Annotated in this window: 92 protein-coding genes and 1 riboswitch (1 of these 93 cut by a window edge); of the genes, 54 read left to right on the forward strand and 38 right to left on the reverse strand. The window is 65.5% G+C overall.

Translation table 11 applies throughout. The features are described from left to right. The 4 genes in view from surE to DT603_RS13965 are tightly spaced (at most 9 nt apart) and all read left to right on the forward strand, a layout consistent with a single transcriptional unit that may run on beyond the window. A protein-coding gene (surE, locus tag DT603_RS13950) for a 5'/3'-nucleotidase SurE (RefSeq protein ID WP_162350590.1) crosses the window boundary here: on the forward strand, positions 1-294 show its end. Its footprint begins 486 nt before the window's first position; the window shows 294 of its 780 coding nt (coding positions 487-780); the start codon falls outside the window, past its left edge; the stop codon is at positions 292-294. After that, on the forward strand, positions 291-971 hold the full coding sequence (locus DT603_RS13955) for a protein-L-isoaspartate(D-aspartate) O-methyltransferase (RefSeq protein ID WP_162350591.1): 681 nt from the start codon (positions 291-293) through the stop codon (positions 969-971). The genes surE and DT603_RS13955 overlap by 4 nt, the downstream gene beginning before the upstream one ends. Positions 972-975: 4 nt before the next feature. Then, positions 976-1590: a YqaA family protein gene (locus tag DT603_RS13960; protein ID WP_162350592.1), complete on the forward strand. Its 615-nt coding sequence runs from the start codon at positions 976-978 to the stop codon at positions 1588-1590. Between the two features lie 9 nt (positions 1591-1599). Then, positions 1600-2394: a peptidoglycan DD-metalloendopeptidase family protein gene (locus tag DT603_RS13965; protein ID WP_162350593.1), complete on the forward strand. Its 795-nt coding sequence runs from the start codon at positions 1600-1602 to the stop codon at positions 2392-2394. Positions 2395-2500: 106 nt separating this feature from the next. On the opposite strand, the gene DT603_RS13970 is transcribed toward DT603_RS13965, so the two are convergent. From DT603_RS13970 to yhbY, 3 genes are read right to left on the reverse strand one after another with little or no spacing between them, the layout of a single operon-like run. After that, positions 2501-3100 carry a D-Ala-D-Ala carboxypeptidase family metallohydrolase gene (locus DT603_RS13970; protein ID WP_162350594.1) on the reverse strand — a complete coding sequence of 200 codons (600 nt, stop codon included), beginning with the start codon at positions 3098-3100 and terminating at the stop codon, positions 2501-2503. Then, positions 3097-3471 (reverse strand): Mth938-like domain-containing protein, encoded by a 375-nt coding sequence (locus DT603_RS13975; protein ID WP_162350595.1) that lies wholly within the window; start codon positions 3469-3471, stop codon positions 3097-3099. The genes DT603_RS13970 and DT603_RS13975 overlap by 4 nt, the downstream gene beginning before the upstream one ends. Before the next feature lie 43 nt (positions 3472-3514). Next, complete coding sequence (gene yhbY, locus DT603_RS13980) at positions 3515-3820, reverse strand: ribosome assembly RNA-binding protein YhbY (RefSeq protein ID WP_162350596.1); 306 nt, start codon at positions 3818-3820, stop codon at positions 3515-3517. 116 nt (positions 3821-3936) lie between these two features. On the opposite strand from yhbY, the gene rlmE reads away from it, so the two are divergent. The 12 genes from rlmE to DT603_RS14040 all read left to right on the forward strand — a co-directional run bounded on the left by rlmE (position 3937) and on the right by DT603_RS14040 (position 19163). Beyond that, positions 3937-4569 carry a 23S rRNA (uridine(2552)-2'-O)-methyltransferase RlmE gene (gene rlmE / locus DT603_RS13985; RefSeq protein ID WP_162350597.1) on the forward strand — a complete coding sequence of 211 codons (633 nt, stop codon included), beginning with the start codon at positions 3937-3939 and terminating at the stop codon, positions 4567-4569. Between the two features lie 56 nt (positions 4570-4625). Next, the gene (gene ftsH, locus DT603_RS13990) at positions 4626-6539 is read left to right on the forward strand and encodes an ATP-dependent zinc metalloprotease FtsH (RefSeq protein ID WP_162350598.1); all 1914 of its coding nucleotides are present in this window, start codon (positions 4626-4628) and stop codon (positions 6537-6539) included. A 138-nt stretch (positions 6540-6677) separates the two neighbouring features. Next, positions 6678-7577, forward strand: a complete 900-nt coding sequence (folP, locus tag DT603_RS13995) for a dihydropteroate synthase (protein ID WP_162350599.1) — start codon at positions 6678-6680, stop codon at positions 7575-7577. Continuing rightward, a complete protein-coding gene (gene miaA / locus DT603_RS14000; protein WP_162350600.1) occupies positions 7577-8542 on the forward strand; it encodes a tRNA (adenosine(37)-N6)-dimethylallyltransferase MiaA in 966 nt (321 codons plus the stop codon). Before folP ends, miaA begins: the two co-directional genes overlap by 1 nt. A 117-nt stretch (positions 8543-8659) precedes the next feature. Continuing rightward, the gene (hfq, locus tag DT603_RS14005; protein WP_162350601.1) at positions 8660-8941 is read left to right on the forward strand and encodes an RNA chaperone Hfq; all 282 of its coding nucleotides are present in this window, start codon (positions 8660-8662) and stop codon (positions 8939-8941) included. A 342-nt stretch (positions 8942-9283) separates the two neighbouring features. Next, positions 9284-10606, forward strand: coding sequence for a ribosome rescue GTPase HflX (gene hflX, locus DT603_RS14010; protein ID WP_162350602.1), 1323 nt, complete (start codon positions 9284-9286; stop codon positions 10604-10606). Between the two features lie 221 nt (positions 10607-10827). Then, the gene (gene hflK / locus DT603_RS14015) at positions 10828-11949 is read left to right on the forward strand and encodes an FtsH protease activity modulator HflK (protein ID WP_162350603.1); all 1122 of its coding nucleotides are present in this window, start codon (positions 10828-10830) and stop codon (positions 11947-11949) included. Further along, a complete protein-coding gene (hflC, locus tag DT603_RS14020) occupies positions 11946-12809 on the forward strand; it encodes a protease modulator HflC (protein ID WP_162350604.1) in 864 nt (287 codons plus the stop codon). Before hflK ends, hflC begins: the two co-directional genes overlap by 4 nt. Before the next feature lie 210 nt (positions 12810-13019). Beyond that, on the forward strand, positions 13020-14312 hold the full coding sequence (locus DT603_RS14025) for an adenylosuccinate synthase (RefSeq protein ID WP_162350605.1): 1293 nt from the start codon (positions 13020-13022) through the stop codon (positions 14310-14312). Positions 14313-14521: 209 nt separating this feature from the next. Next, complete coding sequence (locus DT603_RS14030) at positions 14522-15634, forward strand: hypothetical protein (protein ID WP_162350606.1); 1113 nt, start codon at positions 14522-14524, stop codon at positions 15632-15634. A 118-nt stretch (positions 15635-15752) separates the two neighbouring features. Beyond that, positions 15753-18299 (forward strand): excinuclease ABC subunit UvrA, encoded by a 2547-nt coding sequence (locus DT603_RS14035; RefSeq protein ID WP_162350607.1) that lies wholly within the window; start codon positions 15753-15755, stop codon positions 18297-18299. A 315-nt stretch (positions 18300-18614) separates the two neighbouring features. Beyond that, positions 18615-19163: an HD domain-containing protein gene (locus tag DT603_RS14040; protein ID WP_162350608.1), complete on the forward strand. Its 549-nt coding sequence runs from the start codon at positions 18615-18617 to the stop codon at positions 19161-19163. Between the two features lie 112 nt (positions 19164-19275). On the opposite strand, the gene DT603_RS14045 is transcribed toward DT603_RS14040, so the two are convergent. The 4 genes from DT603_RS14045 to DT603_RS14060 form a co-directional block, all read right to left on the reverse strand. Then, on the reverse strand, positions 19276-20139 hold the full coding sequence (locus DT603_RS14045; RefSeq protein WP_162350609.1) for a hypothetical protein: 864 nt from the start codon (positions 20137-20139) through the stop codon (positions 19276-19278). A 22-nt stretch (positions 20140-20161) separates the two neighbouring features. Then, a complete protein-coding gene (locus tag DT603_RS14050; protein ID WP_162350610.1) occupies positions 20162-21676 on the reverse strand; it encodes an XVIPCD domain-containing protein in 1515 nt (504 codons plus the stop codon). A 674-nt stretch (positions 21677-22350) separates the two neighbouring features. Beyond that, positions 22351-22845, reverse strand: coding sequence for a lipocalin family protein (locus tag DT603_RS14055; RefSeq protein ID WP_162350611.1), 495 nt, complete (start codon positions 22843-22845; stop codon positions 22351-22353). A gap of 108 nt (positions 22846-22953) precedes the next feature. Next, a complete protein-coding gene (locus DT603_RS14060; protein ID WP_162350612.1) occupies positions 22954-23757 on the reverse strand; it encodes an oxygenase MpaB family protein in 804 nt (267 codons plus the stop codon). 253 nt (positions 23758-24010) lie between these two features. Here DT603_RS14060 and DT603_RS14065 point away from each other — a divergent pair, with 253 nt between their 5' ends. From DT603_RS14065 to DT603_RS15985, 4 genes are all read left to right on the forward strand, one after another. Next, positions 24011-25201 (forward strand): L,D-transpeptidase family protein, encoded by a 1191-nt coding sequence (locus DT603_RS14065; RefSeq protein ID WP_162350613.1) that lies wholly within the window; start codon positions 24011-24013, stop codon positions 25199-25201. Between the two features lie 99 nt (positions 25202-25300). Continuing rightward, positions 25301-25576 carry a hypothetical protein gene (locus DT603_RS14070; protein ID WP_162350614.1) on the forward strand — a complete coding sequence of 92 codons (276 nt, stop codon included), beginning with the start codon at positions 25301-25303 and terminating at the stop codon, positions 25574-25576. A gap of 278 nt (positions 25577-25854) precedes the next feature. Further along, complete coding sequence (locus DT603_RS14075; RefSeq protein ID WP_162350615.1) at positions 25855-27810, forward strand: TIR domain-containing protein; 1956 nt, start codon at positions 25855-25857, stop codon at positions 27808-27810. Positions 27811-27939: 129 nt separating this feature from the next. Continuing rightward, the gene (locus tag DT603_RS15985) at positions 27940-28224 is read left to right on the forward strand and encodes a hypothetical protein (protein ID WP_211368453.1); all 285 of its coding nucleotides are present in this window, start codon (positions 27940-27942) and stop codon (positions 28222-28224) included. Between the two features lie 256 nt (positions 28225-28480). Here the strand turns inward: DT603_RS15985 and DT603_RS14085 are convergent, their stop codons facing one another. Together DT603_RS14085 and DT603_RS14090 are read right to left on the reverse strand one after the other, a co-directional pair. Further along, positions 28481-29992: a serine protease gene (locus DT603_RS14085; RefSeq protein ID WP_162350616.1), complete on the reverse strand. Its 1512-nt coding sequence runs from the start codon at positions 29990-29992 to the stop codon at positions 28481-28483. 121 nt (positions 29993-30113) lie between these two features. Then, entirely contained in the window at positions 30114-30590 is a 477-nt protein-coding gene (locus DT603_RS14090) for an MgtC/SapB family protein (RefSeq protein ID WP_162350617.1), read from the reverse strand. Between the two features lie 215 nt (positions 30591-30805). On the opposite strand from DT603_RS14090, the gene DT603_RS14095 reads away from it, so the two are divergent. Further along, a complete protein-coding gene (locus DT603_RS14095) occupies positions 30806-31687 on the forward strand; it encodes a MipA/OmpV family protein (protein ID WP_162350618.1) in 882 nt (293 codons plus the stop codon). A 450-nt stretch (positions 31688-32137) separates the two neighbouring features. Here DT603_RS14095 and DT603_RS14100 read toward each other — a convergent pair whose 3' ends face one another. The 3 genes from DT603_RS14100 to DT603_RS14110 form a co-directional block, all read right to left on the reverse strand. Further along, on the reverse strand, positions 32138-32773 hold the full coding sequence (locus DT603_RS14100) for a DUF4142 domain-containing protein (RefSeq protein WP_162350619.1): 636 nt from the start codon (positions 32771-32773) through the stop codon (positions 32138-32140). Positions 32774-32854: 81 nt separating this feature from the next. Further along, positions 32855-33577, reverse strand: a complete 723-nt coding sequence (locus DT603_RS14105; RefSeq protein ID WP_162350620.1) for an SOS response-associated peptidase — start codon at positions 33575-33577, stop codon at positions 32855-32857. A gap of 1 nt (position 33578) precedes the next feature. After that, the gene (locus DT603_RS14110; protein ID WP_162350621.1) at positions 33579-33743 is read right to left on the reverse strand and encodes a hypothetical protein; all 165 of its coding nucleotides are present in this window, start codon (positions 33741-33743) and stop codon (positions 33579-33581) included. A gap of 101 nt (positions 33744-33844) precedes the next feature. On the opposite strand from DT603_RS14110, the gene xth reads away from it, so the two are divergent. From xth to DT603_RS14140, 6 genes are all read left to right on the forward strand, one after another. Further along, positions 33845-34771: an exodeoxyribonuclease III gene (gene xth / locus DT603_RS14115; RefSeq protein ID WP_425500985.1), complete on the forward strand. Its 927-nt coding sequence runs from the start codon at positions 33845-33847 to the stop codon at positions 34769-34771. Positions 34772-35013: 242 nt separating this feature from the next. Then, entirely contained in the window at positions 35014-36009 is a 996-nt protein-coding gene (locus DT603_RS14120) for a GGDEF domain-containing protein (RefSeq protein WP_246191850.1), read from the forward strand. Positions 36010-36233: 224 nt separating this feature from the next. Further along, positions 36234-39203, forward strand: coding sequence for a bifunctional diguanylate cyclase/phosphodiesterase (locus DT603_RS14125; protein WP_162350622.1), 2970 nt, complete (start codon positions 36234-36236; stop codon positions 39201-39203). 171 nt (positions 39204-39374) lie between these two features. Then, the gene (locus DT603_RS14130; protein ID WP_162350623.1) at positions 39375-41582 is read left to right on the forward strand and encodes a translocation/assembly module TamB domain-containing protein; all 2208 of its coding nucleotides are present in this window, start codon (positions 39375-39377) and stop codon (positions 41580-41582) included. Positions 41583-41772: 190 nt separating this feature from the next. Then, positions 41773-42114, forward strand: coding sequence for a cupin domain-containing protein (locus DT603_RS14135; RefSeq protein WP_162350624.1), 342 nt, complete (start codon positions 41773-41775; stop codon positions 42112-42114). A 69-nt stretch (positions 42115-42183) separates the two neighbouring features. Then, positions 42184-43107, forward strand: coding sequence for an NAD(P)/FAD-dependent oxidoreductase (locus DT603_RS14140; RefSeq protein ID WP_162350625.1), 924 nt, complete (start codon positions 42184-42186; stop codon positions 43105-43107). 125 nt (positions 43108-43232) lie between these two features. On the opposite strand, the gene gcvP is transcribed toward DT603_RS14140, so the two are convergent. Beyond that, positions 43233-46124, reverse strand: coding sequence for an aminomethyl-transferring glycine dehydrogenase (gcvP, locus tag DT603_RS14145; RefSeq protein WP_162350626.1), 2892 nt, complete (start codon positions 46122-46124; stop codon positions 43233-43235). A gap of 39 nt (positions 46125-46163) precedes the next feature. After that, a riboswitch (glycine riboswitch) is annotated at positions 46164-46279 on the reverse strand. A gap of 315 nt (positions 46280-46594) precedes the next feature. Between gcvP and DT603_RS14150 the strand changes: the two genes are divergently transcribed. Then, positions 46595-47848 carry a Bcr/CflA family efflux MFS transporter gene (locus DT603_RS14150; RefSeq protein ID WP_162350627.1) on the forward strand — a complete coding sequence of 418 codons (1254 nt, stop codon included), beginning with the start codon at positions 46595-46597 and terminating at the stop codon, positions 47846-47848. Between the two features lie 43 nt (positions 47849-47891). Then, positions 47892-48371, forward strand: a complete 480-nt coding sequence (locus DT603_RS14155; RefSeq protein WP_425500981.1) for a hypothetical protein — start codon at positions 47892-47894, stop codon at positions 48369-48371. A gap of 51 nt (positions 48372-48422) precedes the next feature. On the opposite strand, the gene DT603_RS14160 is transcribed toward DT603_RS14155, so the two are convergent. The 7 genes from DT603_RS14160 to DT603_RS14190 all read right to left on the reverse strand — a co-directional run bounded on the left by DT603_RS14160 (position 48423) and on the right by DT603_RS14190 (position 54421). Continuing rightward, on the reverse strand, positions 48423-50522 hold the full coding sequence (locus DT603_RS14160; RefSeq protein ID WP_162350628.1) for a M2 family metallopeptidase: 2100 nt from the start codon (positions 50520-50522) through the stop codon (positions 48423-48425). Positions 50523-50566: 44 nt separating this feature from the next. Further along, positions 50567-51259 (reverse strand): YrbL family protein, encoded by a 693-nt coding sequence (locus DT603_RS14165; RefSeq protein ID WP_162350629.1) that lies wholly within the window; start codon positions 51257-51259, stop codon positions 50567-50569. Positions 51260-51291: 32 nt separating this feature from the next. Beyond that, the gene (locus DT603_RS14170; protein WP_162350630.1) at positions 51292-51780 is read right to left on the reverse strand and encodes a hypothetical protein; all 489 of its coding nucleotides are present in this window, start codon (positions 51778-51780) and stop codon (positions 51292-51294) included. Between the two features lie 97 nt (positions 51781-51877). Beyond that, a complete protein-coding gene (gene minE / locus DT603_RS14175) occupies positions 51878-52132 on the reverse strand; it encodes a cell division topological specificity factor MinE (protein ID WP_162350631.1) in 255 nt (84 codons plus the stop codon). 2 nt (positions 52133-52134) lie between these two features. Continuing rightward, positions 52135-52944, reverse strand: coding sequence for a septum site-determining protein MinD (gene minD, locus DT603_RS14180; protein ID WP_162350632.1), 810 nt, complete (start codon positions 52942-52944; stop codon positions 52135-52137). A gap of 80 nt (positions 52945-53024) precedes the next feature. Then, on the reverse strand, positions 53025-53822 hold the full coding sequence (minC, locus tag DT603_RS14185) for a septum site-determining protein MinC (RefSeq protein ID WP_162350633.1): 798 nt from the start codon (positions 53820-53822) through the stop codon (positions 53025-53027). Then, positions 53819-54421, reverse strand: a complete 603-nt coding sequence (locus DT603_RS14190) for a GNAT family N-acetyltransferase (protein WP_162350634.1) — start codon at positions 54419-54421, stop codon at positions 53819-53821. Before DT603_RS14190 ends, minC begins: the two co-directional genes overlap by 4 nt. A gap of 148 nt (positions 54422-54569) precedes the next feature. Here DT603_RS14190 and DT603_RS14195 point away from each other — a divergent pair, with 148 nt between their 5' ends. The 4 genes from DT603_RS14195 (at position 54570) to DT603_RS14210 (ending at position 58317) form a co-directional block, all read left to right on the forward strand. Further along, positions 54570-55796 carry a sensor histidine kinase gene (locus DT603_RS14195; RefSeq protein WP_162350635.1) on the forward strand — a complete coding sequence of 409 codons (1227 nt, stop codon included), beginning with the start codon at positions 54570-54572 and terminating at the stop codon, positions 55794-55796. Beyond that, positions 55793-56434, forward strand: a complete 642-nt coding sequence (locus tag DT603_RS14200; protein WP_162350636.1) for a response regulator — start codon at positions 55793-55795, stop codon at positions 56432-56434. Before DT603_RS14195 ends, DT603_RS14200 begins: the two co-directional genes overlap by 4 nt. A gap of 164 nt (positions 56435-56598) precedes the next feature. After that, entirely contained in the window at positions 56599-57771 is a 1173-nt protein-coding gene (locus tag DT603_RS14205; protein WP_162350637.1) for a polyketide cyclase, read from the forward strand. Positions 57772-57942: 171 nt separating this feature from the next. Next, on the forward strand, positions 57943-58317 hold the full coding sequence (locus tag DT603_RS14210) for a DUF423 domain-containing protein (RefSeq protein ID WP_162350638.1): 375 nt from the start codon (positions 57943-57945) through the stop codon (positions 58315-58317). A gap of 46 nt (positions 58318-58363) precedes the next feature. Here the strand turns inward: DT603_RS14210 and DT603_RS14215 are convergent, their stop codons facing one another. Genes DT603_RS14215 through DT603_RS14245 form a run of 7 tightly spaced genes read right to left on the reverse strand, consistent with a single transcriptional unit; the run spans position 58364 to position 63453 of the window. Then, complete coding sequence (locus tag DT603_RS14215; RefSeq protein WP_162350639.1) at positions 58364-59401, reverse strand: NADP-dependent oxidoreductase; 1038 nt, start codon at positions 59399-59401, stop codon at positions 58364-58366. A gap of 37 nt (positions 59402-59438) precedes the next feature. Then, positions 59439-60245, reverse strand: coding sequence for a M15 family metallopeptidase (locus DT603_RS14220; RefSeq protein ID WP_162350640.1), 807 nt, complete (start codon positions 60243-60245; stop codon positions 59439-59441). Positions 60246-60254: 9 nt separating this feature from the next. Next, positions 60255-60848, reverse strand: coding sequence for a PH domain-containing protein (locus DT603_RS14225; RefSeq protein WP_162350641.1), 594 nt, complete (start codon positions 60846-60848; stop codon positions 60255-60257). A gap of 21 nt (positions 60849-60869) precedes the next feature. Further along, positions 60870-62186: an alpha/beta hydrolase gene (locus DT603_RS14230; RefSeq protein ID WP_162350642.1), complete on the reverse strand. Its 1317-nt coding sequence runs from the start codon at positions 62184-62186 to the stop codon at positions 60870-60872. A gap of 1 nt (position 62187) precedes the next feature. Next, entirely contained in the window at positions 62188-62367 is a 180-nt protein-coding gene (locus DT603_RS14235) for a DUF4177 domain-containing protein (RefSeq protein ID WP_162350643.1), read from the reverse strand. Further along, positions 62364-62552 (reverse strand): Arc family DNA-binding protein, encoded by a 189-nt coding sequence (locus DT603_RS14240; RefSeq protein ID WP_162350644.1) that lies wholly within the window; start codon positions 62550-62552, stop codon positions 62364-62366. Before DT603_RS14240 ends, DT603_RS14235 begins: the two co-directional genes overlap by 4 nt. A 22-nt stretch (positions 62553-62574) precedes the next feature. Further along, positions 62575-63453, reverse strand: a complete 879-nt coding sequence (locus tag DT603_RS14245) for an SPFH domain-containing protein (RefSeq protein WP_162350645.1) — start codon at positions 63451-63453, stop codon at positions 62575-62577. 118 nt (positions 63454-63571) lie between these two features. Between DT603_RS14245 and purT the strand changes: the two genes are divergently transcribed. Further along, positions 63572-64756 carry a formate-dependent phosphoribosylglycinamide formyltransferase gene (purT, locus tag DT603_RS14250; RefSeq protein WP_162350646.1) on the forward strand — a complete coding sequence of 395 codons (1185 nt, stop codon included), beginning with the start codon at positions 63572-63574 and terminating at the stop codon, positions 64754-64756. Positions 64757-64765: 9 nt separating this feature from the next. Then, positions 64766-65053, forward strand: coding sequence for a hypothetical protein (locus DT603_RS14255; protein ID WP_162350647.1), 288 nt, complete (start codon positions 64766-64768; stop codon positions 65051-65053). 4 nt (positions 65054-65057) lie between these two features. Here the strand turns inward: DT603_RS14255 and DT603_RS14260 are convergent, their stop codons facing one another. The 3 genes from DT603_RS14260 to DT603_RS14270 are packed head-to-tail and all read right to left on the reverse strand — an operon-like array spanning position 65058 to position 67662. Further along, positions 65058-66329, reverse strand: a complete 1272-nt coding sequence (locus DT603_RS14260) for an endonuclease/exonuclease/phosphatase family protein (protein WP_425500986.1) — start codon at positions 66327-66329, stop codon at positions 65058-65060. A 21-nt stretch (positions 66330-66350) separates the two neighbouring features. Then, entirely contained in the window at positions 66351-67079 is a 729-nt protein-coding gene (locus DT603_RS14265) for an arginyltransferase (protein WP_162350649.1), read from the reverse strand. 1 nt (position 67080) lies between these two features. Then, complete coding sequence (locus tag DT603_RS14270) at positions 67081-67662, reverse strand: phosphatase PAP2 family protein (protein ID WP_162350650.1); 582 nt, start codon at positions 67660-67662, stop codon at positions 67081-67083. Positions 67663-67806: 144 nt separating this feature from the next. Between DT603_RS14270 and DT603_RS14275 the strand changes: the two genes are divergently transcribed. Further along, a complete protein-coding gene (locus DT603_RS14275; RefSeq protein ID WP_162350651.1) occupies positions 67807-68397 on the forward strand; it encodes an EF-hand domain-containing protein in 591 nt (196 codons plus the stop codon). A gap of 120 nt (positions 68398-68517) precedes the next feature. On the opposite strand, the gene DT603_RS14280 is transcribed toward DT603_RS14275, so the two are convergent. From DT603_RS14280 to DT603_RS14295, 4 genes are all read right to left on the reverse strand, one after another. After that, positions 68518-69705 carry an RNA polymerase sigma factor gene (locus DT603_RS14280; RefSeq protein WP_162350652.1) on the reverse strand — a complete coding sequence of 396 codons (1188 nt, stop codon included), beginning with the start codon at positions 69703-69705 and terminating at the stop codon, positions 68518-68520. 81 nt (positions 69706-69786) lie between these two features. Beyond that, the gene (locus tag DT603_RS14285) at positions 69787-70317 is read right to left on the reverse strand and encodes a putative signal transducing protein (RefSeq protein ID WP_162350653.1); all 531 of its coding nucleotides are present in this window, start codon (positions 70315-70317) and stop codon (positions 69787-69789) included. A gap of 3 nt (positions 70318-70320) precedes the next feature. Then, entirely contained in the window at positions 70321-71241 is a 921-nt protein-coding gene (gene tesB, locus DT603_RS14290; protein WP_162350654.1) for an acyl-CoA thioesterase II, read from the reverse strand. Positions 71242-71298: 57 nt separating this feature from the next. Next, on the reverse strand, positions 71299-71877 hold the full coding sequence (locus DT603_RS14295) for an N-acetylmuramoyl-L-alanine amidase (RefSeq protein ID WP_162350655.1): 579 nt from the start codon (positions 71875-71877) through the stop codon (positions 71299-71301). Positions 71878-72016: 139 nt separating this feature from the next. Here DT603_RS14295 and DT603_RS14300 point away from each other — a divergent pair, with 139 nt between their 5' ends. From DT603_RS14300 to DT603_RS14360, 14 genes are all read left to right on the forward strand, one after another. Further along, entirely contained in the window at positions 72017-72505 is a 489-nt protein-coding gene (locus DT603_RS14300) for an MOSC domain-containing protein (RefSeq protein WP_162350656.1), read from the forward strand. Beyond that, positions 72502-73074, forward strand: coding sequence for an alpha/beta fold hydrolase (locus DT603_RS14305; protein WP_162350657.1), 573 nt, complete (start codon positions 72502-72504; stop codon positions 73072-73074). Before DT603_RS14300 ends, DT603_RS14305 begins: the two co-directional genes overlap by 4 nt. A 134-nt stretch (positions 73075-73208) precedes the next feature. Then, a complete protein-coding gene (gene rlmKL / locus DT603_RS14310) occupies positions 73209-75344 on the forward strand; it encodes a bifunctional 23S rRNA (guanine(2069)-N(7))-methyltransferase RlmK/23S rRNA (guanine(2445)-N(2))-methyltransferase RlmL (protein WP_162350658.1) in 2136 nt (711 codons plus the stop codon). 692 nt (positions 75345-76036) lie between these two features. Beyond that, a complete protein-coding gene (locus DT603_RS14315; protein ID WP_162350659.1) occupies positions 76037-76384 on the forward strand; it encodes a hypothetical protein in 348 nt (115 codons plus the stop codon). A gap of 424 nt (positions 76385-76808) precedes the next feature. Continuing rightward, positions 76809-77120 (forward strand): DUF5076 domain-containing protein, encoded by a 312-nt coding sequence (locus DT603_RS14320; protein ID WP_162350660.1) that lies wholly within the window; start codon positions 76809-76811, stop codon positions 77118-77120. Positions 77121-77681: 561 nt separating this feature from the next. Further along, positions 77682-78065: a DUF4279 domain-containing protein gene (locus tag DT603_RS16335; RefSeq protein WP_425500987.1), complete on the forward strand. Its 384-nt coding sequence runs from the start codon at positions 77682-77684 to the stop codon at positions 78063-78065. A gap of 73 nt (positions 78066-78138) precedes the next feature. Beyond that, complete coding sequence (locus tag DT603_RS14325; protein ID WP_162350661.1) at positions 78139-78495, forward strand: transposase; 357 nt, start codon at positions 78139-78141, stop codon at positions 78493-78495. Next, positions 78465-79301, forward strand: coding sequence for an IS3 family transposase (locus DT603_RS14330; RefSeq protein ID WP_343037768.1), 837 nt, complete (start codon positions 78465-78467; stop codon positions 79299-79301). Before DT603_RS14325 ends, DT603_RS14330 begins: the two co-directional genes overlap by 31 nt. A gap of 105 nt (positions 79302-79406) precedes the next feature. Then, complete coding sequence (locus DT603_RS14335) at positions 79407-79952, forward strand: hypothetical protein (RefSeq protein ID WP_162350662.1); 546 nt, start codon at positions 79407-79409, stop codon at positions 79950-79952. Positions 79953-80063: 111 nt separating this feature from the next. Beyond that, a complete protein-coding gene (locus tag DT603_RS14340; protein ID WP_162350663.1) occupies positions 80064-80381 on the forward strand; it encodes a hypothetical protein in 318 nt (105 codons plus the stop codon). 234 nt (positions 80382-80615) lie between these two features. Beyond that, a complete protein-coding gene (locus DT603_RS14345; RefSeq protein WP_162350664.1) occupies positions 80616-80912 on the forward strand; it encodes a hypothetical protein in 297 nt (98 codons plus the stop codon). A gap of 294 nt (positions 80913-81206) precedes the next feature. Next, the gene (locus DT603_RS14350; RefSeq protein ID WP_162350665.1) at positions 81207-81689 is read left to right on the forward strand and encodes a GNAT family N-acetyltransferase; all 483 of its coding nucleotides are present in this window, start codon (positions 81207-81209) and stop codon (positions 81687-81689) included. A 96-nt stretch (positions 81690-81785) separates the two neighbouring features. Then, entirely contained in the window at positions 81786-82229 is a 444-nt protein-coding gene (locus DT603_RS14355; protein WP_162350666.1) for a GNAT family N-acetyltransferase, read from the forward strand. A gap of 245 nt (positions 82230-82474) precedes the next feature. Next, the gene (locus DT603_RS14360) at positions 82475-82837 is read left to right on the forward strand and encodes a hypothetical protein (RefSeq protein WP_162350667.1); all 363 of its coding nucleotides are present in this window, start codon (positions 82475-82477) and stop codon (positions 82835-82837) included. Between the two features lie 171 nt (positions 82838-83008). Here the strand turns inward: DT603_RS14360 and DT603_RS14365 are convergent, their stop codons facing one another. The 3 genes from DT603_RS14365 to aptA all read right to left on the reverse strand — a co-directional run bounded on the left by DT603_RS14365 (position 83009) and on the right by aptA (position 86247). Further along, complete coding sequence (locus DT603_RS14365; RefSeq protein WP_162350668.1) at positions 83009-83185, reverse strand: hypothetical protein; 177 nt, start codon at positions 83183-83185, stop codon at positions 83009-83011. A 505-nt stretch (positions 83186-83690) separates the two neighbouring features. After that, on the reverse strand, positions 83691-84806 hold the full coding sequence (ald, locus tag DT603_RS14370) for an alanine dehydrogenase (RefSeq protein WP_162350669.1): 1116 nt from the start codon (positions 84804-84806) through the stop codon (positions 83691-83693). 64 nt (positions 84807-84870) lie between these two features. After that, positions 84871-86247 carry an omega-aminotransferase AptA gene (gene aptA / locus DT603_RS14375; RefSeq protein WP_162350670.1) on the reverse strand — a complete coding sequence of 459 codons (1377 nt, stop codon included), beginning with the start codon at positions 86245-86247 and terminating at the stop codon, positions 84871-84873. Between the two features lie 149 nt (positions 86248-86396). On the opposite strand from aptA, the gene DT603_RS14380 reads away from it, so the two are divergent. The 3 genes from DT603_RS14380 (at position 86397) to DT603_RS14390 (ending at position 89314) form a co-directional block, all read left to right on the forward strand. Further along, entirely contained in the window at positions 86397-86945 is a 549-nt protein-coding gene (locus tag DT603_RS14380) for a cupin domain-containing protein (RefSeq protein WP_162350671.1), read from the forward strand. A gap of 160 nt (positions 86946-87105) precedes the next feature. Next, positions 87106-88608, forward strand: coding sequence for an aldehyde dehydrogenase (locus DT603_RS14385; protein ID WP_162350672.1), 1503 nt, complete (start codon positions 87106-87108; stop codon positions 88606-88608). A 100-nt stretch (positions 88609-88708) separates the two neighbouring features. After that, a complete protein-coding gene (locus DT603_RS14390; protein WP_425500982.1) occupies positions 88709-89314 on the forward strand; it encodes a trimeric intracellular cation channel family protein in 606 nt (201 codons plus the stop codon). 592 nt (positions 89315-89906) lie between these two features. On the opposite strand, the gene DT603_RS14395 is transcribed toward DT603_RS14390, so the two are convergent. Beyond that, on the reverse strand, positions 89907-90170 hold the full coding sequence (locus tag DT603_RS14395) for a hypothetical protein (protein ID WP_343037765.1): 264 nt from the start codon (positions 90168-90170) through the stop codon (positions 89907-89909). Between the two features lie 74 nt (positions 90171-90244). Between DT603_RS14395 and DT603_RS14400 the strand changes: the two genes are divergently transcribed. Further along, a partial coding sequence (locus DT603_RS14400; RefSeq protein WP_162350674.1) for an MFS transporter occupies positions 90245-90643 on the forward strand: 399 nt, incomplete at its 3' end.

Raw genomic sequence — 90643 nt, forward strand, 5'->3', positions numbered from 1 at the left:
AACGTGCCCGACCTTCCGTGGGATGCGGTCGCCGGCTTCGAAGTCACCCGCCTGGGCAATCGCCATCGTTCCGAGGCCTGCCTGCCGCAGCCCGACCCGCGCGGGGGCACGGTGTACTGGATCGGCCCGGCCGGACAGGAACAGGACGCCGGACCGGGCACCGATTTCCACGCGGTGCGTACCGGCTTCATTTCCATCACCCCGATCCATGTCGACCTGACGCGCTACCAGGCGCTGGAAAAGGTGGCCAGCTGGGTGGGCGGCCTCAGTGCCTCGCTGGAGGCGTCGGCATGACCCCACGGTTGCGGTTGCAACCCGAGGTGGCGGGCCAGGGAATGACCTCGCAACGCGTGCGTGACCGCCTGGTCGAGCGCCTGCGTGAATCCGGCATCCGCGACGAGAACGTGCTCAACGCGGTACGCACGGTGCCACGCCACCTGTTCGTGGATGAGGCGCTGGCCATGCGCGCCTACGAAGACACCGCGCTGCCCATCGGCCACAGCCAGACCATTTCCCAGCCCTGGGTGGTGGCGCGCATGACCGAGGCGCTGTTGCTGGATGCGTCGCCAAGGACAGTGCTCGAGATCGGCACGGGCTCCGGTTACCAGGCCGCAATCCTGGCGGCGCTGGGATTGGAGGTTTACACCGTGGAGCGCATCGGCGACCTGCTGCGCCAGGCGCGCAAGCGCTTGCGCCAGCTGGGCATGAACGTACGCAGCAAGCATGACGATGGCCGCGTCGGCTGGGCCGAGCATGCGCCCTATGACGCGATCATCGTCACCGCCGCCGCGCCTGCGCTGGTTGGCGCCCTGATCGACCAGCTCGCGGTGGGTGGGCATCTGGTCGCGCCGGTGGGTGGTGCCTCCTCGCAATCGCTGCTCAAGCTGACCAAGCGCGCCGATGGTGGCGTCGATGAGCAGGTGCTGGCGCCGGTGGTGTTCGTGCCGCTGCTGTCCGGCACCCTGGACTGATCGCATGCAGATATTCGGACCGATGTACGCCCGTGCCATCCAGTGGGCGCAGCATCGTCATGCGCCGCGCCTGCTGGCGGGATTGAGCTTCATCGAGGCTATCTTCTTCCCGGTGCCGCCTGAAGTGATGCTGGCGCCGATGTCGCTGGCCCAGCCCAGGCGCGCCTTCTGGTTCGCCACCTTGAGCCTGGTCGGTTCGCTGCTGGGCGCACTGGTCGGATACGCGTTGGGTCACTACGCCTTCGAGGCGGTAACGCCGCTGATCGAATGGCTGGGATGGAGCGCCAAGATCGATGCGCAGGTAACGCACCTGCGCCAGGTCGTCGCCGAATCGCCGTGGAAGGCGTTCTGGCTGCTGGTACTTGCAGGTTTCACTCCGATCCCTCTGAAGATATTCACGTGGGCCTCAGGCATCGTTGGCGTACCGCTGTTACCGTTCATGGCAAGCATGTTCGTGGGTCGTGGCAAGCGCCTCTACCTGGTCGCGGGCGCGATCAGGCTCGGTGGCGCACGTGCCGAGGCTGCCTTGCATCGCTGGATCGAACCGGTCGGCTGGATATCCAGCGTGCTGCTGGTCTTGCTGGTCGGCTGGATTGTGTGGAAGGCCAATGGTGGATGAAACGGCACGATGAAGAATAGCAATGCACCCAGGCTTTCCCGGCTGCTGGCCATGCTGCTCGCCATGGTATGGCTGGCGGGGTGCAGCAGCAGTGTGGTGCGTGACACTTCCTCTTCTTCGCGTTCCCGCGCGCGAGCGGTTTCGCAGCCCAAATACGGCGTCATCGCCAAGGTACAGCGCGGCGACACGCTGTATGGCCTGGCTTTCCGCAACGGCATCGATGTCCGCGACCTGGCGGCATGGAACGGCATCGCCTCGCCTTACACCATCTATCCGGGCCAGGGCATCAGGCTGTATCCGGCCGGTGGCGGCTCAGCTTCCGGCCGTCCGGCCACGACCGTCGCCACGGGTCGTCCCAGGCCGGTGACCACCGTTCCCACTGTCACGACCCGATCGCCTGCGGTGACCACTCCCGCTTCGCCGCCAAGCAGTGGCTTCAGCTGGCGCTGGCCTGCCGAGGGCGTGGTCATAGGCGGTTTCACCGCCGGTGACGCCACCAAGCAGGGCGTCGACATTGGCGGCAGCAGCGGCCAGCCGGTGCGTGCCGCAGGCGATGGAGTGGTGGTGTACTCCGGTGGCGGCCTGGTCGGTTACGGCGAACTTGTCATCATCAAGCACAGTGAGTCGTGGCTGTCGGCCTATGGCCACAATCGCAAGCGGCTGGTCAACGAAGGCCAGAACGTGAAGGCGGGCCAGCAGGTCGCCGAAATGGGCCGCAGTGGCGCCGCGCGCGACATGCTGCACTTCGAGATCCGCTACAACGGCAAGCCCGTGGATCCGCTGCTCTACCTCCCCAGGCGCTGACAACCGCAGCGTCCTGTTCCGAAGCTTGACCACCCGCAATCCGAGGCAGCGGCCTGGAGAGGAGGCTGGCAGGCAGCGGACTCGTTTCTCAGCAGGGCAGGCGCCGCTACGAAGACTGGTTGCAGAGGGACGTCTTGTGGGTGTGGTCGGCGCCCCAGGTGCGGAACCCCGACGTGTCCAGGTGGATCCTGGTGTTGGTGTAGAAGCCGAGGCCCAGTTTCAACGCCGGGCCCTTGCTGCGCCAGTAGTGGCACAGGCGGGCAACGTTGTCCGGCGAGGCGGCAAGGTCGAAATCCAGCGCGTTGTTGAGCACGTGCCGGCTGCGCGCGCTGCCACCCGCACAGCGGTTCAGCGCGCCATCGCGATAACCCGAAGCCACCCGCTTGGCGTCCACCATTCCGGCGGCTTGAAGGGCGCTCACCACACGCAATGTCGGCACGATATTCGTCCACTGGACTTTCGGCGCAAGCGCGAATTCGCTGGCGCCGCAGTCCCGCCACATGCGCGCGCTGCGCAGCAGGAAGCGCATCGGCGCCACGTGGCCCAGTTGCCTGCGATCCAGGAACTGCTGGTATTCGGTCACCATGGCGGAGCGCGGGGTTGCCCATTGCCGGAAGCCGTCGTCCGCGGCGAGCTGCGGACCGCTGACCAGCAGCAAGGAGAAAAGGAGCGGGCATCTAGCCGCCCTGGGCAGGCCGCGCTTCATGGCGCCAGCACGAATCCGGCGACCACCCGTCGGCCTTCGCCGGCCAGCACGTTGAACGTGCGCGCGGCCGCCGCGTTGGCCATGACCTCGATGCCGATGCCGCGGGTCAGGCAGGCGGCCATCACCGCGGCGGAAGGAAACAGCTGGCGCTCGCCGGTCCCGAGCAGTACCAGTTCCGGATCCAGCGCGAGCAATGGCGCGATGTCTTCAGGCGCCAGCGCACTTGCATCGGCAATCGGCCAGGCGTCGATGAGTTCGTTGGGTGCCAGGATGAAGCTGGCTTCCAGCACGCGCTCGTTGACCCTGGCGCTGCGGCCGTCGGCAGCGCGAAGTGCGTAGGTGTAATCGGGTCGTTCGTGGTTCAGCTGCATGGTCGGTCGGCCTTTGCCGTGTCGGCACCCAGCGTGGAGTGCCTTATTTGCGGGGCAGCACGATGTGGCGGTGGTCCTTGCTCGGACGATAGAGCACGGCGACATGGCCGATGCGCTGGACCAGTGCCGAGGCGGACTTCTCGACGATCTCGCCGATCATGGCATCGCGTGCTTCACGGTCTTCGGCGCCGATCTTCACCTTGACCAGCTCGTGCTGCTCCAGCACCGCGTCAAGTTCGGCAAGGAAAGAGGGCGTCAGGCCCTTGGCGCCTATCTGCAGCAGGGCCCTGAGGTCGTGCGCCTGGCCGCGGAGGAAGCGGGACTGGCTGGAGGTCAAGGCTGTGGACATGCGCTGCAGTACGGGGCTGGGAGGGGCTTCAGGGTATCATGCGGCCCTCCCCACGTTCCCTTTTCCTATCCCCTTGCTGCAATGCGCACGGGTACTTGGGAAGCACGACGACCCCCATGGCCACCCGAAGCAAAAGCAGCCAGCGCTGGCTCAAAGAGCATTTCGCCGACCCCTACGTGAAAAAAGCGCAGGCCGAGGGCCTGCGTTCGCGGGCGGCCTACAAGCTCGAAGAGCTGATCGAGCGTGACCGCCTGCTCAGGCCGGGGATGGTCGTGGTCGACCTGGGGGCAGCCCCCGGCGGCTGGTCGCAGTTCGTGCGCAAGGCCCTCGGCGACAGCGGCCGTGTGGTCGCGATGGACATCCTGGAGATGCCCAGCCTGGCCGGGGTCGACTTCCTTCATGGGGATTTCAGGGAGGATGAAGTCCTATCCCAGCTGGAAGCCATGTTGAATGGCCTGCCGGTGGACCTTGTGCTGTCGGATATGGCCCCCAATAAGAGTGGTGTGGATGCGGTCGACCAGCCGCGCATGATGCATCTGGCCGAGCTGGCGATGGACTTCGCCGACGGCCACCTGAAACCGGGTGGCGCGTTCCTGATCAAGGTTTTCCAGGGCACCGGTTTCGATGATTACGTGCGCGAGTTGCGGCGGCGGTACGAAAAGGTGGTAATCCGCAAGCCGGATGCCTCCCGCAAGCGGTCGCCGGAAGTGTATGCGCTGGGCCAGGGCAAGCTTCTAAACAAGAAATGAAGTAGTTGGTTGTAGTCTGCCCATCGGGTCAACAGGAAATACCGGAGTCAATGAGGATGAACGGCTTGAGCAAGAATCTGATGCTGTGGGTAATCGTCGCCGTCGTGCTGATGGTGGTGTTCCAGAGCTTCTCGCCGAAGACCGGTGCCACCGCCGGCGCCGAGACCACCTATTCCGAGTTCCTGCAGGAAGTGAACAACGGGGCCGTCGGCTCGGTGAACTTCACCAATGACAGCAACCTGGTGACCAACGCGATCTCCTACAAGCGCACCGACGGCAGCGCAGGCACCGTGTACGGACCGCAGGACGAGAGCCTGATCAACGTGCTGGTCAACAAGGGCGTGAGCATCGAGCGCGAGAAGCCCGCCAGTGGCTTCTCGCTGGGTTCGATCCTGATGACCTTCCTGCCGGTGCTGCTGATCATCGGCTTCTGGATCTTCATGATGCGGCAGATGCAGGGTGGCGGCGGTGGCGCCAAGGGCGCGATGTCCTTCGGCAAGTCGCGGGCCAAGCTGCAGGGCGAGGACCAGATCAAGGTCACCTTCGCCGACGTCGCCGGTTGCGACGAGGCCAAGGAAGAAGTCAGCGAGCTGGTCGAATTCCTGCGCGACCCGGGCAAGTTCCAGAAGCTCGGCGGCAAGATCCCGCGCGGCGTGCTGATGGTCGGCCAGCCCGGCACCGGCAAGACGCTGCTGGCCAGGGCCATCGCCGGCGAGGCCAAGGTCCCGTTCTTCAGCATTTCGGGTTCCGACTTCGTCGAGATGTTCGTCGGCGTCGGCGCCAGCCGCGTGCGCGACATGTTCGACCAGGCCAAGAAGCACGCGCCCTGCATCATCTTCATCGACGAAATCGACGCCGTTGGCCGCCATCGTGGCGCCGGCCTGGGTGGCGGGCATGACGAACGCGAGCAGACCCTCAACCAGTTGCTGGTGGAGATGGACGGTTTCGAAGGCGGCGAAGGCGTGATCGTGATCGCCGCGACCAACCGTCCCGACGTGCTGGATCCGGCTTTGCTGCGCCCGGGCCGGTTCGACCGCCAGGTCGTGGTTGGCCTGCCCGACGTCAAGGGCCGCGAGCAGATCCTGCGCGTGCACATGCGTAAGCTGCCGCTGGCCGACGACGTGGTGCCGATGGTCATTGCGCGTGGCACTCCGGGTTTCTCCGGCGCCGACCTGGCCAACCTCTGCAACGAGGCGGCGCTGTTCGCCGCACGCGAGAGCGGCAAGGAAGTGCGCATGGAGCATTTCGACCGCGCCCGCGACAAGATCATCATGGGCACCGAGCGCCGCTCGCTGGCCATGAGCGAGGAAGAAAAGCTCAATACCGCTTACCACGAGTCCGGCCACGCCATCGTCGGCCGCCTGGTGCCCGAACATGACCCGGTCTACAAGGTGACCATCATTCCGCGCGACCGTGCGCTGGGCGTGACCGTGTATCTGCCGGAAGGCGACAAGTACAGCATCAACCGCACCGGGATCGAGAGCCGGCTGGCCACGCTGTACGGCGGACGTGTCGCCGAGGAACTGATCTTCGGCTCCGACAAGGTCACCACGGGCGCTTCCAACGACATCGAGCGGGCCACCAAGATGGCACGCAACATGGTCACCAAGTGGGGCCTGTCGGAAGAGCTGGGTCCGATCACCTATGCGGAAGAGGAAGAGGAAGTGTTCCTGGGCCGTTCGGTCTCGCAGCACAAGAACGTATCCGACGACACCGCACGCAAGATCGACGAAGTGGTCCGCACCATCCTCGACAAGGCCTACGCACGCACCACCGCGCTGCTGACCGAGAACCTGGACAAGCTGCACAAGATGGCCGAGGCGTTGATGCTGTACGAGACCATTGACGTGTCGCAGATCGACGCGATCATGGAAGGCCGCGAGCCGCCACCGCCGGCTGGTTGGACCAAGACCGAAAAGGGCGAAGTGATGCCGCTGCCGCCGATCGGCGGGCCGGCCGCGCAGACCTGATCCGCTCTGCCATCCGATGACGAAAAAGCCAGGACCCGTCCTGGCCTTTTTTATTTCCCGCGAGCGTGGCCGGCGCCTGGATCTACACAGGCGATCGCACGGCCCTACACTAGCGGCCATCCCCGGATGGCTTGAATCATGTTCGACACCACGCCACAACTCGACTGCGCGGGCCGCATCCTCAGGCTCGATCGCCCGCAGGTGATGGGCATTGTCAACGTGACCCCCGATTCCTTTTCCGATGGCGGTGCGCACGAGACTCTGGAGGCCGCGGTCGCGCATGCGCTGCGGCTGGTGGAGGAGGGCGCCGACCTGCTCGACATCGGTGGCGAGTCCACGCGCCCGGGTGCGCAGACTGTCTCCGTGGAAGAAGAGCTGCGCCGGGTCATCCCGGTGATAGAGCAACTGGCCACCCGGGTTTCGGTTCCGATCAGCATCGACACGTCCAAACCGGAGGTGATGTGCGCCGCCGTGGCCGCCGGTGCGGGCATGATCAACGACGTTTATGGCTTGCGTCGCGAAGGCGCGATGGAGGCCGCGGCCGCCGCCGGAGTGCCCGTGGTGCTGATGCACATGCATGGCGAGCCCCATTCCATGCAGCAGGCACCGGACTACGACGATGTGGTCGGCGACGTGCACCGGTTCCTGACCGAACGCCTGTTCGCTGCCGAAATGGCCGGCATCGCCAGGAAGCACCTGCTGGTCGACCCGGGGTTCGGCTTCGGCAAAAACACCGCGCACAACCTCGCCTTGCTGGCGCAATTGCAGCGCTTCACCGAACTCGGCGTGCCGGTGCTCGCCGGGTTGTCGCGCAAGCGCACCATTGGCGAACTCACCGGTCGGGATGATGCACGTGATCGCATCGCCGGATCGGTCGCCGCGCACCTGATCGCGGCCCAGCGCGGCGCCATGATCCTGCGCGTGCATGACGTTGCAGCCACCGTCGACGCATTGAAAGTGTGGAATGCGGTCGCGGCCGTGCCGATCCCACGCGCGGCATCGGCGGCTTCGACGATCCGCTGGCCTGACGACGACTGATGCCCGCCGACCACAGGCCAGCGGCTATCGTGTTGATGGGTCCCACCGCTTCAGGCAAGACCGCGCTGGCAATGGAATGGGCGCAACGTCTGGGCGGTGAGATCGTCAGCGTGGATTCGGCTCTGGTCTATCGCGGCCTGGATATCGGCGCCGCCAAGCCCGACGCGGCGATGCTGGCCGCCGTGCCGCATCACCTGATCGATGTGCGCGAGCCGTGGCAACCGTATTCGGCGGCGGAGTTTGCTCGCGATGCTTCCGCCGCGTTGGCAGGTATAGCCGCACGCGGTCGGATCCCGATCCTGGCGGGCGGCACCGGGCTCTATTTCCAGGCGCTGCTCGACGGACTCTCGCCGATGCCGGAAGCCGACCAGGCGTTGCGCGAAACCATCGCTGCCGAAGCCGCCGCACGCGGCTGGCCGGCATTGCATGCCGAGCTCGCATCGGTCGATTCCCGCGCCGCCGCGAAGATCAAGCCGACCGATCCGCAGCGCATCCAGCGCGCGCTGGAGGTATTCCGGCTCAGCGGCAAGCCGATCAGCGAATGGCAGGCCATGCCATCGCACCACCCTTTTCCGTTCCGTGTCCTCAAACTGGTGCTGGCGCCGCGGGACCGCGCGGTCCTGCATCAGCGCATAGAGCAGCGTTTCGACGCCATGCTCGCCGCCGGCTTCATCGAGGAAGTCCAGCGCCTGCGCGCGCTGCCGGAACTGCGGTCGGTCGAACAGCCGCTCGACCTGCCCGCCGTGCGCGCGGTCGGCTACCGGCAGGCTTGGGAATACCTGGACGGCCTGGTGCCGGAAAGCGGGTTCCGGGATCGCGCGATCGCCGCCACCCGCCAGCTGGCCAAGCGCCAGCTGACCTGGTCGCGCGGCGAGCTGGACGCACGCTGGTTCGATCCGCAGTCCGATCGCATGGCACTGGAGACAGCGCTTGAGCTGTTCCTGCCCGGCCAATCTGCGCACTGAGTAGCTGGCGGAATGGCCGTTGTTGTGTAACATCGGGCCACCGGGGCGCGGCAGGGGAGCTGGCGCCGACCCGGACCTATAAAAACAACACCTATTCAAATAGGCGGGAGCTAAGAAATGTCCAAGGGGCAATCCTTGCAGGATCCTTTCCTGAATGCGTTGCGGCGTGAGCGGGTGCCGGTCTCGGTCTACCTGGTCAATGGCATCAAGCTGCAGGGCACCATCGAGTCGTTCGACCAGTTCGTGGTCCTGCTGCGCAATACGGTCAGCCAGATGGTCTACAAGCACGCCATTTCCACGGTGGTGCCGGCGCGCAATGTGCGCGTGGGCCCGGGTGGCGGCTACGTGCAGGGCAATGAGGATGGCGGTGAGGAAGAAGGCGGCGACGAGAACGAATAGGTAGCTGGTTTCTCCATGGCGATCTGATTCTTTCCGGCTTCTCCGAACATCTCGAAGTCATCCCGGCGGTGTCCGACAGCGACGCTGGTCAAGCTGGTACCCATCTTGATCCCGCCCCTGCACCTGTATTTGATCCTGCTTTTGCCGTTATCCCGTGAGCCCCTGACTTGTTGACTTCAGCCTTCTTCCGAAGAGGAAAGGCATTTCCCAGCCATGCGGATGTTGAAAATCGCGGTACGGGCGAGTCACTTCAAGCGCCTGAGGACAAGTTAAAAAGCCAGGCCTGAAGCAAAAAGCGCCTGCGCCCTTTGTATTCCGGCCATCCGCCCCCACACTTGTCCCATGTTCGAACGATCAAAGAAGGGTGAACACGCCCTGCTGATACAGCCCATGCGCTCCGGTTCCGGTGGCAGTTCCCCCGATGACGGCGCGCAGGAGGAATTCGCCGACCTGGCCCGTTCCGCCGGCGCCTCCATTGCCGCGGTGATCACCGCGCGCGTGGACAAGCCCAGTCCGTCTACCTATATCGGCAGCGGCAAGCTGGACGAGGTGAAGGCCGCGGCCGAAGCCACTGGCGCCGACCTGATCCTGGTCAACCACTCGCTGTCGCCGGGCCAGGAGCGCAACCTGGAGAAATTCCTGGAGCGCCGCGTGCTGGACCGCACCGGCCTGATCCTGGACATCTTCGCCCAGCGTGCGCGCAGCTTCGAGGGCAAGTTGCAGGTCGAACTGGCGCAGCTGCAGCACATGGCCACGCGCCTGATCCGCGGTTGGACCCACCTTGAACGCCAGCGCGGCGGTTCCATCGGCCTGCGTGGCCCGGGTGAAACCCAGCTGGAAACCGACCGGCGCCTGTTGCAGAAGCGCGTGGACCAGCTGCAGAAGCGGCTGGAGAAACTCGAGGTCCAGCAGACCCAGATGCGCCGGGCCCGCGTGCGCAGCGAGATGCCCCGGGTGGCTCTGGTGGGCTACACCAACGCCGGCAAGTCGACCCTGTTCAACGCAGTGACCGGTTCGGACGCCTACGCCGCCGACAAGCTGTTCGCCACCCTGGACCCCACGGTGCGCCGGGTGAACCTGCCCGGCGGCAGCATCATGCTGTCGGACACGGTCGGTTTCGTGCGCGACCTGCCGCATGAACTGGTGGCCGCATTCCGGTCCACCCTGTCCGAGGCGCGCGAGGCCGACCTGCTGCTGCACGTCATCGACGCCGCCGATCCGCTGCGCGAGGAGCGCATTGCCCAGGTGGACAGCGTGCTTCAGGAAATCGGCGCCGGCGACATTCCCCAGGTGCTGGTCTACAACAAGATCGACCGCATCGAAGGCGCGCAGCCACGCCACGACCAGCCCAATGAGGGCAGGGAGCGGGTCTGGCTGTCCGCACGCGATGGCGTCGGCATGGAGCTGCTGGAAGACGCGCTGACCCGGCGCCTTTCGCTGGTGCGCGTGCAGGGCGAGCTGCACCTGCCGGCCGCGCATGCCGAGCGCCTGCGTTCACGCCTGCATGCGCTGGGCGCGGTACGCGCCGAAACCCATGACGAGGATGGCTGGCACATCCAGGTCGACCTGTCTCTGGCCGACGCCCAGCGCCTGGCGGTGCAGGCTGGCGGCGCGCCGCTGGAAGCCCTGCTGCCCGAGGCACTGCGCGAGGAATGGATGGCGTAGGGCGGGTCTTGACCCGCCATTGCCATGTGTCCGACCGCGATGGCAACCGGCGGCGGCGTCGACGCCTATTACCTTTTTCGAACATTGCAGTCGGTTTCCCCAGCATGGCAATGGCGGGTCAAGACCCGCCCTGCGCTTGTCTCCGGGCTCCACCGACCCTATCTAGTAGAATCAGACCCGCAACGGCCCCGGCCCTGCACAAACCTCAACGTGGAGATGGCATGGCCTGGAACACCCCCGGCTCGGGCGACAAAGGACCGAGCGGCGACAAGCCCAACCCCTGGAAGCCCAATAACCGGGGCGGCGGCAAGGGGGGCGGCAACGATCTCAATGGCCTGATAGACCGGCTGCGTGGCTTCGTCGACGGCGGTGGCGGCGGTGGCAACCCCTTGCGCTGGGTCGCCATCGGCCTGGCCCTGGTGATCGTATTCAGCAGCTTCCAGCTGATCGGCGAACAGCAGCGCGGCGTGGTCCTGCGTTTCGGCCAGTTCGCCCGCATCATGCAGCCCGGCCCCAACTTCAAGTGGCCGTGGCCTATCGAAAGCGTCACCAAGGTCAACGCCACCGAGATCAAGACATTCAGCAGCACCGTGCCGGTGCTGACCAAGGACGAGAATATCGTCACCGTCTCGCTCAACGTGCAGTACCGCATCAGCGACCCGCGCCTGTACCTGTATGGCTCGCGCAGCGCTGACGAAGTGCTGCAGCAGGCCGCCCAGAGCGCCGTGCGCGAACAGGTCGGCGGCGCCGACCTGGATACCGTGCTCGGCGTGCGTGGCCCGCTGGGCAGCCAGGCCAAGGAACGCCTGCAGAAGTCGCTGGACAGCTACCGCACCGGCCTGATCGTGACCGAACTCAACCTGCCCAACGCCCGTCCGCCGCAGGAAGTGCAGCCGGCCTTCGACGAGGTCAACAGCGCCCAGCAGGTCCGCGAAAGCCTGGTCAACCAGGCCCAGGCCTATGCCGCCAAGGTCGTCCCCGAAGCCCGTGGTGAAGCCGCGCGCCTGCGCACCACCGCCGACGGTTACAAGACCGCTGCCGTGGCCCGCGCCACCGGTGACGCCGCGCGCTTCACCTTGTTGCAGGAGCAGTACAAGAACGCCCCCGACGTCACCCGCAAGCGCCTGTGGCTGGAAACCGTGCAGGGCGTGCTGGCCCAGAACCGCAAGGTCGTGGGCGGCGATGGCCGCCAGCTGATCTACGTGCCCATGCCGGCCCAGGGCGGAGCTGCCCAGGCACCTGCGGTGCTGCCCAATGAGGTAGTGCTGCCCGCGGTGCAGAGCCTGACGCCGCAGGCCGAACGCCCCGAGCGACCCAGTGGCCGCGAGGAGCCGCAACGATGAAGACTTCCCTGTACGGCGCCATCGCCGCAATCGTGCTGTTCGCGCTGCTCGGCTCGGTCTACGTGGTCCGCGAGGACCAGACTGCGCTGGTCCTCAACCTGGGTCGCGTGGTCCGCGCCGACATCAAGCCGGGCCTGCATTTCAAGGTGCCGCTGGTTGAATCGGTGCGCGTGTTCGACCGTCGTTTCCGCACCCTGGAAACCGCGCCCGAGCGCTACCTGACCCTGGAACGCAAGGACGTCAGCATCGACTTCTTCGCGGTCGGCTACATCTCCGACGTGCGCGCCTTCTATCGCGCCACCGGCGGCGAGGAGAAGACCGCCAACGAGCGCCTGGCCCCGATAATCACCGACTCGCTTCGCAACGAGATCAACTCGCGCACCCTGCAGCAGCTGGTGTCCGGTGACCGCAACGACATCGTTGCCAGGCAGCTCACGGCCATCAACGACGGCGCCGCGACCCTGGGCATGAAGATCACCGACATCCGCTTGAAGCAGATCGACCTGCCTACCGAGAGCGAAGTGATCAAGCAGGTGTACGAGCGCATGCGCGCCCAGCGCATGCAGGTCGCCAGCAAGCTGCGGGCCGAAGGCGAGGAACAGGCCCGCACCATCCGCGCCGGGGCCGACCGCGACCAGACCGTGCTGGTGGCAGAAGCCACCCGCGACGCCCAGCAGCTGCGCGGTGAAGGCGACGCTACCGCGGCCCGCATCTACGGAGAGGCGGCCAGCCGCGACCCGTCGTTCTACTCCTTCCAGCGCAGCCTGGAGGCCTACCGCGCATCCTTCGCGGATGGCCAGGCCGTTATCGTGCTGGACAAGGATGACCCGTTCCTGCAGTACATGAAGAGCGACCGCTGAATCGGGAATGGCAGGCAGGGTAGCCCCCGCCCCCCAAAACCCGGATAATGCACAAAAGCCGGATGGGGACTCTGTTCCCTCCGGCTTTTTCTGCGTCTGCGGTTGTGAAGCTGCGTAAGCTGCGACTCGTGTCGGCGCCCTCAAATCCTTTCCTTGCGGAAGGTCCACGCTTGCGGCTTACGCCGCTGCTACAGATATTGGAGCTAAATCATGGGTCAGTCAGTCGTCGTTCTCGGTGCCCAGTGGGGCGATGAAGGCAAGGGCAAGATCGTCGATCTGCTCACCGAGGAAATCGGCGCGGTCGTGCGCTTCCAGGGCGGCCACAACGCCGGCCACACCCTGGTCATCAACGGCAAGAAGACCGTGTTGCACCTGATTCCCTCCGGCATCCTGCGCGCCGACGCGCTGTGCCTGATCGGCAATGGCGTGGTCATTTCCCCGGCGGCGCTGATCAAGGAAATCGGCGAACTGGAAGAGGCGGGGGTGGAGGTGCGTTCGCGCCTGAAGATCAGCCCCGCCGCGCCGCTGATCATGCCGTACCACATCGCCCTGGACCAGGCTCGCGAGATCAAGGCCGGCGGCAAGGCCATCGGCACCACGGGCCGCGGCATCGGTCCGGCTTACGAAGACAAGGTCGCGCGCCGCGGCATCCGCATCGCCGACCTGCATTACCCGCCGCAGCTGGAAGAGCTGCTGCGCACGGCGCTGGATTACCACAACTTCGTGCTGACCAAATACCTGGGCGCCGAGGCGGTGGATTTCCAGAAGACCTTCGATGAAGCGCTGGCGTTCGGCGAGTACGTGCAGCCGATGAAGTCCGACGTGGCCGGCATCCTCCACGACCTGCGCAAACAGGGCAAGCGGGTCATGTTCGAAGGCGCACAGGGCGCGCTGCTGGACATCGACCACGGTACCTATCCCTACGTCACTTCCTCCAACACGACGGTGGGCGGCGCGCTCGCCGGGACCGGCGTCGGCGCCGATGCGATCGACTACGTTCTGGGCATCTGCAAGGCCTACGCCACCCGCGTCGGCGGCGGCCCGTTCCCCACCGAACTCGACGACGAAGTGGGCGAGTACATCCGCAAGCAGGGCCAGGAGTTCGGCGCCACCACCGGCCGCCCGCGCCGCTGCGGCTGGATCGACATCGTGGCCTTGAAGCGCGCGGTGGCCATCAACGGCATCAGCGGCCTTTGCATCACCAAGCTCGACGTGCTGGACGGCATGAAGACGCTGAAGATCTGCATCGCCTACGAATACCGCGGCAAGCGCACCGAGTACGCGCCGCTGGATGCGCAGGGCTGGGAAGAGTGCACGCCGGTGTACCTGGAATTCCCGGGCTGGGACGAGAACACCCACGGCATCACCGAATGGGAAAAGCTGCCGCCCGCCGCCCGCGCCTACCTGCGCGCGTTGGAAGAGCTGGCGGGTTGCCCGCTCTCCATCGTCAGCACCGGCCCCGACCGCGACCACACCATGGTCCTGCAGGACCCCTTCGCCTGACCCGCCCTCATCGCGGTAGGTGCGGCAGCTAATGTAGGAGCGACGCAAGTCGCGAAGCAGTGGCCACCCAAAACGCCGCCAATCCGGCTAGCCGTCGTCCAACAACAAAGCCCCGCACCGCGGGGCTTTGTTTATTTGTGTGAAGCCCACCGTTGTACTGCCTCACCCGATCCAGCACAGTCGGCCCTCACTCATTGCAAGGATGCCCGATGAAGTCGACCCTCCCGCTTTCCCACCGTGCCGCTGCTTCTCTGCGCCGCCCCGCACTGCTTGCGCTGACCCTGGCGTCCCTCTGCGCCCTGGGCGCCTGCAAGGGTGAAACCGCCCCTGCACTGGTCCCGGCCAGCACGCAGGCCCGCCCGCCCGCCACCATTGCGCTCTCCGGCAAGGCGCTGGAAGCCGCCGCACGCAACTTGGTCGCCAGGTCCGACAAGCAATACGACCCCGCCGGCGAAGCCTTCCTGGGTGACCTCGACGGCGACGGTTCCGACGACGTGGTCATCCAATACGACATCACCACTGAAGGCGCCGGGCACACGGTGGCCCGCACCGTGAAGGTGCTGCTGAACACCGCCTCCGGCCTGTCGCCGTTGCCGCAGTCGCAGCTGCCCGACTGGTGTCCGCTTGTGCAGGGCATCTACCGCGGCCGCCTGCGCCTGCTGCAGCTGGAAGCCTGCGCATTGCCCATGCCGCGGCTTGAGGGCGTGCACGACTACGTGGTCAAGGCCGGCGCGCTTGTGGAAGCCGAGGCGTGGAGCACGCCGGAGTTCGTGCAGCATGAACTGGCCGCGCTGCTGGACGCGGTGCGCAAGGACAAGGACAAGGCACTGGTAGCGCGCGTGATCCTGCCGGTCGGGGCCACGCAACTGCCGCTGTATGAAACGAAGCTGGCCGAAGCGGCCAAGGCCCAGGGCGGGCAGGTCACGCAGGCGCTTGCGCAGCAGTACTCCGGAGAACTGTTCGACGCCGCCCGCCTGGCCAGCTGGCAGGCGGCGCTGGCCTGCGCCGTGCAGCCCGGCAAGTTCATCACCTCGGGTGATGATGGCAGCCTGGAGTCGCTGCAGAACCACATGAGCGTCGCCGGTGGCGATCTGGTGTGCACGCTGACCGTGGACCAGTCTCCGGAGCGCCCGACCCGCCCGGTGCCCGGCGGTGGAGAATGGCCGGTCGACGCGGCCGTGCGCCTGGTCTGGGGTTCGCAGAAGCTCATGGACGGACAGCCCGATGCCGGTTCGAAAGTGCCCGCCGGTTCATTGCTGCTGGTCCTGATCGACGGCGAACTGAAAGTGATGGGCTGGGATTTCGCCGATTTCCCCGTCTGAGCCGCACGTCCGGCCATGCATTGGAAGCCCCGCATTGCGGGGTTTCTCTTTTCAGGCCGCCGTTTTCTTGACACCGCATTACCGTGCGTCCGTCACCCTCCCTCAAACAGGAACACGCATGCCCAGGAAAAAAGCAGCCGCCGGCGCACCCCTCCCAGCCCAGGGTTTCGTCCAGGTGCGCGGCGCACGTGAACACAACCTCAAGGACGTCGATGTCGATATCCCGCGCGATGCGCTGGTGGTGTTCACCGGCATCTCCGGCTCGGGCAAATCCTCGCTGGCCTTCGGCACGCTGTTCGCCGAAGCGCAGCGTCGCTACCTGGATTCCATATCGCCGTATGCGCGCCGGCTGATCGACCAGGCCGGCATTCCCGAGGTCGACTCCATCGAAGGCCTGCCGCCGGCCGTCGCCCTGCAGCAGCAGCGCGGCACGCCGACCACGCGCTCGTCGGTAGGCAGTGTCACCACCATTTCCAACTCGCTGCGCATGCTCTACTCGCGCGCCGGCGACTATCCGCCGGGGCAGGGCATCATCTACGCCGATGGCTTCTCGCCGAACACGCCCGCCGGCGCCTGCCCGACCTGCCATGGCCTGGGTCGTATCTACGACGCCACCGAGGCCACGATGGTGCCCGACCCATCGCTGAGCATCCGCGACCGAGCCATCGCCGCCTGGCCCACCGCCTGGCACGGGCAGAACCTGCGCGACATCCTGACCACGCTGGGCCATGACGTCGATGTGTCCTGGAACAAGCTGCCGAAGAAGACCCGCGACTGGATCCTCTACACCGAGGAGACGCCGGTGGTGCCGGTGTACGCCGGTTTCACCGCAGCCGAAGTGAAGCACGCGTTGAAGCGGAAGCTGGAGCCCAGCTACATGGGCACCTTCAGCGGTGCGCGCCGCTACGTGCTGCACACTTTCGCCACCACCCAGAGCCCTTTGATCAAGAAGCGGGTGTCGCAATACCTGCTCAGCACGCTGTGCCCGGAATGCGATGGGAAGCGCCTCAAGCGCGAGGCGCTGTCGGTGAAGTTCGCCGGCATGGATATCGGCGAGCTCTCGCGCCTGCCATTGGGGCGGGTGGCCGAACTGCTGCGGCCGGCGGCCGATGCAAAGCCTGGCAAGGCGGGAACGCGCAATGCCGACACGCATCCTGAACAGTCCATCGCCGCCCAACGCATCGCCGAGGATCTGCGCGCGCGCATCGCGGTGGTCCAGCAGCTTGGGCTTGGCTATCTCACATTGGAACGCAGCACGCCCACGTTGTCGCCCGGCGAACTGCAGCGCCTGCGGCTGGCCACACAGATCCGTTCGCATCTGTTCGGCGTGGTCTATGTGATGGACGAGCCTTCCGCCGGGCTCCATCCCGCCGACGCGCAATCGCTGCTGGCCGCGCTGGACCAGCTCAAGGCCTCGGGCAATTCGCTGTTCGTGGTCGAGCACGAGATCGATGTCATCCGCCACGCCGACTGGCTGGTCGACGTGGGCCCGGGCGCGGGCGAGCAGGGTGGCCGCGTGCTCTACAGCGGCCCGCCCGCCGGCCTGCAGCAGGTCGAGGCCTCGCATACGCGCCGCTATCTGTTTGCCGGAGCGGCGCGTTTCGACAGTCGTGCGCGCGTGCCATCGGCATGGCTGCGCCTGCAGGGCGTGACCCGCAACAACGTGCAGGGCCTCGACGTCGATTTCCCGCTCAACGTGTTCACCACCGTCACCGGCGTATCGGGTTCCGGCAAGTCGTCGCTGGTGAGCCAGGCGCTGGTGGAATTGCTGGCTGCACACCTCGATCACGACACCGGCGACGAAGACGATGCAGTCGACCCACTGGAACGCAGCACGCAGGTGCCGGTCGGCGGCCGCATCGTCGAGGGCCTGGAGCACGTGAAGCGGCTGGTGCGCGTGGACCAGAAACCAATCGGCCGCACGCCGCGTTCCAACCTGGCCACCTACACCGGCCTGTTCGACCATGTGCGCAAGCGCTTCGCCGCCACGCCGGCCGCGCGCAAGCGTCGTTACGATCCGGGCCGCTTCTCCTTCAACGTGGCCAAGGGCCGCTGCGAAACCTGCGAAGGCGAAGGTTCGGTGTTCGTGGAACTGCTGTTCATGCCCAGCGTGTATGCGCCATGTCCGACCTGCCACGGTGCGCGCTACAACGCGGCGACCCTGGGGATCGAACTGCAGGGCCGCAACATCGCGCAGGTGCTGGGCATGACCGTGGAACAGGCGGCGGCTTTCTTCGAAGACGACGCGGCCATCGCGCGCCCGCTGCAGGTGCTGCTCGAGGTCGGCCTGGGCTACCTGCGCCTGGGCCAGCCGGCCACCGAGCTGTCCGGCGGCGAGGCGCAACGCATCAAGCTGGCCAGCGAACTGCAGCGCGCCCAGCGCCGCGACACGGTCTATATCCTCGACGAGCCGACCACCGGTCTGCACCCGGCCGACGTCGACAAGCTGCTGCTGCAACTGCACGGTCTGGTCGATGCCGGCAACACGGTGATCCTGGTCGAGCACGACATGCGCGTGGCCGCGGCCAGCGACTGGGTCATCGACATGGGGCCGGGCGCCGGCGGCGAGGGCGGCAAGGTGGTAGCCGCCGGGCCACCTCGGAAAGTCGCGAAGAACCGCAAAAGCAGGACCAGCCGCTTCCTCGCCGAAGCCCTCTCCTTGTAGAGCCGATCTCGCTCGGCTCTATGCGGCTGATGCGCAAGCTGGCCGTTGTAGGAGCGACGCAAGTTGCGAAGCACGCGGGGCTGGATTGCCAATAGGGTCCGGGCTCATGGTTTCCTGGCTTCGCGACTTGCGTCGCTCCTACAACAAGCCACATTTCCACGGGCAATGATTCCGGCGCAAGTCATCCCACCTTGCAGGGCCGAGCTTGCTAGGCCCTGCAAGGACGACGCACTCGTTCTCCAACGTTGAGACCCGACTCGCCCACACTCGGATCCAGCCACCAGGGGAACCATCATGACGCACGCAAATCCACCCATGACCCGCGTCATCGACGCCATCGGCTTCGCCGCGCACGCGCATCGCATGCAGCGGCGCAAGGACAAGGAGGAAACGCCGTACATCAACCACCCGGTGGCACTGGTGCAGATCCTGGCGGTGGAAGCGGGTATCGACGATGCCGACGTGCTGTGCGCAGCGGCGCTGCATGATTACCTGGAGGACTGCTGCGGCGAGCAAGGACAGCTCAGCCTGGAAGCGGGCCGCCAGTTGCTACACGAACGCTTCGGCGCTCCGGTGCTTGCACTGGTCGACGCGGTCACCGATGACAAGTCGCTGCCCAAGGCCGAGCGCAAGCGTCGCCAGGTCGAACACGCCGGCCATGTGCCCCATGGGGCCAAGCTGATCAAGCTGGCCGACAAGACCGCCAACCTGCGTGATCTGGCCGATTTCCCGCCCGCCGACTGGCCCGCCTTCCGCCGCCGCGATTACTTCGACTGGGCGGCGTTGGTGATCACGCAGCTGCGCGGCGCGCATCCGCAGCTGGAGGCGCTGTTCGACCAGGCGCATGCGCGGCGGCCGGACTGACCAGCGACCTTTTAGAGCCGAGCTTGCCCGACTGCTCTTGCCTTTCGCGCCAAAAGCAGCCGAGTAGGCTCGGCTCTACGAGATCATGCCTTGCCAATTTCGCTTGCATTGATCAGTCGATGACGAACTGGTCTTCGTGGCCAGCCTGCGGTGGGCATTCGAACGGTCGAGCTACCCGGCAGGGCCACAGTGAGCGGGGCACCGTGGTCCGGCGTTCGAAGTGCTCGCCGGTCCAGACCACGAAGCCGGCATGGGCGAAGTGACCGTTGTCGAATATCGGCGGCGCGGTGGAGGCCGAAGGGTTCTCGGGATCGAACTCCACAACCCACCGGAAGATTGGCAACTTGTGGAGGTTTTCGTCGAGCGCGAATACTCCGCTGGCACCCAGCGAAGCGTAGTGCTCAAGCATGGCCTTGTTGAACACGGCGGGATCGGGCGCGATGCTCTCGGTCACGTCTTCGGGCGGGTGCCCCTCGATTACACGGTAGGCGCGCAACCCTGAGTCGAAGTGCCCGGTGCCCGTCACCGCGCACTGACGGACTGCTTCTGCAACCGGAATCCCGTAGGTGGGATCTCCCGCGTGAAGCTCGGCACAGCTCCCGCGGACCTCGACCAGGTAACCGGTAACCCCGGCTCGGACGCCCTGGAAGCTACGTATCCAGAAGCCGTAAGTCGCTCCTTCATGATCGGCCACCAGGTAATCGCGCCCGCCCGCCGCCCCAGGTATTTGCTGCACCAACACAACGCTTTGAATGTAGCGTTGACGAAGCGCAACCGAAGCAAGAACGTCATGTGCAGGCAATGACAACAGCAGGTTGGAAACGGTCGCTGGTACCGGCATCGCTTGTCCTAGTTCTACACCGGGATAAGCCAACCCCGGCAATGGCTGTGCATCAGAAGCTCTTGTAGCCCCAGCCGAGATGGCGGCACAGCCGGACAGTACGGAAATTGAAAGCATAAGCAGGCTCATTCGCATGCTAATTCTCCTGGTGGCTAGTCTAGGCGAGACGAATTCCGGGCGCGTCGTGGGCGGAGTTGCGGTTCGGCTGGTCGGTCGAAGGCGTGTTGGCCGCAATGCGATTCAAGTTCTCTAAGCGAGCCAAGCTTTCATCAACTGGCGTATTGGTGGCTGCCGCCCTATTCACCATGACGCGCGTCGAAGCCGGATCATCGGGCCTGCCGTGTACCATGAACAAATGATCGCCAGGTTTCACGGTTGCAGCGGCCTGATTGGGAAACAAGTGGTCTACCTGTTTCAGGCCGTTCGCTTTCGCTTCTGCCAGAAGACTCATTGACAGTCGTTCTTCATTCGCCTGAGTATCCGGCCCGAGTTGTCCCACCCGGCCCTGGATTTGCCGATGCAGGCCATGGTCAGGATGCTGGGGGTCGGCAGGATGTCGCTGCGGTTGTGCAGGCAAGACATCGGGCGCCCGGTGCACAGGAGGCGGTTCAGGGCCGTGCTGCAAACGCTGTCCGCCCTCGACCGAGGTCAGCACGTACTGCCAGCGGACCTGCTGTGGGTTGCGTCTGATCTCGGCGACGAAAGCATCGTATTCGCCGCCGCCAATGGTCTGACATCCTGCAGAATCGGTGTTGCGAGTGCTGCCGCGGTGGATCTTGAATGTGTTGTTCAAGTCCTGCATTCCGTGTAAGTCAGCGGCCGTGAACCAGCCGTCGGCATTGGTGTCACGTTGTACACGTCCCGCACCTCCCGCAACTGCTTCTGCAGCCGGTCGCAGTGCGAACTCGCGGCCGTTCTGTCGAGGGCTTCCATAGGTTGGATGGTCGGTCCGAAGCATTTCCGTCGTTCCTTCGCCAAGTCTGCCCAGATCACGGACACCATCGTGATTGACATCCTCGCCCTCAATTTTCTTTGGCCGGATCTGCTCGTAGCCTTGCGAAGTATGCAGGCGAGTTGCGTTCCCACTCTCGTCGGCGAATGGACGCGTCCCATCGCTACCGGCGTGGTGGTCATACTGTGCACTTGGCTCGGTGTTGGCCCGGTTGAACTCGCGTGCATGCCGGACGCCATTGTTGTCTTTCCATACCACCACAAGGCGATCGTCGTAGGCGCCGGCACCCCTATTGAAGGTGGTTTGGGTGTCGTTGCGCAAACCCAGGATCACCCGGTCTCCATTTGCCTGTAGCGAATCCTGGGCGGCTTGATTGCCACGGCTTGCAACAATGCTGGCGTACACGTCATGCAGTTGCGTTTGGGAAAGATCGCGGGTTTCAGTATCTGCAGGGAAGCGCGGTGCACCTGTTGCCGTCCGTAGCCGTTCGACCGAAGTACGGAGGCCTTCCGCGTCATCTGCTGCAATCGCTCCCGGTCTCGCCAATTCCGCCAGCTGTTCACGGGCCTCAACAGCAACCAAGCGGTCCAGCGCCTCCTGCACCACCAGGCTCTGGCCCTGGCGCAATGCATCGAGGCGTTCGAGCGCATCGGCAGAGCGGTTGCAGTTGAACAGGTCGGCCACTTCGCGGGCGGAGGCGTGGATGTCGAGTTCTGGCATGGGGAAGTTCCTTTTCGTGGTTTCGTCTTCATTGACGTTGGGCGGGCAACGCATCGAGGTCCCTGCAGGCAAACCATACGATGGGATCAGAGGCCGTTACCGGAGCCAGCGCACAGAATCCGGTCCGGAACCCCGTGTGTTCCGGCTGATCGGTGGTGTGACCCGGCGAGTACGGGGTGGTGGTGCCGCACCACGTTCCTGTCACGCGGTGGAACAAAGGAGAATGTGGCACGACAAGGCAGCCGGCGAAATCAGCGGTCTGCACGGCGTAAGGTAGGAGTTTTCTGACGCGCGCCCGGGTTGCCATGCAAGGCGCAACCTGCATGACCGGTGCCCGACCCACCCCACGGCGGCCGAGCGGCCGGAAAATTCGGAGCCGCCCACGCTTGCCGCATCGAGGGCCGAAGCCGGTGAAGCGTCGGGGATGAAGCCCCTCCCACAAAGGACGATGTCGCGAAGAACAGCTCGTAGGGCAGGTCTGGCCGCCTTCCGGGGGGTCATGCGACGGGTTTCTCGTGGTGCTCCGGCTTTGAATGCAGGCCCCCGCTTGCGCGGTCGAGTGCTGCCACCCGCCCTACGCGGTGCCATGCCTTCGCTGTTGTGGGATGGGACGGCGCTGATGAAGGCGACGGGGTTGAAACCCTTCCCACATGACGTCGCTTATTCCAGCCTGATCAAGCCGCGCTGCGCTGCCCCTGCGGCGTGTGGATCAGTTCGCCGAGGTCGAAGCCCTGCGCGCGGGCGTCGTCGAGGAACTGCTGGGTGGTGGCGGCGTCGATCTGCGGCTGGCGGGCCAGCAGCCACAGGTATTTGCGGTCGGGGCTGCCGACCAGGGCGGTGGTGTACGCGTCATCGATCTTGATGATCCAGTAGTCACCCTTGGTGAAGGGAATCCAGCGCAGGCCCTCGGGCAGGAAGGTGACTTCAAGCCGGCTGTTGCTGCCGTCCAGCGCGCTGGCTTCGCCGACCGATTCCTCGTGCTCGCCCTTGCCGTTGGTGGCGCGGTTGACCACGCGGACCTTGCCGTTGTCCTGCAAGGAATACTCTGCGGTGATGTCGCGGAAATCTTCGGGTTCGTACCGCATTGGCAGGCGCGCGATTTCGTACCAGGTGCCGAGGTAGCGGGGCAGGTCGATCGAGGCAACGGTGGCGAGTTCCGGATGGCTCATGTGCAACTCCATGTCGTGGGGGAACGCATTGTTAGCATCGGCACGGTTATGCGTTCGTCGACGGCGCGTGCATGTGGCGTGCGCCCCCGCGCCTGGCTGCGGGTGTGATCAGCCTTGCGACGGCTGCTTGGCCATGCGCCTGCGCAGGTCGCGCAGGTAGAAATGTGCGGGAAGGTGGCGCAGGAACGCAGGCATGGCCCAATACACGCGCGGTGCCCAGCGTTTGAAACGCGCCCAGTGTTTGGCATCCTGCTCGCTCCATGGCAGCTGGAAATCGCGGCGCAGGTCTGGCGGAAGCAATCCGCGCGTCACGAAGCGCTGCATTGGCAGCAGCCCGCGCGTATACCAGGGCGCACTGCCACCCTTCAGCACCTGGTGCACGTACTCGCGGACTTCGGCATCGACGCTGAACCCTGCGCGCTGCGCCTCCCACCAGGGCTGGAACTCCTGAAGAGTCGGCGGCCATTGCGCGTCGCGGACCTGCAGCGTGCTGCCGTAGACCCAGGCCTCGCGGTACAGGGTTTCCTCATTGGCCGCAGACAGCGGCCCGGCGAAAAGGTCGTGCAGGTCGACTGCGCTGCGATACAGGGTAGCGGCGACCCACAGCTGCAGATCTGGGTCGAAGGCGTTGTACAGCGGCGAGCGCACGGGACCATGGGCACGATTGACGTGCCGCGCCACCGCGGCGCGTTCCTCATCGGTGCCCAGGGTCGTGGCGTAGACGTAGCTCATGGTCGCGCGCAGCCGGTCCAGAGGCCGTTCCAGCGTGGCGCTGTGCCGGGCCACGCCCAGGCCTACGCCGGGGTTGGCCATCTGCAGGATCACGGTGGCCCCGGCGCCGAAGTAGATGTAGGCCTCGCGGGTGATGTCGGCCAGGTGCACGGTGTCAGGAGAAGCGTTTGCGTCGGACATGTACTGCGGTGGCATCAGTGGCGGCGGCATCGTTTCAGGTGGGATTCCATCATAGAGGCCCGCGCGTGGACGCCTTGTTTCCTGCCTGCTGCAGCTTTCCTGGCAGCGCGCTGTACTCGCGATCACCACGGACGCCGTGGCCTGCAGCTGCGCTGGTGGTTATATGAACAAGTATCCGGAATGGTTCACCACATTCACACCGTCACCACCCCGAATCGCAACTAATGGCCTAACTCCAATAAAGGTGACCGCCATGAACCGCAACCGTAGCCACCTGTTGACCCGCACCCTGGCTGTCGCACTGCTGCCCGCAGCGCTGGCTGCCTGCACATTTTCTTCCTCCAGCGATGCCGCGCCTGACCAGGCCGCGCCCGCTGCCGGTGCGCCTGCAACCGTGACCAGTGCCGATGCCGCCACCGCCGAAGGCGTTGTTGGGGCGGCCCCGTTGCCCGGAACCCCCGCTGCAGTCCCGGGCGATCCCAATGCCGTGGCGCCCGTTGCGCCGGGCACTGCCGTTCCAGTGGACGGCGCCGCCGCTGCGCCACTGCCTGCGCAACCGGAAGTCGCGCCTGTGGTTGCGGCCGCCGCCGATGCCGAACTGGCCAAGGACAGCCTGCTGCGTGCGCAGGTCCTGCTGGAACGCGCGCACTTCTCGCCGGGTGAAATCGATGGCGCCAGTGGCAGCAACATGCGCAAGGCGCTGGCGGCGTTCCAGCAGGCGCGCGGCCTCAAAGCCAGCGGCACGCTGGATTCCGAGACCTGGGCTGCGCTCAACAGCGACACCGCGCCGGTGCTGATCGAACACCTGCTGACCGTTGCCGATGTCGAAGGTCCATTCGCGGAAATCCCCAAGACGCCCATGGAGCAGGCCAAGCTCAAGTCATTGCCGTTTTCCTCGGTGGAGGAAAAGATCGGCGAAATGGTGCACGCAAGCCCACAACTGTTGAAGACCCTCAATCCGCAGGCCGATTTGAGCAAGGCGGGCACCACCATCGTCGTGCCGAACGTCGCCGCGGCCGCCACCTTGCCTGATGCGGCGCGGATCGTGGTCGACAAGTCCGATTCGGCGCTGCTGCTGGAAGATGCCTCGGGCAAGGCCCTGGCGCGCTACCCGGTGACCACCGGCAGCGCCCAGTTCCCGTTGCCGATCGGCGAGTGGAAGATCAACGGCGTGGCCCGCAACCCGGACTGGCACTACGACCCCAAGCTCATCGCCGGCAGCAAGAAGACCGACGAAAAAGCCACGATTCCGGCCGGCCCCAACAACCCGGTGGGCAGCACCTGGATTGACCTGAGCAAGGAGCATTACGGCATCCATGGCACGCCCAATCCTTCGAAGGTCGGCAAGACCGAATCCAACGGCTGCATCCGCATGACCAACTGGAGCGTCGCAGCGCTTGCTTCGGTGGTCAAGGCAGGCATGCCCATCACTTTGCGCGACTGAGTCGATGGCCGCATGCGGCCTTGATCGTGACAACCCGCTCGTCTATGCAGGCACCAGGTCCGGCGGGCAAATTTGCTCCCGGGCACACAGGAGTTACCCATGTCAGAAGAAAATCCCAAGACCCCGTTCGACCACGTCAACGACACGCTGTCGCAGCTTAAAGAGATGCGCCACTACTCCAAGAACAACGTCGAACTGCTGACCACGCAGTGGCTGATGTTCGATGGCGAACTGTCCAAGCTCCAGCAGGCGGGCAAGGTCGAGCAGTTGATGATGAAGCAGAGCGAGTTCTACGACGCCCTGGAAACGACTATTGCCGAGCTGGAAGAAGTGAAGACGGAGTTGCAGCCTGCGGTGGTTGAGCAGGCGGATTGATTTCGGTTTTGTAGAGCCGAGCTCGCTCGGCTGCTCTGATCCTGGGGTGGCCGGCTCGAACGGGCCGTAGAAGCGCCGGGTGCGTTGGTTGCACGGTGGCGGCTTGGAACCTTGAAGCAGAAGCCAAGGCACCCCTCCTCGATCCTCCCCTGCTGCGCAAGGGAGGAGGCGAAGCTCGATCCGCCCCTGCTTCATCCTTCCCTGCTTCCCAAGGCAGGGGGCAAAGCCGGACGCGGGCTGGAGTAAGCTGAACGCTTCCAAGGGCGGCGGCTATGACCATGTCCAGCGGGGAACTCAAGCAGGGGGACAAACGCCCGACGGTTTTCCTCAGCTATTCCCGCGCCGACCAGGATCGTGCGCGCGTGCTGGCGCTGGCGCTGGAGGAGGCAGGGCTGCAGGTCTGGTGGGACGCCTTGATCGAAGGCGGTGCGGCTTTTGCCCGGACCATTGAAACCGCGCTGGCCGCCAGTGATGCCGTGGTCGTGCTGTGGTCCGGGCACTCGATCGCTTCGGACTGGGTGCTGGACGAAGCCGCGCACGGCAGGGATATGAAGAAGCTGGTGCCGCTGTCGCTGGACGGCACCGAGCCGCCATTGGGATTTCGCCAGTACCAGGCAATCACACTGTCCGTGGCGCAGGGCCGCATCGATGAGGCCTCGCTGCAGTCGGTGCTGCGCGCGGTGCTGCCTCTTGCCGGCCGTGAAGCGCTGCCGCGTCCTACCTCCAGGCCCGTGTCTTCAAAGCCCGATGCATCGCGCCGCGGGCTGCTGATAGGCGCAGGAGCGGTGGCCGCGGCGACGGCGCTGGGTGGGCTGGGCTGGCAGCGCGGCTGGTTTGGATCGGCCGCGGTCGAAGACAGCAGCGTTGCGGTGCTGCCGTTCCACAACCTGAGTGGCGATCCGGGCCAGGCGTATTTTTCCGACGGCCTGTCCGAGGAGGTGCGCGCGACCCTGGCCCGTAACCAGCGCCTGAAAGTGATGGCGCAGGCGTCCTCTGGAAAATTCCGTGAAAGCAAGGCCGGTGCGGTGGATATTGCCAGCCAGCTCGGCGTGGCCTTCCTGCTGGATGGCAGCGTGCGCTGGGCCGGCGACAGCGTACGCGTGGCCGCCGACCTGATCGATGGACGCACCGGCTTCAGCCGCTGGACCCAGATCTTCGAACGCAACATCGACGACGTATTCGCGGTGCAGCGCGAAATCGCCGCGACGGTCGCCTCGGCATTGGCGGCGCGGGTGGTTGCCCCGGGCACCGCCACCGACGAACGCGCGGCGTCGGGCGGCACCGACAATGTCGCCGCATTCGATGCGTTCCTGCGCGGGCGCGCGCTGTATGAGTTGAGCACCGACGAGGCCTCCGAACGCGGCGCGCTGAAGCTGTTCGACGCGGCGATCGCGCTGGATCCGGAATACGCAGCCGCGCATGCCGCGCGCTCGCGTTCGCTGACCACGCTGGCCAACCAGTACGCGACGGTAGCCCAGCACGCGGCGATGTACGACCAGGCGGTGGTGGCGGCGCAACGCGCGGTCGCGCTGGCACCGGAGTTCGCCGATGCGTATTCCACCCTGGCCTTTGTCTTGTTCCAGGGCCGGCTGGATGCGCGCGCGGCGCGCCCGCCGTTCGAGAAATCCGCGGTGCTCGGGGCAGGCGAGGCCACCGTGCAGGCGCGCTGGGCGCAGTACTGCGCACGCACCGGCCGCGTGCGCGAAGCCGACGAAGCGATTGCCCGCGCGCTGGCACGCGATCGCCTCAATCCACTGCTGCACCGCGCCGCCGGCGCCATCCACTACGCCGCGCGGCGCTACGCCGAATCGATACCGCCCGTGCGCAAGGCGCTGGAAATGAATCCCGGCCTGTCGCGCGCGCATGCGTCCATTGCCGACGCGCTGGTCAACCTGGGCAGGCTGGACGAGGCGCGCACCGAGTACCGGGCCGAGCCGGTGACCGACTTCCAGCTGGCCGGGCTGGCCATCGTCGAACACCGCAGCAACAAGCTTGCCGCCGCGCGCACGGCCCTGGATCGGCTGGTCGCCGAGCTCGGCGATACCGTGCTGTACCAGCAGGCCCAGGTACTGGCGCAGTGGGGCGAAGTGGACGATGCCATGCTGCGCCTGCTGAAGGCGCGCGCGGCCGGCGATTCGGGGCTTATCTATGCGCGCAACGACCCGTTCCTGGATCCATTGCGCGGCGATCCGCGCATGCGCGCGCTGCTCGATGGAATTGGTTTCGAGGTCTGATCAGGCCGTACAGGCATGCACGTTGTAGCGGGCAGGGCGCGGTGCAAGAATGCGATGCGGCAAACAGGAAGTGGTCGCCGGAACAGGGGAAGGCGTGGTCTGGTTCCATCACTTCTGAGGGGTATTGCCATGAAACACACGAAATTGGCGCTGTTCACCATCCTGTTGGTCGCCTGCCTGTCCGCCTGCAAGCGGGACGGGGACGCACCGGTTGTCGAGACGCCTGCACCAGAGCCGGTGGCCGCGCCAGCGGTAGAGCCGGCACCGGAGCCGGTCGCCGCGACGCCGACCACCACCACCGATCCTGCGGCGACGCCCGTGGCGCCCGCCGACGCGACCCCGGCGGAATCCCAAGAAGATGAAGACACGCCGCACTCCGGTGGCGACAAGGTCGGCAAGCCGCCGACCAATTAGGTGGCGACGGTTCTGGCGCACTCGTAACCGGTTGGCAAGCGCGGGCGTTGCACTTGCGCGCACTGCACCGCCTGCATTTGCCTCGCACCCTCTCCACAGGGGCCTTGCGGATTTGCTCTTGATCCAGCTTCCGGACAAGAGCAAATCACCTTAAATCCCCTTTTTTAAAGCGTGGAAGACAGGTAGTGCTTCTTTTCAAACGGAGGGAGGAGACACGAACCTTTTTGCGGAATTCGCCCGGCGATTGCGACGGCCTTCACGGCAAGCGGTTCTTTCCTGGTGGCAGCTTCATCGCGTCGCTGATCCATTGCGTATAGCGGTCGATGCGCGTGTACACGCCGGGGCGTCCGTCGCCTGCGCAGGCCTTCTTGCCCCAGCTGACGATGCCCACCAGCAATGGAGTGCCGTTGGTCAGGATCACCGGACCGCCGCTGTCACCGCGGCAGGTGGACCGGGCCGGGTTGGATGCGCAGAACACGCCGTCCTTGATCTTCTGCGGACCATAGCCGGGACGTTGCTGGCAGACCGGATTGGGCATGGCCTGCAGGTCGACGCGCAACAGCACCGCGTTCATGGTGTTGGCCGCTTCGCTGCTGCCGGTCACGCCCCAGCCGGTGGCCGAGACAGGGATCGCCGGCGGCAGGGCTTTCTGGTTGAGCGGGATCTGCCGGATGCGGCGCGAGTCGATTGGCACCGGCTTTCCATCCGCAACGATGTGCACCAGCGCGATGTCGTTGGCGTACATGTTCGGTGGGTGGTTCACGTCGTTGCTTTCGTTGTTGTACTGCGAATGGCGGACGATGCGGTCGATCCGGTAGAGCACGCCGTCGCCCTTGGAAATATCCTGCGCGCCGAGCCGCACCTTGAAGCCCTGGTCGACCTCGTTCTGGTCGATGCAGTGGGCGGCAGTCACCACCCAGTCCGGGGCGATCAAAGCCCCGCCGCAATAGTGCTGGCGCTGCCACGCGGGGCGCTTGTCGTTCGGCCTGGGCGGCGCAGCCGGATAGAGGATCTGCGCCTGCCACGGCACCGACTGTGCGGTGACCGGAAGCCCGCCAAAGGAATACACCGTGTCTTCGTCATCGCCGGGCCTGCGTGGGGGTTTGCGATCCGACTTGCCCGGGGTGCGCTTGCTGGTGCGGATGGTCGGCATGCTGCCGCCGGGCGAATCGGCGTCGGCCTGGCCGCCCTCGTCTTCCTCGACGACCTGCCACACCTCGTCGTTGCCGAAGACGCTGTGGTCGACCGGAATCGCATCGTCGGCCTCGTTGCCGTCATCAACCACCCAGCCGCTGGCCCAGGAGTCGTCGGCGTAGTCGTCGCCCGCTTCTTCGTTGGCGTCCTCTTCATCGGCGTCGGCACTGGCGCTGTCGCGTACGGCCGCGGGGGAATCGGCGTTCGCATCGTCATTCCCGCTGGCCGCGCCAGTGTCGGCGTCATCATCGGACTCGTCCTGCTGCTGCGCCGCTGGCGGGTCTTCCGCGTCGTCATCCGCCACCGGCCCAGCGGCGGACTCCTCCTCATCGGCCTGCGCTTCGTCTACCTGATCTTCGTCTGCGGGCTCCTCATCCGCGGGCTCCTCGTCGACATCGTCCGCCGGCTCTTCCTCGACCACGTCGTCCTCGTCGCCTTCTTCCTGCACCGTGGCGGAAAGCGCAAGCGCCTGCAGCGGCGGCAGCGCGAAAGTGGCAGGTGAAAATCCGCACAGGGCGGTGGCAAAAGCGGCGGCCAGCACTCGGATGCCGACGGGGGCGGGCAGCTTGGTCATTGCGACTTCCTTTGCGGAGGGCCCGGCGATTTGGCGCCCGCCGAACGGGCGCGTCAAGCCTGCGCGCAATGGCCGGAATGACCGCTGTTTTACGTGCCGGGCATGCAACGTCGGCCCATGTTCAACGCTGGTCGTTGCGCATGATGCGGGGCAGGGCATTGACCACCGCCAATGCGATCAACGTCGTGGCCAAGGCCATGATCTCCATGCCCATGCCCGCGGCCATGCCGACGGCGGAGACCATCCAGATACCTGCGGCAGTGGTCAGCCCTTCGATGCGCTCGTCGCGCTCCAGCTTGATGATGGCTCCGGCACCGAGGAAGCCGATGCCCGAGACGATTCCCTGCATCACCCGGGTGACGTCGGCGGGCGCGATGCCGGACAACAACGGCGCCATTACGAACAGCGCCGAACCAATCGAGACCAGGATGTGCGTCTTCAGGCCGGCGGAGCGGCCCTTGCGCTCGCGTTCCATGCCCAGCATGCCGCCCAGCAGGGCAGCGGTCAGCAGGCGGACCACCATCACGGTGATCTCGCCCGCGTCGGGCAGGGTGAATTCACTCGCCAATGCCTCGCCGATTTCTGCAGTCACGCCCATGCGGTGCTCCCCTGGTTGCGCGTCTCGCCGCCGTGACTGGCGCGCGGACCTGCGGGGGATTGTGCGAATCGTGTCGTTAGCGTGACGTGGTGCGCACCGCGGAGCCTGCGCCAGCACGCTGTCCGGTCCTTCCCATCCTGCACACATGCCTGTCGCTATGGTCGCGGGCCGACCTGCCTTACCCATCCATCGATCCATTGCCTGGAGTTTCACGCATGAATTCACACCGGTTGCTGCTTGTCCTGTGCTGGCTGGCCTGCCCCACGTCGTGGGCACGTGCCGAAACCCTGCAGCCGGATGCGCTGGTCGTGGCCTCTGAAGCCTCCCTTCCGGACCCCATGCAAAAACAGCCGGGCATGCCAGAGCAATATGAACTGCTTGAACCCGACGGCGTGTCCCTGGGCGTGGCGGTGGCTTCCAGCAAGGGCATCCTGCTGGGCGAGGACCCGCGCACGCGGGTGGTGCCGGTGCTGGGCTACGAAGGCGAGCGGCTGTTCCTGCGCGGTCTGAGTGGCGGCGTGCGTCTGTTCCAGCGCGACGGGCTGGAGCTCAACCTGCTGCTCGCCGCGCGCCTGGACAACTGGGACGCGCGTGACCTGGATGCGGCGCAGCTGGCGGCACGCGGCATCGACCGCCGCCTGCTGTCCGACCGCGAGCGTGCGGCCGAAGCGGGCCTGGGGCTGGCGTGGAAAGGCTCGGCGGGACGGCTGGGCCTTGAGGTGCGCACCGACATCAGCAACGCCAGTGGCGGACGGGAAGTGGAGCTGGGTTACTCCTTCGCGGTGCCTGCCGGCAAGGGCCTGCTCGCCCCCGGCGTGGCCGTCAGCCATTGGTCCTACAAGTTGTCCGACTACTACTACGGAACCTTGCCCGAGGAGGAAGCAGCGGGCGTGCCGCGCTATCGGCCGGGTGGCGCCGTGGTGCCGAGTGTCAGCGTCGCCTACCTGCGCGCATTGCCGCAGCGCTGGCGTGTGTTCGGCGTATTCAAATACCAATGGCTGCCCAGCGCCATCGTCGATAGTCCGCTTGCCGAAGGAGACCGCGGCGTGCCTTCGCTGTTCGTGGGTGTGTCGCGTTCGTTCGCCTGGCCTCGCTGACAATGGCGGTGGCGCGTTGATGCCATGCCATCCGCAAGGCCGGCCGCGCCCTTCGCGCGGCAGGCGCGGGCGTAGGCGACCGTAGGGCGACGCGAGTCGCGAAGCACGGATTGCTGAAATGTCGAGGGCTTCGCGACTCGCGTCGCTCCTACAATCATGGGGTCGGCACCGGTACCGTCTGCACGCCGCGTTCGCGGCACATCATGGGCGTAGCGCGGAGTGATGATCAGCAGGAGCGCAGTGACGGGTTCGCGACACGCGTGCCGCGTCTGCAGCGCGTCGCCGGCAGTGTCGCGCCACACTGATCTACAAGGGCGACACAAGATTGCCAGCCATGGCGCAGGTGTAGGAGCGACGCAAGTCGCGAAGCACGGATTGCCCAGATGTCCACGGCTTGGCGACTCGCGTCGCTCCCGATTGATGTGGGAGCTGTTGCTTGAACTGCTGCGCTTACGGCTTGGGCGTGCCCTGCAGTTTTTGTGCTTCAGCCAGGTGCATGGCCAGGTGTTCGCGCGTGGTGCCAAGGTGATTGCGTATGGCGCCGGGCGAGCCGAGCAGCAGGAGCCGGGTGTCGAACAGGGCCAACACGTCGGTGTGGCCCTTGACCATGGCGTCGACGTAGGCGGCCTCGTACTCCTTGCCCGATTTCCTGCCCAGCTCGGCCAGTTCGCTGGCGCCCTTGTCCTTGAGTGCCTGCACCTCGGGCCCATCGCTCACCGCGCCCAGTGTCTTGGTCTGTGCAAGGTTGTCGCCATGCTCTTTCTCCATCAGCTTGGCGTAGTCAAGCACCGCGCCGGTCACCTTCTTTTCGTAAGCCTGCTGCGCGAGCCTGATTTCATGGTCGTCCACCGCCGACAACAGGCCAAGGACCAGCGCGTCCTTTACAGCGGGCGTGGAAGTCGCGGTGACGGCAGCCGGGGTCGCCGCGACGGCCGGTGTGTCGGTAGCCGGTTCCGTTGTCGCGGCTGGCTGGGCTGCCTCGGTCCTGGCGGCGGCTTCGGCAGGCGTGTCCGCCGGGTCGTTGCGCTTGCACGCGGTGGCAAGGGCGACGGTCAGCAGGCTCATGGCCACTAATGGAATTTTCATGATCTATACCTCGTGTGTGCTGTTGCCCGTGGTAACCGAACCATGTCCCCATCGACGTTAAGCGCGTGCTAAACGGTGCGCTCATGAATCCTCTTCGTTGAACTCGTCTTCATCCTGTTCCAGCGCCTCGTCCGCTTCCAGCGGGTCTGCAGGTTCCAGCAACAGGTAATCGTCGCGTTGTGGATCGCGGATTGCGCGCGACACCGCATAGGCCTCAAGGACCGGCTGCTCGCTGTTGAGCAGGAAGTGCCTGGCAAACCAGCGCTGCGGATCCAGCCAGCGCAGCCAGCGATCCGGCGGCAGGAAGACCGGTCCGTCGGCCACCAGTGGCGGCGGAATCGCTGCATTGGCATGGGTGAGCACGCTGAAGCTGCACAGCGGCGTCCCACCTTTTTCCCAGCATTCCCAAAGTCCCGCCACCATCAGCGCGTGGCCGTCGCCGGACTGGATGAAATACGGCCGCGCCGGTTTCACCGTGCGATCCCATTTGTAGTAGCCGTTCAGCGGTACCACGCAATGACGGGTTTCCCAGGCCTGCTTGAACAGGCGGCTGTGGGCGGCGCGCTCCAGCCTGGCGGTGACGGTGGTGTAGGGCGTCTCCGCAGTTTTCGACCAGCGCGGGATCAATCCCCACTGGAATTCCTTCACCACCGGTGTATCACCTTCCAGCACGATCACGCTGGCCGGCTTGCGCACCGCGATGTTGTAACGGTCAGGCGCGCTGGCAAGCGCCTCGCGCAAGGTGGCGGGAAATTCCGCTGCGAAGCCGTCGCCGGCCGAGAACGCCTGCACGAACCTCCGCATCTCAGGTGCGCCTTCGAGACATCACCCGCTGCCCCACCGCCAGGGTGAGCAGCAGGATGCTGGTGGTGACGATGAAGGCCCGGTCTTGAGTCTGTGCCCGGATCTGTCGCGACAACGTGCCCACCAGGATCGGCGGGGCCAGCCGGTCGCTCAGGTGCGGCGACATTGCGCTGGGTCACATTGCGACGAACAGGAGGGTTTGCCCATGGGCGGGTCTCCGCATCTAAGGTCGCCTGCAATATGCGTAGCTGCTGGAAAGCGGGCGTGATGGCCTTCACGTGCCGCTTCCACCGGCGCGCAAGAATCGCCTGCCTGCCCAATGCGTTCCACGTCATGCCCGCCAAGCGCCTCAAGGTCGCCACCTTCAACGTCAATGGGATCCGCTCGCGCCTGCCGCATCTGCTGGCCTGGCTGGAGAAGGAGAAACCGGACATCGCCTGCCTGCAGGAATTGAAGTCGGTGGATGCCGGTTTCCCCATTGATGAGATACATGCCGCCGGTTATGGCGCGGTCTGGAAAGGACAGAGCGCCTGGAACGGGGTTGCAGTGCTGGCACGTGGCGTGGACCCGGTGGAAAGCCGGCGCGTGCTACCGGGCGATGCGGCCGACGAGCAGAGCCGTTACCTGGAAGTGGTCGTGCACGGGCTGGTGGTGGCCTGCCTGTACCTGCCCAATGGCAACCCGCAGCCGGGGCCGAAGTTCGACTACAAGCTGGAATGGTTCGACCGTTTCATCACCCATGCCGCGTCGCTGTACGCAAGCGGGCATCCGGTGGTGCTGGCGGGTGATTTCAACGTGGTGCCGACCGATTTCGACATCTACGACCCCAAGTCCTGGCGCAAGGATGCGCTGCTGCAACCGGAAAGCCGCGCCAGGTACGAGACCTTGCTGCGGCAGGGCTGGACCGACTCGCTGCGGTTCCGGCATCCGGATGAGCGCATCTACACCTTCTGGGATTATTTCCGCCAGCACTGGCCGCGCAACGCCGGCCTGCGCATCGACCACCTGCTGCTCAACGACGTGCTGGCTCCGCGTCTGCACGCGGCCGGCGTGGACACCTGGGTGCGCGACCTTCCCAAGGCCAGCGACCACGCACCCACCTGGATCAGCCTGGACCAGGCGCCGGTGAAAGCAGGGAAAGCCACGAAGACTGTCAAGGCAGTGAAGGCCGCGCCCGCGTCGCGCAAGCGTTGAGTCCTGCCAGCGTGGCGGGACCCGTGGATCCAGGTCGCCGGCTGCTGGTGACGCCAGCAGCATCAGCGGGAGTAGTCGCGGTGCTGCTCCAGGACGCGCCGCGTGCGCCAGGACCATCAGGCCTGCCAGCTGCACGCTGGATCGCCTATTCACGGTAGCCGACCGGTGGTCGCCTAGAATGCAGACGCCGCTGGTGGACGCAGCTTGCTGCGCCACGCTTCGCCCGCCCAGGACCCAGCCTCTTGTTCAAGCGATTCGACCACAACTCGCAACTCCGCATCATCACCCTGCTGGGTTCCGCCACCTCCTTCACTCTCAGTCTCTTCGCCGTCTACCGGATGGCCACGGGCCGCTGGCCCGCGGCTGCGGTTGACCTGGCCATCGCGCTGTTGATCGGTGGCACGGTGGTACATGCCTTGCGCAGCGGGCGCGCGGTCGGGGCAGGCGCGTTCCTGTGCGTCGTCAACAGCATCGGCTGTGCCGTTGCCTGCGCGATCATCGGCCCGACGGCGGCGCCGTGGATCTACCTGGTGTTGATGACCAACTTCTTCATTACCGGCGCCAAGCAGGCGATTGCCTTCAATCTGCTGCTCACCGCGACCGTGTTGCTGCTGCCGGGAATGTATTCGCAGCAGATTGACCGGGTATCGGCCGCGGTCACCGCCGCGCTGGTCACGCTGTTCGCCTACCTGTTCGCGCTGCGGGTCAGCAGCGACCATCAGCAGCTGGAGGAACTGGCGTCGCTGGATGCACTGACCGGTCTGTCCAACCGCCGCATGATGGAGAGCGCGCTGGATGAAGCGTTGCAGGAACGGCGTGTCGGTGCCCGCCATTACGGGCTTCTGATCATCGACATCGACCACTTCAAGGATGTCAACGACACCTACGGCCATGCCGCCGGTGACGCGGCCATCGCCGACCTTGCCGCCATCCTCAAGTTCGAGATGCGCAGGCACGACCATGTGTACCGCTTCGGTGGCGAGGAATTCGTGGTGCTGCTGGTAGTGGACGACCACGCCGGCCTTCGCGCTGCCAGCGAACGCCTGCGCCAGGCCGTACGCAACGGCCTGCGTGGGCCCGGCGGCCGGATCACCGTATCGCTGGGCGGGGCGATGGTCGGCGACGAGGAACGCTGGCAGGACTGGTTCTCGCTGGCCGATGCGGCTTTGTACCAGGCCAAGAACGGCGGGCGTGACAGTTCGGTCATCGTGGGCGCGCCCGACACGGTCGATGGCTGAGCAGGCGGCACGCACCGCTTGCCTGCACGGAAGCGGAAAAAATGAGCGCGCACGCCTCACGCGCTGGCCGGCCCCGCAGTACACGTCGGACTGGCGTTGCCCCTGTAGTCCTGGCCGGCATCGACCCAGTCTGTGCGGGCCATCGGCCGCCATTGCGCTGAATTTGCTTGCGCCGATTGCAGCCCGTTGGCTATGGTCGGCATGGAGCCATCGAAAGGACGCGGATGCAGCCTCCCCAACTTAACCCACTGCGGTCCGCACGCACCGTACGCAACACAGGCCTGCTGCTGGGGTTGTTGCTCGGCGTGGGTCTGCTGGTCGTGGTGATGCAGGACCGCAGCGCGCGCATCGAGGCGGCAAGGCGCCAGAGCATGGCTTTGGCAACCGGTGCCGACCGGCTGTTGCACTACGAGCTGCGCAACCTCGAGCGGGCAATGAGCGGCATCGCCGCCGACGCCGATGCCTATGCCAGCACCGCTCCTGCCGAAGCCCACCAACTGTTGTCCGACGCCATCGACGGCGTGGTCTCGCGGCATGCCGAGCTCGAATCGATCGGCCTGTATGACGCGACCGGCACGCCGATGACACGTGTCGCGCCCGATCCCGCGCTGCCGATCTGGATCGCCGGCGCCGAGCGCTCGGTCCCGCCGCAGCGCCTGCGTTTCGGCAAGCTGCGTCCGGCTGCGGTCCGCGGCTGGGTACTGCCGATCGCACTGCAGGCCGGCAACGGCTGGCTGGTGGCGCGTCTGCGCACCACCGAGTTGCAGAACATGGTGCTGCGGCTGGACACCGGCCGTGACGGCACCGTCAGCGTGCTGGACCGCGACGGCGTGGTGCTGGCGCATTACGGCAGCCAGCGCGGCAACGTCGGCCGGCAACTGCCGCTGCCGACCACGCTGGGTACCGGCGGCACGGTAAGCATGGCCTTCACCAGCGGACTGGACGGCGTGGCGCGCATGTCCAGTTTCAGCGAGGTGAGCGGGTATCCGCTGGTGGTGGCGGCCGGCATCGGCATGCGCGAGGTGCTGGTGCCCTGGCGAAGTTTCGCCGTCATCGCGGCGATCCTGATGATGCTGTACTGGCTGGGCCTGCTGTACCTGGTGCGGCGCATGCATGCCTCCGAATCGGCGCGCGAGGTGATGCTGGAGGAATTGCGGGCCCAGGCCGACTGGCTGCGCCAGGCGCAGCTGGCGGCGGGTTCGGGGGTGTGGAGGATCGATCCCGATGATGGCCGTGTCCACGCTTCGGCACAGGCCGCCGAGCTTTTCGGGTTCGCGCCCGTCGCCGGCCCGCTTCCGCTCGAGGACTTCTTCGACCGCATGCACGACGAGGATCGCGGACGGGTGTTCAACGAGTTCTCGGCGGCACGCGAAAACGGCTCGGCCTTCCACTCCGAATACCGCATCCTGCTGCCGTCCGGGGCCGAGCGCTGGATCAGCGCGCGTGGCGCGCTGCTCGCCGATACGCGCGGGCAGATGCGCATGACCGGCACCATCGTCGACATCACCGAGCGGCGCGACCAGCAACTGCGCCTGGAACGGGCCGAGTTGCAGTTCCGCCACCTGTTCGACCGCAATCCGCTGCCCATCTGGGTATTCGACGAGACGACCTTCCGCTTCCTGGCGGTCAACGACACGGCGCTGCGCAACTACGGCTACACGCGCGAGGAATTCCTCGCCATGACCATCCTCGACATCCGCCCGCGCAACGACGCCGAAGCCGTGCACGCGGCTATGCGCGAGCCCGTCGAAGAGGCCCGGCTGCGCGTGTGGACCCACATCACCCGTGACGGCAGGAGCCTGTCGGTGATTTCCCATGCCAGCAGCATCCAGTTCAATGGGCGCCAGGCGCGGCTGGTGCTGGCGGAGGACGTCAGCGAGCGGCTCACCCACGAGCGTGACCTGGCTTGGCGCGCCAGCCACGATCCCACCACCGGCCTGCTGACCCTGGCCACGCTGACCGGGCGCCTGGATGCGATGCCGCGCGCGGCGGCCGGCGGCGACTACGTGGTGGCCTATGTGCAGTTGCGGGACCTTGAGCTGGTCGCCCCCACCCTGGGACGGCGCGCGGGCGAGGCGATCCTGCGCGAGGCCGCCGGGCGCTTCGCCCGTGTCGGCGAGGGCTACGGCTACGTGGCCTACGTGCCGGGCGAATCGTTCGTGATCGCCGCGCTTGACGGCAGTCGCGGCGAGGCCCTGGCCGCCAGCCTGGCCGCCGCGATCGCCGACCCGGTTCAGGCCGAGGGCGGCATCCATCCACTGGAGGCGTGGATCGGGATCGCGAAGGGACCGGTGGACGACGAGACGGCCGAGAACGTGATCGGCCATGCAGCGCTTGCCGCGTTGCAGGCACGTCGCGAATACCTGCCCACCATGGCCTACGACGCCAGCATGGCCGAGCAGGCCAGCCTGCGCCTGGCCCTGGTCGGCAAGCTGCGCAACGCGCTGGCGCGCGACGAGTTCGAACTGTTCTACCAGCCGATCCGCCGCCTCGGCGATGGGCGGGTGGTGGCGATGGAGGCCCTGCTGCGCTGGCGCCAGGCCCAGGGCGCCTACATCCCGCCGATGCAGTTCATTCCGCTGTGCGAGGAATCCGGGCTGATCGTGCCGATTGGCGCGTGGGTGCTTGAGGAAGCGGCGCGTGCGCACGCCGTGCTGGCCCGGCACGGCCTGGGCGACGTGGCGATCGCGGTTAACGTGTCGGCCGTGCAGTTCCTGGCCGATTCGCTGCCCGAAGAGCTGCGCGCGCTGCGCAAGCGCCACGCGCTGCCACGTGGCGCCTTGCACCTGGAATTGACCGAAAGCGTGGTGTTGCGGCGGCCCGACCTGGCCACGGCGCTGATGGATGAACTGCAAAGCGACGGCGCCTGCATTTCCATCGATGATTTCGGCACCGGCTTCTCCAGCATGGCTTACCTGCGCGACCTGCCGCTGGACTACCTGAAGGTCGACCGCACCTTCGTGCACAACGTCGACCGCGACCCGCGCAATGCGTCGATCTGCCGCGCCCTGATCGAACTGGGGCACGGCCTGGGCCTGGGCATCATCGCCGAGGGCGTGGAGACCGAGGAACAACTGGCATGGCTGCGCGCCCATGGCTGCGACCAGGCCCAGGGCTATCACCTGGGGCGCCCCGCGCCGCTGGGTGAATTGCTGGCCACGCTGGGCGAAGCGACCCCAATCACGCTGGCCTGACCACCGGGCCCGGCGCAGGCGATCTGGTTCGACAGTGCGATCCAGGCGCCCGCGACCAGCGACAGCGGCCGTGTCTTCATGCCGTTCTACCCGGGTCGGCTACAGTCTGGCGGCAGGCAAACGGATCAGGACGGTACTGGGTCGGGCGCCGTCACGACCAGGAAGCCCACCTTGCCTTCACCCTTGCCGTTCCTCCGCTCCTGGCGGCACCGCCATCGCACCGCCCTGCGCAGGGTCGCGATGCTGCTTGCGCTGCTGTATGCGCTGTACCTGCTGCTGGCCAATGTGTTCCTCAACACCCCGCTGTCCGCGCTGGCCTTCAACCAGAAGCCCGAGCGCTTCCATATCGAATGGCGCAGCGCCTTCAGCCTGTATCCCGGCCACATCCATGCGCGCGGCATCAAGGTCGGCGGCCATGCGCGCACCACCATGTGGTCGGCCAGCAGCGCCGGCGCCGACGGGCGCATCAAGATGTTGCCGCTGCTGGCGCGCAGGCTGAGCTTCGGCACCATCCACGCGCGCGACGTGCAGGTAGGCGTCGATCGCGTCGCCACCGACCTTGCCCCATCGCTGCCGCGCAGCGCCGCCGCATTGGCGCGTGGCCCGTGGGAGCTGCACTTCGACGGCATCAGCACCGCGTCGCTGCAACGCATCCGCGTGGGTGACTGGGTGGTGGAAGGGCAGGGCCATGCACGCTTCGGCCTGCACAAGGTGTTGCGTGGCGGGCCGGTGGAAGTGACCCCGTCGACGCTGCGCATGCCGGCGGCCACTGTACGCCGGGGTGCGCTGGAGCTGGCGCGCGAGGCCCGCGTCGAGCTCGACCTGGAGATGGCGCCGAATACGCGCAAACAGGCGCAGGGCTACGACAAGGTGCGCTTCGTCGATGCGCACCTGCGCGTGGACGGGCACGCTCCAGGCCTGGGCGTGACCGAAGGCGCGCAGGGCAAGTTGGCCCTGGCCAGCAGCGGCCAGGACGGCCGCGTGCAGGTCGACCTGGTGCTCAGCCGCGGCGCCTTGCAGCCGGGCGGCACGCTGCGATGGAATGCGCCGGTGACCCTGGACAGTGCCAGCGCCAGCGCCCAGGGCTATCGTCTGCAGCTCGATGCGGACGTGCGCAACGACGGAGTGGCCGTGCACGCCCGCGTGCCCCGGCGCCCGGGGCGCGAGGACGCCATCGACCTGCGCCTGCACCTGGCCGAGCGCCGGCTGTTGCGCGCCGATCCGGAGGCGCTGCTGGGCAAGACGTCGGGCACTGTCAAGGGGCGTTGGCATTTCGCCACGCTGCGCTGGATCAATCCGATGCTGTCCGATGGCTGGTTGCGCCTGGACGGTGCCGCCGACGTGGTCGCCGACCTGCGACTGCGGCAGGGGCGGCTGGTGTCCGGCAGCCACGCCGAAGTGCTGGATGCCGAAGTGGTCGCCGATGTCTTCGACACGGTCGCCAGCGGCCACGCCACCGCGCGCGCGACGATGGAAGACGGACGCACCAATATCGATTTCGTGGCGCAGCGTTTCGCGCTGGCGCCGCGCGCATCCAGGCAACAGGCCTACGTGCAGGGCAGCGATCTGTCGCTCGGCCTGACCGCTTCGGGGCAGCTGTCGGAATTCCGCAGGACCATGCAGGCACGCGTGCGCTTTGCCGGTGCACGGATCCCGGACCTGCGCGCCTACAACCCCAGCCTGCCGGCCGGCAGCCTGCAGTTCGAGGGCGGTACCGGCACGCTGGGTGCCGACCTGCAGCTGGATGCCAAGGGCCAGTTGCGCCGGGGCGAGCTGCGACTGACCGGACGGCGCGCCGACGTGCGCTTCGGCCCTTCGCGGGTGGTCGGTGACCTGACCCTGGATTCGCGCCTGGTACGCGCGCAGGGCGGGCCTCACCGCTACCGCATCGAGAGCCTGAAGCTGGGACTGGACGGTGTGCAGGTGGGTGATGCCCGGCCCACGGACGGCCCGTGGTGGGCGAGGCTCGATTTCGAAGAGGGTTCGCTGGACTGGCAGCAGCCGATCTCCCTGCAAGGCAACGCACGGGTGGTGATGAAGGATGTGAGTGCCCTGCTGGACCTGTATGCCGATCGCAGCGCGTTTCCCAAATGGGTCGGCAAGCTGATCGACGCGGGCCAGGCCGACGCCACGGCAAGGGTGCGGCTGGACGGCGATGCGGTCACCATCGACGCGCTGCGCGCGCGCAACCAGCGCATCGACCTGGACGCGCGCATGCGGATGGCGAAAGGCCAGTCGACAGGCGCGCTGTATGCACGTTGGGGGGTGCTGGGTCTGGGCGCGGAAACCAGTGGCGGGCAGCACAAGCTGCATCTTCTGAAGGCGCGCCAGTGGTATGACGGCTTGCCGGCGATGACCGCAGGCAAGGCCTCGCCCTGAGGCCAGGCCGCGCACGCGCAGCCCGCGGCACGCAGCCCGCGGCACGCGGCACGCGGCACGCGGCCGGCATCGCGTATCCGGCGAGCTGCACGGCCGGCACAGGCAGGCCGTTCGACAGCTGGCCGAGCCGCTGTTTTCCCAGACTTAACGCACCAGTGGCATGCTGTATTCCTGCGATAGGGAGGCCGCCATGAAGTCCAGGCATTTGCGTTTTGGCAGGGGGTTCCGGGTGGTGTTCGACCTGCGCCAGGTGCAGGCAGCCGAAATGGTGATCGCACCTGGCGGTAGCGAGGGCGGGCCGGAAAACCGGCACCAGGGCGCGGATCAATGGCTGTACGTGGTGTCCGGGATTGGCGTGGCCATCGTGGAAGGGGTGGAGCAGGCACTCAAGGCCGGCAGCCTGCTGGTGATCGAGAAAGGAGAGCGGCATGAGGTACGCAACATCGGGCGCACGTCGTTGAAGACGCTGAATTTCTATTCCCCGCCTGCCTACGCGGACGACGGCGAAGCGCTGCCGGCAGGTCGGGAGTGAGCGCGCGGTGGCGTATTGCCGCGTATCGCGCAGATGCAACGCGGCCCGGCCTGCACGCGGACGCGTGCCATGTCTGACTCCGGCGCCGACGACCTGCTCGACGTGGCTATCGTGGGTGGTGGGCCGGCCGGCCTGACCGCAGCCACCTACCTGCGTCGCTTCCATCGCTCGTGCGCGGTGTTCGACGACGGCGACAGCCGTGCGCGCTGGATTCCTGAAAGCAACAACTGCCCCGGCTTCCCCAATGGTGTTTCGGGCGTGGAACTGCTGCTGCGCATGCGGCGCCAGGCCGGCGAGTTCGACGCGCACTTCGAACCGGTGCGGGTGGATTCGATCGAGCGCGAAGGCGAGAACTTCGTGCTCAATGCGGATGGGCGCCAGTGGCGCGCACGCAGCGTGATCCTGGCCACCGGCCTGTCCGACAAATTGCCCGACGCGCCCTGGGTGGAGGAGGCAGTCGCCCGCCATGCGCTGCGCCTGTGTTCCATCTGCGACGCCTACGAAGCCACGGATACGCGCATCGGCGTGTACGGCCTGCTGAAGGACATCGCCAGCCACGGCACGTTCCTGCGCTCCTACTCGGAACATGTCTGGTTGTTGCCCATCGACCAGGACCAGGACGAAACCGACGAAGCCTTGCGCGCCGCGCTGGGCGCGGGCGTGGAGGTGCTGCCCGCCGGCGGGACGCTGGGGTTCGACGGCGAACGCTGCACCTGGACCACGGCAGAAGGCACCTCCGTTTTCGACAGCGTGTATCCCTACCTGGGCTGCCATACCAGTGCCGGCCTCGCCGACGCTCTGGGGGTGCGCCTGACCGACGGCGGCGAGATCGTGGTGGACCGGAACCAGGCCACCAGCGTGCCGGGCCTGTATGCGATTGGCGACGTGGTCAGCGGCCTTAACCAGATCTCCGTCGCCGTTGGCCAGGCCGCGCTTGCCGCTACCCGCCTGCACAACCAGTTGCCCCTGGTGCCGCGCGCACAGCCGGGCTGAAGCGAACCTGGCCGAATGCGGACGAGCTGACCTAGGGCGGCGTCCGGCCCGCATCTGGCGCGCCATCGCTCGAATAAAAAAGGCCCGTCGGAAACGGGCCTTCTTCCTTCTTGCAGGTGTTGCGCCTACATCACATCGGGCTCGCTGAAGGCTTCGATCTCGCCGGCGAACTCGTTGATCGGGATGCAGCTGCAGAACACGTTCTTGTCGCCGTGCACGTTGTCCACGCGGGCCACCGGCGGCCAGTATTTCTGCAGTTTCAACGTGGCCAGCGGGAACGCGGCCAGTTCGCGCGGATAGGCGTGGGTCCATTCGCTGGCCATGACCATGGTGGCCGTGTGCGGGGCATTCTTCAGCGGATTGTCCTCACGATCCAGCGAGCCTGCTTCTACCGCGCGGATCTCGTTGCGGATCTCGATCATGGCCGCGATGAAGCGATCGAGCTCATGCAGTGATTCGCTTTCGGTCGGCTCGACCATCAGCGTGCCGGCGACCGGGAAGCTCAGGGTCGGCGCATGGAAGCCGAAATCGATCAGGCGCTTGGCCACGTCCTCGGCACCGATGCCGGTGGCGTCCTTCAGCGGGCGCAGGTCAAGGATGCATTCGTGCGCGACCAGGCCATTGCGGCCGGTGTAGAGCGTTTCGTAATGCGGCGCGAGTTGCCGGGCGATGTAGTTGGCGTTGAGCAGCGCCACCTGGGTGGCCTTGCGCAGGCCCTGCGTGCCCATCAGGGTGATGTACATCCAGCTGATCGGCAGGATGCTGGCGCTGCCGAAACTGGCGGCGCTGACCATGCCCACATCGCCCTGGCCGCCCAGGGTGCGCGGCAGGAACGGCGCCAGGTGCGACTTCACCGCGCAGGGGCCGACGCCGGGGCCGCCGCCGCCATGCGGGATGCAGAAGGTCTTGTGCAGGTTGAGATGGGAGACGTCCGAGCCCCACTTGCCGGGCTTGGCCACGCCGACCAGGGCGTTCATGTTGGCGCCGTCGGTATACACCTGGCCGCCATGCGCATGCACGATCTCGCAGATGGCGACGATGTCTTCCTCGAACACGCCATGCGTGGACGGGTAGGTGATCATCAGCGCGGCGAGGCGACCGGAATATTTTTCCGCCTGCCTGCGGATGTCTTCCACGTCGACGTTGCCGTTGGCATCGCACTTGGTGACCACCACGCTCATGCCGCACATCTGCGCCGAAGCCGGATTGGTGCCGTGCGCCGATTCGGGAATCAGGCAGATGTCACGCTGGTCTTCGCCACGCGAGCGGTGCCAGGCGCGGATCGCCAGCAGGCCGGCGTATTCCCCCTGCGCGCCCGAGTTGGGCTGCAGGCTGACGGCGTCGTAGCCGGTGCATTCGACCAGCATCGCTTCCAGCTCGTCGATCAGCTGCCGGTAGCCGGTAACCTGCGCGGCGGGTGCCAGCGGGTGGATGTTGGCGAACTCGGGCCAGGTGATGGGGATCATCTCGGCGGTGGCATTGAGCTTCATGGTGCAGCTGCCCAGCGGGATCATGGTCCGGTCCATGGCCAGGTCCTTGTCCGCCAGCGAACGCATGTAGCGCAGCATCTCGTGTTCGCTGTGGTGGGTGTTGAACACCGGGTGGGTCAGGAATCCGCTGCTGCGCACCAGCGCCGCAGGCAGTGCATCCGTCGCTTCGCCATCCAGGCTGTCGATGTCCTCGATCTTCGCGCCGAACACCAGGGCCAGGGCGACGATATCGGCGCGCGTGGTGGTTTCATCAAGGCTGATGCCCACGCTGCTGGCGTCGATCTTGCGCAGGTTGATGCGCTGGTGGCTGGCATAGAGATGGATGGCGGCGGCATCGACACCGGTCACATGCAGGGTGTCGAAGTAGTCACCAGCAACTTCCACTCCTACGCTGCGCAGCGCGCCCGCCAGGATCGTGGCCAGGCGATGGGTGCGTTGTGCAATGCGGGTTAGTCCCTCGGGGCCATGGTAGACGGCGTACATGCTGGCCATCACCGCCAGCAATACCTGCGCGGTGCAGATGTTGGAGGTGGCCTTCTCGCGGCGGATGTGCTGTTCGCGGGTCTGCAGGGTCAGGCGGTAGGCCGGCTTGCCTTCGGCATCCACCGAAACGCCGATCAGGCGTCCCGGCATGGAGCGCTTGTAGGCGTCGCGGCAGGCCATGAAGGCGGCATGCGGACCACCAAAACCATAAGGCACGCCGAAACGCTGGCTGTTGCCGACCACGATGTCGGCGCCCCATTCCCCGGGCGACTTGATCAGGGTCAGCGCCAGCAGGTCGGTGGCCACGGCGACGAGGCCGTGGCGTGCATGCACCGCATCGGCCAGTGCCTGGTGGTCGCCGATGCGGCCCAGGCTGTCGGGGTACTGCAGCAGCACGCCGTAGCTGTCGAGCGTCAGTGCTTCGGCATCATCGCCGACATGCAGGGTGATGCCCATCGGCTCGGCGCGCGTGCGCAACACTTCGAGGGTCTGCGGGTGCACGTTGTTCGAGACGAAGAACACATTGGATTTGGATTTCGCCGAACGTTTCGCCAGCGTCATCGCCTCGGCCGCGGCGGTGGCTTCGTCCAGCAGCGAGGCGTTCGCGATTTCCATGCCGGTCAGGTCGGCGACCAGGGTCTGGAAGTTGATCAGCGCTTCCATGCGGCCTTGCGAGATCTCCGCCTGGTAGGGCGTGTAGGCGGTGTACCAGGCCGGGTTCTCGAGGATGTTGCGCAGGATCACGTTGGGCGTGTGGGTGCCGTAATAACCCTGACCGATGAAGCTGCGGAAGACTTCGTTGCGGTCGGCAATCTTTCGGATCTTGGCCAGCGCCTCGACTTCGGTGATGGCTTCGGGCAGTGCCAGCGGTGCGGGCGACTTGATGTTGGAGGGAACGATGGCATCGGTCATCGCATCCAGCGAGTCGTGGCCGATGACCTGCAGCATGTGCGCGATCTCGGCGTCGTTGGGGCCGATGTGGCGCTCGACGAAAGCGGAATGATGCTCGAGGTCGCGCAGGGGGGGCGAGGGTGTCTTTGACATGGCAGGGACGTCCGTAGGGCACGCGCGGAGCCGCACGTGGGGCGCCCCTCTGTCCTTCTGCCTGAGAGTTTGGAAGCGCAGCGGTGCGCGCTTCTTGCCCCTTCGGCGCCGGCCGCATACCAGTAAGGCGGGCCGATCTCTCCAGAGTTTTGTGCACGCGGCGGTCACTGGCCTGAGCGATTACGGGCGTTGCGCCTTCGGCAGCGGCCTGCGCCTCCTGCGAGGCCGGCCACTTCTTCCACTGCGTGCTGCGCCAGGATTATAGCTTGGCGGCGGCTGGGCGCGTCACGCTGTAGAGCCGGGCCTGCCCGGCTGCTCCTGGCCTCCCGTGCGAAAAGCAGCGGGGCAAGCCCTCCACGAATGTCGGGAGTCGGCCCATGGCCTAGACTGACAAGCCATGCTGCCGCCGGTTCCTGAATGAAAGCGCCGAGCCCTGTCATTGCCGACCCGTTCCCCTTGGCGGCAGGCGGATGAAAACCTCCACGCGACGCCTGACCTGGCTGCTTGCCGGCCTGTCGATGCTGGGCCCCTTCTGCATCGACACGATCTTCCCCGCGTTCCTGCAGATGGGCGCGCAACTGGATGCGGGCCCGCTGGCGATCCAGCAGACCGTCAGCGTGTATCTGATCGCGTATGCGGCGATGAGCATCGTGCATGGGCCGCTGTCCGATGCCATCGGCCGTCGTTCGGTGATCATCGGCGGCATGGTCGTGTTCACCCTGGCATCGGTCGGCTGCGCGCTGGCGCGCGACCTGCCCACTCTGCTGGCGTTCCGCGCCATCCAGGGGCTGTCGGCCGGGGCAGGGCAGATCGTGGGGCGCGCCGCCATCCGCGATCTCTTTCATGGCGACGATGCGCAGCGGCTGATGAGCCAGGTATCGATGCTGTTCGGCATCGCGCCGGCCATCGCGCCCATCGTTGGCGGCTGGATCCTGGGCTGGGGCGAATGGCCGGTGATCTTCTGGTTCCTGACCGCGTTTTCGGCGGTGCTGTTGCTGGCCACCTGGGCCTGGTTCCCCGAAACCCATCCGCCCAGCGCCCGCGCGCCATTGGTCATGCGCGGCCTGGTCCGCGATTACGTGTCGATCTTCCTCAATCCACGCTTCCAGCGACTGGCGGCATCCGGTGCATTCAACTTCGCCGGGATGTTTATTTTCATCGCCTCGGCGCCGGTACTGGTGATGCAGCACCTGCACCTTGGCGAAAAGGATTTCGGCTGGCTGTTCATTCCGACCATTGGCGGCATGGTGGTGGGCTCGTACCTGTCCGGGCGCGCGGCAGGCCGCATGGGCGGGGACCGGCTGACCGCCATTGGTTTCATGGTCGGCGGCATCGGTGCGGTGCTGCACATCGCCTATGCCGCCTTTGCCGACCCGTTCACCATTCCGTGGGCCGTATTGCCGCTGTTCCTGACCGGCGTGGGCGTTTCGCTGGTGTTCCCGATCCTCACCCTGGCCATCCTGGACATGTATCCACGCCAGCGCGGCGCGTCCTCGTCATTGCAGGCCTTCACCAGCCTGGTGGTGGCCGCACTGGTCTCCGGCGCGCTGTCGCCATGGCTCAGTCACGATACTTTGCACCTGGCCCTGGGCAGCGCCACGCTGACCCTGCTGGGCTGGGTGTTCTGGCGCTGGGAGCGCAGCGTGTGCATGCAGCCGCCGGCGGATTTCACCAGGAATGGCCCGGCGGAACGCGCGACGGCAGAGTCGCCCAACCCGCTTTGAGGCGATACTGGCCTCTTGTTTTCGAATGACGGCGATCAAGCCCATGTCCATCAACTCCAAGATCAGGCGTGAAGCCGGCAAGCAGGGCGCGGCCAAGGCCGACGGACGCAAACGCGGCGCCGCACCCATCGAACCGCATGCGCAACTGCGTGACCAGCAAGGCCGCCTGCTGGCCGGCATCGTGCGCCAGGAAGGCGAGTGGGTGCTCGGCATGGGCGGGCAGATCGCCGGCAGCTCGGCCAGCGCGGCCCACGTATTCGCCATGATCCGGCGCGCGGCGCTGCTGCACGAAGCGCAGGGTACGCCCGTGCGGCTGACCTGGTCGGATGCACTGAAGGATGCGGCCTGGTCGGAAGTGGCGGAACGCGCGATGAGCTTCGAGGAATTCGAGGCCGGGCTTGCGCGTGACATGGCCGAGGTGGCCGCGCGCAAAGCCGACACGGCGTCCGAGGGCACGGTGCCCGACAGCAGCCCGCCTGACGACACCCCGGCCGACGGCAGGCCGCCCGACGGCAGTCCATGAAAAAGGCCGGCATGCGCCGGCCTTTTTCCTGTTGCCACAAGTCCCTCGCAACTATTGCGGCTTGGCTGCCTTGGCTGCGGTCGCCACGGTGGTCGCCGGTGCCTGCCATCCGCAGGTCTTGCCTTCGTTCTGCTGCTTCAGCCAGGTCTGCAGTGGCGCGAAATATTCCAGTACTGCGCTGGCATCGGCCTTGTCGGTGCCGGTGAGCTCCTTCAGCGTGCCCTGCCAGGGCTGGCTTGCCCCTTTCTCCAGCATCGCCCAGAACTTCTGGCCGGCCGCCTTGTTGCCGTAGAAGGTGCAGTCGTACAGCGGGCCCTTGTAGCCGGAGGCATCGCACAGGCCCTTGTAGAACTGGAACTGCAGGATGTGCGAAAGGAAGTAGCGCGTGTACGGAGTGTTGCCTGGTACGTGGTACTTGGCGCCCGGGTCGAAGAAATCCTCGCCGCGCGCGGTCACCGGCGCCACGCCCTGGTACTTGGCCTTCAGTTCCCACCAGGCCTGGTTGTAGTGGTCCGGCTTGATCGAGCCATCGAACACGCCCCAGCGCCAGCGATCGATCATCAATCCGAACGGCAGGAACGAAACCTTGGCCAGGGCCATGCGCATCTGCGAATTGATCAGCGCCTGCTCGCCCTGTTCGGGCGTGCCTACCAGGCCGATGGAATTCAGGTATTTAGGGGTCATCGCCAACACGATGGTGTCGCCGATCGCTTCATGGAAGCCATCGTTGGCACCGCTCTGGAACAGCGGGGGCTGCTTGTTGTAGGCCAGGTCGTAATAGAGGTGGCCCAGCTCGTGGTAGATGGTGGTGAAGTCTTCCTCGTTCGGCTTGATGCACATCTTGGTGCGCACGTCGCCGGCCATGTTCATGTCCCAGGCACTGGCGTGGCAGACCACGTCGCGGTCCAGCGGCTTGGTGAACTGGGTCTTGGCCCAGTAACTTTCCGGCAGCTTCGGCATGCCCAGCGAGGTGTAGAAATCCTGCGCGCGTTCGGTCATCGCCTTGGCGGTCTGCAGGTCGGCATCGCGCCGGATGGCGGCCAGGCGAGTGATCGCCTCGTCGTAGGCGCGCTGGTTCAGGGCGCGGCGTTCGTCGCCGGTCGCGGCGTGGCCCAGCTCCTTCAGCAGGCGGTCGTAGTTGCGCGTGCGCGCGTCCTCGAAGGGATCCTGCGTGTCCAGGGTCGCGTCCGACAACCGCTTGTTGTATTCGGCATTGCCCTGCTGCTCGAGTGCGCCGGTGATGTCCAGGCTGCCCACGCCCTTGAACGGCTCCAGCATGTCCCACAGGTTGCCCCAGTCCTGCTGCCACATGTTGCCCATCAGGTGGGCCGGCAACAGCCCGTTCACCTGGCCCTTGTCCTGGCCGTACTGGGCTTCCAGCTTGGTGCGCGTGTAGCAATGCAGTTGCTCGTACAGCGGCTTGACCTGGCCCCACAGGCGATCGGTCTCCGCGGCGATTTCAACCGGGGTCATGTCATAACCGCTGCGCCACATCTCGCCGGTGTCGGCGAAGCCCATTTCCCTGGCGCCTTCATTGACCAGCTCGGCGAAGCGCGTGTAGTCCTTGCGCATCGGCTGGGCGACGCTGTGCCAGCCCTGCCAGGCATCGAGCTGCTTGTCGTAGTCGCGGCTGCTGCGCAGCACATCCTCCAGCTCGCCGAGCTGGCGGCACTGCTTGCCCGCACCTTCACCGGTGCAATAGGTACCCGAGCCGTACATGCCCTCCATGCGCGTGGCGATCTGGGTCAGTTCCGCGAGCTTGGCCGGATCCCTGGGCGCAGGCATGGAAGTCAGCAGCTTCAGCAGGTGGATGGCGCGCGCCGTCTCGGGCTTCATGGTCTGCCCTTCGAACTGCTTGGCCTGCTCGATCCAGCCGTTGAGCTGGGTCAGGTAACGCTCGTTGGCCTTGGCGGCCAGCAGCGCGGTGTCGTCGTTGATGTAGGTCGCCGACAGCCACTGTGCCGAGGTGCCTTCCGCATAGGACTTGCGCAGCTCGTCGTTGACCCGCGCTATGAATGCATCGGCGGTTTCGCCCTTGGGCGCAGGGGCCTTGCCTGTCTCTGCCGGCGCCTCGCCATCCTTCTTGCAGCCGCCCAGGGTGACGACGCCAATGCCAATGGCCAGGGCAAGCAGCAGGTGACGATGCTTCACGGAAGATCCTTTGAGTGGGCGCCGTAAGCGCGGGAACCGGAAGGCTAGTGTGGTGGCGCGCGTCCTGCAAGCGCGGGCCCGTCAGCCAGGGCAGCGGCGACGCGCTGGCGCAGGCGTTGCGCCCGGCGGCGCAGCTTGCGATGCATGAGCACGCGCGACCAGCGCGAGAACGGCAGGATTTCCTTGCCACTGATGACCGACTTGGCGTCGACGCAGACCAGTTCGACCTGTCCGGCGCGGCTGCTGACCACTAAATTCCCCGCGTTGAGGTCGAACAGCGGCACGTTGTTGCGCAGCAGCCAGGCTTCCATGCGGTCGATGGCGCCGCACAGTGCGGCAGGATCATGGCCGGTCGTTTCGAAGAGATGCGAATAGAGGCTGCGCGCGGGGCGGCCGTCTTCCTGGAGCACGCACTCGCATTGGAGGGCCACGCCTGCCCGTGTCATGGCGAGGCCATGGCATCGGGCGACCCAGCCGTCGAGCGCGTCACCCAGGCGCGCGCGCAGCTTGCGGTAGGCACGCAGTTCGGTCTGGTTCTCGCCGAAATACCCCATGCGCATGCCCAGCCAGCGGCGCACGCGCTGGCGCAGGCCGACCCGGGTTCGTTCGTTGGCCGGCAGTTCGAACTTCAGGCACAGCGCGGCATCCTGCGGATCCCGCACGCAGACGCGGTTTGCGCCGTGTGCGATGAGCGCCAGGCCCTGCCATTGCGGTGGATTGGAAACAGCAGGTTCCATGCCGCCAGTGTGCCTGATGCCGTCCGCGGAGCTCAGCCCGGAAGTCCCTTGGCCTGCAGCCATGCCTGCGCATCCTCCGCATCGCCTTCGAACCAGGCACGCGTGCTGCCCAGGCGGAACGAGTATCCCCATGCATCCATGTCGGCCATCAGCCGGTCACGGCCGACTCCCGGCAGGGCGTCGGCCAGCACGATCTGCAGGTAGCAGGTCGCATCTTCCTCGATGTCCGAATCGGTGGCATCGGTATGTACCTGCGCACGCCGCTCGGGCGACAGCACGATCAGATGGCAGGCCTCGTGCAGCAGCGAATGCACGGGCGTGTCGGCGCGCGCGTAGACGGTATTGCCGATCACCCCGGCCTCGGGGTCGCCCCAGAAGCTGCCGGGGATGGGAATGCCGGCTTCCGTAACCTGCAATTGCAGCGCGTGGCGTGCAAGCAATGACTCGACGGCCTGCAGGGGAATATCGCCCAGTCGCAGGACTTGAGGATCTGCATCGGCCTGGGTGTTGGAAGCGATCATGTGCGTGCAGGCAAGCGCGCCGCCCGGGCGCGTTGCTCTGGCTGCAGGCTCTGCGGGAAGCGCATCGCGTGCACGACCCGCTCCTGCTGCGACGGGATCAGGCGGCGCCTTCCTGCAGCGACACCGAGATGTCCAGCACGTCGTGCTCGCCTTCCTTGATCAGCTTGACGTTGACCGCGTCGGCATCGACGTTGACGTACTTCTTGATCACTTCCAGCAGCTCGCGCTGCAGCATCGGCAGGTAGTCCGGGGCGCCGCGGGAGGTGCGCTCCTGGGCCACGATGATGCGCAGTCGATCTCGGGCGATGGAGGCGGTTTCTTTCTTCGGCTTGAGGAAATCGAAAAGTCCCATGCTCAGCCTCCGAACAGCTTGGTGAAGAATCCTTTCTTCTCCACGGTGGTGAAGCGCAGCGGACGGTCTTCGCCCAGCAGCCTGCCGACGGCGTCGTCGTAGGCCTGGCCTGCGACCGATTCCAGTTCCAGGATCACCGGCTCGCCCTTGTTGGATGCATTCAGCACGTCGCCCGACTCGGGGATCACGCCCAGGGTTTTCAGGCCCAGCACTTCCTCCACGTCCTTGATGCTCAGCATCTCGCCGGCTTCCACGCGCGAGGGGCTGTAGCGGGTAAGCAGCAGGTGCGGCTTGAGGGTCTCGCCATTCTCGGCCTTGCGGGTCTTGGAATCGAGCAGGCCCAGGATGCGGTCGGAATCGCGCACGCTGGATACTTCCGGATTCACAACCACCACCGCGGTGTCGGCGAAATACATGGCCAGGTAGGCGCCTTTCTCGATGCCGGCCGGCGAATCGCAGACCACGAAGTCGAAGCCATCGGCGTCCAGGTCCTTGAGCACCTTCTCGACGCCTTCCTTGGTCAGCGCATCCTTGTCTCGCGTCTGCGAGGCGGCAAGGATGAACAGCGTGTCGAAACGCTTGTCCTTGATCAGCGCCTGCTTCAGCGTGGCCTCGCCCTGGGTGACGTTGACGAAGTCGTACACGACGCGGCGCTCACAACCCATGATCAGGTCCAGGTTGCGCAGGCCGACGTCGAAGTCGATGACCGCGACCTTCTTGCCGCGGCGCGCCAGCCCGCAGGCGATGCTGGCGCTGGTGGTGGTCTTGCCCACGCCGCCCTTGCCGGAAGTGACAACGATAATCTCAGCCAATGGTTTATCTCCTGCTTGTACGTTCGGGGGGATGCCGCCTGGTGGATCCGTCCGGCCTGGTCACAGGCCATGACGCAACCCTACTGGGCGGCAAACATGAGTTGGTCCTGCTTGTCAGGACCGCGTTCGAGCCAGATCTGCACGGCCTTGCCGCGCAGCTCCTTGGGGACGTCGTCCAGCACCTTGTAATGGCCGGCAATGGCCACGAGTTCGGCATGGAACTCGCGGCAGAAGATGCGCGCGTCGGTATTGCCTTGGGCGCCGGCCAGCGCGCGACCACGCAAGGTGCCGTAAATGTGGATGGAGCCGTCGGCGATGACCTCGGCGCCTGCGCCGACGGTGGTCAGCACGGTCAGGTCACGATTCTCGGCATACAGTTGCTGGCCGGAACGCACCGGCGTCTTCTGGACCAGGCCTGGACTGCCGGCAATCGCGGCCGGCGGGGCCTTGCTGGGCGCCTTGGCCGGCGCGGCTTCAGCCGCGGTGACGCTTTCCCGGCGTGCGGGTGCGGGCGGCGGCGCTGCGGCGGCAACCGGCTCGTACTGCGCACGGAACTTGGCCAGCAGCGGCAGGCCAAGTTTTTCGGCCAGCTGTTCGGTTTCGCGGCTGCCGTAGGACAGGCCCACCGGCAACACGCCGGCGCCACGCAGCCCGTCCAGCAGGGCTTTGGCAGTAGCCACGTCAGGCATCTGCGCCAAGCCGCCGAAATCGACGATGACCGGCGCGCGCCCGAACAGCTTGGGCGCCCGTTCCACGCGTTCGCGCATCTCGCGCGACAGCTGCGCCACGTCCAGCGTACGTACGCGCAGGTTGGCGATGCCGACCTGGCCGATCTTGAGCTCGCCGGCCTGTTCGTAGTCCAGGTTCGTCGAGGTCACGCCAATGTGCCCGTCGATCGTTCGCCGGCCGTTTCCACCTGCAGGCGGCTGCGCGTCCACGGCTGGTCGGGCAGGGTATCGCCATAGGTCTGTTTCACCCACGAATAGCTGCACAGTTCCTTCATGAGCATGCTGGCGCGGACGCCGGCATCGGGCATCTGGCTCTGGCCGACTTCCTTGAATCCGAAACTGCCATGGAACAGCAGGGCCGGGTCGGCGCCATGGTCCAGGAAGACTTCGCAGGCCAACTGCGGATAGCGCAGCTCGGCATAGCTCTGCACGTCGGCATAGAAGGCGCGGCCCACGCCGCCGCCGCGACGGCGGCTGGCGACCACGATGCGGTCGATATAGAAGAAATTCGGATATCGCTCGCGGAACCAGCGGAAGTTGCTGCTGTCATGGTCGGAGTCGGCGCCGAAACCGACCAGGAAGCCGGCCAGGTTGCCATCACGCTCGGCAACGCGGAAATACTCCGCCTGCCGGTAGAAACGCTGCAGCCTGGCCGAATCCAAGGGAAGGATCGCCAGTCCGGCGTTGTTGTTCAGGGCTAGAACGGAATCCAGCTCGTGCTCGCGCACGTCGCGGATGACTATCGACATTCAACTTACTCCGGGGGGAACACGTCGATGGCCGCGAGCCACCGGCGCGGATTATCGCATGGGTGGCGCGGCGCAGGGCGCATGTCCCGCTGGGCCGGCATGACTTTCGGTCGGGGTGCTCGCCGGGCAATCGGCCTAAGATGCCTGCATGTGGTCCCGACTCAGCCATACCCGACTCCTGCGCAGCGCCGGTCTTTATACCTGGGCGCTGGTCGGCATTCCCATCGTGGGCAATGCGTGGTTCCTGCCGCCTTCCAGCGGCGTGGACGAGCAGGGCATCAACGTGCCCATGGCGGTGGTGGCCTACCTGGTATTCGGCCTGTGCTACTGGCTGGCCACCCGGTCCCTGGCCAGCTCGGCGCGGGTCCCGGTGGTCTCGATCTGGGATATCCCGCTGCTGGTGGCGCTGACCCTGGCCGCCCTGGCGGTGGGGCTTTACACCAAGACCGGCCTGGGTGCGCTGCTGATGCTGATCGTGGCCGGCGTGCTGCCGTGGCTTCTCAGCGTGCGGGTGGCGGTGGCCTGGCTGGTGGTGGCGCATATCTTCCTGGTTCCCTCGTTCATGGCGCTGGGCATCTTCAATTTCTGGGAAGCGGTCTTCCAGGCCTCGTTCTACGTAGGTTTCGCGGTGTTCGTGCTGGTCACCGCCTACGTCGCCCGCGAACAGGCCACGGCGCGCGAAGAGCAGCGCCGCCTGAATGCCGAACTCCGCGCGACCCGGGTGCTGCTGGCCGAAAGTGCCCGGGTCAACGAGCGCACCCGTATTTCGCGGGAACTGCATGACCTGCTGGGCCACCACCTGACCGCGCTGAGCCTGAACCTGGAAGTGGCCGGGCACATGACCGAAGGCCGCGCCCAGGAGCACGTCAAGCAGGCCCATGCGCTGGCCCGCCTGTTGCTCACCGACGTGCGCGAAGTGGTCAGCCAGCTGCGCGAAGGCGACGCCATCGACCTGGGCTCGGCCCTGCTGCTGCTGACCGAGCGGGTACCGGGCCTCGACATCCACATGGACATCGAGGAACCGTTGACCCTGGATGACGCCGAGCGCGCCCACGTGCTGCTGCGCTGCACCCAGGAAATCATCACCAATGCGGTGCGCCATGCCGGCGCCCGCAACCTGTGGATCCACTGCAGGCGCGAGACGTCGACAATCCTGATCGACGCCCGCGACGACGGCCGCGGCGCCGACACCGTCATTGCCGGCAACGGCCTGCGCGGCATGCGCGAACGCCTGCGCCTGCAGGGTGGCAACATGACCATCGAATCGCGTGCCGGCGGCGGCTTCAGGCTTTGCCTGCAGTTGCCGGTCGGCATCCATGAACCGCTGGTCCTCGAGCGTGGGCCAGAACCCGTTACTGCCGGAGGAATTGCATGATCCGAGTCTGCCTGGTCGACGACCAGAACCTGGTGCGCCAGGGCATCCGCTCGCTGTTGGCGCTCGATGACGGCATCGAGGTGGTCGGCGAAGCCGCCGATGGCAAGCAGGCGGTGGAGCTGGTGCCGCAACTGCGTCCGGACGTGGTGCTGATGGACATGCGCATGCCGGTGATGTCCGGGCTTGAGGCCTTGCAGGCCCTGGCCGCCGCCGGCCAGCTACCGCCGTCGATCATCCTGACCACCTTCGACGACGACCAGCTGGTGCTGGCCGGCCTGAAGGCAGGCGCCAAGGGCTACCTGCTGAAGGACGTTTCGCTGGAACAACTGGTGGGCGCGATCCGCGCCGTGGCCTCGGGCGGCTCGCTGGTGCAGCCGGCGGTTACCCAGCGCCTGCTCTCGGGCCTGGAGCACATGCGCAACGACTTCGTCAGCCTGGATCGCCCCGATCCGTTGACCGACCGGGAAACCGAGATCCTGCGGCTGATGGCCAGTGGCTTCTCCAACAAGGAGATCGCCAATTCGCTGGGCGTGGCCGAAGGCACCATCAAGAACCACGTCTCCAACATCCTGTCCAAGCTCGGCGTGCGCGACCGCACGCGCGCGGTTCTTAAAGCCTTCGAGCTGCAGCTGGTGTGAAGCCGGATGGCCTCGGCGAGGCGCTCTCCAGCCATGCCTCCACGCTGCATTGCAGCGTGGAGGGAAGGTTAAAAGCAGGTGCTGACCGATTCCGCCAAGCCTGCTAGGATGCGCGCTGCGTATATATCTTACTGGCCATGGGATCGGCCCCCGGAGACTGCTGAATGACCCGTTTGATCGAGTTCGTGATTGCGTTGGCGCTTGTCCTGGCGCTGTTCCTGGTGGTCGGCCTGGTGCTCCCCTCCAAGCGGCACCTTGAAGAATCCACTGAAACCAATCGCCGCATGACGATTGTGTTCGATACCGTCAACAACGTGCGCCGGCTCAAGGACTGGAACCCGCTGATCCCGGGCAAGGCGGGCGAGCTCACCTATTCAGGCGGCGGAGAAGGCCATACCGGTGTCGGCGCGCGAGTCGACTTCACTTCCAGCGACGACCGCTGGGGCAAGGGCCACTGGGAAATCACCGAGAGCGTGGCCCCGGGAACGGCCGGCGGAACCGGCAAGGTCGGTTACGCGATCGAGGACCAGACCCCGGGTTCCAACAAGAAGACCCTGATTACGCTTTCGCCCACCGGCAAGAATGGCCGCAACGTCCAGATCACCCAGACCTATGACGTCGACTATGGATGGAACCTGTTCGGCCGCTTCAACGGCATGTACGTCAGCCGCCACGTGGGTGACAACATCGACTCGGGCCTGTTCAAGCTGACCAACATGCTGGCCACGGTTCCCAATTTCGACTACCGCATCGAAGGCAGCAAGCTGACCGGCCTCAAGCTGGTCGAGCTGCCCGCTGAAGACCTGCTGGTGGTTGACGCCGGCAACATCGAGCGGAGCAACGACGCGATCAAGACTTCCATCAAGGCCAACCAGGAATGGATCAAGCGCGTGATGGAAAGCAACGGTCTGGAAGCCGCGGGTCCGGTGCGCATCATCACCACCGATTTCGGTTCCGAGAAATATGCGTTCGACGTGGCGCAACCGGTGCGCAAGCGCAGCGGCGCGTCGCCGGCCAAGCCGGCTGAGGGCGACAAGGCCAAGCCCGAGGCTGCGCCTGCTCCGACGGTCGCCCCCGTGGCTTCCACCGGACCGCTCAAGGTCTCGGTATCCGGCACGCCGGTTGAATATGTGCATGTGGAACCGCGCAAGGCGGCCAGCGGCAGTTACGTGGGTTACATGGCTGAGCTGGACGGGGTGCGTAATGCGCTGCGGGCCTGGGCGATGACCAACGGCTATGAAGTGGCGGACCGTCCCTACGAGTCCTGGAAGGGTGGCGTGGACCAGTCCTTCACCGCTGACGGCGCGTTCGACATCTACTGGGCCGTGAAGCCCTGACGCGAGGCGGGCGCCAGTCCGCCGCGCGGGTTTCAACAACGCGCCGCTTTTGCGGCGCGTTGCATTTCGGGCCTGGAACAGGCTGGCCCGGGGACAGTTGTATCGGGGATGGTTCGGGGTTGGGGCGCGCCGCCAACCGCCACAAACGCTGCACTAGCATGGGGTTGAATCTTGTCTAGCTACGACCGACGTCAGCGCAAGCCTTCCCTGCTCGCATTTGCCGGTGCCCTGCTGGCCGCGCTGGCCGTGGCCCTGGGTGCCTATGCCTCGCATGGCGTCACCGACGCCCATGCCCAATCCAACCTGCAGACAGCGACCCTCTACGCATTCGGCCATGGCGTGGCGCTGGCCGCGTTGGCGGCAGGCACGACCCGTTCACTGGGCAAGGCAGGCCTGTACCTGCTGCTGCTCGGTACGCTGCTGTTTTCCGGCAGCCTGGCGCTGGCCGCCATGGGTCAGCTGGACACCACCAGGCTGGCTCCGGTGGGTGGTATCAGTTTGATGCTGGGCTGGGTGCTGTGGGCCGGCGATGCCTTGCGCCGCTGAGCGGGCCGGGCCAGCTGCCGCGAACGTCGGCGGAAAGCCTCGCCTCCTATTCGGCTGAAACCTGCAGCACCAGCTTGCCGAAGTTTTCCCCGGTGAAGAGCTTGACCAGGGATTCGGGGAACGTATCCAGCCCCAGCACCACGTCTTCTCGCGATTTCAGGCGGCCGTCCTTGAGGTATCCGGCCAGTTCGGCGATGGCGACCGGGTAGCGGTCGGCATAGTCGAACACCACGATGCCTTCCATGCGCGCGCGGTTGACCAGCAGCGACAGGTAGTTCTTCGGTCCCTGCACGGCGGTGGTGGCGTTGTACTGCGAGATTGCGCCGCAGATGATGATGCGGGCCTTGCGGCGCAGGCGTGCCAGCACGTGGTCGAGGATCTCGCCGCCGACATTGTCGAAGTAGATGTCGATGCCCTCGGGGCAGTGCTCCTTCAGGCCTGCGCGCACGTCCTCGTTCTTGTAATCGATGCAGGCGTCGAAGCCCAGCTCATTGACCACGAAATCGCACTTGGCCTTGCCGCCGGCGATGCCGACCACGCGGCAGCCCTTTATCTTCGCCAGTTGCCCGACCGTCTGCCCGACCGCGCCGGAGGCGCCAGAGACCACAACCACATCGCCTTCCTTCGGCTGGCCCACGTCCATCAGCCCGAAGTAGCCGGTCATGCCGGGCATGCCCAGCACATTCAGCCACTGGGTGATGCTGCCCATGCGCAGATCGATCCTGCTGATGCCCTGGCGCTTGATTTCCATGGGCGTGAACTGACGGTACTCCTGCACGCCCAGGCCGCCGGTGACCAGGTCGCCGGGCGCGAATCGCGCATCGTTCGATGCCACCACCTTGCCGATGCCGCCGGCGCGCATCACCTCGCCGATCTCGACCGGCGCGATATACGACTTGCCTTCGTTCATCCAGCCGCGCATGGCCGGGTCCAGCGACAGGCACAGGGTCTTGACCAGCACGCCGCCTTCGACCGGCTCGCCCACGGCCTCCGTCGTGAACTGCCAGTTGTCGCGCTTGGTCATGCCGACCGGGCGCGCGGCCAGGCGGATCTGGTGGTTCTGCAGCGAGGCAAGCTCGGTCATATGGGTTCCAGTGGATTGAGGCAGGATGGAGGCGGGTTCAGGACGTGGCGCCGCGGTAATGCCAATGCCATGGCTCATAGACGATGCCATGCGGGTTGTCGCGCGGGTAACTCATGTGGAAACCGGCATCGCCCGCATGCGTGGTCAGCCAGGCGAAAGCCGCGGTGGCTTCGAAGGACTCCTCGGCCGGCAGTTCGCCGGGTGCGCCGATATCCAGCGCATTGCCGCTGTGATGCTCGCTGTAGCCCGGCGCGGCATTGACGGTCAGGATCTGTTGCACCGACTGCCCGCGGGCCAGCTTGCGTTCGAAGATGCCGAGCTGGTAATCGTGGCTGCGATAACCGGAGATCGCCTCCAGCGCCACGCCGTCGGCGGCCGCCGCCTGGCGCATTGACTGCCATGCACGCGTCGCGCTGGCAGTCAGCCACAGCGGGCGCCGGTAGCGATCGAAGCCGGCAAAGGCAAGGGCGGCCGGTTCCGGCACCAGCGCCAGGCCGGCCTGGTCGCCATAACCTTCGTCCAGGCCAAGGAAATGCAGGCGCTCGATCAAGCGGTCCAGCGGCAGTTCGCCGGCCGCATCGATGTCGAAACCATGCTCGGTGCTCAGGCCGTCCAGTGCATCAAGGGCCGCTTGGGCGCCCGGACCGCGGGTCCAGCGCGGCAGCAGCGTGTGCAGACCCTCAGGCAGCAGCGCGGCCAGGTAGCGACCGTCGTGCTTGCGACGCAGCACCGCGCGGGCGCGCGACAGGATCCGTGCATCGGCATTGCTGCGCGCGCGCAGCAGGCCGCCGGGCCAGAGTTCGATATCCGGGGTGTTGAGCAGGAAACGGGGGCGTTCGCGCATCGGCCCAGCTTAGCGGTGCGGCGATTGCGCCGCCAGCTCGCGCAGGCGCTGGAGCAGGGCGTCCGGTTGCCGGGGTTGCAGCAGCAGGTCGCGGCCGTTGCTTGTCGGCAACCACAGCACGCGCGGTCCTCCAGTGATGGCGACGAAAGCCTTGTGGCCATTGCGCAGGCGGAAATAGCCACTGCTGAAACCTGGCAGCGCGAAACCGTTGCTCTTGATGCGCGGCTTGTATCCTTTGTGCTCGTCGAGATCGATCACCCGCGCCTGACCCAGTTGCAGTTCCGACAGCGGCAGCGACTGCGAGTAGAAACTCGACTTCACCTCCAGGCGCGACGCCGTCAGCTGTACGCGGTGCCTGAGCATCGCCCGGTCAAGCACGAACCAGAGCGCAAGCGTCAGCGCCAGCAAGCCCGCCAGTATCGCGGCCGAAGCCAGCGCGGGGCTGCCGCTGGCCGGCTTCACGGGGGCAGCACCTTGGCGTGCCCAGAGCAGCGAGACAGCAGTGATGATCAGGGGCAGCAGCACGCACAGGAAGAACAGCAGCAATCGCGCGCTGGCGTCGACTGGAACCAGTTGCAGGCGCGGGTCTGAATCCTTGTCCATCCCGTATCCCGGCGCCAGCGCTCAGTGAAGCCGGATCCAGGAGGCGACATCGTCGATCAGCTGCCCGTCGACATGGCCGCCGGGCTTGCTGTATTCCGCCAACGTGCCCGCTCCCTCACCGGCGATGCCCAGATGATTGAGCGCGGGATAGTGCCTGAAGCTGGCGCGTGGCCTGGTCGCGAAGCCTTTCTTCCACAACTGCCAGTCGGTATCGACGACCTGGAAATCGCGACCGCCCTGCAACAGCAGCATGGGCAGGCCCACCGCGCGCGCGTCGGCCAGCGGATCGATCTTTTCGAATGCGCGCCAGTAAGCTGCGGGCAGACCGAGCGGCGTGTCCTGGTCGGCAACCGCGCCGTCGCCACGGACCCTGGCGATCTTGCGGTCCAGCTGCTCCAGGAATTTGTGCTCCTGCGCATCGATGACGCCATCGGCGCCGAGCAGGTATCGGTTCTGCTCGGGCAGGATCGTCAGCAGCGAACGCGCCGGGGCGGCGAACAGGATCAGGCCGGCGACATGGCCTGACCGCTGCGCGATGCGCGGGGCAAGCATGCCGCCCTGGCTGTGGCCGAGTACGAAGACCTTGCCGGGATCGATGCCTGGCGCAGCGCGCAACGCGGCCACGGCGGCGACCGCGTCGTCGGTGGTTTCCTCATCCATCGTGTATTTGCCGTTGGCAAAATCCTGCGGGCGCGCCTTGCTGCGTTTTTCGTAGCGCAGCACGGCAATGCCCTGCGCCGCCAGGCCGCGCGCAATATCCAGGAAAGGACGGTTCGGGCCGATGGTCTCATCGCGGTCCTGTGGGCCGGAGCCATGCACCAGCACCACCGCGGCGATTCGTGCCGAGGCCGGCGCCTTGGGCATGGCCAACGTGCCGGGCAGGTCGCCCACCGCGAAATCCCGCTCGATGTAGCTGGCATCGGCTGCAGGTGCGGCCGCGGGAGCGGGCGGTGCGGGCTGGACCAGGAAGCCGGCAATCCGGCCCTTGGCCTCGACCACCACTTGCGCGAGCAACTCGCCATTGGCGTAGTGCAGTGGCACCACGACCACCTGTATGCCCTGGTGCGGGGTCACTTTCGCCTTGCCGCGCCCGTTGGCGGCGCCGAGTTGCACGGGCAGGGATTCCCACACCGCCTTGAGCTTGTCAGCGGGCACGGCGGCGGCCATCTCCGGCGTAAACATGGCTTCGGCTTGATCGTATTGCCGCGCGTCCATCCGGTCGAGCAGGCGCTTGGCAATGTCTTCCGGTGCATCGGCCGCAAGGGCTGCCGGCGAGGTGATCAGCAAGGCGGCGAAGACCAGCAGGCTGGCCAGCAGCAGGGATGCCCGATGGCTCATCTCACGCCTCCTTCCTGAAATAAAGCCGGACCACGTCGGCCGCGGAAGTCTGGTTGACGGTCACCAGTTCCCATCCCAGCGCGCCGAACTTGTCCAGCTCCATCTGGATCCTCTCCCCCAGCTTGCCGCCGAACAGACTGAACGATACTTCGACCACCTTGTGACTCCAGCGCTTGCTCACTTTCCCGGCTCCTTGTTGTTGTCGTCTTCATTGGCCCTGGGCAGGCGCCCGGCCTTGCGCAGCGCATCGCGCAGCACGTACTCGATCTGCGAATTCAGCGAACGCAGTTCGTCGTTCGACCAACGCTGCATCGCGTCCAGGACCTCGGCGCTGATGCGCAGGGGATAGGCCTTCTTCTCCGCCACGATCGGGTCCGTTCCGCCCGGCTCAGTACAGCGTGCCGGCGTTGACGATCGGCTGGGTACCGCGCTCGGAGCACAATACGACCAGCAGGTTGCTGACCATCGCCGCCTTGCGCTCCTCGTCCAGGTGCACCACGCCGTTCTTCTGCAGTTCGTTGAGCGCCATTTCGACCATGCCCACGGCGCCGGCCACGATGCGGGTGCGTGCGGCGATCACCGCGTTGGCCTGCTGCCGCTGCAGCATGGCCTGGGCGATCTCCGGCGCGTAGGCCAAGTGGCTGATGCGCGCGTCCAGTACCTGCACGCCGGCATCGGCCAGGCGGTCCTGCAATTCATCCAGCAGGTGCTTGGACACCTCGGTGGCATGGCTGCGCAGCGCGAGCTGGCCGTCCTCGTGCTGGTCATAGGGATAGCTGGTGGCCATGGTGCGCAGCGCCGACTCGGACTGGATGTGGACGAAGCTTTCGTAGTCGTCGACGTTGTAGACCGCTTCGGCCGAATCCACCACTTGCCACACGATCACCGCGGCGATCTCGATCGGGCTGCCATCCAGCTCATTGACCTTGAGCTTGCCGCTTTCGAAATTGCGCACCCGCTGGGACACCTTCTTCTTGGTGTAGAAGGGGTTGTTCCAGCGCAGGCCGTTGTCCTTGACCGTGCCGACGTATTTGCCGAACAGGCTGACCACGGCGGCCTGGTTGGGCTGCACCGTGTACAGGCCGATCAGGCTGAGGAAGGCCACCAGGCCGAGCAGCACGCCGGCCACGATCATCAGCGGCGCGGGCGTGCCTGCCTTGGTCGCACTGACGCCCTGGATGAAGAGCCAGCCGGCAAACACGGAAATCACCAGCACGCCGAGCAGGAAGGGGATGCCGGGCAGGGAGCGGAGCGGGTTTTCTTTCATCGGTATGTCCTCTCGAGTTCGAAAGAAAGATATCAAATTGATATCAGGTGTCAATGGGCCCGATGGCGCCCGCGCCGGGCCGGCTAAAATGCGCAGCCCTTCCGCTGGAACCCGCCGCATGACGACCCTAGGCACGCCTCTTTCCGTCCATGCCACCCGCGTCCTGCTGCTCGGATCGGGCGAGCTGGGCAAGGAAGTGGCACTGGAGCTGCAGCGGTTCGGGGTGGAAGTGATCGCCGCCGACCGTTATGCGGACGCGCCGGCCATGCAGGTCGCGCATCGCTCGCATGTGCTGGACATGCTCGATCCCGCTGCATTGCGGGCGCTGATCGCGCTGGAAAAACCGCACCTAGTGGTGCCGGAAATCGAGGCCATCCATACCCAGACCCTGGTGGAAATGGAGCGCGACCAGGGCCTGCGGGTCATCCCGACGGCACGTGCGGCGCGCCTGACCATGGACCGCGAAGGCATCCGCAGGCTGGCGGCCGAGACCCTGGGATTGCCGACTTCACCCTATCGCTTCGTCGACACCCACGCCGATTACCGCGAAGCGGTCGCCGCCATCGGCCTGCCGTGCGTGGTCAAACCGGTGATGTCGTCATCGGGCAAGGGCCAGAGCACGCCACGCACCGAAGCCGAGGTCGATGCCGCCTGGGACTACGCCCAGACCGGCGGCCGCGCCGGCGCAGGGCGGGTCATCGTCGAAGGCTTCGTCGATTTCGATTACGAGATCACCCTGCTGACCGTGCGCCATGCCGGCGGTACCGCCTTCTGCGACCCCATCGGCCACTGGCAGAAGGACGGCGACTACCGCGAGAGCTGGCAGCCGCAACCGATGTCGGCCCTGGCGCTGCAGCGATCGCAGCAGATCGCCCAGGCCATCACCGATGACCTGGGCGGGCTGGGGCTGTTCGGCGTGGAGCTGTTCGTGAAAGGCGACGAGGTCTGGTTCAGCGAAGTGTCGCCGCGGCCGCACGACACCGGGCTGGTGACGCTGGTTTCGCAGGACCTCAGCGAATTCGCATTGCATGCGCGCGCCATCCTCTGCCTGCCCATTCCGGCCATTCGCCAGCTGGGTCCGTCGGCTTCCTGCGCGATGCTGGCCCAGGGCCATGGCGTGCCGGTGTTCTCCAACATCGAGGCCGCGCTGCAGGCGCCCGACTCGGGTCTGCGCCTGTTCGGCAAGCCGCGGGTGGAAGGCCAGCGCCGGGTCGGCGTGACCCTGGCGCGCGCAGCCAGCGTGGACGCGGCGCGGGCGCAGGCGGCCCAGGCCTGTGCGGCCATCACCATTGAACTTCAATAAGGAAACACGATGAACGGAAGCGAAGGTTATGCGGTTTTTTTCTTTCCCCCGGCGCTCGAGGCGCTGGGCGAGGCCATCAAGCCTTACCTGAGCGAAGGGCCGGCCGGCGCACATGTCCTGTGCAAGGAAATCGACACGGCCGGTTCACTGGTCGAGATGACGATCGAGGTGCAGGCCGCCGATGGCAAGGCTTCGACGGTCGAACTGATGGTGCCCGGCAGCATGGTGCGCATGATCGTGTCGGCGCATGGCGACGACCGCTTCGGCTTTGGCCCTCGCGTGGTGGCCGCAACCTGACCGGTTACAGCGCCAGGTCGACCCACACCAGGTGATGGTCGCTGCCATCGGCAATGGCGGCTTCTGCACTGGCCCGGGGCGGCCAGAACACGCCACTGCCCTCCAGCGCAAAACCGGTCGAGGGCAATACGTAATCCAGCCGCATGGCACCGGCCTTGGGACCGAAATCGCCGGTTACCTGGGCAGGCGATCCGCGGTGCTGTAGGCCTGCGGACGCATAGGCCTCGGCCTGCTCCGCGCCGCCCTCGCTGCGTGGCGTGGCGTGGCGCAGCACGCGCGGATGCTCCAGCAATTCAAGGATGGCCTGGTGGCGTCCGTCGCCATCGACGGGATCGTTGTTCAGGTCTCCGGCGATCACGAACCTGGCATCGGCGCCCAGTCCTCCGCATTGCCCGCGATCGTCGCACAGCCACGGCTTGTCGCCGGCTGAAAGGTATTCCGTCCACAACCTTATTTCGTCGTGGTTGCGCATGCCGTTGCGGTCTTCGGGGCCGTCGAATACCGGTGGAGTGGGATGCGAGACCAGGAAATGCACGATGCCTTTCGACGTACGAACCGGCACGTCCCAGTGCGACTTGGAAGAAAGGCGCAGCTGGGTCCAGATGTGGTCCGGATGGAAGGGCTGGCGCAGGGCCGGATCGACCGGCCGCAAGGCGCCAGGCATGGCGCTCCAGCGCAGCAGTTGGAAACTGCGGACCGCCGATGCGTCGATAGGCTGCATGGACAGCACCAGCATGCCGTATTGCCCCGGATGCAGCCCGTAGCCCCAGGCGTCATTGCCGCCATTGCGTCCGCCACCACCGGCCTGGCCGCTGCCATCCAGGTCCAGGCCGCTGGCAACGCCCGTGTTCACCGGTGCCAGGTATCGGTAGGGATAGCGCAACGGCGCCCCACCTCCCGCCTGTGCGACCTCAAGGTAGTTGCGCTGGAACAGGTCGGCGGCCAGGTGGGCGTCGTCGTAGTCGAATTCGTTCAACAGCAGCAGGTCAGGGCGCACGCGCTGGATGACCGCTGCGATCTTGCGCGCGTGCCGGCTGTCGCCCTGCAGTTCGCGGATCAATCCGCCGGTCTCGTCCGAGTACAGCGAGGTGTTGTAGGTGGCGACGCGCAGTTTGGCTTCGCCGACGTAGGCGGAAGGATCGCCATGCACGTTGACGTGCACGCAGGAAGCGAGGGCAGGAAGCATGGCAAGGGCAATCAGGAGTCGGCGCATGCACGGATTCTGACACGGGCATGCATCAGCGCGATGACCTGACGCAGCACCCGTTGCAGCGATGTGATCCGGTGTTTCGGCACATCACCCCAGTTCGGCGCGGTTCCAGTGGCGTCCGTCAAAGGATTCGAGCGGCCGGAAACGTCGCTTGTAATCCATTTTCCGATGGCCCTGGATCCAGTACCCAAGATAGAGGTGGCGGCGTGAGTCGCGCTGCGCCCACTCCAGTTGCCGGAGGATGGCCAGCGTGCCCAGGCTGCGCTTTTCAAGATCCGGATCGAAGAACGTGTAGACCGCCGAGAATGCATCCGGGGTGATGTCGGTCACCGCGACGGCGATCAGCTTGCCATGCTCTCGCAGTTCCAGGAACCGGCCCTGCGACCAGCTGCCGACCAGGAACTGTTCGAATTCCACCGCGCCATGTTCATCCATGCCGCCGTCGCGATGGCGGGCCGCCAGGTAGCGCCGATACAGCACCAGATGCTCCTCGGTGCGTTCGGCAGGCACGATGCGTGCTTCCACATCCACGTTGCGCGCGGCGCAGCGGCGCTGGCTGCGATCGGGCTCGAATTCCATCACCGGGATGCGCACTGCCACGCAGGCGCGGCAGCCGGCGCAGTGCGGGCGATACACCAGGTCACCAGAGCGGCGGAAGCCCCAGCTCAACGCAGTGGGATAGAAGGAGGGCAGGCGGGGATCGCGCGGATCCAGCACCAGGTCGCGTGCAATGCGGTCCGGCCAGTAGCCGCAGGGATGCTCGCCGGTATGGAACAGGCGCAGGTCATCGATCGGCTGCTGCGGATCGTTGCCCATGTCAGGACGCTCCCGCCACAAGCGGTGCAACACAGGCGATGCCGGCCAATGCACCGGTCAACGCCCCGGCCACCAGGTCGCGTGGCACGTGGCGCTGCAGCCGCAGTCGCGACCAGGCTACGGCGCCGGCGAACAGCAGACTGGGCAGTCCCAGCCACCAATGGGCATTGCCGAGCAGGACGGTCGCGAACACGACGAAGGCCATGTGCAGGGACAGCTTGCACCAGCGCGCCGTCGCCATCGCCATTGCGACCATGGCCGCGCAAAGGGCCAGCGCAATGGCAGGCTCCTTCGCCTGCAGCAGCACGGCACCGAGGGCCGACAGCCCCAGCATTACCAGCAGGAAGCGGTTGAGCGACGAACGCTCGTGCTTGCCGCTGGCATCCACGTGCGCCCAGTGGCCGCGGCGCACCTGCCAGGTGGACCAGGCCATCACCACGCCGGCAAACACGGCAAAGCACAAGGTGATCCACAAGGCCGTCTGTTGCTGTCCGCGCAGCAACAGCAACACCACCGCCGCCAGCGGCAGCACCAGCATCGGGTGGCCGAAAATGGAGACGGCGCGGGCAATGGCGTGGCTCATGGGCTCAGGATACTGCGCGGTGCGCATCGCGTGGGCTGCGACTGTCTGCAATCTGAATGCGGCCGCCGTCGCGTCAACGTGGTGGCGAAGCGGGCGTTATCCCTGGCAGTGGCCAAGACGCGCCACGCTTTCCCGGAGATTCAAATGAGCCGCAAGACCCTGCTTACCCTGGCCGTGCTGACGGCGCTTTCCTCGGCGACCGCGTTCGCTGCCACCCAGCCCGATACCACCGCCGCGGCCAAGCCGCAGCGTGCCAGCCTCGACCTCAACGGCGATGGCGCCATCGACAAGAGTGAAGCCGCGAAGTCGCCGCGCCTGGCGGCGAAGTTCGCCGAACTGGATGCCGACAAGGACGGCAAGCTGACCCGTCAGGAAATGTGGCGTCACGGCGATCGCAAGCACGGCGGCCGCAACGGCCCGCGCGGTGAAGGCGGCCGCGACTTCATGGCCAAGCTGGACACCAACAAGGACAGCCGCATCAGCCGCGCCGAAGCCGCTGCCGGCGAGGGCAAGCTGGCCACGCGCTTCGAGCAGATGGACGCGAACAAGGACGGTTTCATCGACCGCGCCGACCACGAGGCCCGCGCCAAGCAGCGCACGGACGAGTGGTTTGCCCGCGCCGATACCGACAAGGATGGCAAGCTGAGCCGCGCCGAAGTGGATGCCTCCAGGTCGCAGCGTGGCGATCACGGTGGCCCGCGTCACGGCAAGGCGCAAGCGGCGCCCACCAAATAAGCTCGAGTAGATCCGATGACAGACCCACGCCGGCGACGGCGTGGGTTTTTTTATGGAATGGTTGTCGAAGGATATTCAATCGCTGCCGGGGCGCCTTGCATCGGCTCCCTGCCAGCTTGCTCAGCGCAGGTACGCCCAGGCCAGCACCGCCACCACGCCCAGGTTGGCCAGGTACACGCCGGTGCGGCCGTACATGCTTTCGTACACCCAATACTTGCCAGTGCGGCCGCCGCGGGTGGCGGCGCGGGCCAGCATGGGCGCCATGATCCGCTGCAACGGCACCAGGCACTGGTAGTTGATGACTGCCATGCCGGCCAGTGTGTACGCCACGACAGGCAGCGTCCTGGCATCCAGGGCGACCAGCACCACGATGCCCAGGCAAAAGATCGCGCTGGTCGCGGTGTTCATGAACAGGAAGCCGCGAATCTGCCGCCGCTCATCGGCAGTCTCGGCCATGCTCAGCAGGCTCAGGCCGCCCAGATAGGCGCCGAGCATTCCGCCCGCCAGCGCCGAAGCAACGATGTGCCACTGGCCGCCGAATGCCGTTCCCAGTGCGCCCAGGGCCACGCCGCCGTTGACGACCGATCCACCCAGTCCTCCGACTCCCAGCTTGCCGACGCCCGATCCCACCGCGCCTGCGCCCAGCAGTGCTGCCGCGCTGGCCGCTGGCGCCGTCACCATCATTGCGCCGCTGACCGCAACGACGAATGCAGCGCCCGGCGCGGTGCTGCGGGCGAATTCACCGAAACGCCTGAGCATTTCCTCGCGTACCGAACCGCGTGCGCGCGACAACCGCTTGCGCACCGCCGCATCGCTCAATCCAAGCAGGCTTGCGACCTGCTGCGAACTCTGTCCTTCGCGGTAATACAGCAACAGGGTTTCGCGGCTCTCCTCGGGCAACGCGGAAATGATGTCGGCGGCGACCCTTTCCTCTTCGGTCTGCAACAGTTGTTCCGATGGCGTGGGCGAAGGATCGGCGGCCATGCCGATCGCAAGCTCCGCGCTTTCGCCAGACAGCGGCCGGTTGCGATGCGCACGCAGGTGGTCGCGCGCCAGGTTGCGGGTGATCTGCCGCAGCCATGGCAGGAAACTGGCTGCGTTCTTCAGTCGGTCCAGTTGCTGCCAGGCTTTGAGGAACGCCTCCTGGGCGATGTCCTCGCTGGCCGGCACGTCGCGGGTGATGGCCAGGGCGATGGAGGTGACCGTGTTCTGGCAGGCGACCACGATGCGACCGTAGGCATGCGAGTCGCCGCGTGCCGCCGCCGGCAGTTCGCGATACAGCATCAGTTCGAGGGTGTCGGCATTCATGGCGGGCTTCCTGCGGTCACGTGGTTTGCGGACCAAGACGCGGCGGCGGCGTGAATGTGACCCGACAGGCGGGCTTTTGGCTCAGGGCTGGCGCGGTGCGGGCGGGGTGATGCGCACGCGCACTCCCTCTTCATCCTGCGGCGCGGGCTCGGCCGTGTCCGTTCCGGTCGGGGTGGCCTCGACAGCGGATTCCACCACCGGCGCGACCGGCACGGCGTCCTGCGCACTGCGATGGCGCAGCACCGTGGCCAGCGCGGCAATGGCCACGGCGATCAGCAGGCCCACGCGGATGCGCCAGGCCAGCGAACGCTTCGGTTGTTCTTCCACCACCGCACCGGCAAACAGCAGCGGGTCACCCTGGCCGGGACGGGTGCTGGCAAGCAGGCCCGCTTCGCGCAGCAGTTCGCGCGCGCGGGGCTGGTCCTCGGCGCGCTTCACCCACACGCTGGGCTGTTGCTTCAGTTTCATCGGCTCGGCGTAGCTGAACTGGCCGCCGCGCTTGCTGTGGTAGGAGCGCCCGTTGGCCAGGTAGACCTCGATGCCGGCTTCTTCCAACAACCGGGCCACGCCCTCGACGGTCTCGATCCGCAAGCTGGTGAATACCTGGCGCATGGATCAGCGCCCTGCCGCGGTCGCTGCGGAGCTTGCCGTGGCGTCTGCTTCGGGCATGACCCGGATCAGGCCTTCCTGGACGGTGCTGGCCACCAGCTTGCCGTCGCGGGTGAAGATCTGCCCGCGCGCCAGGCCGCGCGAATTCTGCGCGCTGGGGCTGTCGATGGAATACAGCAGCCAGTCGTCGGCACGGAACGGGCGGTGGAACCACAGCGCGTGGTCCAGCGAGGCCATCTGCACGTTCGGCTGGTAGTAGCTGATGCCATGCGGATAGTTGGCGGTGCCCAGCAACTGGAAGTCCGAGGCATATGCCAGCAGCGCATGGTGCAGTTCGGGCGCATCGCCCACCGGCTCGCTGAGGCGGAACCAGACCTGCTGGAACGGCGGGCGCTTGGGCGGGTTGAGTTCGTCACGCGGATAGACGTGCCGGAATTCGAACGGCCCGCGCCGCGACAGCCAGCGCTGCACCTTGGGCGGCAGGGTCGCCATGACCTCGGCAGGCACGGCCGGCGCCGGTTCGATGTCCTCGGGCTGCGGCACCTCGGGCATCGACAGCTGGTGCTGCTGGGCCTCGGGTTCGTCACCCTGGAAGGAGGCGGCGCAGAAGAAGATCACCTTGCCGTGCTGGATCGCGGTCACCCGCCGCACCGAGAAGCTGCCGCCGTCACGGGTTCGGTCGACGTCATAGACGATGGGGTGTTCCACGTCGCCGGCACGCAGGAAGTAGGCGTGCAGGGAATGCGCCATGCGCCCGCCTTCCACCGTGGCCTGGGCTGCCGACAGCGCCTGCCCCAGTACCTGGCCGCCGAAGACGTATTTGGTGCCAATGTCGCGGCTCTGGCCGCGGAACAGGTTGTCTTCCAGGCGCTCCAGCGAGAGCAGCTCGATCAGTTCGCTGACGACGGGTTCAGGGGTGGGGGACAAGGGCGGACAACCGGTTGGATGCGAAGCGGCCGATTATAGCGGGCCGCATGAAGCGTCCTACAGGGGCCGCAGGCGCTGCAGGGGGGTCGATTGCATGACCAGTTGCCAGGGAAACAGCGGCCCGGGATCAAGCTTGCGATGCACCTGCACGGCGGCGTTGTCGCTGGCGGCCACCCGGGTGGTATCCAGCTCCTCGTGCCCGGCGATGTAGGCCAGCGTGGGGATCTCTTCCCGCAACAGTCGCAGCAACGACAGCAGCGCCACGATCTGCGCTTCGGTGTAGGGCTCGTGCATAGCCTGGCTGCCTGCGGCCAGCCAGTCGGGGTAGCGCCCCACGTTCACCAGCTCGATGCCGATCGCGCGCGGGTTGTAGCCGCGCACGTGGTGGGCAATGCGTTCCACCTGCACGTACTGGTGCACGCTGCCGTCGCGGTCGATGTAATAGTGGCCGCTGTTGCCGGTGCCCGATTCGTAGAGAACCTGCTCGCCGGTGGCGCGGGCGGCCGCCAGGTCCGGCAGCTCGGTGCAGTGGATCACCACCAGGTCGATCTGGCTGCGGGGCCGTTCCTCCAGCAACAGCTCGTAGGGCAGGGGCGACGGGAGGATGGGCGGCAGCGGCGGCAGGTCGGCAAGCATGGTCGAATCCTAGCACCCGGCTTGCCCCGTTCAGGCCCGGCCGGACGAGGCTTCGCCGGTCTGCGGCGACAGGGTCAAGTAAACTGACCGCCCCGCCCACCGCCCACGCCGGACCGCTGTCCGCTGCCGGAACCCCCTCATGCCCCTCAATCCCGATTCCGAACTCGCCAGGCTGATGGCCACGCTGCCGCAGGTTGGCAAGGTGGAGTGGATCGGCCTGCGCCCGGCCCGCGAAAAAGTGATGCTGGAAGTCGAGAGCGCCGAAGCCCTCACCGCCGGAGGCCTGCGTGGCGACCGCTACAAGGGCGGCAGTGGCAAGCGCGGCATCACCCTGATCCAGGCCGAGCACCTGCCGGTGATCGCGGCCCTGGCGGGGCGCGACGTGCTGCCGGCGCTGCTTCGCCGCAACGTGGTGGTCTCCGGCATTCCGCTGATCGCGCTGAAGGCGCGCCAGTTCCGTATCGGCGACGTGGTCCTGCAGGGCACCGATCCCTGCGACCCGTGTTCGCGCATGGAAACCGCACTCGGCGCGGGCGGCTACAACGCCATGCGCGGCCACGGCGGCCTGTGCGCGCGCATCGTGTCCGGCGGCAGTTTCCGCATCGGTGACGAAGTGGTTGCCCTGTGAGCCAGTCTGCAAGCAAGGGCCACTGCATCCTTTCCCACGGTTTCGAAAGCGGCCCCGACGCGACCAAGGTTGCCGCACTTGCGCTGGCCGCCGAGCGCCTGGGCTGGACCCACGAGCGGCCCGACTACACCGGCTTCGACGCGCGCCGCGACATGAGCGAGCTGGGCGATGTGGAAGCGCGTCAGGCCCACCTGCTTGCGCTGGCAACCGCAGCAGCCGGGCGCGGTCCGCTGGTGCTGGCCGGTTCCAGCCTGGGTGCCTATATCTCGGGACGGGTTTCACTCGAGGTGCCGGTGGTCGCGCTGTTCCTGATGGCGCCACCAATCCGCATGGGTCACCTGGCCGACCTGGATAGCGCGCCGGTGCCGGTTTCCATCATCCATGGCTGGGACGACGAACTGATTCCCGCCCAGGCGGTCGCCGACTGGGCGTATCCACGGCGCGCGCGGTTGTTGCTGGTGGACGATACGCATCGGCTGAGCGATCACGTGGAAGCGTCGGCGCAAGCATTCGCGGAATTGCTGGAACACCTCTCCCTCCGGGAGAGGTCGGCGCGCAGCGCCGGGTGAGGGAGGGAGCCCGCACCCGCGACGCAACTTGGTGATCCGAACCATCTTTCCCTCATCCCCCCTTCGGGGCACCCCGCCTTGAAGGGGACAAGCTCTTCTCCCGGCGGGAAAAGAAAAAAAGGCATTGCTTCACTATGAAATTCTTCGTTTCCTGCGGTAAAGGCCTGGAATACCTGCTCGTCGACGAGCTGCTTTCACTGGGTGTGGAGAAGGCGACGGCCACAGTGTCCGGAGCCAACGTCGAAGGCGAGCTGGTCGACGCCCAGCGCGCGGTGCTGTGGTCGCGGCTGGCCAGCCGCGTGCTGTGGCCGATCGACGAATTCGACTGTGCCGACGAGCTGGCCCTGTACGACGGCGTGGCCGCCATCGCCTGGCAGGACCATATGCGTTCGGACCACACGCTCTCGGTGGACGCGCATGTGTCGGGCGATGCGATCACCCATGCGCGCTACGCCGCGCAACGGGTCAAGGATGCAGTGGTGGACACGCTGCGCGCCCAGGGACAGGAACGCCCTTCGGTGGACGTGGACCATCCCGATGTGCGCATCAACCTGTCGCTGCGCAAGGGCAGGGCGACCATCTCCATCGACCTGGGCGGCGGCCCCATGCATCGCCGCGGCTGGCGCAATGTGCAGAACGATGCGCCGCTGAAGGAGAACCTGGCCGCCGCGGTGCTGATGCGCGGTGGCTGGCCGAAGAGCTACCACGACGGCGGCGCGCTGCTCGACCCGATGTGCGGCAGCGGCACGCTGCTGATCGAAGGCGCGCTGATGGCCGCCGACGTGGCGCCGGGGCTGCAGCGCCATGGGCGCAGCCTGCCCAGCCGCTGGCTCGGCTTCGATGTCGAGGTGTGGAAGGCGCTGGTGGAAGAGGCAAAACAGCGCGAGCAAACCGGGCGCAGCGGGCTGAAGCAGGCCATGTTCGGCAGCGATGTCGATCCGCACGCGGTCCGCGCCGCGCGTGAGAACGCGGAAGTGGCCGGGGTCGCCGACGAGATCTGGTTCGGCGTGCGCGAGGTCGGCGAGCTGCAGGCGCCGCCGTTCGAGCGCGGCACCGTGGTCTGCAACCCGCCCTACGACGAGCGCCTGGCCGCCGATACCACGCTGTACCGCAAGCTGGGCGATGCGCTGCGCCGCACGGTGCCGCTGTGGCGCGCCAGCCTGCTGTGCGGCAATCCCGAGCTGGCCTATGCCACCGGCCTGCGTGCCAACAAGAAGTACCAGCTGTTCAACGGCGCCATCGAATGCGCACTGATCGTCTGCGATCCGGTCGGCCCGCCCAGGGTGCAGAGCGAGACGCCGCGTGAACTGTCCGAAGGCGCACTGATGGTGGCCAACCGCCTGCGCAAGAACCTGCGCAAGTTCAAGAACTGGACGGCGCGCGAAGAGGTGAGCTGTTTCCGCGCCTACGATGCCGACCTGCCCGAATATGCGGCGGCCATCGACGTGTACCGGGAAGCCAAAGGCGAGATGCGCACCTTCCTGCACGTGCAGGAATACGCCGCGCCCGAGGAGATTCCCGAAGCCGACGTGCGCCGCCGCCGCAACGAGCTGCTGGCCGCCGCGCGCGAGGTGTTCGCGGTGCCGGCCGAGCAGGTGGCGATGAAGTCGCGCGAGCGCGGCAAGGGCGGCAGCAAATACGGCCGGATGGAACAACGCGGCGAGCTGCTGCAGGTACGCGAGAACGGTGCGCTGCTGCAGGTCAACCTGTTCGATTACCTGGACACCGGGCTGTTCCTCGACCATCGCCCGCTGCGCCGGCACATGGCCCAGGAATCACGCGGCAAACGCTTCCTCAACCTGTTCGGTTACACGGGCGTGGCCAGCGTGCAGGCGGCGGTTGCCGGTGCCGATTCCACGACTACCGTGGACCTGTCCTCGACCTACCTGGAATGGTGCGCGGCCAACCTGTCGCTCAACGGCTTCGCCGGCGCCCAGCACCGCCTGGTCCAGGCCGACGCGCTGCGCTGGCTGGAAGCGGAGAAGAACCGCTACGACGTGATCTTCTGCGACCCGCCGACCTTCTCCAACTCCGCGCGCGCCGACGACTTCGACATCCAGCGCGAACACGTGCGCCTGCTGCGCGCCTGCGTGGACCGGCTGACCACCGAAGGCGTGCTGTATTTCTCCAACAACTTCCGCCGTTTCAAGCTGGACGAGAATGCAGTGGCCGAATTCGCCGTTTGCGAGGACATCACCCCGCAGACGATCCCGCCGGATTTCGAGCGGAATCCGCGGATCCATCGGTGCTGGCGGTTGACCCGGGTTTGATCGGGACGCGGGACGGTCTGCAGGCAAGATGCATTCCACGCGAGAGGTCAGTAGAACCCGGCATCTCCGAAAACTCTGTGTTCGAGAGCTAGATATCAACTCACAACTGAGGCGATATGGATTGCCGGCGCGTTTTCGGGGTGTTGTGCGGTATTGAGGCGGGCCGCCAAGCCAAAGCCGGCCAGCAAGTAGATGAGTTGGCTGGGAAAATTTCTGATTGACCTGTGCGGGCGCGTCAACACACTATGGGTTACACCTCGAATTTGAGGTCTACTTAGAGTTAGGCCTCAAGAGTAAATTCTAATGCGCGCCGTGATCTTTCTGCTGGCCACACTTGCCTGTCTAGCCGCATTACTCTTCCTGCCTGTCCGATTTGCGCTAACTTTCGAGTTGCTCGGCAATCCAGTTATTTCATCCGATGGCAAGTGGCTCGGGCCAACACCACGTGACTCCGCGACGTGCACCGACGACGTGGGTAAAGTTAATGTTTGGACCTGCGCCGAAACTTCCATATTCAATAAGCATGAGTACGGCTGCAGGACCTGGCTGCGACAATTCGGGTACCTTGAGGCCTAACAATTCATTCAAGCCGAACCCACATCAGGGCGGCGCCAAGGTGCACGCCTTCGGCTATATTCGCACCCAGTCGCCGCCCTGCTGCGGGTCGGCTTAATTCAGGCGTTAGGCCCCGTATGAACCTTGACGAGTTAGTGAAAAAAGTTCGTGCCGTATCCACCGATCCCGCGCTGCAAGGTGTAGCGGATCAACTAGTCGCTTGGAAGGACAGCTCCGCCACGGCTGACGACCTTGCCGCAACTTTGGAGCGCTACATCGGCAATGTCTGGATTGGCTCCAAACAGGATCATGATCGGGTGTATGCGTTTTGGTCAGCATTCCGGCAAAGCGCAATATCGGTCATCCGTAGCATGACCATGAACGAGAGGATCTATTGGTTTAGCTTGGTCGAGCGATTTGATTCATTGCAGAGTGATGCTGATAGGCAGGCTCTATACCGCAAGCTCCACGCGGGCGGGGCCTAACAATTCATTCAAGCCGAGCCCGCATCGTTACGGCAATGAGCGGCAGTTAATCGGGCGGGCCGGCTTAATTCAGGCGTTATACGGCAATGGGGCAGTGGGTCGGCAGTTCTTACTTCGGTCAAATTGTGCAAGCGTTTGGCGTCGGCTCCGGTAAGCACTTGATCTGATAGTTGCTCAGCGTGTTGGTTTAACGCACATCCCGCATCGTCGGCTTTGGGCTCAACCCGCGCCCAGGCTTGCTGGTGATGCTTCGGTTCAAGGTTGCTGGTAGTGTTCGCCCAAGGTGACACTCGGGGCAGGGGATCTTTCATGCATCGGCCATTGCCGCATAACAACTCATTCAAGCCGAACCCGCATCGTTATCGCGTTGATCTGACGGGATTGCGGTGTTGCGGGTCGGCTTAATTCGGGCGTTAGACCTGCTATGAACCCTTTAGTCATCCCACCAGCAGCACAGCGAGACGAGAAGTCGATCCAGATGCTAAGTGCCTGGATCGCTGAGCAGGGCCAGCACTGCAGCATCAAGATTGGTTTCTGGCAGGACAACGGCCGTGACGAGCAACAGGCATGGGGCATATTTCTTGCCGACACAATTCGCCATATCGCAAATGCGCTGCAAGAGAATTATGGAAAACCTTTCCCCGACACCGTTGCCGCAATTCTTAAGTCGTTGCATGACGAGATAGGAGACCCAACCTCTGACGTGCAAGGCTCGTTTAGTCCAGGGCATGGGTAGCAGGTCTAACAATTCATTCAAGCCGAGCCCGCATCGTTACGGCATTGATCGGAAAGTCGGCTTGGGCGGGCCGGCTTAATTCAGGCGTTAGGGCTCATGTTCGACACTATCGCTGACGCACTTGACACTTGGGCCGTTGCGCATCAGCTTCATTGGCAGCGTTTGTACAAAGACTCTGAGGTGCGGTCCTTGGACCTGACCTTAAGTGATGGACGGATTGCCCAGATCTGGGTTGATGGATCATCCACGGCAGGCTGGTCGGTCAACGCGTGGGATCGTAAGGCCATGAAGTTTTCCCGCCACGTCGCGGACTCAACGCAAATGGGTGAGGCTCTCTCGGAAGCGCTCTCAACCGTTCGTAGTTGGTAGTCCGGGCTGAGCCCTAACAATTCATTCAAGCCGAACCCGCTTCGTTAGTTCTTTGGTTCCTGTCGCGGGTGTTGCTCTCCCACTTCCCGACTTCCGCGTTGCGGGTCGGCTTAATTCAATCGTTAGGCCGCTTTGACAGAATCTCTCCGCTATAGCTATGACGTGTCACTGCGTATTACACATCCGGCGCATGTGCCCGAGTTCTTCTCGTCCAGCTTAGGACGAGATCCTCGTTATTCTTGGACTGTGGGACAGCCGCGCGTGACGCGTAAAGGCGCTCCGCTACCCGGTATCTACAAAGAGACTTACTGTTCGTATTCTTTTGACGTCCCTGAGGACGATGATCTTCCAAGGTTCTTAGATGAGACTCTGACTGACTTGGCTCAGCACAAGGGGCTCTTTGATAAGATACAAGAATCTGGCGGCAAAGCAGGCTTCTTTATCGGACTATTCACTGGTGCCTTCAATACGGGATTCGTATTGAGTGCTGACCTACAAAGAAGATCTGCAGCACTCGGACTGAGCTTGGACTTTGATATATACGGCTACGGTGGTTCGTCGGATGACGCGGCCTAACAATTCATTCAAGCCGAACCGGTAGTTCCTACGGTTTAGTGGACACCCTGATCTAACACTCAGGAGTGTCCCCATGCCAACCCCAGGTCCCCGCACCACCTATCGCTACAGCGATGTGTTCAAGGCCACGGCGGTGCGTTTAAGCCAGCTGCCCGGCGTCTCGGTGCGTGACGTGGCCGAGTCGCTTTACATCCATCCCTTCATGTTGTCTCGTTGGCGCAAGCTGGCCCGCGAAGGAGCGATCATGAGCAAGGGTGTGGACGTGGGCAAGGCCGTGGCGGCTGAGTCGAAGGCGCTGCGTGAGATGAAGCGCAAGTACGAACGGCTGCAGGTCGAGCATGACCTTTTAAAAAAAGCCATCGCGTTCACTTCCGGTCGAAGGACGACATCTTCGCCTTCATCGCCCACCACCAGGAAGCCCACCCGGTGAGGACGATGTGCCGGCTGCATGGCGTCAGCCCGTCAGGCTTCTATGCCTGGCAGCAGCGGCCTGCCAGCCAGCGTGCCATCGATGATGCCGGCCTGGTGGAGCGCATCCGCCTGGCGCATGCACAGAGTCGTCAGACCTACGGCAGTCCCCGCATCCACGCGGCGCTGAAGCGACAAGGTGAAGGCGTTGGGCGACGGCGTGTGGAGCGTTTGATGCGGGAACAGGGCGTGCGCGCGTGCTCGGCGCAGATGTACCGCCGGCGCCCGGGCCTTGCCCAGTTCCTGGCCAGCGTGGAGAGCCACGCCCACACGGTCGAAGCCACGCGTCCGAACCAGGTGTGGGTGGCTGACGTGACCTACCTGAAAGCCGGCGGGCAATGGCGTTACCTGGCCACGGTGATGGATCGCTACTCGCGTCGGCTGCTGGGTTGGTCGCTGGGCGCCGACCGCACCACGTCCCTGACCCGACGGGCGCTGCGAGCGGCCCTGCGTACACGCCAGCCCGACCCCGGCACGCTCTTCCACAGCGACCGCGGCATCGAGTTCATTGCCCGGGACTTCAAGCAGCGCCTGCACGCCGCCGGCTTCGTCCAGTCCGCCAACCGGCCGCGGCGCATGAACGACAACGCGCACATGGAGTCCTGGAACAAATCGTTGAAGGCCGACATGTATCACCGCAGCCACTTCCCCGACGATCAATCGCTGCACCGCGCCATCGGCCACTATGTCGACTTCTACAATCACCAGCGCCTACACTCGGCACTGGGCTACCGCTCACCGGTCGAGTACGAACTGCAATGCAGCTAACCAGACGGTGTCCACTTTTGCGTAGGAACTCCCTCCCGAATCGTTACGGCATTAATTGGACAGTTGACCTAGGCGGGTCGGCTTAATTCAGGCGTTAGCTACTATATGAAGATTCTCGCGCTCGCAATTCTGCTCATCGCTGTTTCCGGGTCATCCGTGGCGCAAGTCAATAAAAGCTACTGGCGAAATCCAGATGGAACTCCTGTGCCAGAAACGTCGTCACGCAAGTCGACCGGATCGATGAGCGCAATGATCCTAATCACTGCCGACCAAGATTGGCAGGAGAAGTGGAATACGCCGCGAGAGCACGTCCCTCACTTTACTGAAACTTCTGATGTGGGAAGAGATGGCACGTTATTTCTGTTGACGTTCTTCGGTAACCCAGCCGTTGATGAGGCAGGCAGATCGAAACTTCTGTGTGACTTTTCGCTTATCAAGCCGGATGGCTCTTTCGCGACAGAGCAGCGAGATGCAGTGTGCTTTGATCCGGATTTCGCAATGGAACGCGACACGACCTACATTACCAACATTACTGTTGGCTTCAAGGCAGACAGCTCTGAACCAAAGGGCTCTTGGCGATACAAGGTTGTCATCAAGGACAAGATCGCTGGAACCGAATTGCCACTCGAAGCTGGATTCAAGGTTAAGTAGCTAACAATTCGTTCAAGCCGAGCCCGCTTCGCGGCCTCATGCAAGTGCCATCGATTATTACTTGCCCAAGGCCGCAAAGCGCGTCGGCTTAATTCAGGGGTTAGACCTTATATGAGCGACTCCGGTCTCAAGCTCAGTTACAGCTGGGAGGATCTGAAACCAGTCCGACCACTATTCGTCACTGTGCTTGTTGCGCAAGCTATTGGTGCAATCGCAAGTCTTTCGGTTCAAGGCTTGAGTGATTGGTACCAGACTGCCTGGTTTGGTGGTGCGCTCGCGACGTTTCCCGGCTACCTGATTGGACTTTTCGTGCAGCGGCATACCCGTGCTGGCAGCATCACATCAAATCGATCGGCCGTACTGTTCCTCGGCGTGATATCGCTGATCTTGTTTATTGCTGCTCTTACGTTTCCCAGGAGCTCCGGCTAGTGCGGCCCAGTAATTCATTCAAGCCGAGCCCACATCGGCAAGTAGGGCGTAATAGCCGAAGGGCATTGCGCCATGGAAGAACGATGCGGCAGCGGCAGCCATTCGTTCGGGTTGTCGGTTGGCGGCAGAGTTCTTCGTGCCGATGAATCTGCGCGGCGCAATGCCCTTCGGTTGTTGCGCCCTGGATTCCAATAGGCGTGTTTAAATTCCAACACGAGCCCCACGGACAATCGCATGCAAACTGATCAGAAGAAAGCCGATCCCTCCTATCTGTATGTTTTGATCGCCGTAATTTTCCTGTTGACCGCTTGGGGCGCCACGTTCAGTCGTACCTGTCAAAGTGATGGGTGCATGGGCGTTATATTTCCGCTCGGTGGCGCGTTGATCGCGTTGGCGGTGCAGCTATTCGTAGTGGTTCCCTTTCATCGCATGAGGGCCAGGTCAAAAGGTGAGGTCTCCGCGGGAGTGGTCACCTGGGTTGTGGTTTCGATAGCCGCGTTTGTGCTTCCTTTGCTGTTTGCCAAATTCTAGGCCGGCGTAGCCGGGATGGGCGCACGGCATGCGTGGCGTTCCAGGAGCTTGACGGGTCGGTGCGATCCGGCAGCCGCAAGGCGGGCTTCAGCCCATCGCCTTCGCTAGGTGCCGATGCGGGCTGATGGATGGCAATGGTGGGCCGGGGCCCACCCTATGTTTCAAAGGAATGCCTGCGGTTGCGGCTGCACGCCTTCGGCTATATTCGACCTCCGGTCGCCGCCCTGATGCGGATTGGCTTGATCCAGGCGTTGGGCTGCGGGGAATACCATGTCGCAAGTGGCAGAGTCGGAAATGTTCGAGCTCATACTCATTGATTTGCCAAACCTTCGGCGTCTGGAGGCTTCGGAGCCCGTTGACCTGGGCGGCATGCAGACAGTGGATGGTGCCTTGCCGCCAGCCCGTGTCGCCACGCATGCGCTTGCCCAGATTGACGTGGGCACGCCCGCCCGATGGTGTGCTCCCTTCCTGATCGTTTCGCGCAACGCGGTCCTGGGCACCTGCAGGTTCAGGGCCGCTCCTGCGGATGGCCGCGTAGAGATCGGCTATGGGGTGGCCGGGAGCCAGAGAGGGCGGGGCGTCGCAACCGAAGCAGTCAGGCAATTGCTGGAGATAGCGACTTCCAGCGGTCTGGTGAAGGAGGTCGTTGCCCGTATCGTCCCTGAAAATGCAGCGTCATCGAAGGTTGTTTCGCGACTTGGCTTCTCCAAGGGTGATTTGCTGGTCGATCATGACGGACAGACACTAGCCCAGTGGTCTTTGCGGATCGCAACCTGACAAATCATTCAAGCCGAGCCCGCATCGTGCTGCATTCAAGTTTCACATCTGGTGCTTCGGCACCTTGTTTTGTTCGTCAGGGGCCGGAGTAATTCTATGGAAATTTCACTCTCTCAATCGATCGAGTCTGTCAGCTGGACGTGCCTCGAAGATCTGTTCATTCGTGCGCCGCTCGGTGCACGAAGCGCTGCCTTGCTCGAGCAGACGTTTCGCAACAGCCAGGTTGCGCTGTTCGCATACGATGGGAGTCGCTTGGTTGGCGCTGGGCGCGCACTTACCGACAGGATCAACTGGACGGTTGTCTTTGACGTGGTCGTCGATCCGGAATGCCAGGGCAAGGGTTTGGGGAAGACTATTGTCGAGGCGCTGGCTTCCACCGCTGGCGCCCGCAACGTCATGCTCCAGTCGGTTCCTGGCAAGGAGGACTTTTACGCAAGGCTTGGTTATCGTCCGATGACCAGCGCAATGGCAAAGTATGAAAATCCCGACTGGGCATCTGCCAACGGTTACATTTCGGCAGCTTCATCGAGCGGAGCCTGACGATCCATTCAAGCCGGCCCGGTAGTTCCTGCGGGCTGGTGGACAGCGTGATCCAGCGATCGGCTGCGGCAGGCGGCTGACGCCGGGACGCTATCCGGCGCGCACGTCGGGCATCGACAACGGCATCAGTACAATCGAACGACATACGGCCTCAGGCAGCACCTTCCATGGCGGCAAGATACTGGTGGCAGTGCATCTCATGCGGCGACCGGCCGGCCTGGCTCGCCGTGTGCGAATCAAAGAGCGTGGCGGCCTTCATCCGGGATGAGCTGGCACCCGGCGGCTGGGATCAGAAGCTGTTGCGCCGCACCTGCGGATACTGCAAGCGCCGGTCGGTTTACATCACCTACCGTCTGCAGCGTGGCGATCCCGAGCGGGTCAGCGTCAAGCATGTGGTGGGCTTGAGCCTGGAGGATGACTACCTGCCAATGGTGTGGGAGACATTCCGGCATGGCAGTCCCAGGACCACGTGGATCGACTTCAAGTACCAGAAGGGTCGCAGCCCCTGGGGCCTGACCAAGCGCCTGGTCCTGCAGCGGCCGCACCTGTCACGCCTGCTGCGGAGTTATGAAAAGGCGACGGGCCGGCGTCTTTATCCCGCCGCCTAGCCATTCGTCTCCAGGCCGGACCCGCAAAGCCAGTCCCCTTGCGGGATTGCAGCCTCCACTCCTGCTTCCTGCATGGCGCTAAAAGCGCCTCGGTCGACGCTTCCCGGGCCGTGGTTGACGCTTCAAGCGCCTCCGTTGGCGCTTCAAACGCCATCGCTGACGAAAAAAGCGTCATGCACGACGCTTTTTTCGCCGTGCGAGGCGCTTTTGACGTTGGGTAGCAATAAAAAAAGCGCCGTCGCTGGCGCTTTTTTCGTCATAGCTGGGGAAAAAAGCCGCATCGATGACGCTTTTTTCGCCATCGACGGCGCTTCTGACGCTGGAATCAACGTCGATGACCCTCTCCATCGACGCTTAAAGCGTCATCGGAGTCGTTCAAAGCGGCAACGATGGCGCTTTGAACGTCATGCATGACGCTTTTTTCGTCAGCGATGACGGTAAAAGCGTCGTCGCTGGCGCTTTTGGCGTTGGCGGAGGGGTGAAAAGCGCGGTGGACTTCACATTTTCGTCTTGCGAGGGCCACTAGTGGATAGCCGTCGCCGGTTTTTCCGCCTTTTTCCTCTCCCCTTGTGGCGCCCGAAGGGTGTGCAAGGCTGAGAGGGTGCCCGCCAGGGCGGGAGAGGGGATACCGGAGCTGGTTGGAATTCAGTGCGAGGAGAATTGCGAGTGCAGTGATCAGGTTTCCCGCACTCGCCATCGCAGGGACGCAGAGGGTGCATCGCCTCCGGCACCCCTCTCCCGCCCCCCGGTTAAAGCACTTGGGGGGCACCCTCTCCGCCTTGCACACCCTCGGGCGCCGCAAGGGGAGAGGGAAGTGTTTCAAGTTCCCTCCCACAAGGGGAGGGGAAGCGCCTCAGCCCAGCGCCTTCGTCGACGGCACGTAGTCGTAGCCCAGCACGTCGGCCACCGCCTTGTAGGTCACCTTGCCGTCGTGCACGTTCAGGCCGTTGAGCAGGTGCTCGTCGTCCAGCATGGCCTGGCGCGCGCCCTTGTTGGCCAGTTGCACGGCGAAGGGCAGGGTGGCGTTGGTGAGGGCGAAGGTGGAGGTGCGGGCCACGCCGCCGGGCATGTTGGCCACGCAGTAATGGATCACGCCGTCCACCTCGTAGGTCGGTTCCTGGTGGGTGGTGGCCTTGCTGGTTTCAAAGCAGCCGCCCTGGTCGATGGCCACGTCCACCAGCACCGAGCCCGGACGCATCAGCTTCAGCTGCGAACGCGCGATCAGCTTGGGTGCGGCGGCGCCGGGGATCAGCACCGCGCCGATCACCAGGTCGGTGTCGGCCAGGCGTTCCTCGATGGCGTCGTGGGTGGAATAGATGGTGGTCAGCTGGTGGCCGTACAGTTCATCCAGGTACCGCAGGCGATCCAGCGAGCGGTCCAGGATGGTGACGTGCGCGTTCATGCCCATGGCCATGCGCGCGGCATTGATGCCGACCACGCCGCCGCCGATCACCATGACTTCGGCCGGCTTCACCCCGGGCACGCCGCCCAGCAGCACGCCGGAGCCGCCCTGCGCCTTCTCCAGCGCATGCGCGCCGGCCTGGATCGACATGCGCCCGGCCACCTCGCTCATCGGCGCCAGCAGCGGCAGGCCGCCCTTGCGGTCGGTGACGGTCTCGTAGGCGATGCAGGTCGCGCCCGAGGCCACCAGCGCCTTGGTCTGTGCCGGATCGGGCGCCAGGTGCAGGTAGGTGTAGAGCACCTGGCCGGGGCGCAGCATCGCGCATTCGACCGGCTGCGGTTCCTTGACCTTGATGATCATGTCGGCGCGGCGGAAGATTTCCTCGGCCGTTTCCACGATCTCGGCGCCGGCGCGCACGTACATCTCGTCGGTCAGGCCGATCGACTTGCCGCCGTCATGCTGGATCATGATGGTGTGGCCATTGGCGGCCAGTTCGCGCGCACCGGCCGGGGTCAGGCCGATGCGGTACTCATGGTTCTTGATTTCCTTCGGGACGCCGATCAGCATTTTTCTCTCCAGTGCATAAGTGGGGCATGCGCGTGGGGAGCGCCGGGCCGGGTGTGGCGCGATTTTACGCGGTGGCGCGCAAGGTGTCCGTCAAGGTCTGGAAGATGCGGTCGATATGCGCCTTCTCCAGGATCAGCGGCGGCGACAGCGCGATCACGTCGCCGGTCACGCGGGTCAGCAGGCTGCCTTCGTGGAAGGCATGTTTGAAGGCGTCATAGGCCCGCGTGCCGGGCGCGCCCGGGCGCGGTGCCAGTTCGATGGCGCCGATCAGCCCGTAATTGCGGATATCGATGACATTGGGCAGGCCCTTCAGCGAATGGATGCCTTCCTGCCAGTAGTCGCCCAGTTCGATCGCCTTGTCGAACAGGTTTTCCTCGGCATAGGTGTCCAGGGTGGCGATGGCGGCTGCGCAGGCCAGCGGATGGCCCGAATAGGTGTAGCCATGGAACAGGTCGATGGCGTTGTCGGGGCCGTGGGTGAAGGCGTCGTGCACGTCCTCGGAGACCATCACCACGCCCATCGGCACGCAACCGTTGGTGATGCCCTTGGCGGCGGTGATCATGTCGGGGATGACATCGAAGCGCTGCGCGGCGAAGGCATTGCCGACGCGGCCGAAACCGGTGATCACTTCATCGAAGATCAGCAGGATGCCGTGCTTGGTGCACAGCTCGCGGATGCGCTTGAGGTAACCATCGGGCGGAATGACCACGCCGGCCGAACCGGAGATCGGTTCGATGATGACCGCGGCAATGGTGGAGGCATCGTGCAGGGCGACCATGCGCTCCAGGTCCTCGGCCAGTTCGATGCCGTATTCGGGCAGGCCCTTGGAGAACGCATTGCGGCCGATGTCCAGGGTGTGGCGCAGGTGGGACACGCCGGGCAGGCCGGGGCCGAACCATTTGCGGTTGTTGGGCAGGCCGCCCACGGAAATGCCGCCGAAGCCGACGCCGTGGTAACCCTTCTCGCGACCGATCAGGCGCGTGCGCTGGCCCTCGCCACGCGCGCGGTGGTAGGCGATGGCGATCTTCAGCGCGCTGTCCACCGACTCGGAGCCGGAGTTGGTATAGAACACGTGGTTGAGCTTGCCCGGCGCCAGCGCGGCCAGGCGTTCGGCCAGCACGAAGGGCAGCGGCGAACTCATCGAGAAATTCGGCGCGAAATCCAGGGTCTCGATCTGGGTCTTCACCGCCTGCACGATGCGCGGGCGTGAATGGCCGGCATTGCAGCACCACAGGCCGGCGGTGGCGTCGAGGATCTCGCGCCCGTCCACGTCCTTGTAGTACATGCCCGAGGCACTGGCCAGCAGGCGCGGCGCGGCCTTGAACTGCTTGTTGGCGGTGAAGGGCATCCAGAAGGCATCCATCGACGGCGGCGCCGCGGTGGCCTGGGTGGCGTAATGGTGGGCCAGGGTGGCGCCGTCGGTGATCGAATCCGCGCTCATTTCGGCTGCTCCGGGGGGTGTGGTGTGGGCTGGCCTGCAGCTTAGCGCGTTGAAAAAACTTTACAACCGCGCCGGCAATCGGGTGGAAATTGACCCGATTTCCTTGGCGTGTAAAGTATCAAGCAACACCCGAACGGCATGAAGGCAGCATGGACATCGGCGCGCGGCTGCAGCTGGTACGCAAATCCAAGGAGCTCAGCCAACGCGAGCTGGCCAAGCGCGTGGGGGTCACCAACAGCACCATTTCATTGATCGAACAGAACAAGGTCAGTCCCTCGGTCAGTTCGCTGAAGAAGGTGCTGGACGGCATTCCCATCTCGCTGGCCGATTTCTTCACCCTGGACCTGGATGTCGGGCTGCCCGACAGTCCGTTCTATGGCGCCGACGAACTGCCGGACGTGGGCAGCAACGGCATCCACTATTTCCTCATCGGCCAGCATCGCCCGCAGCGGCAGATGTGCATCCTGCGCGAGGTGATGGCGCCGGGCACCGACACCGGCGACAGCATGCTGCTGCACGAGGGCGAGGAGGGTGGCGTGGTCATCGAGGGCGAGGTGGAAGTCACCGTGGGCGGCCAGGTGCGGGTGCTGCGCGCCGGCGAGGCCTATTATTTCGAGAGCAGGGTGCCGCACCGGTTCCGCAACGTGGGCGACGTGGATGCGGTGATTTTCAGTGCCAATACGCCGGCTACGTTTTGATTTTCTTTCCCTTCTCCTTCGGGAGAAGGTGCCCGAAGGGCGGATGAGGGAATGGGTCATCCGCTTGTAGTGAAAGTTGGAAGGCCCAGTAATTTCCATTCCCTCATCCGGCGCTTCGCGCCACCTTCTCCCGAAGGAGAAGGGAACTCAGGAGCAAGAAATGAACGCACCACGCACCCGTGACAGCTGGCAGGCCCTTGCCGAGGGGCTGCAGATCCGCACGCAGGCCTTCATCGACGGCAAGTACGTCGACTCTGCCAGTGGCAGGACCTTCGATTGCATCAGTCCCATCGACGGGCGTTCGCTGGGCCAGGTGGCCGAGTGCGCGGCCGAGGACATCGAGCGGGCGGTCATCGCGGCGCGGCGCAGTTTCGATTCCGGCGCGTGGTCCGAAGCAAAGCCCAGCCATCGCAAGAAGGTGCTGCTGAAGTTCGCGCAGCTGATCGAGCAGCATGCCGACGAACTGGCGTTGCTGGAGTCGCTGGACATGGGCAAGCCGGTCAGCGATGCGCGCGCGGTGGACGTGGCGGCGACGATGCGCTGCATGGCCTGGACCGGCGAGGCGCTGGACAAGGTGTATGGCGAAGTCGCGCCCACTGGCCCCGGCGAACTGGGCCTGATCACGCGCGAGCCGCTGGGCGTGGTTGGCGCGATCGTGCCGTGGAATTTCCCGCTGCTGATGGCGGCCTGGAAGCTGGCGCCGGCGCTGGCGATGGGCAATTCGGTGGTGCTGAAGCCTTCGGAGAAGTCGCCGCTCAGCGTGATCAGGCTGGCCGAAATCGCGATGGCGGCCGGCATTCCCGCGGGCGTGTTCAACGTGGTGCCTGGATTTGGCAAGGAAGCGGGCGAACCGCTGGCGCTGCACATGGACGTCGACGGCCTGGTGTTCACCGGCTCCACGGCGGTGGGCAAGCAGCTGCTGCAGTGCGCCGGACGTTCCAACCTCAAGCGCGCCTACATGGAATGCGGTGGCAAGAGCCCGAACCTGGTGTTCGCCGATGCGCCGGACCTGGACAGGGCCGCCGAGGCCGCGGCCAGCGGCATCTTCTACAACCAGGGCGAAGTCTGTACTGCGGCCTCGCGGCTGCTGGTGGAGCGTTCGATCAAGGAAGAGTTCGTCGCCCGCGTGGTCGAGGCCGGGCGCAGGATGCAGCCGCGGCATCCGTTCGAGCCGGGCGCGCCGATGGGCGCGATGGTCGACGAGATCCAGACCCGCCGCGTGCTGGGCTATATCGAGAAGGGCGTGGCCGAAGGCGCCAGGCTGGTGCTGGGCGGCAAGCGCGCCGACACCGTGGCCGGCGGCAGTTACATCGAACCGACCGTGTTCGATGAGGTGTCGCACGAGCACACCATCTCGCGCGAGGAAATCTTCGGGCCGGTGCTGTCGGTGATTGCCTTCGACAATGAAGAGCAGGCCCTGCGCATGGCCAACGACAGCGAGTACGGGCTGGCCGCGGGCGTGTGGACCCGCGACATCAGCCGCGCCCACCGCGTGGCCCGTAAGCTGCGCGCCGGCAGCGTGTGGGTGAACTACTGGGATGGCGGCGACATGACCGCGCCGTTCGGCGGCTACAAGCAGTCGGGCAACGGCCGCGACAAGTCGCTGCATGCCTTCGACAAGTACACCGAAATGAAGGCGACCTGGATCAACCTGGAAAGCTGAGTGCCGCGCGCGGCACCGCGCGCGAGGCGCCGGCGGTGGCACAATCGCCCATCGCCGCCGCTACGCGGCCCGTGACCCGGGGACCCGCTTGCTCCTGCATGTGCTTTTTCTGATCGCCATTGCCGCCGAGGCCATGAGCGCCGCCCTGGTCGCCGGTCGCCGCGAGATGGACTGGCTGGGCGTGTGCGTGCTGGCCTGCGTCACCGCCCTGGGCGGCGGCACCCTGCGTGACGTGCTGCTCGGCCGGCACCCGCTGTCATGGATCGAGCATCCCTATTACCTAGTGATCGTATTGGTCGCCGCGCTGGCCACCGCGCTGATCGCGCCGATCGCCAAACGCCTGCGCACCAGCTTCCTGGTGCTGGATGCGATCGGCCTGGTGGTGTTCACGGTGATCGGCTGCGACATCGCCCAGGGCCTGGGCCTGCACTGGATCGTGATCCTGGTCAGCGGCATGGTCACCGGCACCTTCGGCGGCGTGTTGCGCGACGTGCTGTGCACGCAGATCCCGCTGCTGTTCCGCAAGGAGCTGTATGCCAGCGTTTCGCTGGTCACCGGCGCGCTGTACATGGCCGCGCCGCACCTGGGCATCCAGCATGGCGTGGGCCTGGTGGTGGCGATGGTGGTGGGCTTCGTCCTGCGCATGCTGGCGATCCGCTACCACTGGGAGATGCCGAAGTTTGTTTACAGGGATGATTGGGATTGAAGATTATTTCTAAAAATCCAAACGAAGGATGCCCTCTCCCTTGATGGGAGAGGGTGGCCAACAGCCGGGAGAGGGTACGCCGGCGCTAGCAGTGATGACTGGCTCGCCTTGCGTCGAACGAGCTAGAGCAAGAGCACGCAGCGCTTCGCTCGCGCTCCCCTCTCCTGCCCTGCGGGCATCCTCTCCCATAAGGGGAGAGGAGAAAAGCGCAGCCCGATGCCTGGCCTATGGCCACAGGACTCGGTAGCTGGAGATGCAAGATGGATAGCCCCTTCGTGCCTATGATTTTCTACAGCCGGTCCTCAACGCGTGGCGCATCGGATGCTGCTTAACCAAAGCTCCCCTCTCCCTTTATGGGAGAGGGTGCCCGGAGGGCGGGAGAGGGTAGGCCGGAGCTAGCAGTGATGACTGGCTCGCCTTGCGTCGAACGAGCTAGAGCCCGAGCACGCAGCGCTGCGCTCTCCTGCCCCTTGGGCATCCTCTCCCGCAAGGGGAGAGGAGAAGCGGGCCTGTTCCGCCGTGCGCGGGGCAATGGACAGATGACCCGGCAGCTGGGGGCCACAGGAGGAAATGCCTGTCGGCCGATGCCTTCCTACAGCTCGTCTTCCACCCGTGGCGCGTCGGGAAGCTGCGCATCCAGTGACTGGCGGTAGTGGATGCAGCCGCGCAGGAACTGTGGCCAGGCCGGCACTGCGGGCAGTGGGTCGGTCTTTTCGGGTAGCAGTCCCCACAGCGCGGGGTGGTGCCAGCACAGTTCGTGCCGGGTGGAATCGCGGTGCGCGCGGATGGCGGCGCGCAGCTTGCGGACTTCCGCTGCCAGTTCCATCGGAGTCATCGCATCGAGGTCTGCGTCCACATCGCCCTCCTTCGCCCGTGCCGGGGTTTGCGGGAATCTGCCAGAATCCCGGCAGCCCGGCCAGATCGTAGACGATGACGAACCCCATTGCTGTTGCCAATTCCCCGCGCAGGGTGCTGTTCGCCAGTCTGATCGGCACCACCATCGAGTTTTTCGATTTCTACATCTACGCCACCGCCGCGGTGATTGTGTTCCCGCAGCTGTTCTTCCCGGAAAGCGACCCGGCCACCGCGACCCTCAAGTCGCTGATCACGTTTGCGCTGGCGTTCTTCGCGCGGCCGGTGGGCTCGGCGCTGTTCGGGCATTTCGGCGACCGCATCGGGCGCAAGGCGACCCTGGTCGCGGCGCTCCTGACCATGGGCATATCGACGATCGCCATCGGCCTGCTGCCGACCTATTCGAGCATCGGCGTGCTGGCGCCTGTGTTGCTGGCCGTGTGCCGTTTCGGCCAGGGCCTGGGGCTGGGGGGCGAG

This window comes from Pseudoxanthomonas gei (assembly GCF_010119615.1).
GTDB lineage: Bacteria > Pseudomonadota > Gammaproteobacteria > Xanthomonadales > Xanthomonadaceae > Pseudoxanthomonas_A > Pseudoxanthomonas_A gei.

Coding starts and splice junctions, on each gene's coding strand:
- DT603_RS13955 (WP_162350591.1), top strand. CDS start 291: ATGACCCCACGGTTGCGGTTGCAACCCGAGGTGGCGGGCCAGGGAATG.
- DT603_RS13960 (WP_162350592.1), top strand. CDS start 976: ATGCAGATATTCGGACCGATGTACGCCCGTGCCATCCAGTGGGCGCAG.
- DT603_RS13965 (WP_162350593.1), top strand. CDS start 1,600: ATGAAGAATAGCAATGCACCCAGGCTTTCCCGGCTGCTGGCCATGCTG.
- DT603_RS13970 (WP_162350594.1), bottom strand. CDS start 3,100: ATGAAGCGCGGCCTGCCCAGGGCGGCTAGATGCCCGCTCCTTTTCTCC.
- DT603_RS13975 (WP_162350595.1), bottom strand. CDS start 3,471: ATGCAGCTGAACCACGAACGACCCGATTACACCTACGCACTTCGCGCT.
- yhbY (WP_162350596.1), bottom strand. CDS start 3,820: ATGTCCACAGCCTTGACCTCCAGCCAGTCCCGCTTCCTCCGCGGCCAG.
- rlmE (WP_162350597.1), top strand. CDS start 3,937: ATGGCCACCCGAAGCAAAAGCAGCCAGCGCTGGCTCAAAGAGCATTTC.
- ftsH (WP_162350598.1), top strand. CDS start 4,626: ATGAACGGCTTGAGCAAGAATCTGATGCTGTGGGTAATCGTCGCCGTC.
- folP (WP_162350599.1), top strand. CDS start 6,678: ATGTTCGACACCACGCCACAACTCGACTGCGCGGGCCGCATCCTCAGG.
- miaA (WP_162350600.1), top strand. CDS start 7,577: ATGCCCGCCGACCACAGGCCAGCGGCTATCGTGTTGATGGGTCCCACC.
- hfq (WP_162350601.1), top strand. CDS start 8,660: ATGTCCAAGGGGCAATCCTTGCAGGATCCTTTCCTGAATGCGTTGCGG.
- hflX (WP_162350602.1), top strand. CDS start 9,284: ATGTTCGAACGATCAAAGAAGGGTGAACACGCCCTGCTGATACAGCCC.
- hflK (WP_162350603.1), top strand. CDS start 10,828: ATGGCCTGGAACACCCCCGGCTCGGGCGACAAAGGACCGAGCGGCGAC.
- hflC (WP_162350604.1), top strand. CDS start 11,946: ATGAAGACTTCCCTGTACGGCGCCATCGCCGCAATCGTGCTGTTCGCG.
- DT603_RS14025 (WP_162350605.1), top strand. CDS start 13,020: ATGGGTCAGTCAGTCGTCGTTCTCGGTGCCCAGTGGGGCGATGAAGGC.
- DT603_RS14030 (WP_162350606.1), top strand. CDS start 14,522: ATGAAGTCGACCCTCCCGCTTTCCCACCGTGCCGCTGCTTCTCTGCGC.
- DT603_RS14035 (WP_162350607.1), top strand. CDS start 15,753: ATGCCCAGGAAAAAAGCAGCCGCCGGCGCACCCCTCCCAGCCCAGGGT.
- DT603_RS14040 (WP_162350608.1), top strand. CDS start 18,615: ATGACCCGCGTCATCGACGCCATCGGCTTCGCCGCGCACGCGCATCGC.
- DT603_RS14045 (WP_162350609.1), bottom strand. CDS start 20,139: ATGCGAATGAGCCTGCTTATGCTTTCAATTTCCGTACTGTCCGGCTGT.
- DT603_RS14050 (WP_162350610.1), bottom strand. CDS start 21,676: ATGCCAGAACTCGACATCCACGCCTCCGCCCGCGAAGTGGCCGACCTG.
- DT603_RS14055 (WP_162350611.1), bottom strand. CDS start 22,845: ATGAGCCATCCGGAACTCGCCACCGTTGCCTCGATCGACCTGCCCCGC.
- DT603_RS14060 (WP_162350612.1), bottom strand. CDS start 23,757: ATGTCCGACGCAAACGCTTCTCCTGACACCGTGCACCTGGCCGACATC.
- DT603_RS14065 (WP_162350613.1), top strand. CDS start 24,011: ATGAACCGCAACCGTAGCCACCTGTTGACCCGCACCCTGGCTGTCGCA.
- DT603_RS14070 (WP_162350614.1), top strand. CDS start 25,301: ATGTCAGAAGAAAATCCCAAGACCCCGTTCGACCACGTCAACGACACG.
- DT603_RS14075 (WP_162350615.1), top strand. CDS start 25,855: ATGTCCAGCGGGGAACTCAAGCAGGGGGACAAACGCCCGACGGTTTTC.
- DT603_RS15985 (WP_211368453.1), top strand. CDS start 27,940: ATGAAACACACGAAATTGGCGCTGTTCACCATCCTGTTGGTCGCCTGC.
- DT603_RS14085 (WP_162350616.1), bottom strand. CDS start 29,992: ATGACCAAGCTGCCCGCCCCCGTCGGCATCCGAGTGCTGGCCGCCGCT.
- DT603_RS14090 (WP_162350617.1), bottom strand. CDS start 30,590: ATGGGCGTGACTGCAGAAATCGGCGAGGCATTGGCGAGTGAATTCACC.
- DT603_RS14095 (WP_162350618.1), top strand. CDS start 30,806: ATGAATTCACACCGGTTGCTGCTTGTCCTGTGCTGGCTGGCCTGCCCC.
- DT603_RS14100 (WP_162350619.1), bottom strand. CDS start 32,773: ATGAAAATTCCATTAGTGGCCATGAGCCTGCTGACCGTCGCCCTTGCC.
- DT603_RS14105 (WP_162350620.1), bottom strand. CDS start 33,577: ATGCGGAGGTTCGTGCAGGCGTTCTCGGCCGGCGACGGCTTCGCAGCG.
- DT603_RS14110 (WP_162350621.1), bottom strand. CDS start 33,743: ATGTCGCCGCACCTGAGCGACCGGCTGGCCCCGCCGATCCTGGTGGGC.
- xth (WP_425500985.1), top strand. CDS start 33,845: ATGGCCTTCACGTGCCGCTTCCACCGGCGCGCAAGAATCGCCTGCCTG.
- DT603_RS14125 (WP_162350622.1), top strand. CDS start 36,234: ATGCAGCCTCCCCAACTTAACCCACTGCGGTCCGCACGCACCGTACGC.
- DT603_RS14135 (WP_162350624.1), top strand. CDS start 41,773: ATGAAGTCCAGGCATTTGCGTTTTGGCAGGGGGTTCCGGGTGGTGTTC.
- DT603_RS14140 (WP_162350625.1), top strand. CDS start 42,184: ATGTCTGACTCCGGCGCCGACGACCTGCTCGACGTGGCTATCGTGGGT.
- gcvP (WP_162350626.1), bottom strand. CDS start 46,124: ATGTCAAAGACACCCTCGCCCCCCCTGCGCGACCTCGAGCATCATTCC.
- DT603_RS14150 (WP_162350627.1), top strand. CDS start 46,595: ATGAAAACCTCCACGCGACGCCTGACCTGGCTGCTTGCCGGCCTGTCG.
- DT603_RS14155 (WP_425500981.1), top strand. CDS start 47,892: ATGTCCATCAACTCCAAGATCAGGCGTGAAGCCGGCAAGCAGGGCGCG.
- DT603_RS14165 (WP_162350629.1), bottom strand. CDS start 51,259: ATGGAACCTGCTGTTTCCAATCCACCGCAATGGCAGGGCCTGGCGCTC.
- DT603_RS14170 (WP_162350630.1), bottom strand. CDS start 51,780: ATGATCGCTTCCAACACCCAGGCCGATGCAGATCCTCAAGTCCTGCGA.
- minE (WP_162350631.1), bottom strand. CDS start 52,132: ATGGGACTTTTCGATTTCCTCAAGCCGAAGAAAGAAACCGCCTCCATC.
- DT603_RS14190 (WP_162350634.1), bottom strand. CDS start 54,421: ATGTCGATAGTCATCCGCGACGTGCGCGAGCACGAGCTGGATTCCGTT.
- DT603_RS14195 (WP_162350635.1), top strand. CDS start 54,570: ATGTGGTCCCGACTCAGCCATACCCGACTCCTGCGCAGCGCCGGTCTT.
- DT603_RS14200 (WP_162350636.1), top strand. CDS start 55,793: ATGATCCGAGTCTGCCTGGTCGACGACCAGAACCTGGTGCGCCAGGGC.
- DT603_RS14205 (WP_162350637.1), top strand. CDS start 56,599: ATGACCCGTTTGATCGAGTTCGTGATTGCGTTGGCGCTTGTCCTGGCG.
- DT603_RS14215 (WP_162350639.1), bottom strand. CDS start 59,401: ATGACCGAGCTTGCCTCGCTGCAGAACCACCAGATCCGCCTGGCCGCG.
- DT603_RS14220 (WP_162350640.1), bottom strand. CDS start 60,245: ATGCGCGAACGCCCCCGTTTCCTGCTCAACACCCCGGATATCGAACTC.
- DT603_RS14225 (WP_162350641.1), bottom strand. CDS start 60,848: ATGGACAAGGATTCAGACCCGCGCCTGCAACTGGTTCCAGTCGACGCC.
- DT603_RS14230 (WP_162350642.1), bottom strand. CDS start 62,186: ATGAGCCATCGGGCATCCCTGCTGCTGGCCAGCCTGCTGGTCTTCGCC.
- DT603_RS14245 (WP_162350645.1), bottom strand. CDS start 63,453: ATGAAAGAAAACCCGCTCCGCTCCCTGCCCGGCATCCCCTTCCTGCTC.
- purT (WP_162350646.1), top strand. CDS start 63,572: ATGACGACCCTAGGCACGCCTCTTTCCGTCCATGCCACCCGCGTCCTG.
- DT603_RS14255 (WP_162350647.1), top strand. CDS start 64,766: ATGAACGGAAGCGAAGGTTATGCGGTTTTTTTCTTTCCCCCGGCGCTC.
- DT603_RS14265 (WP_162350649.1), bottom strand. CDS start 67,079: ATGGGCAACGATCCGCAGCAGCCGATCGATGACCTGCGCCTGTTCCAT.
- DT603_RS14270 (WP_162350650.1), bottom strand. CDS start 67,662: ATGAGCCACGCCATTGCCCGCGCCGTCTCCATTTTCGGCCACCCGATG.
- DT603_RS14275 (WP_162350651.1), top strand. CDS start 67,807: ATGAGCCGCAAGACCCTGCTTACCCTGGCCGTGCTGACGGCGCTTTCC.
- DT603_RS14280 (WP_162350652.1), bottom strand. CDS start 69,705: ATGAATGCCGACACCCTCGAACTGATGCTGTATCGCGAACTGCCGGCG.
- DT603_RS14285 (WP_162350653.1), bottom strand. CDS start 70,317: ATGCGCCAGGTATTCACCAGCTTGCGGATCGAGACCGTCGAGGGCGTG.
- DT603_RS14295 (WP_162350655.1), bottom strand. CDS start 71,877: ATGCTTGCCGACCTGCCGCCGCTGCCGCCCATCCTCCCGTCGCCCCTG.
- DT603_RS14300 (WP_162350656.1), top strand. CDS start 72,017: ATGCCCCTCAATCCCGATTCCGAACTCGCCAGGCTGATGGCCACGCTG.
- rlmKL (WP_162350658.1), top strand. CDS start 73,209: ATGAAATTCTTCGTTTCCTGCGGTAAAGGCCTGGAATACCTGCTCGTC.
- DT603_RS14315 (WP_162350659.1), top strand. CDS start 76,037: ATGAACCTTGACGAGTTAGTGAAAAAAGTTCGTGCCGTATCCACCGAT.
- DT603_RS14320 (WP_162350660.1), top strand. CDS start 76,809: ATGAACCCTTTAGTCATCCCACCAGCAGCACAGCGAGACGAGAAGTCG.
- DT603_RS14325 (WP_162350661.1), top strand. CDS start 78,139: ATGCCAACCCCAGGTCCCCGCACCACCTATCGCTACAGCGATGTGTTC.
- DT603_RS14335 (WP_162350662.1), top strand. CDS start 79,407: ATGAAGATTCTCGCGCTCGCAATTCTGCTCATCGCTGTTTCCGGGTCA.
- DT603_RS14340 (WP_162350663.1), top strand. CDS start 80,064: ATGAGCGACTCCGGTCTCAAGCTCAGTTACAGCTGGGAGGATCTGAAA.
- DT603_RS14345 (WP_162350664.1), top strand. CDS start 80,616: ATGCAAACTGATCAGAAGAAAGCCGATCCCTCCTATCTGTATGTTTTG.
- DT603_RS14350 (WP_162350665.1), top strand. CDS start 81,207: ATGTTCGAGCTCATACTCATTGATTTGCCAAACCTTCGGCGTCTGGAG.
- DT603_RS14355 (WP_162350666.1), top strand. CDS start 81,786: ATGGAAATTTCACTCTCTCAATCGATCGAGTCTGTCAGCTGGACGTGC.
- DT603_RS14365 (WP_162350668.1), bottom strand. CDS start 83,185: ATGGAGAGGGTCATCGACGTTGATTCCAGCGTCAGAAGCGCCGTCGAT.
- ald (WP_162350669.1), bottom strand. CDS start 84,806: ATGCTGATCGGCGTCCCGAAGGAAATCAAGAACCATGAGTACCGCATC.
- aptA (WP_162350670.1), bottom strand. CDS start 86,247: ATGAGCGCGGATTCGATCACCGACGGCGCCACCCTGGCCCACCATTAC.
- DT603_RS14380 (WP_162350671.1), top strand. CDS start 86,397: ATGGACATCGGCGCGCGGCTGCAGCTGGTACGCAAATCCAAGGAGCTC.
- DT603_RS14385 (WP_162350672.1), top strand. CDS start 87,106: ATGAACGCACCACGCACCCGTGACAGCTGGCAGGCCCTTGCCGAGGGG.